A 114,466-nucleotide genomic window follows, 5' to 3' on the forward strand; every position below is an offset into this window, starting at 1 on the left:
CGAGGCCGGTACGTGGCCCAACGGCGCCAAGCGGTTCGAGCCGTCCGGTGCCGGGGTGTGGAGCTCGCCGGTGATCGACCGCAGGTCCGGCACGCTGTACGTGGGCACGGGGCAGAACTACACGGGCAAGGGCGGGGAGTTCGACTCGCTGCTCGCGCTGGACGCGCGCACCGGCCGGGTGCGGTGGACCAACCAGGTCACCGACGCCGACACGTGGCGCAGCGCCTGCAACGAGCCCGACGCCGAGGGCTACTGCCCCGGCCTGAAGGACAACACGAACCTCGACTACGACATCGGCGCGACGCCGAACCTGTTCGAGGTCGACGGCCGCCTGCTCGTCGGCGTCGGCCAGAAGTCCGGTGTGTACCACGTGTTCGACGCGCGGACCGGTCAGGTCGTGTGGCGCCGCCAGCTCGGCGTGCCGCTGCCCAGCGGTGGCATCTCGGGCATCCAGTGGGGGTCGAGCTACGACGGCAAGCGGCTCTACATCTCCACGTTCTTCGCCGATCCGGGCACGCTGTTCGCGGTCGACCCGGCCACGGGCAAGGTGCTGTGGGAGACCCCGGCGCCGGCGGACGGCTGTTCCACCGGCGGTGCGGTCGGGCAGGCGGCCTGCGCGCGGGCGCACGGCGTTCCGGTGACCAGCACGCCCGGGGTGGTCTACCTGGGTGCGGGTGACGGGAAGTTCCGCGCCTACAACGCGAAGACGGGCGCGGTCCTGTGGACGCACGACACCGTGCAGGACGTGCGCGGCGTCAACGGCGTGACCGGGCGGGGCGGGTTCATGGCCGGTCCCGGCAGCGGGGCGGTGGTCTCGGACGGCATGGTCTACGTGCACTCCGGCTACTGGCCCGAGTTCGAGAACCCGCACGGCCACGTGCTCCTGGCGTTCGGGCTGTAGCAGCGGCCGGCCTCGCCCCGCACACCGCGGGGCGAGGCCGGTGGTGTCAGCCCAGGAACGCCCCAGGCCTCGGCGAGACGGCCGTGCGGGCGTTGCTGACGCCTTGGGGCAAGCAACGAGGGGGCGGGGAAGGCTTCCGGCCAGGTGCTCAGGGCTTTCTCAGGCTGTTGACAGCAGACTCCCAGCCGGCCGGGGCTAACTGGAGGGCAGGGAGGTCGCCATGCTGGTCGAACACACCGTCCCCCTCGGGACCGCGCTGAGAGTCACGGGCTCGTCCGAACGCGGCCCGCGCACCCACAACGCGGACGCGTACGCCTCGCACCACCGCACCTTCGTGCTCGTGGACGGCGTCGGCGACTCGCTGGCCGCCGCCGAGGCCGCGCACGCCGCCGCCCAGGCCGCCGCGCTGCTCACCGACCCGGTCGCCGCGATCCTCGCCGCTCAGGCCGCGCTGCAGCTGCACACCGGTGACGCCGTGATCGTGGTCGCCGTCGCCCGCGTCGAGGGCGGGTTCGACCTCGCGTGGGCCGGTGACGCCCGTGCGTACGCCTCGGACGGCGCGGACCTCGTGCAGCTGACGACCGACCACACCGTCGCCGAGTACTTCCGCCGGCGTGGGGTCGTGCCCGGACGGCGGATGGAACACGTCGTCACCAACACCGTGCGGCACGCGACACCGGCCACCATCGGCCGTGCCAGCACCCGTGCGCCCCGGCTCGCGCTCGTCTCCGACGGCGTCTACGGGCCGCTGGGACACAACGGCATCGCGGCCATCATGGCCGGCCGTGGGCCTGCGGAACGGCTCGTTCGCGCGGCGCTGCACGCGGACGGCACGGACAACGCGACGGCACTCGTCGTCGGCTGAGGGCGAGGGGTCAGCCGGCCTTCTTGCGCTTCTTCTTGCTGGCCTCGACGCTGCGCTGCAACGCCTCCATGAGGTCCATGACGTCGGTGGCGGCCTCGGGCTCCGCCTCGACGACGACCTCGCGGCCCTTCTGCTTGTCCTTGATGAGCTTGTTCACCCGTTCGGTGTACGTGTCGCGGTAGTCCTTCGGCCGCCAGTCATCGGACATCGACTCGACCAGCGACACCGCCATGTCGAGCTCCTTGCCGCGCGGTGCCCGGCCCTGCGGTGCCACGTCCAGCACGTCCTGCGGCGTGCGGATCTCGTCGGCGAAGTACAGCGTGTGCACCGCGAGGAAGCCGTTCTCCTCCTTCAACGCGGTCAGGTACTGCTTGCCGCGCATGACGAACACCGCGATGCCCGCCCTGTTCGTCTTCTTCATCGCCTGCGCGAGCAGCAGGTACGGCCGGGAGAACTCCTCCTTGGCCGGCCCGAGCCAGTACGTCTTCTGGAAGTGCACCGGGTCGATCTCGTCGAGGTCCACGAACGCCTCGATGTCCAGGGTGCGCGACCGGCCGGGTGCGATGTCGTCGAGCTCCTCCTGCTCGACCACCACGTACTCGCCGTCGTCGACCTCGTGGCCCTTCACGATCTTGTCGTAGGGCACCTCGCGGCCGGTGCGCTCGTTGACGCGCTTGTAGCGGATGCGGTCCGACGTGCCGCGCTGGAACTGGTTGAAGTGCACCGTGTGGTCCTGCGTGGCGCTGTACAGCTCCACCGGGATGTTCACCAGTCCGAAGGAGACGGACCCGCTCCAGATCGCCCGTGCCATGGGGGCCGGGTACCCGCTCGCGCGCGAGTGGAACCTGCGTCAAAAGTGATCATGCAACCTCCTCGGCCCCCGGCGGCGTTTTCCCCTGTGATCGACACTTTCCTGGGGAGGAAAATTGAAGAAGGCACTACTGGGGCTCGGCTTCGCCGTGGCCGCCCTGCTGGGCACCACCGGGGCTGCGCAGGCCTCCACCCCCGACACCTGGACGGTGGAGGCCTGGCACGACGCCGTGATCAGGGACTGCGAGCACCTCGCCTGCACCCCCGTCGGCGTGATCAGGGCAGGTGAGACGCACGTGGCCTACTGCTGGGAGTACGGCCAGTACGTGCGGGACCTGGGCTACAGCAACAACGTCTGGATCATGGTCAGCATGATGGACGGCGGTCGCTACCTGACCCCGGCGATCTACCTCAAGGGCGACATCCGCGCGAACATCCCCTACGAGGACGACTGCGTGGGCTGACCTCGGCGCCGGGGCGCGCGGGCAGGCGCGTCCCGGCACCACTACGGTCGGTGGGGTGCGAGTCGTAGTCCTGTCCGACACCCATGCGCCGCGGTTCTGGAAGCGGTGCCCACCGGCCGTCGCCGAACACCTGCGCACGGCCGAGCTGATCCTGCACGCCGGTGACGTGTGCGTGGCGCCCGTCCTGGACGAGCTGGCGCAGTACGCGCCGGTCGTCGCTGTGTGCGGCAACAACGACGGCGCGGACGTCGTGGCGTGGGGCGCACCCGAGACCGTCGAGCTCGACATCGCGGGCCTGCCCGTCGCGATGGTCCACGACAGCGGCCAGAAGACCGGCAGGCTCGCCCGCCTGCGCCGCCGGTTCCCGGCCGCGCGCCTGGTCGTGTTCGGACACTCGCACATCCCGCTGGACGAGCAGGACGACGGCTTCCGGATCCTCAACCCCGGCTCGCCCACCGACAAGCGCCGCCAGCCGCACGGCACGCTCGCCCTGCTGCACGTCGAGGACGGCGAACTGCTCGACGCGCGGATCGTGCCCGTCACGCCGTGACTAGGTTGTAGGCCATGGGTCTGTCTCGCCGTGTCTTCCTCGCCGCCGCCGCGGTTCCGCTCGCCGGATGCACGGCTTCACCGCCCCCGCAACAACAGACCACCTCCACTGCCGCGCCGTTGACGACCACGACCACCACCACCACGACTGCGGCACGGCACGAGCCGCTGTTCGCGCTGGAGCAGAAGTTCGGCGCACGCCTGGGTGTGTTCGCCAGCCGTGGCGACCGCACCGTCGAGCACCGCGCGGACGAGCGGTTCGCGTTCTGCTCGACGTTCAAGGCACTGGCTGCCGCGGCCGTGCTCAGCCGTGACGTCGCACTGGACACCGTCGTCACCTACACCGAGGCCGAGCTGATGAAGAGCTCGCAGATCACCCGCCGGCACGTCACCACCGGCATGTCCCTGCGCGACCTGTGCGACGCGGCGGTCCGCTACAGCGACGGCACGGCCGGAAATCTCCTGCTGCGCACCGCCGGCGGCCCCGCGGAGCTCACCGCGTACCTGCGCGGTCTCGGCGACGAGGTGACCAGGATGGACCGCGTCGAGCCCGACATCACCTCCGCGGTCCCGGGCGACCCGCGCGACACCAGCACCCCGCGCGCCCTCGGCACCACCTACCGCGCGCTCGTGACGGGCACCGCGCTGCCGGAGCGGCACCGGGCGTTCCTGCGCGACCTGATGGAGCGCAACACCACCGGTGACCAGCGCATCCGCGCCGGCGTGCCGAAGGACTGGAAGGTCGCCGACAAGACCGGCACCGGCAGCTACGCGACGATGAACGACATCGGCATCGCCTGGCCGCCCACCGGTGAGCCGCTGCTGATCGCGCTCATGTCCAGCAAACCCGCTGCGGACGCGCCCTACGACCAGGCGCTGCTCGCGGAGGCCGCCGCCTACGTGGCCGCCACCCTGTCCTGAGACCGCGCCCACTGCGCGAGGCGGGGTTCGAGCAGTGCGTAGACGTGCGGGTCGAACCCCATCCCGGTGTGCGTGCTGCGCACCTCGACGCACTCGGCGTACGGGTCCTGGCACAGCTCCCACGGCACGACGCCGTCCGCGCGCGAGAAGATCGAGATCGCCGGCACCCGCAGCGGCTCGGTCATCGACTCGATGTGCTCGGCGTAGCAGGGCCCGTCGAAGCAGTCGGCGTCGAGCAGGCCCGGCAGACCGGCGGCCGACAGCCGCGTCAGGAACCGCGCGACGCGCATGACACCGGGATGCGCGCCCAGCGGGTCGAGCACCGGGCTGCCCATCATCACCAGGCCGCGCACCAGATCGGGTCTTCTGGCGGCGGCCAGGCGCGCGAGACCGCCGCCGCGGCTCTGGCCGAGCAGCACCACCGGCGCACCGGTGCGCTCGGCGTGCGCCTCGACGCTGCGCAGCAACCGGCCGAACAACGTGGTCGTGCAGCCGAGCGTGAACCCGATCCGCGCGCTGACCGGCCGGTAGCCGCGAGCGCGCAACCACGACGCCGCCGGTGCGAGGCTCACGTCACCCGCACCGAAACCAGGCGCCAGCACCACGCCGAGACCGCGGCCCGCTGACGGGTCGCCCGCGCGCCACACCGGGTGGCGCACCAGCCTCGGCACGTCGACCAGAGCCCGGAAGGCGCTCTCCCGAGCCGCGGATCGCAGACCGTCGAACATGCGTCTGGTTTGCCGCGGACCCGGCCGTTGAAACCAGCGTCACCGCACGGTGATGCTCTTGAGCGAGGCGTGCCCCGGACGCCACCCGGTCGAGACCGCCACGTACCGCGCCTCCGTCGCCGTCCCGTACGTCCGGCCGTCGACGCTGTACCCGGTCGTGTGCGGCGGCACCGGCCCGTCCGTCCACATGAGCCGGACCTCCTCGATCCGGTGCACCGCACCGAGGTCCACGACCATGCGCCCGTCCTGCCCCGGTGTCCACGCGGTCCGCTGGTCACCGTCGACCGCGGCGGCCGGATCGGTCATCCCCTGCGGCAGCACCGAGTTCGGGAACGTGACCCGCCCGAGCGCCAGGTCGTCGAACGGAAACGCTTGCGCGCCCGGCATCGTGACCGTGTGCTCGGCTTGGCCCAGCACCACCGGCAGCGTGCGGCCGTCCCGGTGCTCCAGCGTGAACCGGGCCGGACCGCCGCGGAACGTCACGCGCCGCCCGTCGTGCACCACGGCCGTGATGCCGGCCGGGATGTCGCGCGCGGTGAACCACGGCGCCTCGACCCGCGCGGTGGCGGCGGGCAAGGTGAGCGCGTAGTTCGTCCCACCGGCGGTGGTGACCTGCGTGCCCCGGTACAACCGCGACCCGCGCAGCGCGACCGTGCCGGTGACGGCGGCGCCGGAGAGGTTGAAGAGGCTGAGGTACCCGTCGGCGACGCTCGCCCGCACCCCCGGCGGGCACTGCGGCGGTGCCTGCGCGGCGATGGCCCGCAGATCGGCCCGCACGTAGCCCTCGACCACACCCGCGGGCAGCGTGATCGTGTCGCCCTCCACCCTGATCGGCTCTGCCCCGCGTGCGACGAACCCGGCGCGGCCGTCGACGTCGAGCCAGCCCGGCGTGCTCAGGTCCGGCCGCGGGTACTCGACGACCGTCTTCCACGCGGCGCCGTCCACCGACGTCTCGACCCGGTAGGCGCCCGCCGCCGCGGACTCCCAGCGCAGCCGCACCTGCCTCACCGCGTGCGCGGCACCCAGGTCCACCGCGAGCCAGCTGTCCACCCGCCCGCGCTCGGCACGGGAGACCGCCCACCGCGTGTCCGGGTTGCCGTCCGTGGCCATGCGCGGCTCACGGCCGGTGTCGTACGACGACGCCGTGGTCGCCTTGCCGCGGGCGAGGTCGCCGTTCACGTCGAAGTCGAACACCGAGTAGCCGTAGGTGGGATGCGGCCGCACCCCGACCACGCGGACATGGCGGGCCGTGGTCTCCGGGAACGTCAGCTCGTCGACCCGGGACGCCTCCCGTGCCCGCACCACGGCCGTGCCCGCGGAACCCCGGTACGTGCGGGAGCCGCTGAGGATGCCCGGCATGTCCAGGTTGTGCACGTCCACCCGGCCGGGCCGGGGGAGCGCGCACACGATCGTGCCGGTGGGCAGCGTGGCCGTGCCCGCGAAACCGTCCGCGAACGCCAGCAGGCTCGCCGTGGCGGCGAACCCGTCGCGGACCTCCCGGTAGACGACGGTGGCGCGCTTGGTCACGGCAGCGGGCGGCAGCAGCATCGGGGTCGCCCCGCTGATCTTGAACAGCCAGTCGTCGTGCGCGGGCTGCCAGGCGAGCTTCGTGAAGCCCGGCTTCGTGACCGTGCCCGCCCAGGCCGCCGCGGACTGGTGCGTGAGCAGACCGGGGTCCGCGCCGTGGTCGACCGTGAACGCGGCCCGCTCGAAGAACTCCTGCTGCGACACCGGAGCCGGCGCCGGGCGCAGCTCGTGCAGCAGGTAGCTGATCGCGATCTCGGCCCGCGCCTCCGGCTCGTACTTGGCCTCACCGGAGAACTTCGCGAGCCGGTAGGTCGGCGGGTGGTTCTGGTAGGCGAGCAACCGGGCCGCGAGCGCGCTCTCCGCCCACGCCGCCATCCGGTCGCCCAGCACGGTCGCGCGGAACGCGAGCGGGATGACGTCACGCCCGTAGAGGTGCTCCCGGTCGGCGACCATCGGCATCAACGGCTCACCGGCGTCGCTCATGGTCGCGAGGATGGTGCGCCACAACAGCTCCCCGTTCGGCTGCCGGGTCAGCACCTCCGGCAGCGGCCGCCCCGCCAGCAGGAAGTGCACGGCGTTGCGCCCCGAGGTGCGCCACAGCTCCTCCTGGTAGTGCGGGCCGAACGAGCCGTGGTTCTCCACGATGAACGTGTCGTGCAGGTTCCGCGCGGTGTTCGCCGTGATCGGCACACCGTCCACCAGCGCCGGGTTGGCGAGGTCCGCGGCCGGCAACCCGGCCTCGTTGCGGCTCCACCGCCCGAACGCCTCCCGCCACCCGCTGCCGTCACCGTGCCACGCGAGCCCCGGCGCGAGCGCCTGCGCGTAGACGCCCATCTCCTCCAGCTTGGTGTCACCGCGGTGACCGCCGGTCAGCCCGTTCGGCGTCCAGCTGCCCGACCGCGGGTCGTTGCCCGTGCCGAGCGACGTCGTGTAGTCGGCCTGCCCCCGCGCGATCGTCTCGACGTTCGCCCGCGTCGCCGCGTCCAGCTCGTGCCACAGCAACCGCGCCGCCAGCACGAAGTACGACTGGAACGTGGTGTCCCAGAACAGGGTCTTGCCCCACTCCGTGCCGCCGGTCAGCACGTTGCTCGCGGCGAAGTGCCTGATCGTGGCCAGCGTGCGCTGCCGGAGCACCTCCTTCTCCACACCCGCGAGCGCCGCGTCGTAGGTGCCCCTGGTCAGCAGCACCGCGTTGCCGAGCACGACGGCGAACCCGAAGTCCGTGCGCCGGTACCGCCCGGCCGTCGCGTCGAACTGGGTCTCGGACCACCTCGTGTGCCGCAGCAACACCTCGTGGTAGACGTCCCGCACAGCCCGCTGCGGGGCCGCCTCGCGGGCGAGCGCGGTGCCCGGCGCCGCGGCGAGGATCCCGGGCGCGGCGGCGAGCAGGCCCGTGGCGTGGAGGAAGCGTCTGCGGTCGATCTGCCATGACATCGTTGTCAGCTCCTCGAGGTGAGACCGGCCCGATCGTGTGAGACGGGCCGGTCGGCGGTCAAGGTGCTGATCGATATAAGTCGTTTTGTGGACAGCCGGGCGTGGTCCGTGCTCAGACGGTGACCGCGATCTCCGCGCCCAGCTTCGCCCCGTCCAGCAGCTCCAGGTCGTCCCCGCTCCAGAACCGCCCGGGGTCGTACCAGTTCGGCCGGCGCTGGGGCAGCAGCCCCATGGCCTCGTAGGTGACCGCCACGACCTCCGCGCAGAACGCGCTCTCCAGCGTCGCGTCCGCCTTGGGCCGCAACGGGACCCGTCCCCGCAGCCAGCGCGACGCGAGCCGGGCGGTGGTCGGGAACGGCGTGCCGTCCAGGCGGGCGATGGTCTGCAGGACCGCGTCCTCCACCTCCTTGGTGACGGGGTGGTGCAGCTGCCGCACCCACGCGCGCTGGCCGTACTTGTCGTGCCACGTCACCACGGCGTCGCGCAGGTCGTGCAGCTGGGCACCGCGCTGGTGGGTGCCCGACCACATGTCCTTGAGCGACTTGCCGAGCTTCCGCGTGCCACATCAGCGGCGGCAGGTCGTCCAGGACCACCGCCATGCCCACGTGGTTGACCGGGCTGTTGGTCATCGCCTGGATCGCCCGGTCCGCCGCGCTGCGGCCGCGGAAGACCCACACGTCGCCGGTCCTGGTCAGTTCGACGGCTTCGTCCAGGGTTGTCGCCATGGGCACGTAGCCTAGGCAACATGAAGCTCTGGAAGGTGCTCGGCATCGCCGCGTTCGCCGGTGTCGCGGCCAGTGGCGCGCTCGTGGCCCGCAACCAGCGCCGCCGGGCCGCCTACACGCCCGACCAGATCAGGGAGCGCTTGCACGAGCGCCTCGCCGAAGCCGGCCGCGCTCAGGACTGAGCCCGTCAGTCGTGGTCGGGCGCACCGGTCAGGTGGTGGTCGGCGGCGTTGACGGCCTCGGACAGCAGCCTGCGCACGTGCCCGCCGCGGGCGCGGTAGAGCGAACGGCGGCCGTCGCGCCGCACCGTGACCAGACCGGTGAGGCGGAGCTTCGCCAGGTGCTGTGACACCGCGGGCCGCGCGATCTGCACCTTCCCGGCGAGCGTCGTCACGTCGTACTCGTCGCCGCACAACAACCACAGCATGCGCAGCCGCGTCGGGTCGGCGAGCATCCGGAACCCGTCGACGGCGGTCTCGACGTGCTTGCCCGACGGCAGCTGTTGCCAAGACTCCGTTGTTGCAACGTGGTCGCGTGAGCCCATGCCCGCATGATGTCATGGTCGACGTGTGCGTACATGTGCACATATAGTGCCGCGCATGCTGGTCGTGCTGCGCAACCGCACCTACCGCCACCTGTTCGGCGCGCAGGTCGTCGCGCTCACCGGCACCGGGCTCGCGACCGTCGCACTCGGGCTGCTCGCCCACGACCTCGCCGGGGCACAGGCGGGTGCGGTGCTCGGCACCGCGCTGGCGGTCAAGATGCTGGCCTACGTCGGCGTGGCACCGGTCGCGGCCGCCGTGCTCGGCGCGTTGCCGCGGCGGGTGGTGCTCGTGGCGCTGGACCTCGTGCGCGCGGCGGTCGCGGTGGCGCTGCCGTGGGTGGACGAGATCTGGCAGGTATACACGCTGATCTTCGTGCTGCAGGCCGCATCCGCCGCGTTCACGCCGTTGTTCCAGGCGACCATCTCCGACCTGCTGCCCGACGAACGCGACTACACCCGCGCGCTCACGTTGTCGCGACTGGCCTACGACCTCGAAGGCCTCCTCAGCCCCGCGCTCGCCGCCGCACTGCTCACCGTCGTCAGCTTCGGCCACCTGTTCACCGGCACGTCCATCGGCTTCGCCGCGTCGGCGGTGCTCGTGGTGTCGGTGCTGCTGCCCCGTCCGGTGGCCCGCACGGGCCGCTGCCGCGCCACCACCCGCGGCCTCCGCATCTACCTGGCGACACCACGGCTGCGCGGCCTGCTCGCCGTCCACCTCGCCGCCGCGGCCGCCGGGTCCATGGTGCTCGTCAACACCGTCGGCCACGTCCGCGACGGGCTGGGCCGCGCCGCCCCGGACGTCGCGGTCGCGCTGGCGGCCAACGGGATCGGCTCGCTGGCCGCCGCACTCGTGCTGCCCCGCCTGCTCGACCGGCTGCCCGACCGCGTGGTCGTGCTGCGCGCCTGCGCGGGACTGACCGCTCTGCTGTTCGCCGGCGTCACCGCGGTCTCGGCGCACTGGACGGGCGTGCTCGTGCTGTGGGCGTTGATCGGCGCGGGGTGCTGCTTCGCGCTCACGCCAGGAGCCCGGCTGCTGCGCCGGTCCGCGGCCGACCCCGACCGGGCCGCGCTGTTCGCCGCCGACTTCGCGCTCTCACACGCCTGCTGGCTCGTCTGCTACCCGCTGGCCGGCTGGGTCGCGAGCACGGCCGGCACCACCGCGGCGTTCGCCGTGCTCGGCGTGCTCGCCGCTACCGCCGCCCTGGCCGCGCTGCACCTGTGGCCCACGGCCGACCCCGAGGTCGTCGAGCACGTCCACGACGACCTCGACCCCGGCCACGACCACCTGTGCGACGCGGTCCCGGCCGGGGGAGCGTGGCGGCACGCCCACCCGTTCCGCATCGACGACCACCACGAGCGGTGGCCGCGCCACTGACGGGTCACTTGCCCGAGGGAACGACCGCGTCGCGCTCCTGGCCGTTCCCGAAGTGCGGCAGCGCACGGGCAAATCGATTCAGACGGGCTGCGCCGACTCATTCCGATGCACTCGACAGGGTGACGCCCACCGATCTTCCGCAGGGCGGTCGTTGAACCGCGACGACACCCGTGACCTGCTGTTCGAGCTTGTCGAGCAGGGCGGTCCGCCGGTCTGACATTGTCCACCGATCGTTGTACACCGGAACAACTCTGAGACCGGACAACGAAATCTGCGTACCGTCGGAAGTGCTTGCACTCCGGGGGGAACGCAAATGCCGATCGTGTTGTCCGAATCCGCGCCCAAGGGACGTGGACTGACCATTCTCTTCGAGCTGGAAGACCTCGCGCGCACCCGTTTCGCACCGGCCCCGCTGCCGATGTACGAACTGGTGTTCACGGTGCACAGCGGCAACTGGGACCGCCTGCTGCTGCCGCAGATCCGCCCGCTCGCCGAGCTGGTGCGACCGGGGCGGTTCATCCCGGACTTCTTCAACTCCGCGCGCGCCGACTTCGACGAGGCCGTGCGCCAGGTGCTCGACGTGCCCGCAACCCGCGTGCGCGACCAGATCGCGACCATGCTCGGCACCACCTCGCCGTGGCTGCGCTCGTTCGCCGCGGGCACGCCCACCTCGCGCCAGGACCTGCGCGCGGCGCTGAACGCTGGCCACCGCGACCTGATCGAGCACGACTGGCCGGAGACCCGCCAGGCGTTCGACGCGGAGGTGCGGCTGCGGTCCAGCCAGGCCGTGACCGGCGGCCTGGGCGACCTGCTCGGCAACCTGCACCCGTCGATCTCCTGGACCGCACCCGCCCTGCACGTGGAGCTCGCCTGGGACACCGAGATCTCGTTGCGCGGCACCGGAATGCTCATCGTCCCGGTGCTGCACGGCCTCACCCGCCCGGCCGTGTCGATGTTCGCGGAACCACAACCGCTGCTCTTCTACCCGGTCGCCACACCCCAGCCCGGCGGCGCCTCCCTGGAGCTGGCCCTGGGCCGCACCCGCACCCTCGTGCTGCGCGCCCTCACGTCCGAACGCACCACCACCGAGCTCGCCCGGCACGTGGGCATCAGCCTGCCCACCGCCTCACAGCACGCGACCGCACTGCGCACCGCCGGTTTCGTGTCGACCCACCGCAACGGCCGTTCCGTCCGCCACCGCCTGACCAGGCGCGGCTGGGAACTGCTCACCTGACCGCCACCGGGAGGCCCGCATGACCGTGCTGCCGCGGTACCGCACCGACCCGAGCCCACGCGCGCTGGCCACCCGCCTGCGCGCCCTGCTCACCGCCGACGTCCCCAACGCGTGCGGCGTCTACGCCGGCCTGACCGACCCCGTGCCGACGTCCGCCCTGCACGCCCGCATCACACACGCGATGGCGCGCGCGTTCGTGGCCGGCGAGTCCGCCGCCGTACCCCGCTTCTCCCCGCCACCCTCGGCCCAGCTGCGGCTGCTGACCGCGGCCAGCCGGGGCCGCCTGGACGGCGCCGGCGCCGACATGACGACGTTCCCGGTGGACCTGGCCTCGGAACTGTGGTGGCGGGTGCACGCCCACGCGGGCGAGCCGTCGCTGCGCCCCGCCGAACGCCGGGTGGCCTGCGACCTGTTCCTGCGCCTCGGCTACCCGCACCGCGCCGCGTCCGTGATCGGCCTGACCGTGGCCGACGCGCGCAACCACACGTTCGCCGCCGAGTTCGCCGCGGAACAGCTCGCGGTCCTGCGCTGCCACCTGCCCGCCCCGGCCGTGGAGGCGCTCGCACTGCGCGGCGCCCGCTCCGGCCTGCCCGCCGCCACCCGGCGGGACCTGGCCCTGTTCGTGGTGTTCCGCGCCGCGGCCACAGGAGTGGACTCGACGTCCCTGCACGCGGCCGCCGCACTGGCGATGAGGGCCGCCTCGGAACTGCCGCACGCGGGCTTCTCCGACGCGTTGGCACGGGTCCGCCTGCACCGGGCCGTCGCCACGATCCCGTTCGTGCGGCGCGACATCGTGGAAACCCACCGCCTGCTCGGCCGGGCCGTGGAGGGCCTGACCTCCGTCGCACCGGGCGAGGCGGAGTTCGACCACCTGGCGTGGGCCGACGAGGCCTACGCCCTCCACGCCCTCCTCGTGCAGACGCACCTGGCGATCGGCCTGGGCCAACGCGCGGTCGGCCACGCCGACGAACTGGTCGCCCTGAGCCCCGGCGACGACCGCACGTGGGCGTTGCGCGGCGACGCACTGGTCGCCTGCGGACGGCTGGAGGAAGCCGTGGAGGCGTACACGCAAGGCGTGGCGCTGGGCGGCTGGGGTGCGGCTCGGGCGGCACACCTGCGGGGGTTCGTGCTGCAACGGCTCGGGCGGGCGGTGGAGGCGGAGGCGGACTTCCTGCTGGCGCACCGGATCGACCCGACGGCGTCGGTGGGCGGAGTGGGGGTCGCGGCGGGGCGAAAGGCGATGGCCGGGCGTGTCGGCGCTGCTGCCGGGGCGCCGGTACCGGCCGCGCCTTCCGCTGTCGTCGCGGCGACGGTGCCGGTCGTGTGGGCGGTTCCGGCGGACCAAGCCGTGCCAACGGTTCAGGCCGTGCCAGCGGTTCAGGCCGTGCCGACAGCGTCCACGTCCGCTGCGTCCAGCGGGTCTGGCGGGTAGACAGGCCGCTCGACCCGCACCGCGCCTTGCCGTCAGCTCTGCCTCGCCCTGCTCAATCTCCCGCCTGCCCTCCCGAGCCGCCCCCTGGCGCCGGTCAGCGGGCGTCGGCCGTCACCAGCAGCCTGAGGTGCGCGGCGACCCAGGTCTGCGAGCTCGGCCCGTCGGCGAAGGCCGTCAGGCGTGCCGCCGCCGTCCGCAGGCCGAGGCGGTGCAGGTGGGCGGCGACCTCGCGGGTGCGGGCGAGCAGGCTCGGGGACAGGTGGTCGAGGCCGCGGTGCGCGGCCTCGGAGGAGACCGTCAGCGCGCTGTCGATGGCCGCGGTCAGCGCGTCCGCGGTCGTGTCACCCGGCGGTAACTGCTGGGGTGCGGTGCCGGTGGCCAGGTCCAGGACCACGACACCGGACTCGGCGTGCACGGCCAGCGGGTCGATCACCAGGGTGCCGCGGTGGCGGCGCACGGAACCGGTGATCGTGGTCGGTGAAGAGCGCAGGGCGGTGGCCAGGGCGTCCAGCGCGTGCGGTGCCACGGCGCGGTGAGCGGCCTCCAGCCGGCAGGTGCCGGTCGGGTTGTGGAGGGCCGCGGTCAGGCGTTGCGCGGCCGGGTCGTACGCCACGTCCGACACCTCGGTGACGTGCAGGGCGCGGACCAGCTCCGCCTCGACGCGGGCGCGGACCTGGCGGGGTGGCAGGTCGGCCAGGGCCGCGGCGGTCGCGGGGTAGTCGGTGACGACCAGGGCGAGCGGCAGGTCGTCCCAGGCGGTGCCGACCGGGGTGAGGGACGTCTTGGCGACACGGCTGGTCTTCAGGGTCACCACGCGGCTGGCGCTGCGGGTCGCGGACTCGGACACGACGTTCGAGGCGGCCAGGCGCACGGCGGTGCGCAGCGGGGTGTCGCGCTGGACCAGGACCACGTCACCCGAGGCGAGGTACACGTCGGCGGTGGTCTCGGTGCGGCGGCGGGCGCCCAGCGCGGTCAGGCGGACGCGGCGCAGCGGGGTTTCAGCTGGCTCGTCGAAGCCGAGGACCTCGGCGCGCGGACCGGTCGCGGTGGTGCGGGCGTGCAGCTCGGTGAGCAGGGCGGCGAACTGCTCGGCCGCGTAGTCGGCGCTGCGGGTGCGGTAGGCGGTGAGCTGGGCGAGCAGGTCCGCGATCACCGCGGCCGGCCAGTGCAGGCGCTGGGCGGTCAGGTCCCGGTGCAGGCGGTGCCAGGCGGCGTCGAGGACCTCGCTCGCGTTCGTGGCACCGTCGAGCAGGAGCTGGTCGAGCAGGTCGGTGACCGCGGTCAGATCCGTTGCCGTGGTGGGAGATCCGCCGACGTCCACGGTGTCCGCGCCGGTGGCGTCCGCCGCGCGGAACGCCCACACCGCCAGTGCCGTGGCCTCCTCGCGGTGGACGGCGTCGGTGTGGACGTAGGACAGGTCGCCGGGCACCAGGAACGTCACCGTGCAGGTCGGCAGCTCCGCCTGCGCCGTCTGGTCCTCCGCGGTCGGGCGGCGCAGCTTCGCGCGGTACCCGGCCTGGAACGCCCGGCGGGCGCGGCGCAGGGTGCGCTCGCCCATCAACGCCGTCAGGTCCTCGTCGGTCACCGCGCCCGGCGACCACAGCTCGACCGGTGCGCTCGCCGGCCCGGTCCGCTGGTAGGCGAGCACCACCGCGATGCGGTGGCGGCACACACCGGCCGCGCCACAGCTGCACCGCGCCGCGTCGAGCGCGGTGTTCGGCGGCAGCGTCGTGGTCGTGCCGTCCGGGAACTTCCCCTGGACGGTGCCCGCCGGGTCGGTGTCGAGCGCGGGCACGACCCCCGCGTCGAGCTCCTTGACCGCGCGTTTCACCAGCCCGCGGTTGGCGAGCGCGGCCAGCGCGTCCGGGGTCAGCGCGAGCAGGTCGGGTCTGGTCACCTGAGTTTCTCCGCAACGAATTCGGCGAGCTCGCCAGGGGTCATCGCGCCGACGTGGGCGCCCGCGTTCGCCAGGCGCTGGCCCAGCACGCGGTCGTAGTCCGGGTTCGCCTGCTCGTCGAGCGCCGCCAGGCACAGCACGTGGGTGCCCTGCTCGCACAGGTCCTTCACGACGCGGACCAGGCGTTCGGGGTTGCCGCCCTCGTAGAAGTCGCTGATGATCGCGACGACCGCCCTGCGCGGGCTGTCCACGAGCCCGGCGCCGTACGCGGCAGCCTTGGCGATGTCCGTGCCACCGCCGAGCTGCACCTTCATCAGCAGCTCGACCGGGTCGGTCACGTCCGAGGTCAGGTCCACCACGTTCGTGTCGAACGCGATCAGGTGCGTGCGCAGCCCCGGCAGACCCCACAGGCAGGCCGCGGTGACCGCCGAGTGGATCACCGAGCCGGTCATCGACCCGGACTGGTCCACCAGCAGCACCACCTGCCACTGCTCGACGTGCTTGCGGTTGCGGGAGAAGAACTTCGCGTGCTCGATCGACAGCTTGCGCTCGTCGGGCCGGTAGCGCTGCAGGTTCGCCCTGATCGTGGCGCGGAAGTCGAAGTTGCGCGAGTTGCGGTGGATGCTCGGCCGCCGCGACCGCGTGCCGCTGAACGCCTGCCGCACCTCGGTCTTCAGCTTCTCCACCAGCTGCCGGACGACCGCCTCGACGATCTTGCGGGCCATCGCGAGCACGGCCGGGTTCATCAGGTGCTTGGTCCGCAGCACCGCGCGCAGCAACGCCGCGTTGGGTTCGATCCGTTGCAGCACCTCGGGGTCCGTGACGATGTCGGTGATCTCGTACCGCTCGACCGCGTCGCGTTCCAGCCGTTCCACCGTCTCCTTCGGGAACAGCGCGTGCACCTCGTCCAGCCAGTCGACGGTCTGCACCACCGAGTCCGCGTTGCCGCCCTTGCGCACACCGCGCTGGGCCAGCTCGGGATCACGCCCGTAGAGCCACTCCAGCGCCGCGTCCCTGCGCGCCGCCTCGCCCCGCAGACCACCGGCGCAGCGCGCGGAGGGCTCACCGAGGATCAGCCGCCAGCGTTCCATGTCCGTCATGCCAGCCCGCCCTTCACCAGCAGCCCGTCGACCCGCCGTTCCACCGCCAGCGCCTCCGCCACGAGCACCGGGTCGGTGTCGAGCCGGGTCACGGCGCGCGCGTCGCCGTCGGCCCCGCGGTGCTCCAGCACGGTCGCCGCGATCGTCTCCCGTTCCCTGGGCGGGAAGTAGCCGAAGGCGAGCCGCAACGCGGGCAGCGCCACCAGGAACTCCTCCTCGGTCATCGCGCTGACCAGCTCGTCCAGCACACCGACCAGCTCAGGGCTCGCGAGCACCTCCTCGCGCGCCACCGCGAACAACCCGGCGAGCCAGTCGCCCAGCGCCGTGACGGTCCTGGCCTTGCGCACGTCCGGCTGCGCACCCAGCGACCAGGCCAGCCCGAGCGCGGCACCGCGCAGGTCCGGTGGCGCCTGCACGTCCTCGCTCACCCTGGTCGCCACGCCCGTCACGTCCGCGGTGTCGAGCGACAGCGCGGACTTCGCGTGCAGCACCGCGTCCCTGGTCGCCGCCATCGCCCGCAACCGGTCCGGGTCGGCCGGGGCCGGCCCGCCGTGCAGGCCCTCGACCAGCCACAGCACCCTGGTCGTGCCGGCGTCGACCACCGCGCCCAGCAACGGGTCCTTCGCCGTGCCGAACAACCGGTCGTGCCGCCACAGCCCCAGCACACCGCTCAGCACGTGGCCCAGCGCCGCGAGGTCACCGGTCTCCCGCACGCCCTCGTTCAGCGACTCCTTGACCTTGCCCGACAACGTGGAGATGCCGCACAGCACCGCGTCGAACAGGACCACGGCCAGCTCCTGCAGCTGGGCGTGCCGCGCCCGCCGCTCCAGCACCGCCCCGGCCGCCTCCGGCAGCGTGGCACCGTGCTCGGCGGCCTCGATCAACGCCGCCAGCCGCTCCTCCGCCGGCCGCAGCACCCACTGCTCCTCCAGCACCGGTGCCGCGCCCTGGTCCGGCCCGCTGGCGCGGTGGAAACCGGGAATCCGCAGCACCCGCAGGCGGTGCAGTACCCGGCTGCGCTCCAGCGACCGCGGCTCGGTGAGGTCGAGCGACAGCGTGCCCTCGTGGTCAAGGCCGTGCGTGCACAGCAGCTCCTGCACCGCGCCGACCAACGGCGGCGCCGGTGTGCTCGGGTGCAGCCGGCCGACCTGCTCACCGCGCAGCGCGCCGAGCATCTCGACCAGCGCCGGGTGCGCACCCGGCTGCAGCGTGCCCCGGCGCGACCACGGCGGTGGCTGCGTCAGGTCCTCGGAGATCAACGCACTGGTCAGGCCGTCCAGCACGTCCGTGCGCGCGAGCTGCTCATGCCCGCGCAACCGCGCCAGCGCCCCGGCCTGCGTGCGCGCGGCGATCAGGTCGGCCGTCGACACCGGCTGCTGCCTGCGCCGCAGCCGCGTCGCCACCGACTCGACGAGCCAGTCCGCCGCCCGCTGCGCACCCTGCTCCCAGACCTGCTGGTAGTAGCCGGGCGACGGCATGCCCGACTGGTAGCCGGTGAACGCGTCCAGCCGCGCGTGCGAGTACGGCACGAGGTAGCTGGCGCCCCGTTCGCGTTCGGGCACCTCCGGCCACTCGGCGGTGTCGTCCCCGGGGGAGGCGGCGAGCATCGCCCTGAGCGCGGGCGTGTGGAAACCACCGGTGACCACGACGACCGGCCGGTCCCCGGCCTCACCCACCGCGGCCCGAACCCAGCGCGCCATGTACTCCTCGCGCGCCGAGTCGCCCTCGTCCGCCGTGGCCGTGCCGCGCAGCAGGTCGAAGTACTCGGCGAGCCCCCGCGGGTCCTGCACGGACTCGAAGAGGTGGTCCCACAGCACGTCGACGTTGTCGACCGCGAACTCCCGGCACAGCCGCTCGACCACCTCGGTGTAGCGCAGCTCCGCGTCGGCGTACCGGTTGCTGACGTCACGGAACGCCCTGTGCCACGCGGGCAGGTCGATGAACCTGACCTCCGCCCCGCAGCGGCGTGCCTCCGCGATCGCCACCCACTCCGGCGAGTAGTCGCAGAACGGTGCCCACGACGCGTGCTCGTCGGAGTAGCTGAACAACGCGATCGGCAGCTCGTGGCCCAGCAGCAGCTCGTCGATGCGCTCGTTGAAGTCCGCGGGACCCTCGATCAGCACGTACGCCGGCTGCTGCGCGGAGATGGTGGCGGCGACCAGCCGGGCACAGGCGGGACTGTGGTGCCGGACGCCGACGAACACGGCCCCCATCAGCCGGGCAGCAGGTGCCGGGCGCGGTGCAGCTCCTGCCACTGCTTGCCCTTGCGGCGCGGCGCGTGCTGCTCCAGGTACCGCCGCAGCCGGGCCAGGTCCTCGGCGTTGTCCTTGGCCGCCGTGCCCGCCAGGCACTCGACCACGTCCGCCGCCGACCCCTGCTCACCGCGCAGGAACCACCCGCGCAGCCCGACCGCGTGCGCCACCGACACCGCCTCCGCGGTGCTCATGACGGTGGTGAGCCGGTCGCTGCCCTCCCGCAGGTCCCGGAACGTCCTGACCAGGACCTCCAGCACGTCCCGCTTCGGCGCGAGCTGCACACCGGACCGGTCGAGCAGCTTCGCGGCCTCCTGCTCGACCAGCGCCAGCTCGGTGTCGAAGTCCGCGATGGGGAACACCGTCTCGAAGTTGAACCGCCGCTTGAGCGCCGCGCTCATCTCGTTGACACCGCGGTCGCGCGTGTTCGCCGTGGCGATCACGTTGAACCCGTCCTGCGCGAACACCATGCCGTCCGGGCCGTTCAGCTCCCCGATCGCCATCACCCGGTCCGACAGCATCGACAGCATGCAGTCCTGCACCTCGAGCGGGCAGCGGGTGATCTCCTCGAACCGCACGACCTTGCCCTCGGCCATGCCCCGCAGCATCGGCGCCGGCACCAGCGACCGCGGCGACGGTCCCTCCGCCACCAGCAGCGCGTAGTTCCACGAGTACTTGATCTGGTCCTCGGTGGTCGCCGCGCCGCCCTGGATCGTGAGCGTTGACTCGCCGCACACCGCCGCCGCGATCAGCTCGGACAGCAGCGACTTCGCCGTGCCCGGCTCACCGACGAGCATCAGCCCGCGGCTGGTCGCGAGCGTGACCAGCGCCCGGTCCACGAGCGACGGGTCGCCGACGAACTTCTTGCTGACACCGCGCTTCTCGTCGCCGACGACGAACCGCCGCGCGGCTTCGAGGCTCAGCGCCCAGCCCGGCGGCTTCGGCGCGGTGTCGGAGTCGCGCAGGCGGGCGAGCTCGTCGGCGTAGCGGACCTCGGCCGGTGGGCGCTGCATCGTCTGGGTGCTGGTCATGGCTGAAGGGACTCCAGTTCGGAGAGGAGCTCGGAGGTCGTGATCGGGTCGACCTCGTACGAGCGAGGTGCGTCCTTGGGCGCGGACCACGTGCCGCGGCCGCTGGGGGAGAACCACATGTCGCTGAAACCGACCTCGGGGAAGACGTCGACGGCACCGACCGCGATGCCGGGGTCGAGCGACGCGACGAGCGCTCCGCCGCCGGGGAACGGCCGGGTGATCCAGCACTCGACGCCGGCGTCCTGCGGCTCGCCGCGGACCCAGCCCTTCTTCGTCAGCCCGAGGACCTTGCCGATCGGGTGTGGCGTGTTGCAGTACTTCTTCAAGCGGGGCAACAGGTCCTCACCGGCCGGCAGGACGTGCCGCGGCCGGCCGAGCTGCGGGAACGGCTGCAGGATCTCGTAGTCGGCGAACACCTCGCCCCACGCCGCCAGCGAGTCGCCGAGCGCGACCGGGTGCGCGACCCGCACGGTCGCGTCCGCGGGCAGCGCCACCTCGTCGTCGTTCGAGTCCGCGAGCGTGCGGTCCTCGGCGAGGCGGAACGACAGCCCCGAGTCGGTGATCCACACCAGCCGGCGGACGATGTGCCACAGCAGCGGGTGCGCGGCGAGCACCGTCTGGAACTCCTCGGCCGTCCACGCGCGCTGGTCGACCATCGCCCGCTCCAGCCGCTGGATCTGGTCGGAGGCGACGGTGCGGACGTCCTTCTTCAACGCCGAGAACCGCTTGTGCTCCACCGGGGCGAGGTCCTGGTCGTCCTTGGCACCCGGTTTGGGCAGGTCCTTGCGGCGCTTGCCGTCCGGGTCCAGCACGTAGGGCTTGAGCTGTTCGTCGAAGCCGACGCGGAACTGGCGCGGGCCGTAGTCGATCACCAGCGACGCCGCGTCGTCCAGGCCCAGGCGCGGCACCAGCCGGTCCGCGAGCTGTTCCCGCGAGAGCCCCAGCTCTGCGGCGATCTGCGAGACCTTCTCCTGCGCCCGCGTCTTGAGGCCCTTGAACGGCACCTTCTCGGCGATGCTGTTCAGGTGCGACAGCGCCACCTCGGTGCCGATGTCGGCGAGCACGTCGAGACCGGCGACCGCCCTGGCGTGCTGGCTGGCACCCGGCCAGGCGCGGATCAACGGCGACAGCGCGCGCACCGTCGTGTCGTCGCCGAACCAGCCCAGCGCGTGCAGCGCCCAGCTCTCCTTGGACGAACCCGACCGGTGCCACTGCTCGAACACCGCCCACGCGAACGTGGCCAGCGACGCGGGATCGAGCGCCTCACGCGCGACCGGCAGCCCGGCGTAGACCTCACCGGGCTTGGACAGCGCGGCGGTCATCAGCAGGTGGCTCGCCGCCTGCGGGGACAGCGCGTGCTTGCGGTCGCGCAGCAGCACCTGCGGCAGCAGCCGGGTGTCCGCCCACTCGCCGATCACCGGCAGCTTCGCGGGCAGCACGTCCACCGGGTCGACCGACAGCACGGCGTCGACCGCCGCCTGCGCACCGCACTCCGCGGCGAGTCCCGCCACGTCGACCCCGAGTCCGTGCAGGTGCCGCAGGGCCGCCTCGGCGTCACGGCGGGCGGTACCGGCCTTGCCCGCGGCCACCGGGATGAGCAGCCGGGCGGCCTGCTCGCGGTGCCGGGCGAGCCACGCGAGCCCCCAGCGCCGGGGCTGCTTGGTCCGCGCGAACCACCCGGCCATCACCACCGCCACCTCGGCCGTGGCGAACGGCACCAGCACCACGCCACCGGCACCCGGAGTGGACTGCGCGAGCAGTGTCAACGGCGGCACCGCGTCCAGCTCGAACCGCGCGGCGATCCGCTTGCCCCACTCCTCGACGCTGTAGGTGTATTTCGGAGTCCACTGCGCCAGCAGCGGCCGCACCTCGTTCTCGGGCGCCGCCAGGAACAGGTCGTTGTCGTAGTAGCCGATGTTGCCGCTCTTGAAGTCCTTGAGCAGCTTGCGCCAGCTGTGGTGGGCGGTGATCCACTCGCGGCCGGACTCCAGCCACTGGTCGCGTTCACCGTCCTCCCACCGCACCGACGGCGCCGGCAGCGGCAGGCCGGTCAGCACCACGGGCTTCGGCGCCGGCCTGCGGTCCAGCCACGGCGGCGCCGCCAGCAGCGGCGGCAGCTGACCGGGTTCGGCCTCCGGCCACACGTCCACCTCGTGCTCCGCGATCACCGCCAGTACCTCGGCCGGCACCTCCAGCTCGGGGTGCGACATCAGGTGAGCGGTCAGCAGCCGGCGCATCTCGTCGTCGCGTCCGGCCCGTTCCCCCAGCAGCCGGGCCGCCCGCCGCGGGAACGCCGCCATCGCCGACAGCACGGCGGGACGCACGTACTTCGCGGTCAACCGGTCGAGCAGGATCGTGAACGCCTCATCGGTCGGCAGCACCGCGAGCACCTTCACCGCCTGCTTGCGGCCGTCCGCCCAGCCGTACTCCTCGTCGAGCTCCTGCGCCAGCAACGGCGCGATGGCCGGCCCCAGCACGTAGGCCGCCGTGTACAGCACGAACGCCGAGTTGGTCAGCGACGCCTCGGCACGCACGAAGTCCTCGTAGCTGCGCGCCGTGCACGGCAGCATCCACCACTTGCTCGACGTGTGCGGCAGCGCGCAGACCTCGGCGAACCAGTCGGACCGCTCCGGCACCAGGAACGACCGCAGCTCCTTCACCCGGCCCGTCGCGCCCATCTCCTCCAGGGCGGTCTCGGCGGCGGCCCGTTCCGCGTCGTCCGCGACCGCGAGCGCGTACCGGACGGCGATGAGCATCTTGGCCTCGGCGGTGTCGGCCGCCGCGTGGAAACCGTCGGTCACCCGGTGCAGGCAGGCCTTGCCCCAGGTCGCCTTCCTGACGTTCCACTCGTCGGCGAACGTCAGCCCCATGAACTCGACGACCGCCTCGGCGGCGAACGCCGTGCCGTGGTCGGCGATCCACGCGTGCACCACCGGCTGACCGGACGACGTGATGGTCGCGACCGCCGCCGCACCCAGGGGACTGGGCTGGCCGGCGAGGTGCCGGCGGGTCGTCTCGACGAGGTCGGGGGCCGCACCGGCCAGTGCGCGGTCGATCAGCTCGGCGTTGTCGGCGAACTGCCGGCGGGCCTTGGCTGCGAGGGCGGGGTCGAGGGTGAACTCCGGGGCCGGGTCCAGGCCGCGCTGGCGGATCACGGTGCGGGCCCAGGCCTTGGGCATCTCCCAGGCGTCCTCGTCGACGGCGGGAGGTGGGGTGTCGGTCGGGGCGACGGATGGTGTGTTGGTCGAGGCGCCGGTCGGAGCGTCGGAAGGGGAGGAGGTGGAGGCGGCCGGTTGTGGGGTGGGGGAGTCCGGCACGGTGGATGTGGCGGAGGATGGGGCGGTTGCGGGCTGGGCAGCGCCGGGTTGTGCGGCGCCGGGTTGGGCCGCAGCGGGCTGGGAGTTGGTGGGCTGGGCAGCGCCAGGCTGTGCGCCTGCGGGCTGGGTGGCGCTGGACTGGGCCGAGCCGCTGGAAGCCGGTGCCGTGCCGACTGCCGGTGCTGTGCCGAGTGCAGGTGCCGTGCCGTCCGCAGGCGTCGCGGCTGTCACCGTGCCGACGGCGGCGTAGCCCTTCTTCTCCTTCTCCGCCACCAGCTTCGCGACGTGGGCCGTGGCCTTCGCCTCGTCGGCGAGGTCCTTGACCTGGGTCTGGCCGGCCGTGCCGATCCGTCCGAAGCGGACAGTCACCTCCGTGCCGTTCTGGTCGACCTCCCAGAACTTCGCCGAGCTGCCGGAGACCAGCTCCCACCTGCGCACCGCGGTGCTCCTCTGGTTCGTGTTCACGACTGCAGGGACTCCAGTTCGGACAGCAGCTCGGAGGTCGTGATCGCGTCGACCTCGACCGCGGTCGAAGCATTCTGCTGGGCGGACCAGTAGCCCCGGCCGTCGGGGGAGTACCAGAGGTCGTCGAACTTGACCTCGGGGAAGACGTCGACCGCGCCGACCGCGATGCCGGGGTCGAGCGACGCCACCAGGGCGCCGCCTGCGGGGAGGGGGCGGGTGATCCAGCACTCGACGCCGGCGTCCTGGGGTTCGCCGCGGACCCAGCCCCTCTTCGTCAGGCCGAGGATCTTGCCCACCGGGTACGGCACGTCGCTGTACTTCTTCAGGTGCGGCAGGAGGTCCTCGCCCTCGGGCAGGACGTGCAGCGGGCGGCCGAGCTGGGGGAACGGCTGGAGGATCTCGTAGTCGGCGAACACCTCGCCCCACGCGTCCGCCGAGTCGCGCAGCTGCACCGGGTGCGCCACGCGGACGGTCGCGGTCTCGGGGAGGGTGACCTCGTCGTCGCCGGAGTCGGCCAGGGTGCGGTCCTCGGCGAGGCGGAACGACAGCCCCGAGTCGGTGATCCACACCAGTCGGCGGACGATGTGCCACAGCAGCGGGTGCGCGGCGAGGACCGCGTGGAACTCCGCGGCGGTCCAGGTGCGCTGGTCGACCATGGCGCGTTCGAGGCGGTGGATCTGGTCGGCCGCGATCGTGCGGACGTCCTTCTTCAACCCCGCGTAGCGCTTGTGCTCCAGCGGGGCGAGGTCCTGGTCGTCCTTCGCGCCGGGCTTGGGAAGCTCTTTGCGGCGCTTGCCGTCCGGGTCCAGCACGTAGGGCTTGAGCTGCTCGTCGAAGCCGACGCGGAACTGGCGCGGGCCGTAGTCGATCACCAGCGAGGCCTCGTCGTCGAGGCCCAGGCGCGGCACCAGGCGGTCGGCCAGCTGGTCGCGGGACAGGCCCAGCTCGGCGGCGATCTGCGAGACCTTCTCCTGCGCGCGGGTCTTGAGGGCCTTGAACTTGACCTTCTCCGCGATGCTGTTCAGGTGCGACAGCGCCACCTCGGTGCCGATGTCGGCGAGGACGTCCAGACCCGTCACGGCCCTGGTGTGCTGGCTCTCGCCGGGCCAGGCGCGGATCAACGGCGCGAGCGCGCGCACCGTGCTGTCGTCGCCGAACCAGCCGAGCGCGGTCAGCGCCCAGCCCTCCTTCGACGGGGCACCAATCTCCAGCCAGCGCTGGAAGACCGTCCACGCGAACTCCGCCAGCGAGTCGCGGTCTAGCTGTTCGCGGGCGAACAGCAGACCCGCGTAGACGTCGCCGGGCTTGGACAGCGCGGCCGTCATCAGCAGGTGGCTCGCCGCCTGCGCGGACAGGGCCTGCTTGCGGTCGCGCAGCAGCACCTGCGGCAGCAGCCGGGTGTCGGCCCACTCGCCGATGGCCGGCAGCTTCGCGGGCAGCACGTCGACCGGGTCGACGGACAGCAGGGCGCGCAGACCCTCCGCCGCCGCCTTGGGCGCGGCGGCCACGACGTCCACGCCCGTGTTCTGCAGCTGGCGGAGCGCCGCCTCGGCGGCGCGGCGGTCGGCGCCGGGCTTGCCGAGCGCTGCGGGGACGAGCAGGCGCACGGCCGTCTCGCGGTGCCGGGCCAGCCACTCCAGGGCGACCTTGCGGACCTGCTTGAGCCGCACGAACCAGTCCGCCATCAGCGCCGCGACCTGGGGCGTGGCGAACGGCAGCAGGACCACGGCGTTGTTCGAGTTCGCCTCGGCCATCCGCAGCAGCGGCGGCAGCGCGTCCAGCTCGAACCGGGCGGCCAGCATCTTGCCGGTGAGCTCGGCACCCCAGCCCGTGTTCGGGTTCCAGTCGGCCAGCAGCGGGCGCACCACCTCCTCGGGCGCCAGCGCGAACAGGTTCCGCGCGCGGTAGGCGATCTTGCGCTCGTGGAACTCCACCAGGAGTTCCTGCCAGGTCTGGTAGGTGGTCCAGTAGCCCTCGCGGAGCCACTCCGGGCGTTCACCCGGCGCCCACACCACCGACGGCCCTGGCACCGGCAGGGCCGCCACGACGACCGGCTTCACCGGCGGCTTGCGGTGCAGCCACGGCGGTGCGGCCAGCACCGCGGGCAACGCCTCGGCCGGCGCCTCCGGCACCTGGTCGGTCTCGACGGGGGTGAACCCCTCGGGAGCCTCGACGTACGGGTGCGACATGAGGTGCGCGGTCAGCAGCTGCCGCACGGCCGCGTCGCTGCCCGCCCGTTCCCCCAGCAGCCGGGCCGCCCGCCGCGGGAACGCCGCCATCGCCGACAGCACGGCGGGCCGCACGTACTTGGTGTCCAGCCGGTCGAGCAGGGCCGTGAACGCCTCGTCGCACGGCAGCTGCTGCAACACCCTCAACGCCTGCTTGCGCCGGTCCGACCGCTGGTAGGTGCTGTCGAGGTCGGCGGCGAGCAGCGGCGCGACCGCCGGTCCGAGCACGTACACCGCCGTGTACAGGACCGTCGTCCCCGTGTTCAGCGACGCGTGCGACCGGTCGACCTCGTCGAGCGTGCTGGCGCTGCAGATCGTCATCCACCAGCTCGCCCCGGACTGCGCCCGGCACGCCCGGTCGAACCAGTCGGCCCGCCACGTCACCAGGTAGGCCCGCACCAACTCCGTGTCGGGGGTGCTCAACCGCTCCAGGACGGCTTCGACCTCCGCGCGCTCCGCGTCATCGGCCACGGCGAGCGCGTACCGGGTCGCCGTCAGCATCCGGCCCGTCGTGCTGTCCACCCGCGGGTGGACAGCGGCACCGTAGCGGTACAGGTGCGGCTCGCTGGGCGCGCTCCGCTGGGGCAGCCACTTGCTGCCGGCCTGGATGCCGAGGCTCTCGACCACGGCCTCCACCGCGAACGCGAGCCCGTGGTCGGCGATCCAGTGGTGCACCGTCGCCACGTCCTTGGCCGTCATGGCGGCCACGCAGGCGGCACCGACGGGGTTGTGCCGGCCGGCGAGGTGCTGGCGGGTGGCCTCGACCAGGTCGGGGTGGGAGTCCTCGGCGGCGAGGAGGCGGTCGGAGGTGGCGACCTGGTCCGCGGCGCGGGCGCGGGCGGTGGCGGCGAGCTCGGGGTCGAGGGTGAACTCGGGCGCCGGGTCGAAGCCGCGCTGGCGGATGGCCTCGCGCAGCCACGCCTTCGGCATCCTCCAGGTGTCCTCGTCCACCACGGGAGGTGGGGAAGGAGGCGTGGAGGTGGGGGCGGTGCTCGGCTGGGACGGAGCGGGGGTGGCAGCCGCGAGCTGTGCGGCAGGTTGGCCGAGAGGCGCAGTGGCCGTCAAATGGCCGGTGGTGTGCGCTGTAGTGGCTGCGGGCCGGCTGGACGTCGACGGTGCGGCACCGGGCTGCACGGCCTTGGGAGAGGCAGCCGACGTGGAGCGGTAGCCCTTCTTCTCCTTCTCCGCCACCAGCTTCGCGACGTGCGCCGCGGCTGCCTCCGCCGAGGCGAGCTCCTTGGTCTGGGTCTGCCCGGCGGCGCCGAGGCGTCCGAAGCGGACGGTCACCGCCGACTCGGTCAGCTCCACCTCCCAGAACTTCGCCGAGCCACCGGAGACGAGCTCCCACCTGCGCACGCCGTACCCCCTGAGTCCAATCCGGAGTTGATGTCCTGGACCGTACTCAGGGGGTCTGACAATTTTCGGTGAACCGGGAAATCCGGCTGGTCAGAACCAGATCGCGGTGTCCGGCGGGAGCAGCAGCGAGCCGTCGCGCACCCCGTAGTACGACGAGGCCAGCAGCACGGCGCCGGGGTCGGGCAGGGCGACGACCTCACCGGACAGGTTCACCACGCACGACACCCGCCGGTCCTCGCGCGTGCGCGTGAACCACAGGACGTCCGCGGGTCCGTCCACCCACGTCACGCCGTCGCCCGCGCCCAGCGCCGGGTGGTCGCGCCGCACGCGCAAAGCGGTGCGGTAGAACGACAACATCGAGTCCTGGTCGGCGGCCTGGACCTCGACGCTCAGCTTCGCCCAGTCCGCGGGCTGCGGCAGCCACGAGCCGCCGGTGCCGAACCCGAGCGACGGGCCCGACGCCGACCACGGCAGCGGCACCCGGCAGCCGTCGCGGCCGCGTTCGGTGTGGCCCGACCGCTCCCACATCGGGTCCTGCAACACCTCGTCGGGCAGGTCGAGCACCTCGGGCAGACCGAGCTCCTCGCCCTGGTAGATGTACGCGGAACCGGGCAGCGCCAGCATCAATGCCAGCGCAGCGCGCGCACGGCGCACACCGGTCTCACCGCCGCCGTACCGCGTCACGTGCCGCTGAACGTCGTGATTGGACAGCACCCACGTGGTGGGCGCGCCCACCGGTGCCACCGCCGCCAGCGACGAGTCGATCACCGAGCGCAACGCGCCGGAGCCCCACTCGGCCGTGAGGTAGTGGAAGTTGAACGCCTGGTGCATCTCGTCGGGACGCAGGTACATCGCCGTGCGCTCGGCGGACGGCGTCCACGCCTCGGCCACGAGCACGCGGTCGCCGGGGTAGGAGTCCACCACCTTGCGCCACTCGCGGTGGATGTCGTGCACACCGTCCTGGTCGAAGAACGGCAGCGGCTCGGTGCCCAGCAGCTTCAGCTGGTCGGTGTGCCCGATGTCGGGCAGCCCGGCCGCCTTGACCATGCCGTGCGCCACGTCGACCCGGAACCCGTCGACGCCGAGGTCCAGCCAGAACCGCAGCACCGACAGGAACTCCTCGCGCACCTCCGGCAGGTCCCAGTTGAGGTCCGGCTGCTCGGGAGCGAACAGGTGCAGGTACCAGGACCCGTCGGCCACGCGCGTCCACGCCGGGCCGCCGAACACCGACTCCCAGTCGTTGGGCGGCTGGTCGCCGACGCCCTCGCGGAAGACGTACCGCTCCCGGTTGCGGCCGGCCAGCGCCTCCTGGAACCACTCGTGCCGGTCGGAGCTGTGGTTCGGCACGATGTCGACGATCACGCGGATGCCGAGCCCGTGGGCGTCCTCGACCAGCGACCGCACGTCGTCGAGCCCGCCGAACGACGGGTCCACCGCGCGGTAGTCGGCCACGTCGTAACCGCCGTCGGCCATCGGCGAGGCGTAGAACGGCGTGATCCACACCGCGTCGACGCCCAGGTCGCGGAGGTAGGGCAGGCGTGAGCGGATGCCGGGCAGGTCACCGACGCCGTCGCCGTTCGAGTCGGCGAAGCTGCGCACGTAGACCTGGTAGATGACGGCGTGTCGCCACCAGTCCTGGGACATGTCCTTGCCTTCCGTGGGTGCGGTGTCAGCGATCCAGGAAAGTCGTTGCAAAAGTTTTCCGCAAGTCGCCAGGAGGATTACTTGAGAAGCAGGCGTAATCCTGCAAACTTTTTCATAGATTTTCCGCAGGCGTTGACCCGGTCGAGCGACGGACGGCTTCTCAGCAGCTGAGACGGGGAAGGCGCTGCGCGAGCAGATCGTTCGCAATGACATGAGCGGCTTCGCGGAAAACTGGCAGACGTGGAAGACGGAACGGGAACGCGGCCTGGCCGATCCCTACGGATGGCTGGCGCTGGTGTCACTCGACTGGCTGGAGACCAAGCCTCGCGCCTATGACGGCATACCGGGGCTGTGGTGGCAGGACGACGACGAGGCGCACTTCGACCCGCAAGGTGCCGAGGTCACGCACGACGGCGTGCCGATCACCGAACCCACGAGCTTCAAACTGGCCCAAAGCGGCCCCGGCACGCGCGTCCGGGCGGGTGACGTGGACATCGAGATCGCCCGGCGCGGCGGCTACCTGGTGCGCGTCCACGACCCGAAGGCCGAGGTGCTCAGCAGCTTCCGCGGCGTGCCGGCGTACGAGCCCGACGAGGCGTGGGTGCTCGAAGGCGTCTTCGAGCCGTTCGACACCCCTGTGCCGACGACGGTCGGTGCGGTCGTGGAAGGGCTCAGCCACGTGTACGAGGCACCAGGGCGTGTGCGGTTCACGCACGACGGCGCCGAGCACACGCTGACGGCGTTCAACGGCAAGGACGGTGGCATCACCATCCTGTTCACCGACGAGACCAGCGGCGTCACCACCTACGCGGCGAACCGGGAGATCTCGGCCAAGCCGGTCGACGGCAAGGTCGTGCTCGACTTCAACCGGGCCGTGAACCTGCCGTGCGCGTTCACGGCCTACGCCACCTGCCCGCTGCCGCCCGCCGGCAACCACCTGCCGTTCAAGGTCGAAGCCGGCGAACGCACCCCGTACGAACAGGGTTAGGGCAAGCGGTACCAGTAGAGCCCGAGGGGTCGGGAACGAGGCCGTAGTCGCGGTTGACCGCGGCTGCGGCCTCCTCGTCCAGCTCTCCGGCGCACCAGCACGTTCGGCCGGCAGACGTCGCCGTGCACCACGGCGGCAGCGGAGCGTTACTGGACCTGTGGTGAGATTGGGCCGAGCGGGTGTTAACCGCCGGTACGTGTCACGCCCCGTGCTGGATCGGTGATGAAACCCCTTCCTCACGTCCCCTGCTGAGACGGCGATCTGTCCGGAGAGCGCTTTCGGATTAGGTTCGGTCGTGGATGGGGTTTCGACCAGGAGCGGGTGCGCATGGCCGTCTTGTGGGGAGTGTCCTTCGACGCCACGGCGATGTCGGGCGTCGTGGTCGAGTTCGTCAAGACCGCCGCGCTGTTCGCCGGACGTGGTCACCGGGTCCACCTCGACCTCGGCTACGACATCAAGGCCGACAAGGGCCCGTTCTTCCGCCCCTACCAGGACGAACAGGTGCCGGACTGGGTCACGCTCGACCGCGTCGACGGCCTGGACGAGGTCAGCGGCTACGACCAGGCGTTCGTCACCACCACCCTGGAGGCGGTGCAGCGCGACGAGACTCCCCGCGTGCAGGAGGTCGCGGACCGGATCGCCCGGCGGATCGAGCAGACCTGGGAGGACCGCGGCGTTACGACCGTGATGGTCGAGAACGGCACCCTGCCCGAGAACGTCGCCTACACGACCGCCCTCCACCAGGCGATCGAACGCTACGGCGCCCGGCACGCGCTGGGCCGCTTCGTGTTCTGGCGCGACCACGACATGATGTGGCAGAGCGAACCCGGCAAGTACGGCACGTTCCCTTTCCCGGGCACGCCGCCGATGCGCGACTCACCGCACATCCACTACTTCGCGCTGCACGAGGAAGCCCTGCGCCGCACCCTGGAGTGGCAGCCGCACCTGCGCAACATCGACGTCCTGCCCAACACCTTCAGCCCGCCGCACCGCGCGGGCCGCGCGGACTTCAAGCGCCACCACGGCATCCCCGACGACGTCCGGCTGATCGCCCGGTTCACCCGGATCATCCCGCAGAAGCGCATCGACAGGGACCTGCACCTGCTCCGGCTGCTGCCCGACGACGTGCACCTGTTCATCGCCGGCGACACCGGTGAGCACCCCGCCGAGACCGTGAAGCTGCGCGCGCTCGTCGACGAGCTCGGCCTGACCCGGCGCGTGGTCTTCGGCGGCACCCTCGCCCAGGCCGAGTCGGCCGGCGACGCGTTCTCCGTGCGGGACCTGCTGGCGCACGCCGACATCGTGTCGTTCCTGACCTCGTACGACTACGAGAGCTACGGCAACCCGATCAGCGAGGCGGTCGCGGCCGGCGTGCCGTACCTGACCAGCCGGTACGCGTTGTACGACACCGTCTACCCGGGATTTCGGGCGCCGGTGCTGGACGTCCTGGCCCACGACCTGCCGACACCGGAGTTCGCAAGAGACGTCCACGAGCTGATGACCAACGCGGAGAGGAGGGCGGAAGTGGTGGCGCACAACCAGGAGCTCGGCCTGCACAGCAGGACCGCGGCGAACGAACTGGTCGACCGGCTGTTCCCGCCGGCCATGGGGGAGGACGTGCGGCTCAGCGTCGTCCTGCCCGTCTACAACGAGGCGGCCAACCTCGACGCCGTCCTCACCAGCCTGCACGACCAGGAGGGCATCGAGCGCGACCGGTACGAGATCGTGCTGGTGGACAACAACTCCACCGACGACACGGTCGCCATCGCCCACCGCTTCGCCGCCGACCACCCCGGCCTCGCGCTGCACGTGATCTCCGAACCCGAACAGGGCGTGGTGTGCGCGCGCAAGGCGGGCATGGACTACGCGGCCCAGCGCAGCCGTGCCCGCAAGGACCCCGGCGAGCGGTTCTACCTGGTCTCCGCCGACGCCGACTGCCGCGTCGACCGCCGGTGGCTCGCCGAGCTGTTCGCCGCCATGGAGGACGACAAGGCCGCGATCGGCGTGTGCGACTACTACTACAACGCCGAGCACTTCACCGGCCGGCCGCGGTTGTGGGACGCCATCCAGCGCACCCTGCGGTGCCGCGCGGTCACGTTCGCGTTGTTCGGCGGCTTCCCCGACGGCAAGGGCTTTGCCGTCGAACGCGAGGCCTACGAACGCGTCGGCGGCATCGAGATCTGCTACCAGCTGCACAACGGCCGGTTCGTGAACCACCTCTCCGACGACTGGGACTTCGGCATCAAGGTCCGCGGCTCCGGCTTCGACATCACCTACGCGCCGCTGTCGAAGGTCGAGATCAACCCGCGCCGGGTCAACCACGCCATCGACGAGGTCATCACCGGTCGCGCCTACGGGTCCGACGGCATCATCGTCATGCGCGACATCCGCCCCGACACCGAGGCGCAGACCGCGGACCTCACCGAGGAGGAAGCGCTGCAGGCGTGGGAGTTCTCCATCAAGGACTTCACGCCGAAGAACACCATCCTGCCCGTGCTGCTCACCCCGTCGTTCCTCGACGACGACGCGGTGGTGGCGTTCTTCGGCGCCGACCTGGCCGAGCGCCTGGGCCGGCGGATCGCCGAGATCAAAGACGAGATGCGGGTCGTCGACCTCACCCCGATCCACTCCTACAAGACGCCCTCCTACCGGCTCTACCTGGAGTTCCGCGACGAGCTCTTCGAACGGCTGCGCGCGGCGGTGGGGGAGGACATCGGCTACCCGCCGCCGCTGCCGGAGTGCTTCGCCGACGTGCCGCAAGAGCGGTTCGCGGAGTTCGTGAAGTACTACTGCGAGGACCGCGAGTCCGGCGAGGCGCACAACTACTTCGGCAACGGAGGAGTGTTCTGATGGACCGCGAACCGAGGGTCTGGCGTTCGTTGCAGGACCCCGCCAACGCCCACCTGCTGGAGTACGTCACCGAGGACCCGTTCGGGGCGCACGTCTTCCCCGGCAACGTCCCCGGCTACCCGGTCGACGGCTTCCTCGACGACCTCAGCGACCAGCTCGTCGGCACCGCACCCATCCACCTGTGGTCCTACATCCCCACGTGCGCCTACAAGTGCCGCTTCTGCCAGTACCCCGTCGTGCTCGTCAAAGGCGCGAACGCCACGGAGAAGCTGACGAGGTGGGTGGACTGGAACATCCGCGAGGCCCAGCTGTGGCTCGCCCGCGTGCCCGAGCTGGCCAAGGCGCCGGTCGGCGAGTTCAACGTCTTCGGCGGCACGCCCTCGTTGCTGCCGCTCGACCAGATCCGCCGGCTGCTCGACTTCTACCGGGACAACTTCGGCTTCACCGACGACACCACCATCCGGTTCGAGGGCGACCCCAGCACGTTCACGCCGGAGAAGCTGGCGGCGTTGCGGGAGCTGGGCTGCACCAAGCTCTCCAGCGGCGTGCAGTCGTTCGACGACCCGGTGCTGCGCGAGTGCGGCCGCGAGCACACCTCGCAGATGTGCGTCGACTTCGTGCGCAACGCGAAGAGCGCCGGGTTCGAGTGGATCAGCATCGACCTGATGTACGGGCTGCTCGACCAGACCGTCGACAGCGTGCGGCGCGACCTCGACGTCGTGCTGGAGGAGGAGATCACCGCCGTCGTCTGCACCAAGCTGCACCTGAAGTCCTACTCGGACACCCGCACCGGTGTCGCCGGTGAGCAGCCGGCGCCGTGGCAGCTGCCCGCCTACCGCGACAAGCTGGTGCAGAACGGCCACTTCTGGCCGACCTTGGCCGAGCAGTACCGGATGCGCGAGGTGCTCACCGACGGGCTGCGCGCCGCCGACTACACCGAGCACCCCACGATGTACTTCGCACGCGACGGCCTCGGCCCGGAGAAGTGGAAGTCCATCATGGTCGACCAGGACCGCCAAGAGGCCGAGGTCGCGATCGGCCTGGGCGGCAGCTCCAGCTGCCGCGCCTCGGAGGCGATCACCGACGTGCAGTGGAAGTCCTACGCGGAGGCCGTGGACGCCGGCCGCGTGCCGCTCGGATCGGCGACCCGGTTCACCGAGGAGGCGCAGGAGGCCAGGAGCGTGAAGATGGCGCTGTCCACGTTGCAGCCGGTGCGCGACGACCTGCACCGCGCCCGCTTCGGGCGGTCGTTGTTCGACGAGCCGTGGCTCTCGAAGTTCACCTCGCTGCGGGAACGCGGACTGCTCACGATGGACGCCGACGCCGTGACCCTCACCGACGACGGCGAGGTGCTGGTGGAGGCCATCATCAACACCGAGCTGTAAGGCCGTATCCCGCGAGCGCGGCGCCGCGCGGGCTTCGTACCGTGTGCTCATGCTGCAACCGGACCGCGAGACCAGGGCCGAGTGGATGAAGGCCGTCACCGCGTTCGTCGACGAGTTCGTCGAGGGACTGGAGGCCGCGCCCGCCTCCACACCGGGCCGGGCACTGCTGCCCCCACCACCGGCGGAGGCCCCCGGCGAGCTGGCCGACCTGCTGGCGCAGTTCGGGGAGGCCGCACGCCAGTCCGTGGAGACCGCGGGCCCGCGCTTCCTCGCCTACTTCCCGGCCGGTGGCCTCTACAGCTCGGCGCTGGCGGAGCTCCTGGCCCAGGTCACCAACCGCTACACCGGCGTCGCCTCCACCGCGCCCGCGCTCGTGGCGCTGGAACACAGCGTCATCCGCTGGTTCTGCACCGAGTTCGGCCTGCCCGCCGGCTCCGGCGGTGTGTTCACGACCGGGGCCTCGCTCGCCACCCTGTCCGCCGTCCACACCGCCCGCGAGGAGCGCGGCGCCACCGCGGACGGGACGATCTACGTCACCGCGCACACCCACCACTGCGTCGCGAAAGCCGCGCGCATCACGGGCTTCCCCGCCGACCGCGTCCGCGTCGTGCCCGGCCTGCGCATGGACGTCGACGCGGCCCGCGCCCTGATCGCCGAGGACCGCAGGGCGGGCCTGAAGCCGTTCCTGGTCGTCGGCACCGCGGGTGCCACCAGCACCGGCATCGTCGACCCGCTCGACGCCATCGCCAACCTCGCGCACGAGGAGGGGCTGTGGTTCCACGTCGACGGCGCGTACGGCGGCGCCTTCCAGCTGACCACGCGGGGCCGGGAGGCCTTGCGCGGCGTCGAACGCGCCGACTCCATCGCCTGGGACCCGCACAAGAGCCTGTTCCTGCCCTACGGCACCGGCGTGCTGCTCGTCCGGGACGAGGCACGGCTGCGCGCGGCCCACGTGGCCGACGGCGACTACCTGCAGGACCTCGACCACGACACCGGCGTGCCGAACTACTCCGACCTCGGGCCCGAGCTCACCCGCGAGTTCCGCGGCCTGCGCGTCTGGCTCCCGCTGCACCTGCACGGCGTGGCCGCGTTCCGTGAGGCGCTGGACGAGAAGCTCGACCTGGCCGCCGAGGTCCGCACCGCCCTCGCCGACGTCGAAGGCCTCGAAGTCCTGCCCTCGGAGCTGAGCGTCGTCGTGTTCCGGGCCGCTGACGACCCGACGAGCGAGCGGCTGTTCACGGCGATCAACGACTCGCGGCGGTTCTTCCTGTCCAGCACCCGGCTCGACGGCCGGTTCGCGCTGCGGTTGTGCGTGCTCAGCCACCGCACCCACCGCGAGCACGTGGCGGAGTTCGCAGACCTGGTCAGGCACTTGGTCTGAACAGCGGCAGCCGGGTTTCACCTGTTCGATGCAGCGTTCTGCCGTTGACAGCGCCCGCCCTCTGCTTCATTGTGAATCGTGATGACTCAATCTGAATCAACGCAGACCCTGGGGACCTAGGTGGATGACCGCGGATCCGCGCGGCACGTGCTTGCTCGTGAGCTGAAGAAGCTCCGCCTTCTCCAGGGCCTGTCCGGCAGAGAGCTCGGGCGCCGGGCTTCGATCAGCCAGTCGAAGGTGTCCCGCGTCGAAGCGGGGACAGCGTTGCCCACCGTGCCGGAGATCGAGGAGTGGGGGAGGGTGCTTGGAGCGCCATCGAAGACGGTGCGACGGCTTGTGGAGCTTGCCGGAACGGCTCGCTTGGAGACGCTTTCCTGGGCGACGACCCTGCAAGGTGATCGGAAGCACCTGCAGCACGAGATCGGTGGCTGGGAGTCCGCGGCTACGCGCGTGTGCACCTACCAGCCGTCGGTCGTTCCTGGGCTCTTGCAGACCGCGGAGTACGCGCGTCGCGTGTTCTTGTTGTCCACTCCGCCTTATGACGACCAGGCTCTGGCCTCAGCCATTGCCGGACGCATGGATCGTCAGCTCATCTTGCACGAAGAAGGTCGGCAGTTCGATTTCCTCATCACCGAGGCGGCGCTCCGTTGGCGTCCTGGACCGCCTCATGTGCTGATGGGGCAGCTGGATCGACTGGTATCTCTCTCCTCATTGGAAAACGTCAGCATCGGACTCATTCCTCTCGATCGAGAGGAGATGGCCGCCACCTACTCGCACGGTTTCGTCATTTATGAGGAGGCCGACGAAAAGATGGTGACGCTTGAGCTGATCCACGGCCCTCTGACTGTGGAGTCGGTGGAAGAGGTCAACCAGTACCAGCTGCGGTGGTCGCTCTTGAAGAACATGTCGTTGTTCGGTGACGAGGCGCATCAGCTCCTTGACGACCTCATCGGACGCACGAGGCGTCACGCTGCCCTGGAGGGTGGCAGGGCGTGACGCCTCGGCGTCCGCCGGTCAGCTCAGGCCGAACTCGCCGGCCAGCACGCCGTACAGGAACGCGATCCACTCGAACTTGGTGAACCACAGCACGGGGCCGGCGGGGTTCTTCGAGTCCCGGACCAGCACGCCACCGTTGGCCATCGCCACCTCGACGCATTCGCCCTTGGGCTCGCTGAAAGTGCTCTTCTTCCAGATGAGTCCCTGGTCGTCCATTTCTTCTCCTGGGTTTCGCGGCTGCCCGTTGCTGCCGTTGAGAGCAACGATGGACGACGCGATTTCCGAACAGCTTGGTATCGAACTTCCGGTCAGTTGGCAAAAGACTTCCATTCGGTTGGTGAACGGAGACAATCTTGGTGGGGAGCGAAGTGAAGTTCCGCGTCTGGGGAGAGGTGGGCGTCTACGTCGGTGGGCGGCGGGAAGGGCCTAAGGTCAAGAAGGCTTCTTGGTTGCTGGCTTTTCTGCTGCTCAACAACGGCAAGGCAGTGAAGTTGGACTCTCTGCGCGAGTGGTTGTGGGACGACGTGCCCGCGAGCGCGGACGGCGAGGTGGCCAAGCTCATGAGCGACCTTCGAAAACTGCTGGAGCGGGCGGGGTATCCGGACGCCCTGTGGAGCAAAGACGGTTTGCGCTGTCTGAAGGTCCCGGATGAGCTTGTGGACAACCGTCGTTTCGCTGAATTGATGACCAAGGCGCGCGCAGTCGACAAGCGGACCCTGGTCGGTCTTCGTGAGGCCGATGCCGCACTGGAGCAGGCGTTGAGCATCACCGACCACGAGCCGCTCATGGGAATCGCCACGTCGCGAGCGGACCGCAAGCGGATACAGCTCGAGAAGAGCCGCCACGACGCTGAACTCCTGGCTGTCGAGGTCGGTACTGAGCTGGGCCGACATCGGGAGTTGATCGCGACCGTGACGCGCATGCACCTGGAAAGTCCGGAAAAAGAGGAAGTCACCCTGCTCGCGGCTCGTGTTCTGCACCTGTCCGGCCGCACCCTCGAAGCGGGAAGCGTCATTCAACGTCATCAGGAGGCGCTCGACGAGGTGGGGCACCCCACAACCAGGAAGGTCAAAGAGATGCACACTCGCATGCTTCAAGACGATGCGGGACTACAGCCACTCGTGCAGCAGCGAGTAGCTCCGGCGGCGAGCCGACTCGTAGTTGCCTTCAAGACGGATCCGCGTGACGTGGAATTCCTGCGCAGGTTGATACCTGATGCTTTCGGACGCGATGACATCGCGATGCAGCCCGTGGGCAGCAGCCTGACGTGCTATCTGCCCTTACAGGCCGCTCCGGTGGTCGTTATCGGACGTTGCCTCAGCCGTCTGTCCGAAATGGTCGACCGGCCGGTGAGCGCAGGTGTGGCGATGGACGATCCTCAGCGAGCACACTATCTTGCAGAGTCGGAGATCGCTCAGGACCGGCTACAGGCTGCTGCCGGCAGGTATTTGGTCGTCGCGATCAGCGAGGAGCTCTACGAGCTGGTCGAGAAACCTGATCGTGAGGCTTACTACCGCGCGACTGACGTGAACGGGTGGGTGCGCGTCCCAGGGTTTTCACCGCAGCCGGGGAAACCGTCGGTCGAAGCGGAGCAGCAGGACGAGCGGTCGGCGCAGAAGTCCTACTCGGTCGTGTTCAACGGAACGACGTCGATCGGCACGCAGCACAACGGAGACGCCGTGCACCACCACTACCTCGGCGGTCATCGATGAGCGACGACAAAGCCGGCGGTGCCTCGTCGGCCCCTGAACCATCTGGGTCAGCGGGCGGCGAGCCGGCCAAGGAGACGGTGAGCGGTCCGCAGTCGGGGGCGGAGGGGGGACAGAGCTCCGACTCGCGTCAGCACGATGCTGCCTACCTGCACGGCAGGAAAATGACGACATCGGGCTCGATGACGTTCAACCGGGATGCGTCGATCGACGACCTGCACATCGGTGACAGGCACACTCACTACTACACCTACACCATCTCGGGATCAGACGGCGAGCTCCGTGCGATCACTGTTCGTGAAGACATACTCCAACGGGTGCGCAAACGGTATATGCCGGTGCGTAACTACGCCGACCTGCTGGAGGCATTGGTGCAGCGCCGACTGCTGGTGCTTGACGGTGAGCCGGGTACAGGACGTTTCACCACCGCGTTGCGATTGCTGGATCGGCTTGCCGAAGGCAAGGTGAGCAGTTTCGGGGGTGTGGCCGACCTCTCCAAACTCGACGAGTCGCGCTTTGGGGAGAAGCTCCGGCTATGTCGTGGAACTGGCCAGCTCTCAGGCGGAGGCGTTGAACGAGCGGCAACTCGACCACTTGGCCGAAGCCGTCGTGAGCAAAGGCGCCTACCTGGTGCTGGTCTGCCATCGAGGAGTGCACCGACAACAGCTCGGCGAGCATGTGCTGCCGTGTCCGCCGCCTGATGTGGACGGCTTGGTGCTGAAGCACTTGTCTGAGGAACTGCGGGATGGCGACCATGATGTCGCACAGCTCCTGCAGCAGGCCTACTGCAACTCCGGTTTGCGTCAATCGCTCACGTCCAATCCGCGGCCTGCGGAGGCAGCGCAGATAGCGGCACTCCTCGCGCAGATGGCTGACGGTCGGTTGACTCTGTCCGAAGTGGAGGTCGGCGCCGGCAAGCTGCTGCGCAAGCAGGTCGACGAATGGTTCAAGGAGCTGTCGGGCCCTGCCAGCACCTTGCCGGAGGCGATCAGGCTCACGGCGTTCCGGATCTCCCTGGCCGTGCTCAACGAGTCGGAGTACGACACCGTGGTGGAAGCAGGGACAACCCTTGCGGCCAAGCTGTTGAAGGAGATGAAAGGCGAGCACGCCAGAAAGTCCGAGGAGTCCATGTTCACGGACGATCACGCCGTGAACCTTCCGGCATCACGCGCGGCCAAGAGGGACGGGAAGTACTCGTTCGGTGGAATCTGGATTCCGACGCAGCTGGCGATGTTCCACGATGATCGCTTCCCGGTGGTGCTGCTGAGCCGACTCTGGCACCAGCATCACAAACTGCGCAAAGTTGTCTTGGAGTGGCTGATCGAGCTGAGCGGAGACGCTCGATCGATGGTGTGGGTACGTGCCGCGCAGGCGATGGGGTTGTTCTGCTCGCTGTCGTTCGCCAGTACGTTCATCGACCATATCGACCCCCTGGCTGGAGCCGAGGGAGGAGAAGGAGAGCAGCGCAGGAGGTTCGCTGCCATCGCACTCGACCAGGCAGCTCGCGACGAGAGGATGTCGGCCGCGGTCTTCGAGAGGGTTCAAGCCTGGCGGCGGGACGGCAACGAACATCAGCAATGGACTGCGGCGGCCGCACTCGGATACGACCTGGGGCTCAGTCGCATCGACGATGCGCTACGTGAGTTGCGTGTACTCGGCACTCCGGCGGAGCGCCGCAGGACTGTACAGGAACCGGATGCGCGTGGGCTGGCGTTCGTGGCGGGTCAGAGTATCGCCAACCTGCTGGCCTTCGGTGCCATCACAACAGTGTTGCGACAGCTCGCGGAGTGGACCCGGAGTGACCGCCAAAGCGTCCGTCAGCTCGCACGTGCATCCCTTTACTGGTTGATCCAACTGCGTGAGTACGACCGTGGCATGCTGATCCTCTCCGCAGGGCGGGACGACCGCCTGGGTACTGCGGACAGGGAAGATTGGCCACTGCTGCTCGCTTTGCTCGAACAGGATGCCGCCCACACGCGCCAAGTGGCGGACCTTGTCAGGTGGGCGCTCCGCAGCAGGGATCCCTCCGAAGAGGTGCAGCACCAGTTCCGGCGCTGGGTCTTCGCAGCGGAGAAGGACGAGAGCTGTCTGCGCGCGCTCACCGCGTTCATGCCTCGCCTCGTGGTCGGGCGAGACGACTTCCGGCGTCTTCAGCACCTGATCGATCGAATGCGGCGCGACTGGTCCGATCCCATCGATGAGACAACAGCGCTCGCTCTTGAGAACTCCATCCACGCGCACAGCGAGAGGACGGCTTCATGACCCGCCAGTTGTCCAACGACGATGCTGTCTCACTCGCAAGGCATTACACCATGCTTCAGAACGAGGACGGTTCAGATGAGGAGACCGAGCCGCAGGATGTCGTGAACCTGGACGAACGACCTCGCGAGATCACCGGTCCGATACTGGGCGACTGTCCGCTCGGCAGGTGGGATGCGTTGCGCGGGCAACTGCCCGCCGACGGCCGGACGGCGAGGTTGTTCGTCACCGCCTCGGGCAGGAGGCTGTGGTTTCCGCCGGACCAGCAGCCCACGGCACGCGTGCTGATGAGGCAGCGGGTGTGCCACGTCTACGAGATCGACATGGGCGTCCACCTGACCCGAGTCGAGTTGACGCTGCCGTGTGCGGGGGACGAGTGCTTCTTCCAGGCGGTCGTCGAACTGCGGTGGCGGTTGACGGACGCGGTGACAGCTGTTGCTTCCGGTTTGTCGAACGTGGCCAAGGCCCTCATGCCGGAGATCACGGCTCGTCTGCGCTCCGTCACCCGCAAGTTCGACATCGAGCAGGTGAACGACGCCGAAGCGGCGGCGGTCCAAGCGCTCGCTGTGGAGCCGCTCGGCGTCGAGTTCGGGCTCGAAGTGCGGACGTACATCTCGCTCACGATGGATCAGCCCACGCTGGCCCACGCCGCGTTGATGCGTAAGGTCGAACGTCTGCGGCGAGTCCTGGTCGAGGGCGACTACCACCAGTTCGCGTTGCAGCTCTCCTTGGACGAGGACAGCGTCACCGAGGTGATGCAAGCGTTGATCGACGAACGCAAGACCAGCCGACAAGCTGTGCTCGAGTTCCTCAGCAGGATGCTCGAGTCGGATGCGATCGAACGGTGGGAGGTCGAAGACGACCTGCGCGTGCTGCTCCAATCGCTGCGGGAGTGGAGCAACAACACACTCGCGGGCGTTCGAGAGACGCCCTCGACCTCTCTGGGAACCGGGAAGCGAGCCACCATCCCCGGCGGGGAGAAGCGGTGATCAGGCGCTTGTCCGCAGCACCAGCGAGGTAGGCAGCAGCACCGACGGCGGCAGTCCCTCCTCGCCGTCCACCTCAGCGAGGAGGCGCCACGTCAGCATCCGCCCGAACTTCTCCACGTCCTGCCGCACGGTCGACAGCGGCGGTACGGCGGGCACCGAGTCGTCGAACCCGATCACCGCCACGTCACCGGGCACCGACCGGCCGCGGGCGTGCAGCACCTGCAGCGCGCCGAGGGCCATGATGTCCGCGGCCACGAACACGGCGTCCAGCGCCGGGTCCCTGTCCAGCAGTGCCGCCATCGCGGCCGCACCGCCCTCGGACGTGAAGTCGCCGTGCACCACCAGGTCGGCGGCCCGCCCGCTCATGGCGCGGCGCCACCCGGCCAGCCGGTCGAGGCCCGCCGCCATGTCCGCGGGGCCCGCGATGGTCGCGATCCGCCGCCGTCCCGACGAGATGAGGTGCTTGGTCGCCTCCTGGGCGCCGGTGAAGTTGTCCGAGTCCACGAACGGCACCGTGCCGCCCGACAGCGGACGGCCGCCGACCACGACGGGCAACCCGTTCTCCTGCAACACCGACAGCAGCGGGTCGTGGCCGTGCAGGCTCACCACGAGCGCGCCGTCCACGTGCCCGCCGGTGAGGTAGGCGGACACGTCACCGGGCTGGCTCATCATCAGCACGAGCTGGGTGCGGCCCGCCAGTTCGGCGTGGACCCCGCGCATCAGGCCGGCGAAGAACGGGTCGGACAGCACCCGGCCGCTCGGTTCGGACAGCACGAGCGCGATGGCGTTGGCCCGGTGCCCGGCCAGCGACCGCGCGGCCTGGTTCGGCGTGTAGTCGAGCTGCACGACGGCGCGCTTGACCGCAGCCTTCGCCCGTTCGCTCACGTGTGGTGCGCTGTTGAGGACGCGGGACACGGTGGACTTGGACACCCCGGCCAGCCGGGCGACCTCGTCGATGCCGGCTCGTCTGTTCACTTGGCGACTTCCTCTGGCGGCGGCGGCGTTCTGGGAACGCTCCCAGAAACAGTGAGGAGTCTTTACCGCAGCCGGGTGGCGCGTCAAGCGAACGAGGGGGTGCTCTCAGTTCGTCAGGCGGTGGCGCGGCGCACCAGCGAGGTCGGGAGCAGCAGCGACGGCGGCAGACCGTCCTCACCGGCCAGCTCCGCGAGCAGCCGCCACGTCATGGTGCGGCCGAGCTCCTCCACGTCCTGGCGGATCGTGGTGAGCGGTGGCGTCGAGGTCGCGGCCAGCACCGAGTCGTCGAACCCGATCACCGCCACGTCGTCGGGCACCCGCTTGCCCTGCGCGTGCAGCGTCTGCAACGCCCCCACCGCCATGATGTCCGCCGCCACGAACACGGCGTCGAGGTCGGGCGCCTGCTCCAGCAGCTCGGCCATGGCCCGCGCGCCGCTCTCCGGCGTGAAGTCCGCGTGCGCCACCAGGTCCGTGGCGATCTTGCCCTCGCTCAGCCCGCGCCGGAACCCGCTCAGCCGGTCCGCGCCCACCGCCATGTCCTTCGGGCCGGCGACCGTGCCGATCCGCTTGCGCCCCAACGAGACCAGGTGCCGCGCGGCCTCCAGGCCACCGGTGAAGTTGTCGGCGTCCACAAACGGCACGCTGGTGTTGCCCAGCGGCCGCCCGCCGACCACGACCGGCATGCCCATCTCGTGCAGCATCGGCACCAGCGGGTCCTCGCCGTGCAGGCTGACCAGCAGCGCACCGTCGGCGTGCCCGCTCGCGAGGTAGGCGACCAGGTCGTCGGTGTCCGACGGCTGGCTCATCATCAGCAGCAGCTGCACGTGCCGCCCGGCGAGCTCGGAGTGCACCCCGCGCAGCACGCCCGCGAAGAACGGGTCGCTCAGCACCCGCCCGGTCGGCTCCGACACGACGAGCGCGATGGCGTTCGCCCGGTTGCCGGCCAGCGCGCGGGCGGCCTGGTTGGGGGAGTAGCCGAGCTGCGCGATGGCGGCGTGCACGGCCTCGCGCGCCTTCGTGCTGACGTACGGCTCGCCGTTGATGACCCGGGAGACGGTCGACTTCGACACCCCGGCGACCCGCGCGACCTCCTCGATGCGAGGCCCGGGTCGTCTTTTCGCCGTCTCCGTCATGACGTCATCCTAGGGCTCCGGCGGAATCCGGCGGCGGTGCGGCGCGCTCATGTCGGAAACCGGACAGTTCAATGACATCGGCGGGCGCGGCTAATCGGGCTCGAATGCCGCGTTGCGCATTCGGGTCTGGGCAACGACATCGTCCTGCGCGCGCTTTACCGGGGCGCGACCCGCTGCTCCGCGCGGGTCCGCCATGGCGGCCACCGGCTGCCGGCGCGTTTGTTCACGCCGGAAATGGTGCGGTTCCGGCGGCGGCACGCGGGCCGCAACGGGTATCCGCTCACCGTCGGATTTCCGTCGCACCCCGTGATCGAGACCAATCCCGACCTGTTCGACAACGACGACCGCGTCACCCTTTTGCGGATCGGCCGGGTGCCCGGGCGTCGGTCTTGCCGGCGAACCGGGTGCGGCTACTTCGGCGTGATCGTCACCCGGATCTGCACCCGCAGCCCGGTGTTCGTGACCCCCGTGATGACCCCGCTGCTCGCCTTGGGCCCCGCCTGCAACCGCAGCACGAACCGCACCGACTCGTTGGCGGCCAGTTCGCCCGCCGAGCACGTCACCTGCCCCTTGCCGGCCGGGCAGCCGACCTCGCCCGCGCCCGTGGAACCCGCCCCGACGGTCTTGAGCTCGGCGGGCAGCGTCAGCGTCAGTGTGGACGGGGGTGCGGTGCCGGAGCCGACGTTGCTCAGGGAGATCTCCACCGGGGTGGGTGGGCCGTTCGTGGTCATGCCGACGTCCGGGGGTGAACCCATCACCAGCGACGGCTCGCCGTTCGACGTGTCCTGGCCGGTGGTCGTGGTGGGGGTGCCGGGGACGGGTGCGTTCGCGGCACCGGAGGTCTGGGCCGCGCCGGAGGTCGCGGTTTCGGTTGCGGCGGTGCCGGACGTGGTGGTCACGACCGAACCCGAGGTGGTCAGGCCGGTGGTGGGCGCGGTCGACGTGAACGAGGCGGCCGGGGGAGCGGTGGTGTCGGCCCTCGGCGGGTTGAGCGGGGCGCTGACGCCGGCGGTGACGACGATGACGACGGCGGCGGTCGAGGCGGCGGCCACGGTGAACCACGAGGAGACGCCCGCGGAGGCCAGTGCGCTCGCCTTGCTGAAGCCGAGGTAACCGGCGGCGGCACCGCCGAGGACCAGGGGTGCGACGACGGAGCGCAGGGCGGCGTTGACGTCGGCCAGCTCACCGGCGATCGCGCGGCACTCGGCGCAGCGGTCGAGGTGGGCGTCGAGCTGCATCGACTCGCGCGCGGACAGGCCGCCGCGGGTCCAGGCGCCGAGCTTGGCGACGGTCGCGCGGCAGCGTTCCGCGGGGTCGCGGGCCACGTGGGCCTGCAGGTAGGCGCGGCGCAGGCCCTCGCGGGCGCGGTGGGCCATCGCGGAGACGCCGTTGGCGGACAGGCCCAGGATCGGCGCGACCTCGCCGGGCGACTGGCCCTCGATGGCGGTGTGCCACAGCACGGTCTGCCAGCGTTCCGGCAGCGACTCGAACGCCGTGGCCGCCAGCGACTGGTTCAGCGAGGCCACCGCCGTGTCGCTGAACTGCACGCTCGTCACGCGGGTCGCGCCGGGCACCTCCTCGACGTCACCGGCCAGCTCCAGCCGCTTGTCGCGCCGGGTCTTGTCGTAGGCCGTGTGGCGCACCGCCGTGAGCAGGTAGGGCCGGAACGACGCGTCGGGGCCGCCACCCGTGCGCAGTGCCGAGAGCACCTTCGCGAACGCGTCCGAGACCAGGTCGTCGGCGTCGGCGGACGACCCGGTGAGCTGCAGGGCGAGGTTGAGCGCCGCGCGCACGTGCCGTTCGTACAGCCGGCCGTAGGCCTCGACCGCACCGCGGCGCACGGCGTCGATCAGCTCCGCGTCCGAAGGCGGCCGAGGAGCGCCTTCCTCGTCGATCAAGCTTTCCGCCTATCTCCGTGCAACGGGTGATAGGCGGACCTTATCGAGACACGTCAACCCGAACAATCCACGCATCCGAACCAAATGCATTGGGAGTCCACAATGGACGTTGTTTGGGCTGGTCTTCCGCAGCCGCCGCCGTCGGGGCACGATCCACATCGCGGGACGGCGGTCCTGTTCACCGGGCGCCGCGGTCCGATCCCCGGTGCCGAAGACGGGTCTTGTTCCTCTGGCGGACCGGCCGTGCCCCTGCTCAGGCCAGGTCGGCGGTCAGCTTGGCGGCCATCGCGCGCACGGCGGGCGTGTCGTAGCGGTCGCATTCGGCCAGCGCCCGCACCCGCAGCTCGCGCGCCTGCGCGGCGTCACCGGCCACGTCGGCGAGCTCCACCAGTCGCGCCATGACCTCGATCCGGTGGTCGGACAGCCGGGCCTCGTCCAGCGCCGACAGCAGCTGCTCGCGCGCCTCGCCGAGCCGGCCCGCGTCCATCAGCACCAGACCGCGGTTGTGCCGCACCCGCGCGACCCCGGCGGTCGTGCCGTGCCTGGAGAACAACGACTCCGCCTCGTTCAGCAACTCCAGCGCCCCGTCCACGTCGCCCGTGGCGGCCAGGCTGGTCGCGAGCCGGATGAGCATCATCGCCAGCAGCTCCTCGTCGCCGCCGGCCGCGCGGTGCTGCTCGACGCTGCGCCGCTGCACCTCGACCGCCTCGCCGAGCTCACCGGTGCCGTGCAGCATGAGGCCCAGCAACGACAACGCCAGGTTCTCGCCGATCGGGTACCCGGCCTCCTCGAACAACGCGAGCGCGCGCCGCCCCAGCTCGACCGCCCGCCGCGGTTCCCCGTTGCGCCGCAGGATCGCCGAGCCGTAGTACCACGTCCACGCCTGCGTGACCGTGTCGTCGACCTCGATCGCCGCCGCCTGCTCGTGCGCCACCAACGCCTCTCTCGGCTGCCCGCACAACGCGTACTGCGCCCACGCCAGGTAGTTCAACTGTTCCACCGTGTCCCGCGGGGTGCCCAACGCGCGCGCCGCGTCCGCTCCCGCCTGGAACACCTCACGCCACAGCTCGCCGACCCCGTGCAGGTCCGAGTACCAGTGCATCGCCTGCGCCAGTGCGAGCACCCGCTCGTGCTCGCCGAGCCGGGCCGCCGCCCGCAGCGCACCGCGCCAGTGCTCCAGCTCCATCACCAGCCACCGGCCCGCGGACTCCTTGTCGGGCAACGACTCTGAGCGCACCGGCGGGTCGTCGTGGTCGAAGTGGCGCGCGGCCGTCGTGGCGATGTCGAGCAGCGAGTGCCGCAGCCGGGTGCTCAGCTCGCGCACCACGGCGGGGTCCTCGTCGAGCTCCAGCCGTTCGGCGGCGAACACCCGCAGCAGGTCGTGCCGCCGGTAGCGGCCGGGCGTCTCGCTGACCCCCAGCAGGCTCGCGTCGGCCAGCTCCTCCAGCACCTCCTCGGCGCCGTGCCCGCCGTCCTCGGCGGTGACCACCGCGGCCAGCTCCACGCTCGTGTCCGGCCCCGGGACCAGCGCCAGCCTGCGGAAGAGCCGTGCCGCGTCCGGGCTGAGCTGGTGGTAGGAGTTCTCGAACGCCGTGCGCACCTGCAGGTCGCCCGCCTTGAGCAACGACAGCCGCCGCCGTTCGTCGGCCAGCTGCGTCGCGAAGTGCTCGACCGTCCACTGTGGCCTGCTGGCCAGCCGGTTGCCCGCGATGAGCAGCGCCAGCGGCATGCCCCCGCACAGCTCCGCCACGCGCTGGGCCGCCTCGGGCTCGGTGTCCACCCGGTCGCCCGCCACCGCGCGCAGCAGCGCGACGGACCGCTCCAGCGGCAGCAGGTCCACCGCGAGCCGGTGCCGCGCGTCCAGGCCGGTAAGCGTGTTCCTGCTGGTCACGAGCACCATCGTGCCGGGGCTCGACGCGATCAGCGGCCGCACCTGGGCCTCGCCGGCGGCGTTGTCGAGCACCAGCAGCACCGTCCGGTCCCGCAACAACGAGTGGTACAGCGACAGCCGGTCCTCGGGGTCCGCGGGGATCTGCCGCTCGTCGACGTTGAACGACCGCAGCAACCGGTGCGCGGCCCGCCCCGGTGACAACGGCTCGGCGTCCATCCCGCGCAGGTCCAGGAACACCGCGCCGTGCGGGAACCGTGCGCCCAGCCGGTGCGCCGCGTCGACGGCGAGCGCTGTCTTGCCCGCGCCCGGCGGCCCGTGCAGCACCGCGATCTGCACCAGCGCCGACGACTCCGCCTCGCGCGCGAACCCGTCCACGGCCCGTTGCTCGGCCTCCCGGCCGGTCAGCTCCAGCAGCACCGGCGGCAGGCTCGCCGCCGGCAGCACCGCGCTGGGCGGCTCCGGCCGGACCTCCGCCTCCGGCACCCGCCCTGCCCGCGCGAGCGCCGCGAACTCGGCGGCCTCGTCCCCGGCCAGCCCGAGCCCGCTCACGAGCAGCTGCACCGTGCGTGACTGCGGGGTGAGCGTCCGGCCGCGTTCCATGTCGCTGATCGCGCGCATGCTGAGCCCGGTGCGGTCCGCCAGCTCCTCCTGGGTCAGCGGCACGCGGGATCGGTAGAAGCGCAGGAAGTCCCCGAACGAGCTCACCGGGCCATGTTGCCACGACCCGGCAGTTCTCGTTCGCGTCCTCGTCGCTTCGGTGAGAATTTCTTCCGGAGGTTCTGCCGGTCAATCGTCAAGGTGGTGCGCGCATTCCGCGGATAGCGTCGGGGTAATCGTTCTTCTTTGTTCGAACCGGGGAAAAGACGTGTCAGAGTTCAATGGGTTGCTCCAGCGTGCAGAAAATCACCGAATTCGTCCGGTGGTGGGTCTGGCGTGGGTATTGGCGCTGGTCGGGCTGCTGATCCGCTGGCACGGCCACTACCCGATCGACCTCGACGTGTACCGGCTCGGCGGCCTCGCCTGGCTGACGGGCAATCCGCTCTACTCCGGGTTCACCGGCCCGCCACTCGACCCGGGGCTGCCATTCACCTACCCGCCGCTGGCGGCCGTGTCGTTCAGTGCGATGAGCTTTGTTCCGGGGTGGGCGCTGAACCCGCTTCTGCTGACCGCGGGCTTCGTCGCTTTGACCGCCGTGTGCGTCACCGTCGCGGGCCGGGTGCGGCCCGGCCTGCGGTGGACGCTCGGCCCGGTCGCGCCGATCGCCGCGCTGGCGCTGGACCCGGTGGAGTCGACGTTCGGCTACGGCCAGATCAACCTCCTGCTGCTGGGCCTGGTCGTGGTCGACTGCCTGGCGGTCACGGACCGTCGCTTCCGCGGCGCGCTGGTCGGCGTGGCGGCGGCGGTCAAGCTGACACCGCTGATCTTCGTGCTGTACTTCCTCGTCCGCCGCGACTGGCGGGCCGCGCTGACCGCCGCCGCCACCTCCGCCGGCCTGGCCGTGGTGGGCTTCCTGGTGGCGCCGCGTGACTCGGTGCAGTTCTGGTTCCACGCGATGGTGAACCCCGAACGGATCAGCGGTGTCGCGCTGCAGACGAACCAGTCGATCCAGGGGCTGCTGCGCGGCCTCGGCCTGGAGTCCGGCACCCGGTCGCTGCTGTGGGTGGTGCTGTCAGTCGTCGCCGTGGCCGCGGCGACGTTCGTGGCGTGGCGCTCCGATGACGACGTCGTCGCGTTGTTCGTCATCGCGGCCGCCGGCCTGTTGGCGTCCCCGGTCTCGTGGCTGCACCACTGGGTGTGGTGCGTGCCCGTGTTGTTGTTGCTCGCGTTGCGCGGTCACTGGCCGACGTTCGTCATCGTCACCGCGGTGTTCATGATTCCCGTGCACGAGGTTGACGGTTATGTGGCGCTGGCGGCTGTGGCGTTGAGCGTGCTGGCGTACCGGTCGCGGATCGTCGCCACCCCGACCACAGCCGCGGTGAAGCTGAGCACGGGTTGAGGCCACGCGGCCACGTCGACCGGCCGATTGTTCGGGTGCGTATGGTTCTCGGATGGCCGAGAAGCCGGACAACTTGACGCACAACACGGTGCACGGCGACGTCAGGACCGTGGTGCAGGCCGGGAACGTGCACGTGCACGGCTCGTCGCCCGCGTTGCCGGTACCGCGGGAACTGCCGTGCGACGTGCGGGGATTCGCAGGCCGCGCGGAACACCTCGACCGGCTCGACCGGCTGTTGGAGGCCGACGGGCGTGCGCTGGTCATCTCCGCGCTCGCCGGAGCGGGAGGGGTGGGCAAGACAGCGCTCGCGGTGCACTGGGCGCACCGGGTCCAGGACCGCTTCCCGGACGGCCAGCTGTACACGAACCTGCGGGGGTACGACCCCGTCGAACCGTCCGCGGAACCGGGGCTGGTGCTCGAAGGCTTCCTGCGCGCCCTCAACGTGCCCGACGCGCACATCCCGATCGACCTCGAAGCCCGCCAGCGGTTGTACCGGTCGCTGCTCGCCGACCGCCGGGTCCTGATCGTGCTCGACAACGCGGCGACCGCGGACCAGGTGCGTCCGCTGTTGCCCGGGAGCAACCTCTGCCGCGTCGTGGTGACGAGCCGCAGCGCGTTGTCGAGCCTCGTGGCACGCGAGGGAGCCCACCGCGTCACCGTGGACGTGCTGCCGCTCGGCGAGGCGGTCGAGCTCCTGGCCGCCGAGCTGCACGACATGCCGGTGGCGGCGCTCGAGAACCTCGCCGAGCTGTGCGGGCGGCTGCCGCTGGCGTTGCGGATCATCGCGGAACGGGCCGCCGCCTCGAACGTGCCACTGCCGGACCTCGTCGCGGAGCTGGCGGACGAGCAGTCACGGCTCGAGGCGTTGTCGCCGGACCCCAGCGCGGTGCGGGCCGTCTTCGCTTCGTCGTACCGCGCGTTGTCCGCAGAGGACGCGCGGACCTTCCGTTTGCTCGGCTTGCACCCGGGACCGGACATCAGTGCCGCCGCCGTTGACGCACTCGTCGGCGGTGAGGCTCGGCGGTCGTTGCAACGGCTGGTCGGAGCGCACCTGCTGGAGGCGCACGGTCGGCGTTACCGGTTCCACGACCTCGTGCGGCTCTACGCGGCCGAGTGTGCGCGCCGGGACGAAACCGTTGCCGAGCAACGTGAAGCGTTTGCGCGCGTGGCCGGCTGGTACGTGCACACCGTCGCGAACACACAACGGGTGCTGGACCCGCACTACCGACTTCTCACACCGGATCCGTTGCCGGCAAGGGTCGTGCCGTCGAGGTTCCGCTCCAGGGAGGAGGCGCTGGCGTGGATCGCAGACGAGCACGCGAACCTGGTCGCGGTCACACGACGCGCACACGACAGCGGCGTGAACGGGCCGGCTTGGCAGCTGCCGGCCTTGCTGACGCGCTACTACATGAACACACACCGCTGGGAGGAATGGCACACCGCCACCCACATCGGGTTGGACGCCGCCACGCTCCTGGGTGACACCTGGGCCGAGGCCGAGGTCCTGAACAGCCTGGGAATTCTGTTCGCCCAGAAACAGCAGCACGAGGAGTCCTTCGCCTGTCACAGCCGGGCCCTGGACCTGCGGCGTGCGCACGGGGACCGGCACGGGGAGTGCGTCACCCTCAACAACATCTGTTTCCCGTTGAGACAAGCAGGTCGGCTCGAACGTGCTCGTGAGCTCTTGCTGCAAGGACTGGAGGTGGCCCGGGACATCGGCTACGCGGGTTGGTTGCCCACCCTGCTGGGGAACCTCGCCGGCACGAGCGGCGAGCTGGGCAGGTGGAACGAGTCGCTGGAGTGGTGCGAGCAGCAGGAGCGGGCTGCTTTGGAGCAGATCGACCACTACGAGGACAACCTCCTGAGCAACCGCGGTGAGGCTTGCCGGGGGCTGGGTCGCCTGGAAGAGGCGATCCAGTGCCATGAAAGCGCTCTGGGCCTGGTTCGGGCACAAGGCCGCGTGCGGCATCCCCTTGCCCAGGCCTACAAGCTCAGTCTGCTCGGTCGTGCGTACCGAGACGCGGGGCGTCTCCAGGAAGCGGTCGAGGTGCTCCAGAGGGCGGTCGCCCTGTGTCCCGAGTACGACTCCGGTTCTGTGCACACCATGTGCCTGCAGGATCTCGCCGAGGTGCGGAGCCGGCTATGAGGGGCGCGTGTAGCGGTGTTTCACCCCCACCGGGAAGTACTCCGGGTCCCCGGCCGGTCGCAGCACCACCTCCGGCAGCTGCCGCTCCACCGGCACGTAGTTCGCGAACTCGCTGTTGAGCCGCAGCAGCTGCGCCCGCACCGACTGCGCGATCGCGGGTGCGTCGGCGGTGGCGCCCGGCGCGACCTCCACCGTGATCCGCAGCGACCGGTCGCGGTCCGCGTCCTCCACCGACTCGATCACGAACTTCCCTGTCACCGTCGCGCTGATCTCCGGTTGTTCCAGCCCCACCGTCACGTTCTCCGGGTACACGTTCGCCCCGAAGAACGACACCGTGAACAGCGAGCGCCCGAACACGTAGACGAACGGCAGCGGCGGGCCGTCGGGTGGTGTGAAGCCGTGTTCGGCGCACAGCGCGAGCAGTTCGGCGTGGGGGAGGAGGCCGCCCTCGTCGCCGATGCGGTAGCGCACCAGCGGGATTCCGCCGTCCGCGGTGAACACGAGGGTGTCGTCGACGACCTCGAAGAAGCGGCTGGCGGGGTCGTACTGCACCAGGGTCGGCAGGCGCGGGTCGCCGAACACCAGCCGCGCCAGGTCGGGGCGGTGGGCGAGGAAGCGGCGGATGCCCACCGACAGCGCGGTCTCGGTGCCGAGCACGCCCGCGTCGGCAGTGCCGTAGAGCGCGGCGATGTCGTGCACCGGGTCCGCGATGCCGGCCCTGGTGGCGACCAGGTCGCGCCACTGTTCGCTGAAGACCTCGCCGGCCAGCACCAGCTTCACGTCGAACGACCAGTCGGTGCCGGAGTCGACCACGTCCTTGACGAACGGCGGGTAGCCGAGCAGGACGGTCTGCTCGAAGTGCGGTGCGAGCTCAGGCAGGACGCGCAGGACCTCCGCCTTGTTGTTGCCCGGCGCCACCACCGTGATGGGGCAGCCCTTCGCGGCCAGGTGGCGCACGCACGCCTGCGTGAACAGGCCGCCGACCCACGTGCCGAGCGGGAAGCACACGACCGCCAGCGTGCTGCGCTCGTCCGCGCCGAAGCCGTCGACGAGCACCTGCTCGAAGCGGCGGGCCACGTGCAGCTCGTCCTCCAGCGACCGCGGCCAGATCGTCGGCCGGCCGCTGGAACCGGACGAGACGGCGATCATGTCGCAGGCCGCGAGGGTGCCGTCGCGGCACAGGTCGGGCAGCGGGTGGCGCTGGTGGTAGTTCGCCTTCTCCGTCAGCGGCAGGCGCTGGAAGTCCGCGAACGCCTGCACGGACTCCGGCTCGATCCCGTGCTCGGCCAGGAAGTCCCGGTAGGCGGGCACGGTGGTGGCGGTGCGGCGGAACAGCTCCAGCACCCAGGACGGGGACGCCTCCGCCGCCGGGGCGAAGAACGTCTCGAACGCGCGGAGCACACGGGCCTGCCGATCACTCATGGTCCCGACCTTGCCAGACGGCGGTTCGGTGCGCGTGCCCGGCACGGGCGGAGGCCGGCCGCGGAAACCGCGACCGGCCTTCCCGAGCCACCGGCTCAGCCGACGCTGTCGACGACCTTCGTCGTGATCGCCGTCGAGGTCAGCACCGTGCCCTCGGGCAGCCAGGTGTACTCGCTGCCGGGACCGGTGAGCCTGCGGTCGCCGATGAAGTCGCCCGTCTCCGGGGAGATGACGAGCTCCACGCGCTCGTGCCGGTCCGTCAGCGTGATGCCGACGCCGGTGCGGCCGTCCATGGTCACCTTCTGCGGGGAGACCGTGACGCCGTCGATCTTCGCGATGGCGCGGTACCAGCCGGCGCGCAGGTCCGCGGGCATCAGGCCGGCGCGGAGGATCTCGGTGGCCTTGGCGAACATGGCCGCGGGCGTCGAACCGCGCTGGCTCGTGGTGCTGCGCAGCCACTCGTACAGCGCCGCCGGGTCACGCGGCAGCGCGGCGTAGAACGCGGGCGAGTCCCAGTCGGTCGGGTCGCCGCACACCTTGCGCGGCTGGGACTTCGGGAAGAAGTCACCGCACTTGCCGCGGCGCTCGCCGGTGTCGGTGTCCTGGTTGGTGTAAGGCGCCTCGGACTGCGGGACGTTGCCGCCCAGCCACTTCGCCTCACCGTTCTGGGTGCGGCGGTTGACCCACTCCTGCGTGACGTCCGCGGGGATCCACGTCTGGTAGGTCAGCTCGACCGCGTAGGTGGCGCCCCTCATCGGCTGGGGATTGTCCACGGAGGACCCGAACATCATGCCGCGCGCGTACGTGCCGTGCTCGGTGATGAGGCGGTACTGGCCGGGCCCGACCGGCTGGTCGACCGGCGTGATCTTGCCCGCCGCGTCGTCGAGCAGCTCGGCCGCGGACAGCAGCGCCACCTGCTGTTCGGTGGGGCTCGGCGACGCGGACACCGGGGGTGCGGCGGCGGGCGGTGCCTGGGACGGTGCGTCGGTGTCGTGGACCACGACCACTCCCGCGGCGACGAGTGCCACGGCGGCCGCGGCGACGGTCACCGGTAGCAGCTTGCGGCGGCGCAGCGGGACCACGGTGCCCGTGGCCGCGGCTTCGACGACCCTGGCGCGCACGGCGTCGAGCGGGCGGGTGCTCGTGCGGTCAGCCCGGTGCAGCAGGTCCAGTGCTTCGTCCAACTCGGTCATGACGACTCCCCTGTGAGCAGTGCCTGCAGTTTCGTGCGCACGCGGTGCAGGCGTGAGCGGACCGTGCTGGCAGGCAGGTTCAGCGCGGTCGCGACCTCGGACGGGTCCAGCCCGGCCCAGGACGTCAGCAGCAGCAGGTCCCGCTCCTGCGCCGACAGCCTCGGCAACGCCCGCGCGAGCTGGCGCTGGGCGTCCACCCTGGCGGCGACCTGTGCGTCGTGGGAGTGCTCGGTCTCGGTGTGCAGCCGTTCGGTCGCCCGGTAACCGCGCAGCTCCGTGCGCACGTGGTTGCGCAGCAGGTTCGTCGCGATGCCGTACAACCAGCCGCGCACCGGCGCCTGGGCCGGGTCGTAGGCGCCGCGCCTGCGCAGGGCCACGAGGAACGTCTCCGCGACCAGGTCGTCGGCGGTGTCGAGCCCGACGCGGCCCGCCAGGTAGCCGCGCAGGGCAGGGGCATGGGTGTCGAAGAGCGCGGTGAACGCGGCGGCCGGGTCCTCACCGTCGAGGTCCGGCCTGCTGCCGTCCACGGCGCGCTCCTTGGGCTTGGTCACGCTGGTACTTGTCCGCTCCGGCTCCGAGCGTCCCCGACCTGTGACCGCCGTCACTGCTGTGTGCTGATGAGTCCGGGGTGGACGTTATACCGCCTGCGCGGCAGGTGTGCTGCTCAGCGCCGGTGCGCGGGCCGCGGCCAGCACGACCGGCAGGAGCAGCAGACCGGTCAGCGGCCACAGCCCCGCCGCGAGCTGCTGCCACACCGTCAGCCCGCCGGACAGCGGCGGCACCTCCGGCACGTCGAGCAGCGCGAACCACCGCACGGCGAACACCACGAACACCACGGCGGTGAGCGCCGCCAGGCCCGGCGACCGCCGCAGGTGCGCGTGGGCCGCCAGCCACACCAGCAGCGGCACCACCCAGACCCAGTGGTGCTCCCAGCTCACCGGTGACACGAGCAGGCTGGTGACCGCCGCGGCCGAGAACCCCAGGAAGTCCGACCCCCGGCGGTGCGCGGACCGGGCCACCGCCAGGCCGCAGACCGCCACCAGCGCCAGCACGGGCAACCACGACCGGTCGAACCCCACCGTGCCCAGCGCCCTGGCCAGCGCGCCCGGCAACGACTGGTTCGGCGTCACGTACACGTCGGCCACCCGCGACGACTCCAGCACCAGCCCACCCCAGTACCGGGCCGAGTCACCCGGTGCGACGAGGAAACCGGCCGCGACCGTGCCCAGGAACGCCAGCGCCGCAGTGCGGGCCGCCGCCCACTGCCGGGTCACCAGCAGGTAGCCGATGAACAGCAACGGCGTGATCTTCAGCCCGGCCGCGATGCCGATGCCGACACCCCGCCACCGCCCCGCGCCGGGGCGGAAGTCCAGCAGCACCAGCAGGAGCAGGAACGCGTTGATCTGCCCGGCGATCAGCTGCACGCGCACCGGCAGCAGCAACGACACCAGGACCAGACCGGCGACCACGAGCAGGCCGCGGTGCCGCCGGACCCCCGCGATCCGCACCGTCAGCCACACCACCGCGCCCAGCGCGGCCAGCGACGCGGTGTTCCACAGCAGGCCCGCCGCTCCGGTCGGCAGGAACGACAGCGGCGCGAAGATCGCGGCGGCGGCCAGCGGAGGGTAGGTGTAGGACATCGGCCCGTACAGCGGCGACAGCACCACCAGGTCGTAGAGCGACCGGCCGTCGCGCACCGCCTGCCCGCTGGCCAGGTACACCTTGAGGTCCACCGTCCAGCGCAGGCCCCAGTACGGGTCGCGGGTGTAGACGGCGTGGGCGACGAGCGCCAGTGCGACCGAGGTGGCCACGACCGCTGCCACGAGAGCCGCGGGGCGGGCGAAGCGCGCCCTGGGAGCGGTGGGGGAGGCGGTGGTGCTGGGCTTGGCAGGGCTGAGCATCGGCGTGCACCCTCTCGTCCGAGACCAGAGCGCTCTCATGCTCTCGGGGCCGGCTCGAGCGCCGCTCACGTCCGCCGTTCACACCCGCCGTTCACACCCGCCGGGCGCGCACGAAGCCCCAGCCGACGAGGGCGGCCGACAGGGCGGTGAGCGCGAGACCGCCGATCGTGACGGCCCGCTCGAACTGCGCGGTCTGCGCGGCACTCCACCCCGGCTGGGCGATGCCGCCCGCGAACAGCACCGCGAGCACCGTGCCGCTGACGGCGACCCCGGCGGCGGCGGTGACCTGCGAGGCGGTGTCGACGAGAGCCGCGCCGATCGAGGTCCGGTTCTCCGGCAGGCCCTTCAGCACGTTCACGCCCGCGACCGCGCCGACCACGCGGATGCCGATGGCGACGAGCACGAGAGCGGCCGCGACCGGCGCGTAGCCGAGTCGCCCGAGCAGCGCGTACACCGCGAGGCCCGTCACGACGCAGCTCCCGCCGAGCCACGCCGCCCGGTCCAGGCCCACCGCGCGCACGAACCGGGTGACCAGCGGGCCACCGGCGATCAGCACGACGACCTGCGGCAGCATCCCGGCCGCCGCGAGCGCGGGGGACCAGCCCCAGTCGAGCTGCAGCTGCAACGTCACGAGGTAGGTGAGACCGGCCGCCGCCAGCCCGGTCGCCGCCTTGTGCGCGAGACCGCTGGCGACCAGCGGCCGTGCGACGAGCTTGAGGTCCAGCAACGGATGGCTGGCCGTGCGCGCGCGGACGACGTACAGAACCGCTGCCACGACCGTTGCGGCGGAGGCGGTCCACGGCAGCCACGACGAGGCGCCCCGTTCGACGAAGAACGTCGGCACGACCAGGGCGAGCACGATGGTCGCGGTGCCGAGCACGCCGCCGAGGAGGTCCGCCGGGTCGCGGTGCAGCTCGGCCGCGGTGTCGGCCTCGACGCCGCGGCCGATGCCGGCGAACGCCAGCACCGAGATCGGGACGTTGACCAGCAGCAGCGCCTGCCACGGCGCCACGGTCAGCAGGGCGCCGCCGAGCGGCGGGCCGATGGCCAGGCCGACGAGACCGACCGTGGAGATCAGCGTCATCGCGCGGACGCGCAGGTCGTCGGCGCGGAACAGCCGGAAGGCCAGCGCGATCGAACCGGGTGTGGTCATCGCGGCCGCGACGCCCATGACCGACCGCACCGCGACCAGCTCGCCCACGGACGTGACGAAGAGCGTCGCGAGGCTCGCGGCACCGAGCAGGACGAGCCCGGCGAGCATCACGCGGCGCCGCCCGACCCGGTCGGCCACGGCACCGAACACGAGCATCAGCCCGCCGAACACGACGGCGTAGGAGTTCGACACCCACTGCAGCGCGGTCGTCGAGGCGTGCAGGTCGCGGCCGATCGTGGGCAGCGCGACGGTGAGGATCGAGCCGTCGAGCATCTCGAACAGGAAGACGGCGGACAGCCCGGCGAGGGCGATCCACGCCTCCCGCAGGGAACCGGGGGAGCGCAGGCGGGGCTGCGCGGTGGAGGTTGACACGAACACCGTTCTACTTACGAACGCTGTTCGTGTCAACTGTAGGCTGGGTGACATGAACCGGAAGAGCGCCTCGGCACGCGACGAGTGGGCGGCGCAGATCGCGGCACTGGACGAGCAGCCCGCGGCGCGCAAGGAACCGATCACGGTCGGCCGCATCGTCGACACGGCCCTGCGGCTCGTGGAGACCGACGGCTACGCCTCGTTGACGATGCGCCGGGTCGCCGCCGCCCTCGACACCGGTCCGGCCTCGCTCTACGCGCACGTGCGCAACAAGGCCGAGCTCGACGACCTGCTCATCGGCGCGCTGGGCAAGCGGGTCGCGCTGCCCGCACCGGACGCCGAGCGGTGGCGGGCCCAGTTCGCCGACGTCTGCGGGCAGCTGCGCGACGAGTTCCTGCGCTACCCCGGCATCGCGCAGGCCGCGTTGTCGGCCGCGCCGAAGAACCTCGACACGCTCCGCATCACCGAGGGCATGCTCGGCATCCTGCTGGCCGGCGGCGTGGACCCGCAGGCGGCGGCGTGGACGATCGACGCGGCACTGCTGTACGTCAGCGCCTACACCGTCGAGGCGTCCCTGCGCCGGCACCCCGACGGCGGCCGGGACACGCGCGTCGTCGACCGCGCCGAGGCCCTGGCGCGGCTGCGGATGTTGCCGGTGAGCCGTTTCCCGCACACCGTCGAGCACGCCGACAAGATCGGCGCCGGCGAGGGCCACGACCGGTTCGACTTCGCCCTGGAGCTGCTGCTGCGCGGCCTCTGACCACCCGGCGGACGCGATCTCGCCGCGGCGCTCCGGTTCAGGACAGGTCGGACAGGTCCAGCACGAACCGGTACCGCACGTCCCCGCGCGCCAGCCGGTCCAGCGCCTCGTTCACCCGCGCCGACGGCAGGACCTCGACGTCGGCGGTGATGCCGTGGGTGGCGCAGAACTCCAGCATGGCGGTGGTGGCGGCCAGGCCTCCGCTGCCGGCGGAGCTGAGCTTCTTGCGGCCCACCAGCAGGTCCAGCGCCTCGACCGTGATCGGGCCGAGGTGCCCGACCTGGCTGAGCGTGCCGTCCAGGGCGACCAGGCCGAGGTACGGGCTCAGGTCGTGGGCGACCGGGATGGTGTCGAGGACGACGTCGAAGCGGTCGCGGGCCGCGGCCATCTGCCCGGGGTCGGTGGAGACGACCACGTCGTGCGCGCCGAGGCGGGTGGCGTCGGTCGCGCGGTCGGCCGAGCGGGTCACCACCGCGACCTCCGCGCCCAGGGCTGCCGCGAACTTCACGGCGAGGTGGCCGAGGCCGCCCAGGCCGCTCACCGCGACCCGCGTGCCGGGGCCGACTCCCAAGGCGCGCAACGGTTCCCACACCGTGATGCCCGCGCACAGCAGCGGCGCGGCGGCGGCCGGGTCCAGGCCGGGCGGCAGAGGATGGGCGAAGCTCTCGCGCACGACGTACTCGCGGGAGAAACCGCCCAGCGTCGTCGAACCGTCGTGCCGGTCCGTGCCGCCGTAGGTCAGCGTGGGGAACTCGCGGCAGAAGTTCTCCTGTCCCGCCAGGCACATCGGGCACGTGCCGCACGAGTCGACGATGTTGCCGACCGCGACCGGGTCGCCGACGCGGAAGGCGGTCACGTCCTGGCCGGTCTCGGTGACCACGCCGGTGAACTCATGGCCGGGCACCAGCACGGTCCCGCCGTCGTGGGCGCGCAGGGAGTGTAGGTCGGTGTGGCAGACACCGCAGTGGTCCACGCGCACCGCGATGTCGTCACGACGCAGGTCGCGGCGGGGGATCGGGGCGGCGCGCACCGTGGTCGCGTCGTGGGCCCGCCAGCCGGTGGTGGTCCTCATGGGCTCTCCTCCAAACAGACTGTTCTGTCTATTTCACGCTAACCCCAGGCGCCCGGCAAAGCAAACCAACTGTTCTGTCTGTAGGCTGGCACCATGTCCGACCAGCGGTTGACCGCCCGCGGCGAGGCCACGCGGCAGCGCATCATCGACGTCGCCACCCGCGAGTTCGCCGAGTACGGCATCGCCGGTGCCCGCATCGAGCGGGTCGTGGCCGCGGCACGGACGAACAAGGCCCAGCTCTACGGCTACTTCGGCAGCAAGGACGGGCTGTTCGACGCGATCTTCTCCGGGTCGCTGGAGCGGATCATGGACGTCGTCCCCATCGACGCCACCGACCTCGCCGGCTGGGCCGTGCGCCTGTACGACGAGTACCTGGAGCGGCCCGACCTGATCCGGCTCGCCACCTGGGCCCGGCTGGAACGCCGCCCCACCGGCCACCTCGTCGCCGACGCCGACCGGGTGGACGCGGGCAAGCTGGAGGCCATCGCCCAGGCGCAGGCCGCCGGGCTCGTCCGCGCCGGCGAGCCGTTCGACGTGATGGCCGTGGTGATCGCCATGTCCATGGCGTGGTCGCCGGTCAGCAACGTGTACGCGGCCACCGCCGACGAAGCCGCCGAGGAGCACGAGCGGCGCCGGGCGTTCCTGCGCGACAGCGTGCACCGCGCGGTAGCGCCCTAAGAGTTCCTAACAGAATGATCAACGTGGTGGCGTGCAGCATGTCGGATGTGGATCATGTTTGACCGTGAGGAGGGGTCAGTCGCCGCCGTGGATCGTCTCGGACGATCTGTGGGAGCGGATCGAGCCGTTACTGCCGGTGGTGCCGCGCAGGCCGCGTAATCCTGGTCGTAAGAGGATGCCGGACCGGCAGGTGCTGTGCGGAATTCTGTTCGTGCTGCACACCGGGATCCAGTGGGAGTTCCTGCCGCAGGAGTTGGGCTTCGGCTCCGGGATGACCTGCTGGCGGCGGTTGCGCGACTGGAACGAGGCTGGCGTGTGGTCGCGGCTGCATGAGCTTCTGCTGGCGGAGTTGCACTCGGCGGGCAGGCTGGACTGGGACCGGGCAGTGATCGACACCTCGCACGTCCGTGCTGCTCGACGCGGCCCAAAAGCGGGCCGAGCCCGGTCGACCGCGCCCGGCCGGGCTCCAAACACCACGTCCTGACCGACGGCGGGGGCATCCCGCTCGCGGTCCTGCTCACCGGCGGCAACCGCAACGACGTCACCGGTCTCGAGCCGCTACTGGACGCGGTGCCCAACGTGCGCGGCAGACGGGGCCGGCCGCGCCGACGCCCGAGGACGGTCTACGCCGACCGCGGCTACGACCACGACAAGTACCGCAGACGCCTGCGCGCCAGGGGAATCACGCCGCGGATCGCTCGCCGCGGCGAGTCCCACGGCTCCGGCCTGGGGACAGTCCGCTGGGTCGTGGAGCGCACGATCGCCTGGTACCACGGTATGAAACGCCTGCGCATCCGCTGGGAACGCCGCGACGACATCCACGAAGCCTTCCTCGGCCTCGCTACCTGCATCATCTGCTACCGCCACGTCCAACGATTCTGTTAGGACCTCTAAGACCGTCCACGTACCGGATAACGGATAACGGTCGTTCGCCCGCCGTTAGCGGTAGGTGGTGCGGTACGTGGTCGTCCCGGCCGCAGCTTTGAGTGTTGTCGGCTGCACAACCGCACTTTTACGTTCGTGGAGCGGAGCAACCGCGGTCACCACCGCGGTCCCTGAACCCGCATCCCCTGCGAAGTAAAGGTGCACGTCGATGCGCAACAAAATCATGAGGGCGGTCGCCTGCGCGGCCGCCGCGGCCGGTGTGGTGGCGATGACCGCCGGCACCGCCGCGTCGCAACCCGAGGCCGGACCCGCGATCCTGAACGCGGGTGCCTCGGACGCCGTGGCCGACCGCTACATCGTGGTGTTCAAGGGCGAGGACAACGTTGACGCCTCGGCCGCGGCGATGGTCCAGCGGTACGGCGGCACGGTGCGCAAGACCTACGACCGGGTGGTCGACGGCTACTCCGCCACCATGTCGGCGACCCAGGCCGCGAAGCTCGCCAAGGACCCGAAGGTCGCCTACGTCCAGCAGGTCAACCGGATGTCCACGATGGACACCCAGACGCCGACGCCGAACTGGGGCGTGGACCGGATCGACCAGCGCGACTACCCGCTCGACAGGAGCTACAGCTACCCGTCGAGCGCGGGCCAGGGCGTGCGGATCTACATCCTCGACAGCGGCATCAACGCGAGCCACAGCGAGTTCACCGGCCGGATCGCGGCGGGCTACGACTACGTCGACGACGACCGCACGCCCCAGGACTGCAACGGCCACGGCACCCACGTCGCCGGCACCGCGGCGGGCACGAAGTACGGCGTGGCCAAGAAGGCGACGATCGTGCCGATGCGCGTGCTCAACTGCAAGGGCGACGCCTACGACGACGACATCCTCGCGGCCGCCGACTGGGTCGCCAAGAACGCCGTGAAGCCCGCGGTGGTCAACTACAGCATCGGCTGCCGCCAGCGGTGCAACACCCCCGCCATCGACAACGCCGTCAAGGCCGTCGTGGCCAGCGGCGTGCAGTGGGTGCAGGCGGCGGGCAACTCCACCGACGACTCCTGCTACTACAGCCCGCAGAAGGTCGCGGCTGCCGTCACCGTCGGCAACGCGACCTGGGAGGACGAGCGCCGCTTCGACAGCAACTACGGCTCGTGCCTGGACATCTGGGCGCCGGGCACGGACATCGTGTCGGCCTCCTACTCCAGCACCACCGGCACGGCGACGATGTCGGGCACGTCGATGGCCTCGCCGCACGTGGCGGGTGCGGCGGCGCTGTACCTGGCGCGCAACACCTCCGCCACGCCGGCGCAGGTGCGTGACGCGCTCGTGCGCAGCGCGACCACCAACCGCCTGACGGGCATCGGGTCCAGCTCGCCCAACGCCCTGCTGTACACCGCGTTCCTCAACGGCGCGGCGTAACACCCCCTGAACGCACGGCGCCCGGCGAGACCAGGACTCGCCGGGCGCTGTGCCACCACACGACCGTCCACATCGCGAACCCCGCACTTGAACTCCCGCACGAAGCCGCCGACCATACCGGGACGACGAGTTCCAGGAGGCCGGTGATGTCCCAGGAGGTCGGCCGGGAACGGCTCGCGTCGTTCGCCGAGGCGCTGGACGCCGCGATCACCGCCAGCGGGCTGACGCTCGACCGCGTCCGCCACCGGCTGGCCGAGCAGGGCACCGAGATCGGCATCGCCACCCTGAGCTACTGGCGCCGCGGCCACCGCCGCCCCGAGGGGCCGGAGTCGTTGCGCGCGGTGCAGCTGCTGGAACGGGTGCTGGGCCTGCCACCGGCCTCGCTGGTCGTGCTGCTGGGCGCGCCACGCCCGCGCGGGCGCTGGGTCACCCGGCCGGACAGCCCGCACGTCGCACCGCTCGTCGCCGAGCTCGACGACCCGGACGAGGGCCGGTGCGGGCTCGTGTCGGCGCACGACGTCTTCACCGTGCGCGTCGACCGCACCGAACGCGGTGTGCGGTCCAGGGTGGTCCTGCGCGGGCTGAGCGGACTCGTCCACCGGTACCTGGTGCGCTACGAGGCCGACGAACCGGGCACCACGCCCGCGTTGACGGCCGTCGACTTCTGCCGCGTCGGCCGGACGGTGGTCGCCGCCGCCTCCGGGCTGATCGTGGCCGAGCTGCTGCTGGACCGGCCGCTCAAACCCGGCGAGCACACCGTCGTCGAGTACGGGCTGTGCGCGCCGCCCGGTCCGCCGGTCGAGTTCTACTCCCGGCGCTTGCGCAGTCCCGTCGGCGAGTACGCGCAGCTGGTCCGGTTCGAAGGCGACCCACCGGCCGGCGGGCACACGTTCCGCAAGGACGGACCGGCCGCACCCGAGCACACCACCGAGCCGCTGCACGTCGGCGCGTCCGGCACCAGCGCGCTGGTCGTCCACGACGTGCGGCCGTGCGTGGTCGGCACCCGCTGGCACTGGTGACCGGTTTTTCACAGCATTGAGGCCGCGTCCCGGCCGTGGCGGCACCTTTTTCACACAATTGGCGAGGGCGTCCCGACGTCATTGCCGCGGCGGGCCCCGCGACCCATCCTTTCGGTCGTCACAACGGTGTGACCAGGCCCGGAAGGCTCCCCTGCAATGGTTCCCCACCTCATCACCGCCCTGGCGGTCGCGTCGGCGGCCGCGCTGGCCGTCCCCCTGCCCGCGACCGCCGCCGCCGCCGAGTGCCCGCCGGCACCCGAGTCCTGTGTGGACACGGAGCTCGCGCTGGACCGGCTGCCCGCCGTCGGCGAGTCCGCGACCGCGACCCTGCACCTGCGCCCGAAGGCCCGCGTCGACCGGGCCCAGCTCGTCGTGCGGCTGCCGGCCGGGTTGCGGCTGACCGACCGCGGCGGGCTCTCCGCACCGCGCACGGCCGGGTTCGGCACGGTCGCCGAGCAGTCGATCGGCCTGACCGCCGAGCGGACCGTGCGCTTCGGCGTCACGGCCGTGCAGGCGGGTCCCGCCCAGGTCGAGGCGACCGTGCGCACCGACGCCAGGCTGCGCCCCGCCCGGTCCGCCGCGACGCTCACCGTGGCCGGACAGCCCGGTGCGTCCAGGGCCGGTGCGGACGGCGCCGACATGGCCACCGTGTCGCGGACCGCGGTCCAGGACGCGCAGGCCGCGGCGAACCAGGTCTGCGCGAAGGGCAGCTACAGCCACGCCACCCCGGACAACACGTGGAAGCCCGTCCGCAACGCCGGTGTGCGCGTCGAGGGACGCATCACGGCCGGCAGCCAGGTCACGACCTACGGCACCGGCCTGACCAGCGCCCAGGACGGCTCGTACCGCGTGTGCTTCCCCGCCACGACCACCCTGTCCCAGGTGTGGGTGCGCTTCACCGCCGACTCCGGCCTGTGGCAGGTGCGGCCGTTCACCACCAGCACGCCCTACACCAGCTACACCGCGGCCAGGACCTCGGTCGCCACCGGCACCGAGGTCGACTTCGGCGCGACCGCCCCCGCCGACTTCCAGATGCGCGGCTGGCGGGCGTTCGACACCATCACCCGCCTGTGGGGCGTGCACGGCCAGAGCCGGTGCTGGACCGGCGCCGAGACCGGGACCTGCCGCAAGCTCTCCCTCTGGTGGCACCCGGACAGCACGGTCGGTGCCCACTGGGACAACTCCGTCGCCCTCCCTGACCGCCACGTCGAGCTGGCCGCCGCCGACCCCGACTCCGAGCACCTCGTCATCCACGAGGCCGGGCACGGGCTGATGGACGTGCTCCACCAGGGGTGGTGGCCGCGGGACGACTGCCCCAGCCCGCACTACCCGAACCGGGTCAGCGGCACGAACTGCGGGTGGACCGAGGGCTTCGCCAACGCACTGGCCGGCTACGTCATGGGCGACGGCAAGTACGTCTACGTCAACGGCGTCGAGGTCGACCTGATGAACACCCGCTGGTTCGACCCGTCCCAGCCGACCTCGGCCACCAACCTGCAGAACGGCGACCAGGTGGAGGCCAGGGTGGCGGGCGCGCTGATCCGGCTGTGGCGCGAGGTCGACAACGGGCCGGTGCGCACGTTCGACAGCCTCGCCGGCAACCGCACCAGCAACCTCCGCGAGTGGTTCCTCTCCCGCAGGCCCGCCGCCGGGCTGGACGTGTCCGCGTCGACCCGCAACCTCGTCTACCGGCACACGATCGACTACCGCAGCGCGTAGGCGGTGAGCGCGGGACGTCGCCGGTGGGCTCACGGCGGCGTCCCGCGCTGCCGGGTTTCCGGCGGATTCCGCTCCCGCGCATCCCGTTCCGGCCCTGGGCGCCTCTACACCGGTGAACGCACGTTCGTCCGGAGGGACCACATGCCAGGAGCCCAGTCGTCGTCCACCCCCGCGGCCCTGGTGGGCCGTGCCGCCGAGCTGGGCCTGCTGCGGGCCGCCGTCGTGGGGCGCAGACCGGCGCTGGTGCAGGTGGAGGGCGAGGCGGGGGTCGGCAAGAGCCGGCTGGTGCGGGAGCTGGTCGCGGCCGTCGCGCCGGTGCTGCCGACCGTGCTGACCGGGCGGTGCCAGCGCACGCCGGAACCGTTCGTGCTGGGGCCGGTGCTGGAGGCGTTGCGCGGGCTGCGCGGGGTGCTGGCCGGTGGCGGGCTGTCGCCGGTCACCGCCGCGCTGCGGGCCGTCGTGCCGGAGCTCGCGGACGTGCTGCCGGCGCCGGTCACCGCCGCCGACCCGCGGTTCGACCGGCACCTGCTGTTCCGGGCGGTCCGCGAGGTGCTCGCGGTCGCGGGACCGGCGGTGCTCGTCGTCGAGGACCTGCACTGGGCCGACGAGGCGACGCTGGCGTTCCTGCGGTTCCTGCTGTCCGACCCGCCCGCGCGGCTGGCGGTCGTGATCACGTTCCGGCGCGAGGACGTGACCGGCGGGATGCCGCTGGGGACCGCGTTCCGGCCGGCCGCCGGGGTGACGACGGAGATCGTCGAGCTGGCGCCGCTGGACGTCGCGCAGGTCGGTGAGCTGGCCGCGGCGGTCCTGGGGGTGCCCGCGGTGGGCGAGGCGGTCGCCGCCGAGCTGCACGGACGCACGGCGGGGCTGCCGTTCGTCGTCGAGGAGGCCATCCGCGGTCACGGTGCGGGCCACGGCGGGGTGCCGGTGCTGGTGCGGGAGTCCGTGGCGGAACGGGTCGCGGCGCTCACGCCCGACGCGCGCCGGCTGGTCCGCGCGGCCTCGGTGTTCACCGAGCCGGTCACCGCGGAGCAGCTCGGCGAGGTGGCGGACCTGGCAGGGCAGCGGCTGCGCGCGGCGGTGGACGAGGCGCTGGCCCGCCCGGTGCTGCACCAGACGGGGGAGAACACCTACTGGTTCCGGCACGCGCTGGCCCGGCAGGCCGTGTACTGCGCCGTCGGCGTCATGCACCGCACCGAGCTGCACGCGCGGGCGGTCCGGTCGCTGGCCGCGGCTGACCCGCCACCGCTGGTGCAGCTGGCCGAGCACAGCCGCCTCGCCCACCGGCGCGACGAGTGGCTCACCTACGGCGAACGGGCCGCCGACCAGGCACTGGCCTCCGCCGACGCCACGACTGCCACCGCGTTGCTGCGGCTGCTGCTCGCCGAGGCGTCGCTGTCCGGTGCCGACGTCGACCGGCTGGGTGCCAAGCTGGGGGAGGCGTCGCTGCTGGGCCTGGACGTCGCCGCCTCGGTGGCGGTGCTCAAACCGCTGCTGGCCGACGAACGGCTCTCGCCCGCCGCGCGCGGTGAGGTGCGGATGCACCTGGGGCTGCTGCTGGCCCGCCAGTCCGACACCCTCGCCGAGGGCCGCGCGCAGCTGGAGCTCGCCGTCGACGACCTGGCAGGGCGTCCGGAGCTGGCCGCGAAGTGCGTGAGCGCGCTGGCCCAGCCGTTCAACGGCGACGCGCCGCTGCCGTCGCTGACCAGGTGGCTGCGCGAGGCCGACGCCATCGCCGGTCGCTGCGAGGACGGTGAGCTGCGCATCTCGCTCGTTGCCAACGTTGTCGGCTCGCTCGTGGCGGTCGGCGACCGGGCGGTGCTCGACCGGCTCGACAGCCTGCCGCGGGCGGGCCGCACCCTCGGCGAACAGCGCCAGGTCGCGCGGGCGCACTGCAACCTCGCCGACTCGCTCACCATCGTCGGCCGCTTCGACCAGGCGGGCGACCACCTGCGGTTCGGCACGCAGGCGGCACGGGACAGCGGCGCGCGGTACGTGCTGAGCACCGCGCACAGCACCGAGGTGCGGCTCGCCTGGTTCACCGGCGAGTGGGACGGGCTGGCCGAACGGGCGGCGGCGCTGCTGGCCGAGCACCGCGGGCTGGTGGCGGTGGCGGGCGAGCTGCACCTGGTGCTGGGCCTGCTCGCACTGGCCCGCGGCCAGTGGGCCGCCGCCGCGGCGCACCTGGAGCAGACCGGGGTGCGCACCCCGCGCGACGCCGTCACCCCGGTCGCGCTCGCCGGCAGCGCCGGTCTGGTCCGGCTCGCGCTGCGCGACGACGTGGCACGGGCCGGTCACGAAGCCGACGCGGGGCTCGCACTCGCGCGGCGCAAGCAGGTGTGGGCGTGGGCGGGGGAGCTGGCCGAGGCGGCGGTCGACGCCTACCTGGCCGCCGACCGCGTCCACGACGCCAGGGACGTCGTGCGCGACCTGGAGGAGGGCATCGCACAGGCGGCCGCACCGCTGGCCGCCGCCGCGCTGCACTCCTGCCGGGGCGCCCTCGCCGCGCACACCGGCGGTGACGGGACACCGTGCTTCACCGCCGCCGCCCGCGCCTACGAGGACTGCCGGGCCCCCTACCTCGCGGCACTGGCGTGGGAACGGGCAGGCTCGCACCTGCTGCGCCGCGGTGGCAGCGCCGCGATCACCGCCTACACCCGCTGCGCCGACCGGTTCGAAGCGCTCGACGCCTCCCACGACGCGGCCCGCTGCCGCCACCTGCTGCGCGGCCTGGGCGCGGTCACCCCGTCCCGGCGCGGCAGCCGCGGCTACGGCGACGACCTCTCGCCGCGGGAACGGGAGGTGGCGCGGCTGCTGGTCGCCGGGCTCACGAACAACGAGATCGCCGAGGTGCTGTTCCTGTCACCGCGGACCGTCGAGCAGCACACGTCGAGCGTGCTGCGGAAGCTCGGGCTGGGCTCGCGGCGGGACATCCGGTCCGCGCACCTGGCCTGATCACGCTCACCGGACCGCCGCGCTCGGCCTCGACGGGGTGCCGGCGTTGGCCGGAGGCCGTTCTGCGATGCGGTGCCCGCCGGACCCGGCGCGACCGCGGTCCGTGTGCGTCGGGTCAGCGCCGCTCGGACGATCTGGACGTGGACGGGCCGCCGCGCTCGGCGGCGGCCGGGACGACTAGGTCCTCGGCCTCGACGGGCCGTCGGCGTTGCCCGAAGGCCGTTCCGCGATGCGGTGCCCGCCGGACCCGGCGCCGGTGTCCGCCAGCTCCGGCGCGACCGCGGTCCGTGCGCGTCCGGTCAGTGCCGCTCGGACGGTCTGGACGTGGACGGGCCGCCGCGCTCGGCGGCGGCCCGGACGACCACACCCTCGGCCTCGACGGCGAGCACGGCCCGCACCCGAGCTGAGACCACCGGCGAGAACCGCGTCAGCCGGTGGGCGCGGAGGACGGTGGCTCCTCCGCCGGCGAGGACACCGGTGCCACCGGCTCCGGCCGCGGCGCGGTCGTCTCCGGGGTCGTCGGCGCCGCCGGGGCCGGCCGGGGAGCGCCGTTGCTGACCGACAGCGTCACCGCCGTGCCGCGGATCGCGATCCCCTGCGGCGACTGGGAGATCACCGAGCCGGACGGCTTCGTCGAGCTGACCGACACCGTCGACACCTGGTACCCGGCCTCGCGCAGCATCGCCGTCGCCTTCTCCAGGTCCGCGCCCACCACGTCCGGGATCTTCTGCTGCTGGTCGCCATGCCGGTAGCGGTCCTCCACCTCCGGCAGCGGCTTCTCCGGCAGGTCCGCGTGCACCGTCATCATCGTCTGGTACCAGGTGGCCGCGGGAGCCGTGCCGCCGTAGATGTTGCCCTCCGGGCACAGCCGCGGCGGGCCCGAGCTGATGCAGATGCCCTGCGGCGAGGTGCTGTCGTTGAACACCTGCACGGCGCCCGCGTAGTCGGGGGTCGCGCCGATGTACGCGGCGGACTTGTACTCCTCGGTCGTGCCGGTCTTGCCCATCATCGGGCGCGTCCAGCCCGCCTGGCGCGCGGCGTACGCGGTGGTGCCCATGCCCTTGTTGTCCTCGCTCAGGCCGACGGCCAGCGCGTTGGCGAGCGGTTCGGCCACGGCCTGCTCGCACGGCGGTTTGACCAGCTCCACGGGCTTGCCGTCGCGGTCGTAGACCTTGCGCACCGGCGTGGGCTTGCACCACTTGCCGCCGCTCATGATCGTCGCGGCGACGTTCGCGAGCTCCAGGGTGCTCGACGGGGCCGGGCCGAGGGTGAACGACGCGTTGGCGTTGGCCTTGTAGTACTCGGCCTGGGAGACGCGCAGCTCCTTGACGGCCTTGGGGTCCGGTGCCACACCGGCGATGTTCGTGGCCATCGTCTTGCGCATCCCCAGCCGGGAGGCCATGTCCACCACCGCGTCCAGGCCCGTCTTCTCCTCCAGGATCACGAACGCCGTGTTCGGCGAGGTCGCGAGTGCCTGGCGCAACGGCATCTGCGGCGGGTAGCGGTCGTTGTGGTTCGACAGGCAGTACCAGTAGGTGTTCGGCTCCCCGGTCGACGGGCAGGACGCCGCGCCGCCCTTGAACACCCGCGAGGTGTAGGAGTTGGGGGAGGGGATGACCGTGTCGATGCCGATGCCCTTCTCCAGCGCGGCGGCCGCGGTGAACACCTTGTACACCGAGCCCGTGCCGAACTTGTTCTCCACACCGCTGGGCAGGTCGAACTGGGTCTGGAACTTCTCCTTGTCGAGGCCGTAGTCGCGGTTGGCCACCAGCGCCACGACCTCGTGGGAGTCCTTGCCGGGCTTGACGATCGCCATGGTGTTGGCCACGCCCGGCGTGTTCTTGGGCGCCTGCGCCTCGACCGCCTGCTTGGCCTGCTCGGTGATCTTCGGGTCCAGCGTGGTCTCGATGCGGTACCCGCCGATCTTGAGCTCCTCCAGGTTGAACCCGGCCTCGGTCAGGTACTCGATGAGGAACGAGCAGAAGAAGCCGTGCGACGGCCCGGCGCCGACGCACCCGGTCTGCAGCGGACGGACGGGTTCCTGCAGCCCGAGGGGCGCGGCCTTGTGCCGTTCGGCCTCCTCCTTGGGCAGCTTGTTCTCCGCCACCATCGCGTCGATGACGATGTTCCTGCGCTGCAGGGCCTTGTCCGGCCGCGCCTCCGGGTCGAGCGCGGTCGGGCTGTTGACCATGCCGGCGAGCGTGGCCGACTGCGTGACCGTCAGCTTGTCCGGCGTCGTGTCGAAGTACGCCTGCGCGGCGGCACCGATGCCGAAGATCGTCGAACCGAACGGCACCAGGTCGAGGTAGCGGGAGAGGATCTCGTCCTTGCTCAGCGCCACCTCCAGCCCCACCGCGATCCGCGCCTCCCGCAGCTTGCGGGACAGGCTCTGCTCCTGCGCGTCCTGCTGCGCGCCCTTGTCGGTGCGGGCCAGCACGTGCACGAGGTAGTTCTTCACGTACTGCTGGGTCAGCGTCGACGCGCCCTGCTCCACCTCACCGCTGGCGTTGTTGCGCGCGGCCGCCCGCAGCGTCGCGAGCCAGTCGACGCCGTTGTGCTCGTAGAACCTGCGGTCCTCGATCGCGAACAACGCGTCCTTCATGTGCGACGAGATCTTGTCCGGTGGCGTGCGCACCCGGTACTGGTCGTACAGGTACGCGATCGGCGTGCCGTCCTTGTCCACCACCGTCGTCATCAACGGCGGCTGGGTGTTCAGCATCTGGGCCAGTGTGGACTTCACCTGGTCGCTGATCCGGTTCGACACCGTGCCGATCGTCCCGGCGGCCGGGAAGAGGAGCCCCGCCACCAGAAGGCCGGCCGCCAGGCACAGCCCGGCGAGCTTTCCGACGCACGAAGCGATCCTCCTGCGGTCCACTGTCGACTCCCCTCGATGGTTCGGCCTCCGACGGTTACCCGCCGTCCCCGTGATCAGGCGCCCGCTTCGAATGAACCCGGTCCGCGAAACCGGTCACCGAGAGTGCTTTCCGGGCCGTCCGTCCACCCGCTCGTGTCAACCCGTGGGTGTCCGGTTTTTCCGTTACCGGCACGGGTAGCTGGCCATCAGACGATTCACACACGGGGAGGAAGTCCAATGCCGTCGCAACCAAGTGCTGGCCACCTCGTACTTCGCGCCGCCGCGGTCGCGCTGGTCGTGGGCGCGCTGTGCACCGCGCCCGCACAGGCGTCAGAAGGCGCCGAGGACCACTTCGCGGGCTCGCAGATCGCCAAGCACGAGGGCACCGGCGAGATGCTCATGACACCACCGGACCTCGGCGTGGGCCGGGTGGACGGGATCGACGTCAGCAGCCACCAGGGTGCCGTCGACTGGGGACACTGGTGGAACAACGGCAAGCGGTTCGCCTACATCAAGGCCACCGAGGGGACGAACTACAAGAACCCCAACTTCACCCAGCAGTACAACGGTTCCTACAACGTCGGCATGACCAGGGGCGCCTACCACTTCGCGTTGCCCGACCGCTCCGACGGCGCCACGCAGGCGCGGTACTTCGTCGCGAACGGCGGCGGCTGGTCGCGTGACGGCCGCACGCTCCCGGGAACGCTCGACATCGAGTACAACCCCTACGGCGGCGACACCTGCTACGGCCTGAGCCCCGCCGCGATGGTGGGCTGGATCAAGAGCTTCAGCGACACCTACCAGGCGCTCACCAAGCGCTGGCCGGTGATCTACACCTCGACGCTGTGGTGGGACAGGTGCACCGGCCGCACCGGTGACTTCAGCTCCACGAACCCGTTGTGGGTGGCCAGGTACGCGCCCTCGGTGGGCCCGATGCCGTTCCAGTGGCCGTTCCACACGATCTGGCAGTTCACGTCCTCACCGATCGACCAGAACGCCTTCAACGGCGGCGCCGACCGGCTAGCCGCACTGGCCACAGGATGAGCCATGAGCCTCTCGGCAAGCAGGTCGAACCTCATCTTGCTCGTGTTCCTCGCCGTGGTCTTCGCGGTGTCGTCGACACTCGTGGTGATCTCGGTGGTGCACATCGAGCGAACCGGCCTCGTGGTCGAGGGGATCGAGGACGGGTCGGTCGTGCCCGTCTCGGCGATGCGCAACGTCAGCGTCTCCGCGAGCGACCCCAGCGTGCTGAACGAGGTGGAGGTCCTCGTCGACGACACCGTGGTCGCGACCCGACGGGTCGGCGAACGGCTGGTGCTGAACGAGGTCAAGCTCGCGGAGGGCGACCACGTGCTGGTCGTCCGCGCCCCCAGCCCGACGTCGCTGTCGCTGACCGCGGAGGTCGCGTTCGAGTTCACCGTGGACAACACCTCGGAACCGTGGCGGGCCGGGCTCCAGGTGAGCACGCCCGCCGGCGGCTCCTGACAGGTGCCGGGTCTGTGCCGAGGTCCCGTTCGACGGGCGTCCCGCCCGTGCTCCCGGGCCGCCTCAGGCGTCGGCGGTCTCCGCGCACGCCACCACGGCGCGCGCGAGGTCGGCCGCGCGGTGCATCGCCTCCGCGTAGAGCGCCATCAGGCCCAGCGACTCGACGTGCCCGGCCAGCTCGCCGGTGTCGGCCACGTCGAGCCGGGTCTGCGCGGTGGCGCGCACGATCGAGGCCGTGGCGGCACCCATCCGCTGCGACAGCGCGGCGATGGCGCGCATGACGTCCTCGGCGTCGGCAGGGCTGATCGGCACCTCGGTGTCGTCGCCGACCAGGAGCCGCCCGAGGTCGGCGTCCCACGTGGCCGCCGCCGTGCACAGGGCGGTCGTGAACGGCCGCCAGTCGGCGTTGTCGAGTGCTCCGTGTTCGCTCACCGCATCCACCTCCAACCGGATTTGAACCGGGATACCCGAGGGTCACCGCCCTGCGCCCCCGTGACGGATGAACCGTCCACCAGAATTGATGACACTCCGTGAGGAATTCACTAGAGCGAGTGCATACCTGGTCCGGAACGACTGAATGGCCAGGTCGCGGGTACCTGCCGACCACGACACGACCACAGCCCACGTTCAGGGAAAGGACAGGGGCAATGGCTATCGACGAACTCCTGAACGAGGGCCACGACGGCTTCCGCACCCGCTGGCCCGGCTACGACCGCGCGCAGGTCGACGAGGCGTTCGCCCGCCTCGAGGAACAGCTGGAGGTCGCCTGCGCCGACCGCGACGCCGCCCTCGCCACCGCGGAGGACCTCGCCCGGCACCTCGAGGAAGCCCGCTCGGAAGCTCACCGAGTACCGCATGATCCACGCGGGGCACAGCAAGGAGAACGCCGTCTCCGGCTGCATCCGCTACCTGCTGCACGTCGCCCGCCGCAAGGCGGAGGAGATCGAGACCGACGCCCGCGCCCGCGCCGAGAACGCCGTGCAGCGCGCCGAGGAGGCCGCCGGCCGGCACGCCCGGCTCCTCGACGAGACCGAGCAGGAGACCCAGCGCCGCCTCGCGGAGGCGAGCCAGCGCGCCCGGCAGATCGTGGGAGAGGCGCTGGAGCAGTCCCGCTCCCTGCTCGCCGATCTCGGGGAACGGCAACGGTTGCTGGACCAGTGGTACACCGAGCTGGCGACCGTGCAGGGCCTGCCACTGCCCCGGCAGGCGGAACCGGAGCGGAAGCCGGGGGAGCAGGCACGTGCCGCGTGGGAGGAGCCCGAGCCGGAGGAGTCCGAGGCGGACGAGTCGCGCCGGGACGAGCTCGGGCAGGGTGGGGCCGACCGGGGTGAGTCCGGGATGGACGGTTCCCGCCGGGACGAGCTCGCGCGGAGCAGGTCCGGCCGGGGTGGGTCCGGAGTGGACGAGCTCCGGCGAGGTGAGTCCGGGGTGGGTGAGTCCGGTGTGGACGAACCCGGGTCGGGGAAGACCGGACGGGCGGAGCCGGGGCGGGTGAGGCCGGGTTCGACCGAGCTCGCACCGGCTGCGCTTGTGCGGACCGAGTCCGAGGACGCGAAGCCCGCGGTGGTGCGGCGCAGGCTGCGCAGGTCGGCGCTGGCCGAGCCCGCGTGGGCTGAGGTCGCGGTTCCCGAGCCCGCACAGGCCGAGTCGACGCTGACGATGGCCGCGTTGACCGAGCCCGCGGCTCCCGAGTCCGCGCCGCTCGAGTCGACGCTGACCATGGCCGCGGCGACCGAGTCCGCGTCGATCGAGCCCGCACCGGCTGGGACCGCGCTGGCCGCGGCTGCGCCGTCCGCGCCGCTCGACTCCGCTCCGGCCATGGCCGCGCTGACCGAGACCACCCCGGGCCTGCCCCTGCTGGACGAGCCCGCACCCGCGCCGGCCGAGTCGACGCTGGCCGACCCGGCCCTGGTCGAGAAGCTGTTCACCCACCCCGCACCGACCGACATCGCCCAGCCCGACACCGCTCAGTCCGACGCCGCACCGGCCGAGACGACGCTGGCCGACCCGGCCCTGGTCGAGAAGCTGTTCACCCACCCCGCCCAGCCCGACACCGCTCAGTCCGATGTCGCTCAGTCCGACGCCGCACCGGCCGACTCCACGGCCACCGAACCCGGCGCAGAACCCGGCACCGAGCCTGGCGCCGAACTCGACGCCGACCCCGCGTCCGGCCCCGCCGCCGTCACCGCGCCGCCCGAGGCGCCCGCCAAGACCACCCGCACCACCACCGACCCGCTGAGCGTGACCCGATGACCGCCATCGCCGACCGCCCCACCACCGACGACCTCACCACCGACGACCTCACCGCCGACCCGGCCGACGTCACCGCCACCTGCGTCGTCGTCGACCTCCAGGACTGCGGCGGCACGGGCGTCCGCTGGGCGGCCACGTGCGCCGAGGCGCTGGGCGTCGGCCTGGTGGTGCGGGCCGGGAACGCCCCGCACCGCGTGGCACAGCTCCTGGAGGGCCACCCGGACCTGACCGTCCACGTCGAACACCCCGACCAGCCGCCCGCGCGCTGGGAAGGCGGCCTGGTGGTCATCTCCCGCGCGACCGCCCAGGCCGCGCCGCCGCTCGCCGGACGGGACTGCCGCGACGTCGTGGTGGTGTGCGGGGAACCCGCCGCGCTCGCCGGGCGCTACGGTGTCGTGACCGCGGTCATCGACCCCGTGGGTGGTGAAGGTGTGCTGCGGCGGGCGGTCGTGCACTGCCGGGCGCGCCGGGCCACCCGGTTGCGGGTGCTGACGCGGCCGTACGCCGGTGTCGTCGACTCGCTCGACGCCGCCGACGTCGTCCACTCCGCGTGCCCGGACGTGATCGTCGAGCTGGTGCACGAGACCAGGTCCGTCGACGACGAGACCCGGCTCTACCCGAGCGACCTGCTCGTGGTGTCCGGGCGGGAACGCGGGCCGGCGGAGGGTCTGCAACCGGCCGCGCTCGCGGCCTTGCACCGCGCACCCTGCCCGGTGCTGTTCAGCTGCTCATGACGGGGGAACACCGATGACCACCGGCAGGATCGTCATGTACGTCTTCGCCGCGATGCTGGCGGGGGTGACGCTCGGCCTGCTGAGGAGCTGGCCGCCATCGGACGTGCAGAACGGTGTCGCGCAGCCCCAGGTCCCGGTGATCGACTCGCGCATCTCCGTGCGCCCTGGACCCTCCTCGACCAGCACGCCGCCGAGCCCGTCGAGCACACCGAGCCCGGCGCCCGGCACCGAGGTCCTCGCGCTCACCAGCCCGGACACCCCGAAGCCGGGACCCGACCTGCCGCCCGGCGAGTACGTGCGCGAGACGGGCGAGGGCTGGTGGCGGACCATCGCCGGCACCACCCCGCAGGTCGGGCGCGGGCAGGTGCACACCTACTCGGTCGAGGTGGAGCAGGGCGCGGTGCTGCCCTCGCAGCACCAGCCGTTCGCCGCCGCCGTGGACGCGGCGCTGGCCGACCCGCGCGGGTGGACGGCGTCGGGGACCGTCGCCTTCCGCCGGGTCGACGTCGAGGAACCCGACGTGCGCATCCGGCTCACCGCACCGGCGACCGCCAGGGCCACCTGCGGGTTCGAGCTGCCCTACGACACGTCCTGCTACATCGACGGGGTCGTGTACGTGAGCGCTCCGAGGTGGTTCCGCGGCGCCGAGTCGTTCGGGGGAGACCTGGCGGGCTACCGGAAGTACCTCGTCAACCACGAGGTGGGGCACCACCTCGGTCACGGCCACGAGGTCTGCCCGCAGGACGGCGCGCTCGCGCCGGTGATGATGCAGCAGACCCTCTCCGTCTCGAACGACCGGCTCGCCGAGGTCACCGCCGCCACCCCGCAGGGCAGGACGGTGCCGCGCGACGGCAGGACGTGCCGGCCCAACCCGTGGCCGAACCCGGAGGTGACCAGGTGAAGATCGCGATGGTCTCGCTGCAGACCAACCCGTTGACCGCACTGACCGACCCGGACGCGGCCGGCCCGCGCCTGCACGTCGCGAAGCTCGCCGAGGCGCTGCGCCGGCAGGGCCACGAGGTGACCGCGTACACCCGCCGGACCGACCGCAGGCTGCCGCAGCGGGTGCGCGTCGCCGACGGGTTCGCCGTCGTGCACGTGCCGGCCGGCCCGGAGCAGCCACTGGAGGAGGACGTCGTCGTCGCGCACATCGGGGAGTTCGTGCGGCGGCTGCAGGGGTGCTGGTCCGGTGCGGCGGCACCCGACGTCGTGCACGCCCACCACTGGACGTCGGGGCTCGCGGCGGTGCTCGCCACCCGGTCGAGTGGAATCCCGGTCGTGCAGAGCTTCCACGCACCCGTCGGCGGCGACTCCGCCGGACCGGAGCGGCTGGTCGGGCGCACGGCAGCGGCCGTGATCGCCACGTCGGGGCACGAGGTGGACGAGCTCGTCCGGCTGGGCCTGCGCCGTTCCGCGATCACCACGGTGCCGTGGGGTGTCGACGCGGACGTCTTCACGCCGACCGGCCCGGCCGCACCGCGCACCGGGATGTGCCGCGTTCTCGCGGTGAGCGAGCTCGGCCCCGACGCGGGGGTGGACGACCTCATCGGCGCGCTGCCCGCGGTGGCGTGGACCGAGCTCGTCGTCGCCGGCGGCGCGGACGGCTCCGAGCTGCGCCGGCTGCGCGCCCTGGCCGTCAAGCTCGGCGTCGCCGACCGCGTCACCTTCCGCGGCCCCGTCCCGCACGCGGAGCTGCCCGCCCTCTACCGCTCCGCGGACGTCGTGGCGTGCCCGCAGCGGCGCGAACCGTTCGGCGTGGCCGCGCTGGAGGCGATGGCCTGCGGTGTGCCGGTCGTGGCCTCGGCGGTGGGCGGCCTGGCCGAGAGCGTCGTGCACGGCGCCACCGGACTGCTCGTGCCACCGCGGGAACCCGGCCTGCTGGCACGGGCGCTGCGGTCACTGCTGCGCGACGACGTCCGGCGCCAGGAGCTCTCCTTCGCAGCCCAGGACCGCGCCCGCGTGCGCTACGCGTGGGAGCGGGTGGCGCTGGAGACGGCCACGACCTACGAACGGGTGATGTCCGCGAGCGGACCGGTGGTCACTCGGTGGCAGAAGACGCCGGTGTGAACGCCCCGACCGCGGTCGGCACATCGGCGAACATCGTCAGCAGCTCGTGCAGCCCGGTCATCTCGATGGGCTGCCGCGCGGCGCGTTCGCTCGCCACGACGCCGAACGCGACCCCGGACTCCGCCGCGAGCCGGTTGACCGCCACGAGCACGGACAGGCCCGCCGAGTCGAAGAACTCCACCGCGAGCTCCAGCACCAGTCCCCGCGGGCGCGCCTCCAGCTCCTTCGCCAGTGCGCCGTGCACCTGGTCGGCGTTGGTCATGTCGACCTCGCCGGCCAGCCGCACGACGGCGACACCGTCCTGCGCCGAGACCGCTATCCGCATCACCAGTTCGCCTTCCGCTCCCGACAAGCATCCCGGTCGCGGACGCGCGATGCACGACCGGTGTCCGTGACGACGCGGGCCGGCGACCGGCGGCCGGCGCACCGGCCATCCCCGCCGCCATTTCCGGCACCAGTCCGGTTCCTGTGCCGAAAATTCCCCAAACGCGGGAAACGCAAGATCACTCGATCGAGTGGTGAATTGTATTCGTTCACACCATCGCGTGATGTCTGATTTTGCGTTCCGAGAGCACTTGGATACGGTTCTCGCGGAGTTGCGGCCGGTTCGATTTTCTCGGCGCATTCCGATCGATTCAATCACTCAAGGAGATTTTCGTGCTGAAGAAGGCAGGGGCGGCCGTCGCTATCGCGGGCGCTTTCCTCGGTTTCGGTTCGCAGGCGCTGGCCGACACCCCCGAGCTGGACATCACCGACCAGGTGGGTGTTGCGGACCTGAACGACTCCGAGGTCCTCAGCGACCTCAACGCCTGCTTCATCGACGTCAACGTCATCGCGGTGCCGGTCCTGTCGGACAACGACAGCGGTCTGTGCGGCAACCCCGACGACAAGTGACGCGACGGCGCAACCCAGGTTGCGCCGTTGTCGTGGGTGGGAGCGGGGCCGAGGCCGGGGTGCCGCACTCCGTTCCCCTTCTCCAGCACCTGCACGTAGTCAGACCCAACCACGAGTGCTCGAAGAGGAGCGATTCTCCATGCTGAAGAAGACTGTTGCCGCTGCTGTTGTCGGTGCTGCTTTCCTGCTGGTCGGCACGCCGGCGTTCGCGGGTGAGTCCGAGGACTTCGGCCACATGATGGCGATGGCCGCCGAGTACGACCACACCCACCAGGTCGGCCTGCTGAACCTGGAGGACTCCGAGGTCCTCAGCGACATCAACGTCTGCCACGTCGACGTCAACGTCATCGCGGTGCCGATCCTCTCGAACAACGACAGCGGCGTCTGCGCGAACCCGGACACCGACATCGACGTGGTCGAGGCCCACGCCCACGACGGCGACGACGACTGATCGTCTGACCGCTGCGTGACCCCGACCGTTTCGGCGATGTCCGGACGTCCGGTTCCGTTTTCTCGAACACGACGCGGGTGACCTGGGCGAACATCGCGACTGAGGTCGGCGGGTGCCGGTTCGCGGTTCAGCGGACCGGTGGTCCCCACCAAGCAGCGCCCGGCTGGGCAAACCAGCCGGGCGCTGCTTCGCGTTCGGAACCCGTCGATTTGCCGGTGACCTCCGCAGCCGGGCAACGACATTGTTCCGCTTGCCACGACGTGGCGTCACCCGATCTCGCGGTTTGCAGGTTTTCGGTCCTTTTCCGCGATTCTTGCCGCCACAATGTCCGCATGACTGGTACGCCGATCTTCGATGAGCTGTACGCCAAGTACGTCACCGGCGCGCCTCACGCCGGGGCGGCGGTCGCGGAACGGCCCGTCCTGCCTCCTCCGGCGACGGCGAGAGACGAGCGACAGCACCCGCCCGCGGTGCAGCACCACCACGCGGCCAAGCACGAGGCGTTCGTGTGGCCGAGCTGAGCACCCGGTTCAGTCGGACTTCGTCGTGACACCCCGGCACGCCGCGACCCGTTCGTAGACCGCCACGGCCTCCCTCGCGATCCGGTCACCGCAGTAGCGCGCCAGCACCCGGTCACGTCCGGCGACGCCGAACTCCTCCCGCCAGGTGTCGTCGGCCAGCAGCCGCCGCAACGCCCTGGCCAGTGTGGCGGGCTTGCCGGCGGGCACGTGCAGGCCGGTGACGTTGTGCACCACGACGTCGAGCAACGCGCCGACCGCGGTGGCCACCACCGGGACGCCGCACGCCATCGCCTGCAACGCCGCGACACCGAACGGTTCCGCCGACGGCACGCACACCACGGCGTCGGCCGAGCGCAGCAGTCGCGGCAGCTCGGCCCGCGGCACCGCGCCCGCGAACACCACCCGGTCCCGCACGCCGAGCCGGCCCGCCAGCTCGCGCAGGTCCGCGTCGTCACCGCAGTTCCCGGCGACCACCAGCTCGGTGTCGTCCATCGTGGACACGGCGGTGAGGGTGTCGGCGACCCCGCCGCGGTGCGCCGGCCCGCCGGTCACGAGGACCCGCCGCAGGGCGTTGCGCACCGCAACCGGGCCCTCGGGGCGGAACAGCACCGGGTCGACCCCGCACGGCAGCACGGAGACCTGCGTGCGGCGCAACCCCAGCCGCCACAGCTCCTGCGCCTCCTGCGCGCTCATCGCCACGATCGCCGACGCCCTGCGCGCGACCAGCACCTCGGCATCGGCCCGCCGGCCGGTCCGCTCCGCCCCCACCGCGGTGTACGTGTGCACGACCGGGACCCCGACCAGGTGGGCGCCGATCACGCCCACCAGCGCGGAGGTCCAGTGGTGGGTGTGCACCACGTCCGGCGGACGCGCCCGCCACTCCCGCGCCAGGAACTCCGCGAACTCGCCGAGGTGCGGCACGGTCTCGTCCTCGGTGAGCGGGTGCTGTGGCCCGGCCGGCACGTGGACGACGTCGTAGCCCTCGGCGGTCCGCACGCGGTCCAGGGGTGAGGGGCCGTTCCGCCGGGTGTAGACCACCACCTCGTGACCCAGCCCGCTCAACGCGGCCGACAGCTGTCCGACGTGCGCCCCCTGCCCGTGGTCGGCCACCAGCGGGCTTGCCTGCTCCGACACCAGGGAGACGCGCATGCGCCGCACCACCGCCGGGCCGGCCGAGCGGAACGCGTCGAGCAGCGTCCGGTGCCGCGGCACGAGGTCGGCGAGGCCGCTGACCTCCAGCGCGTGCAGCACCTCCGGCCCGGCGGCGACCAGGTGCAGCGGAACGCCCCGGTTCGCCGTCTGGTCGTGCGCGTCGAGCAGGGCGCTGACCCCGCACGGGCTGAGCGAGACGACCTGTCCCAGGTCCACCAGCAGGGCACGGGGTTGCTGCTCGGCCTGTGCGGTCAGCTCGGCCGCCAGTGCCGGGGCCGCGGTTGTATCCACTTCGCCGGCCACGGCGACCACGGTGATCCCGTCGTGCGACGTCGAGTGGAGCGACCAGCGGTCGGTCAGCCCTGGAACGGGGTGCGGCATCTCGGGTTCTCCCTCGCACGAGGCCGGTCACCGAGCTGCAGGCTCAACTCGCACGTCAGGTCGTCAGGACTCCGAACCTAGGCCCGGAACGGCAGGGCCCACAACTCGACGTGCGACTGTCACCCGGGAGAGGTGCGCACTTCCGCCCGACCGGGAGGAAGGGGTCACGCGTGGTGATCTCGACGCGGGAGGCAAGTCCACTGTGGAGTGTCCAAGAACCGGCCCGCCGCAACGGTCAGCGACGCGCCCGGTCGTCTTCCTCTCGCCGGGTCCGTCCGGCGGACGCGCGCCGGGTCCGCAGCGAGGCGGGGCGGGCCTTCGCGGACGGGTCGCGCCTGGTCTTGACCAGGCTCGCCACCGTGACCACCAGCAGCACCACGGCGATGACCCCGAGGCTGAGCAGCGTGGGGATCTCCGGGACGCTCTCGTCGACGTCCTCGTGCAGCCACTGCAGGATCAGCTTCACGCCGATGAAGGCGAGGATCAGCGACAGCCCGACCGACAGGTACACCAACCGGTCCAGCAACCCCTGCACGAGGAAGAACAACGCGCGCAACCCGAGCAGCGAGAAGGCGTTCGCGGCGAAGACGACGTAGGGCTGGGCGGTGATGCCGAAGACCGCGGGGATCGAGTCGAGCGCGAACAGCAGGTCGATGGTCCCGATCGCCACCAGCGCCACGAACAGCGGCGTGACCATGCGCTTGCCGTTGTCGCGGGTGAACAGCTTGCCGTCCACGTAGTCGTCGGTCACCGGCAGCACCCGGCGCGAGGTCTTGACCACGACGTTGTCCTCGATGTCGGGGTCTTCGTCGCGGTGGCGGAACAGCTGCACGGCCGTGTAGATCAGCAGCAGCCCGAACAGCAGGAACACGAACGAGAACAACGACAGCAGCGTGGCGCCGAGCGCGATGAAGATCGTCCGCATGATGAGCGCGAGCACGATGCCGAACGTGAGCGCCTTGTGCCGGTGCTGGTCGGGCACCGCGAACGTCGACATGATGATGACGAACACGAACAGGTTGTCGACCGACAGGCTCTTCTCGACCAGGTAGCCGACGAAGTACTCCGAACCCGGCCCGCCGCCGTAGTGCAGCGTGAACCAGACGCCGAACCCGAGGGCCACCGCCACGTAGAACACCGACCACGCCGTCGCCTCGCCGAACCCGACGTGGTGCGGGCGCTTGGCCGCGACGAGCAGGTCGACCGCGAGCAGCAGCACGACCAGACCGACCGTCACCGCCCAGGTCAGAAAGCTGATGTCGAGCTGCTGGGCGTTCACGGGGCCGTCGCCGTTCGCGTGTCCATGTCGCACCGGGTTCCCGGTGACCGGTGTTCGCGAACCTCCGGGGCCTCCCACGAGCGACCGGGACGCCCGGCGCGGGCGTCCCGGCTCGCCGCGGTTACCTCTTGAGGTTCTTCGTGACGCTGTCGACGATGCCGCCGACCGCGTCCTTCACCTTCTCGACACCGTCCTTGAGCGCCGCCTTGGCCTGGTCGGCGCGGCCCTCGTCGGCGAGCCGCTCGTCGCCCACGGTCTCACCGGCGGCCTCCTTGGCCTTGCCGCCCAGGTCCTCCGCCTTGTTGCCGAACTTGTCCGCCAGCGACATCGCGTCCTCCTCAGTCGAGTTCCGGATGTCTTGAGGACACGTGCTCCGCGGCGGGCGTCACGCCCTGATCAGGTGAACACCGGGTGAGCGTCGTCACGGGCCGGCCGCGGACCCCTGCATTCCATTATGGACGAATTCGTCGCCGTTCCCGGTTTCCGGTGGGTCCCGCGCGGGAAAGCTGGAGCACCACCGCCTGCCGCCGGCGGGCACAGCACTCGGAGAGTCGCATTCCCATGAACAACCAGATGGTTTCGCAGCGTGCCTCGGCGCAGTCGACGGCGGACGTCGTCGCGGACGGGCTCTTCAGCCACCCGGACGTGCAGCCGGCCACCACGAAGACCGCCGTCGCGGCCAAGCAGGGGTTCTACACCGACCTGTTCCGCGAGCCCACTTCCTGACCAGCGCTTTCGACGTCGCTGACCCGCTCGTCGTGCACACCGGCCCGGTCACCCATACGGTCGACCAAAGGGCTTGGGGCTGGACAGGAGCAGCGGTGAGGGATCGCAAGGCGGTGCGGATCGCCGCGCCCGCGGGACGGCCGGGGTTCACCGACGACGTTCCCGCCGTCGTCGTCGTGGGTGGCGGGATCGCGGGGCTCTCGGCGGCCACCGTGCTCGCCGAGCGCGGCGCGCGGGTGGTGCTGTGCGAACGCGAGGACTACCTCGGCGGGCGGGTCGGCGGCTGGAGCACGCGGCTGAAGGACGGCAGCGAGGTCACGATGACCCGCGGCTTCCACGCGTTCTTCCGGCAGTACTACAACCTGCGCGCGTTGCTCGGGCGGGTCGACCCCGGCGGCAGGGCGCTCACGCCGATGCCGGACTACCCGCTGTGGCACGCCGGTGGCGACCGCGACTCGTTCGCCGGGCTGCCGACGACCGCGCCGTGGAACGTGCTCGCGTTCCTGCGCAGCAGTCCCACGTTCCGGTGGCGCGACCTGCCCGGCATCAACCCGGAGGCGGCGCTCAAGCTGCTGGACGTGTCGGTGCCGGAGGTCTACGACGACCTGGACCGCATCGACGCCGTCGAGTACCTGGAACGCGTCCGGTTCCCGAAAGCCGCGCACGCGCTGGCGTTCGAGGTGTTCTCCCGCAGCTTCTTCGCGCACCCGCGGGACATGTCGGCCGCCGAGCTCGCGGTCATGTTCCACATCTACTTCCTCGGTTCCAGCGAGGGCCTGCTCTTCGACGTCGCCGCTGACCCGTTCCCGCACGGCCTGTGGGACCCGCTGGGACGCCGGCTCGTCGAGCTCGGTGCCGACGTCCGCACCGGCACCGAGGTGCGGTCGGTGGCCCGCGGCGGGAAGCGGCGGTTCACCGTCACCACCGCCGGCGGCACGATCGACGCCGACGCGGTGGTCCTCGCCGCCGAGGTGCCCGGTCTGCGCAAGGTCGTGGCCGCGTCGCCGGACCTGGGCGACGCCCCGTGGCGGGAGCGGATCGCGGCGCTGCGGACCGCGCCGCCGTTCCTGGTGTCGCGGTACTGGCTCGACGAACCCGTGGACCGGCCCGGTTTCGTCGGCACGAGCGGGTACGACCTGCTCGACAACGTCAGCGTGCTCGACAACTACGAGCACGAGGCACGGGCGTGGGCGGCGCGCACCGGCGGCTCCGTCGTGGAGCTGCACGGGTACGCCATTCCGGCCGACGTGGACGAGGCCGAGGCCCGCCAACGACTCTGGCAGCAGCTCACCGAGATCTACCCCGAGACCAAACGGGCCACCGTCGTCGACGAACGGCACGAATGGCGCGAGGACTGCCCGCTGTTCCCCGCCGGTGGCTACGAGCACCGGCCGCGGGTGAGCACACCGGACGACTTCGTCGTGCTGGCCGGTGACCTCGTCCGGGTCGACCTGCCGGTGGCGTTGATGGAACGTGCGGCCACCACCGGGTTCGTCGCCGCCAACCAGCTACTCGGCCGCTGGGGCGTCACCGGCACGGACCTGTGGACCGTGCCGTCCGAGGGCCGCGTGCCGTTGCTGCGCGCCGCGGCCCGCCGGCGGAGGTCCGCGTGACCGCGGCCGGGCAACCGACCGGCAGAGGGCCCACCGGCGCACGGGCGGCGGCAGCGGTCGCGTGGCTGTTCGGCGCGCTGGTGGTGCTGGCGCAGATCGTCTACTCCATGACCGACCCGGCCGACCGCCTGTTCACGACGGTCGGCTCGGTGCTCGCGTTCGCCGTCGCGTCGGTGTGCGACGCGTACGCGCGGTTCGGCCCGCGTGCGGCGGGGCTGCTGGTGGCCGTCGCCGGTGGTGGGGGTCTGCTGGCGGAGACGATCGGCGTGCACACCGGGTTCCCGTTCGGCGACTACCGCTACACCGGCACGCTGGGCCTGGAGGTCGCCGGAGTGCCGGTGGTCGTGCCGCTGGCCTGGGTGATGATGTGCTGGCCCGCGCTGCTCGCCGGCCGGGCGCTGGCGCGGTGGCTGCGCGCGGACCGGCCGGTGTGGCCGGTGGTCGCGCTCGGTGCGTGGGCGCTGGCGGCGTGGGACGTGTTCCTGGATCCGCAGATGGTCGACGCCGGCCACTGGGAGTGGGCGCACCCCACCCCTGCGCTGCCCGGTGTGGCCGACGTGCCGCTGACGAACTACGCGGGCTGGCTGCTGGTCGCCGTGCTGATGATGACTGCGTTGCAGCGCACCGTCGGGGAGGCGCGCGAGCTGCACCGGGTGCCGCTGGGGCGGCGGGTCGTGGAGCTGATCCGGACGCGCGAACCGGTGCCCCACCGGGGCGTCGGGGCGCGGTCGGGTGAGCTGGACCGGGCGTCGGTGCCGCACGCGGCCGCCGAGGCGCGCCGGTCGGGTGAGCTGGACCGGGCGTCGGTGCCGCACGCGGCCGCCGAGGCGCGCCGGTCGGGTGAGCTGGACCGGGCGTCGGTGCCGCACGCGGCCGCCGAGGCGCGCCGGTCGGGTGAGCTGGACCGGGCGTCGGTGCCGCACGCGGCGGCCGAAGCGCGCCGGTCGCACGAGCTGGACCTGCGGTCCGGACCGGCGCCGGTGCTGTACCTGTGGACGTACGGGTCGTCGGTGTGGGCGCACACGGCGTTCTTCGGCCGCCCCATGGTGTCCGTGGTCGCCGGTCTGCTGATGGGTGCGGTGGCGATGCCGTTCGCGGTGGCGCTGTGGCGAGCGCACCGATGAGGCGACTGGTCACCGGCGCGGTGCGCGGTGCCGCTGTCGGGGCCGTTGCCGCCGCCGTGCACACCGTGGTCAACGCGCGGCTGATGCGCGTGCCACCCGCCGACCCGCGCGAGTGCGTGGAACCGGTGTCCGTGCTGGTGCCCGCACGCGACGAGGCCCATCGGATCGCGCCGACCATCCGCTCGGTGCTGGAGCAGGAGGGCGTGCCCGACCTGGAGGTCGTCGTGCTCGACGACGGTTCGGCCGACGGCACCGCCGACGAGGTGCGCCGGGTGGCGGCCGGCGACCCGCGGCTGAAGGTCGTCACCGGTGACGGGCCACCCGCCGGGCTGCCGGGCAAGCCGCACGCCTGCGCGCAGCTGGCCGAGCTGGCCCGCGGGCGGGTGCTGGTGTTCGTCGACGCGGACGTCGTGCTCGCCCCGCACGCGGTGGCCGCGGCCGTGGAGCTGTTGCGCGCCAACCGGCTCGACATCGTCTCGCCGTTCCCGCGGCAGCTCGCCGACGGTGCCGCGACCCGGCTCGTGCAGCCGCTGCTGCAGTGGTCGTGGCTCGTGTTCCTGCCGCTGCGGCTGGCCGAGACCTCGCCGCGGCCCGCGCTGTCCGCGGCCAACGGCCAGTTCCTCGTCTTGGACGCCGAGGCCTACCACCGCTGCGGTGGCTTCGCCGGTGTCGCCACCGCCGTGCTCGACGACATCGCGCTGATGCGGGCGGTCAAACGCAGCGGCGGCTGCGGTGTGGTCGTCGACGGCAGCACGGTGGCGGCCTGCCGGATGTACGAGGACTGGGCGGACGTGCGGCAGGGCTACGAGAAGTCGCTGTGGTCGGCCACCGGCACCCCGGCGGCGGCGGTCGCCGTGTCGGCGTTGTTCGCCTGGCTGTACGTCCTGCCATCGCTGGCGGCGCTCACCGGGTCGCGCGCGGGTGCGGTCGGGTACGCGGCGGGGGTGCTCAGCCGCGTGGTGGCCGCCCGGCACACCGGTGGCCGGGTCTGGCCGGACGCGCTCGCGCACCCGGTGTCGGTGGGGGTGTTCCTGACCCTGGTCGCCCGGTCGTGGCGGGCCCGGCGGGCGGGCAGCCTGCACTGGAAGGGCCGTTCGTTGAAGGGGAGCAGCTGACGTGGCACGGGTGGTGGTCATCGGCGCGGGCATGGGCGGACTGGCCGCGGCCGCACGGCTCGCGAAGGCCGGGCACGAGGTCACGACGTTCGAGCAGGCGGCCGGGCACGGCGGCAAGCTCGGCACGGTGCGGCGCGGCGGTTTCACCTTCGACACCGGGCCTTCGTTGCTGACCCTGCCGCACGTCTACCGCGACCTCTTCGCCGCCACCGGCGCCCCGCTGCACGACCTCGTCGACGTCGTGCCGGTGGAACCGACCTGCCGCTACCGCTTCCCCGACGGCTCCGAGCTCGACCTGCCGCACGCCGAGAAGCAGGTGGACGACGCCATCGCCGACGCGTTCGGACCGCAGGCCGCCCGGCAGTGGCGCGCGGTGATGACCGACGCGGAACGGTTGTGGGACCTCGTCGGCGAACCGGTGCTGCAGAACCCGCTCGGCGGTGTGCGCGACCTCGTGCGCCGCTCGGCGAGCGTCCGCGACCTGATGGCGATCGCGCCGTGGCGCACGCTGCGCGGGGTGGGGGAGCGGCGGTTCACCGACCCGCGGCTGCGGATGCTGCTCGACCGCTACGCCACCTACAGCGGGTCCGACCCGCGCCGCACCCCGGCGCTGATGACGGTCGTCCCGTTCATCGAGCAGCGGTTCGGCGGCTGGTACGTCCGCGGCGGGCTGCGCCGGCTCGGCGACGCGTTGTTCGAACGCTGCGCCGAGCTGGGCGTGCGCTTCCGGTTCGACACACCGGTCGTCGGCGTCGACACCGACGCGAGCGGCGTCACCGGGGTGCTGCTGCCCGGCGGCGAACGGCACCGCGCCGACGTCGTCGTGTCCGATGTGGACGCCGAACACCTCTACGGCGAGCTGCTCACCGAACGGCGCGCCCGCCGCCCGCGCCGGATGCTCGCCAAGACCCAGCCGTCGCTGTCGGGGTTCGTGCTGCTGCTCGGGCTGCGGGGCCGGACACCGGACCCGGCCCACCACCGCGTGCTGTTCCCCGCCGACTACGACGCCGAGTTCGACGCGATCTTCGGCAGGCACCCGCACCCGGTGACCGACCCGACGGTCTACGTGTGCGCACCGGACGACCCCGCCGTGGCACCCGAGGGCGACGAGGCGTGGTTCGTGCTGGTCAACGCGCCCCGGCAGGGCCCGGTCGACTGGACGGAGCCGGGGCTGGCCACCGCCTACGCCGACCGCGTCCTGCGGGTGATGGCCGACCGCGGCCTCGACGTGCGCGACCGGGTGCGGCTGCGGGAGATCCGCACCCCGGCCGACTGGGCCCGCGACACCGGCTCGGTCGGCGGGTCGATCTACGGCTCGTCGTCCAACGGGCCGCGGGCGGCGTTGCTGCGCCCGGCCAACCGGTCGCCGGTACCGGGGTTGTTCCTCGTCGGCGGCTCCGCCCACCCCGGCGGCGGGCTGCCGCTCGTGGCGATGTCAGCGCAGATCGTCGCTCGGCTGGTGGGCCCGGCTTGACCCGGTCCACGGCCGGCCGGCGAGCTCCCGCCGGACACCGGCCGCGAGCTGACCGAACCCCACGACCGCGCACACCGCCCACAGCACCACCGACACCGCCGCCCAGCCCCACCCGGTGACGGGCGTGCCACCGGGCGACAGGGCCGTTCCCGCGCAGGCGACCGCGACCACGACCACCCGCGTCGGCCGCTCCGCGACGGTGATCGCCCCCGCGGACGTCATCCCCACGGCCTGCGCCTTGGCCCGCGCGTACTCGTGCAGGAGCAACGACATCGCGATCCCGGCACACCACCACGCCTGCGCCCCGAGCACCAGCAACACCAGCACCAGGCACACGTCGGCCAGCCGGTCGGCGACCGCGTCGACCACCGCACCCAGCGGCCGCACCCGGCCGGTGCGCAGGGCGACCGCGCCGTCCAGCCCGTCGAGCACCCCGGTGCCCACCACGAGCAGCAACGCCAGCAGGGCCCACCACCCGCCCGCCGCGGCGGCACCGACGGCACCCAGGGCGACGACGACACCGGCCGCGGACAACACGTCGGGGTGGACCCGGTCGAACGGGCGGGCCAGCGCGTGCACGAACCGCAGCCAGCCGACGACCAGCCGGCTGCCGGACACGTCCTCGCCGTGCACCCGCGACCACTCGGCGACGGGATTTCGCTCAGCACCGGTCACAACCACAACCGTAGGCGGAGGGGTGACATCACGCAGGTTCGGGTACCTCCCGATCATGCAGGTACTCCGCGCTGTGGTGGCAGCCACCCGCTCGGCGCTGCACGGCCGGGACCTCCTGCTGTGGGCGGCCGGTCTGACGTTCTTCGCCGGCCTGGGCCTGGTCCCGCTGCTGCTGCTGGCCCTGCGCGGCGCGGCACTGCTGTTCGGGCCCGGGTTCGTGCTCGACAGCGCCCGCCTGCTCGGTGACGCGCTCCCGGCGGCCGCGCGGAACCCGACCGAGGGGCTCGTGCGGCTGGCCGAGGCGGCGGTGACCGCGCCGTGGCCGCTGCTGGCGGCGTCGTTGCTGCCCGCGTCGCTCTACGGCGAGGGGTTGCGCCGCGGCCTGGGCCAGGCGGCCGGTGAGAAGGTGACCAAGTGGACCGGGTGGGCGGGCCGCATCGCGTTCCTGCCGGTGCTCGCACTGGCACCGCTGCTGATCGCGCTGCCGCTCGCGGTGACCCCGGTCGTCGCCCCGCTGTACGCGAAGGGCGGCTGGTCCGCGGTGCTCGGGGTCGTGCTGTCGTTCCACGCCGACCTCGTGCCGGTCTGCGCGACCGTCGGCCTGGTGTTCGCCCTCGCCGGACCCGTCGACCTGCCCGCCAGGACGAGCTTCGCGGCCGGTGTCGCCGTCGGCGCGGTCCTCACCGGCTTCCTGCACGGTTTCGTGCTGTTCCTCGCCATCCCGGTGGACTGGGCGATTCCCTACGGCGGCTTGGCCGGTCCCGGCGTCGTGGCGGCGCTTGCGCTGTGGCTGTTCCTGCTGCACGCCCTGCTGTTGTTCGGGTACCGGGCGACACTGAGCACGCACGAGGTGCTCACCGCCCAGCCGCAGGGGGTTCGTTGCCCGTCTCGCTAGCGCTCTTCACGCGCGACCTCCGCGTGCACGACAACGCGATGCTCACCGCCGCGGCCACCGCCGGCGAGGTGCTCCCGCTCTTCGTGGTCTCCCGCACGGACTTCGCCGGGCCGAACCGGGCCGCGTTCCTCACCGGCTGCCTGCGCGACCTCGCCCGCGGCCTCGCCGACCGCGGCGGCGCACTGGTCATCCGGTACGGCGACCCCGCGGCCGTCGTCGCGAACCTGGTGCGGGAGCACGACATCACCCGCGTCCACGTGTCCGCCGACGCGAGCGCGTACGCCCACCGCCGCGAGCGCGCCCTGCGCGAGGCGGTGGGGGACCGGCTCGTGGTGCACGACGACGTCGTTCCCGCCGTGGCACCGACCGGTCCGTTCGAGCCGGTCTTCACACCGTTCTTCCAGCGCTGGAACGAGGTCCCGCCACGCACCCCGCTGCCCGCACCCGGCGGCCTGCGGCTGCCCAGCGTCGACCCCGGCGAGCTCCCCCTCGGCCGAGACCTTCTCCCGCGGCATCCCGGCACCCGGCCTGCCACCCGGCGGCGAACGCCACGGCCGGGCCCTGCTGGACTTCTGGGCGCGAACCGGAGTGCACCGCTACCCCGAGGACCGCGATGACCTGGCCCGCCAGGGCTCGTCGCACCTGTCCGCGCACCTGCACTTCGGCTCGCTCTCCGCGGCCGAGACCCGTCACGCCGTCGGCGCGCACGCCGGCCAGTTAGTGCGCCAGCTGGCGTGGCGCGACTTCTACCTCCGGGTCCTCGCCGCACGACCGGACGCCGCGTGGCGGGACTACCGCGACCGCGGTGACCGGTGGCGCCACGCCCCGGCCGACCTGCTCGCCTGGCAACGGGGCCGCACCGGCTACCCGGTCGTCGACGCCGCCATGCGCCAGCTCACCACCGAGGGCTGGCTGCCCAACCGCGCCCGCCTGCTGGCCGCGAGCTTCCTCTGCAAGACCCTGTACCTCGACTGGCGGCCGGGCGCCGCGTTCTTCCTGCACCACCTCGTCGACGGCGACCTCGCGAGCAACCAGCTCAACTGGCAGTGGGTGGCGGGAACCGGCACCGACACCCGCCCCGGCCGGGTGCTCGACCCGGTGTGGCACGGCGAGCAGCACGACCCGGACGGCGCCTACGTCCACCGGTACGTGCCCGAGCTGCGGTCCGTGCCCGGTCCGCTCGTGCACCGGCCGTGGGAGCTCGACGCGTCCGTCCGCAGTGGACTCGACTACCCCGGACCCGTGGTGGGGCTGGAAGAGGGGTACGCGCGGTTCGTCAGCGCCCGCAGGAAGCACAAGCAGGGCAAGCAGCGCAACCGCAGGCGCTGACCGCTCAGGCCGCCGCCGCGCCGAACAGCCCCGCCAACCGGTCGAGCGACCGCTTCATCGCCACCTCGTTCCGCCGGGGAATCCCGGACAGCCCGAGCAGCCACGCCGTGCGCGCGGTCGACCAGTCGAACGTCTCGGTCACCTCGGTCGTGCCGTCGCCGAGCGGGACGAGCCGCCACCGCCACCGGTGGCCGTTGAAGTGGCGCCAGGCGATGAGCCGGTCCTCCTCGAACTCCACCACGGTGTTCTCGATCCGGTACGCCACGCCGATGCGCATGTCCATGCCGAAGGTCGCGCCGAGCGACAACCGGGCCGGCGCGCCCGGCCGGGGAGCGCGCACCGTACCCGACCCGTCGATCAGCGGGTGCTTCGCCGGGTCCGCCAGCAGGTCGAAGATCCGCTCCGCCGCCGCGGGCACCGTCCTGGTCACCGAGGTGCTGCGCACCGGCTACCCCTCCACGCCGCGGACGGTCGTCATCGACGTCAGGCCCGACATCTCCAGGATCGGCGTGAGCAGCGGCGTCGCGATCAGCTCCGCCCGTTCGGCGTGCGCGAACAGGACGCTCATGCCGGCGCTGTCGATGTAGTGGACCTCGGTCAGGTCCACCACGAGCGGGCCGGTGGTGCCGGAGAGCGCGGCGGCGAACGCCCTGGTGTTGCTCAGGTCGATCTCACCCGCTGCCTTGACCACCGATCGGCCGTCCGCGGCGGTGGTCTTGGTCAGCTTCAGCGGCGTCGTCATCAGGAATCATCACCTGCATCGTCACGGTTGTACCGGTCGGTTCGGGGAGGATGGCGACCTCGTCCATCATCGTCCGCATGATCGTCGTGCCCATGCCGCGGCGCGCAGCCGGGTCGGTGTTCGGGGTCTTCCAGGTGCCGGTGTCGACCACGGTCACGAGCAGCCCGGTGTCGCCGGCGGACTCGACGCGCACCCGCACGTTCTCGCGGGTCTCGTCGCGGTAGGCGTGCTCGATGGCGTTGGTCCAGGCCTCGCCCACGGCCAGCAGCACGCCCTGCGCCAGCGTCGTGGACAGTCCGCACTGGCCCAGCCAGGTGCGCAGCGTGTTGCGCGCGCCGTGCATCTGGTTCGGCTCGGCAGCGAAGTTCAGCTCCAGCGGCGCCGGGTGGCGGTAGAGCAGCAACGCGACGTCGTCGTCGTAGCCGCCGGCCGGGGCCAGGGTCTGCATGATCTCGCCCGCGAGGTCCTCCAGGCCGCTGGACCGGCCCTGCTGCACCGCTTCCGCCGCCTTCTCGATGCCCTCGGTCAGCGAGCGGCGCCGGCGTTCCACCAGGCCGTCGGTGTAGGTCAGCAGGGTCGAGCGGGGCGGCAGGGTGCACTCGGCCTCCGCGCGCCGCACGCCCGGCTTGACCGCGAGCGGGATGGACCGGCCGTCCTCCAGCAGCCGGGTGGTGCCGTCGTGCAGCGCCAGGATCGCGGGCGGGTGCCCGGCGCTGGAGTAGACGAGGTGACCGGTCGTGGGGTCGAGGACACCGCAGAACACCGTGGTGCACAACGCCCCCGGCACCCCGGCGGCGAACTGGTCGAGCGCCTCCAGCGCGCGGGCGGGACCGATCTCCTGCAGCAGCAGGGCGCGGCAGGCGCTGCGCAGCTGGCCCATCACGGCCGCCGCGGTGAGCCCGCGGCCCACGCAGTCGCCGACGACGATGCCGATGCGCCGGTCCGGCAGCTCGAACGTGTCGTACCAGTCGCCGCCGACCTCCAGCGGCCGCGCGGCCGGCTCGTAGCGCACGGCGAACCCGCCCGGCAGGAGCGACGGACCGAGGATGGCCCGCTGCAACGCGATCGCGGTCTCCCGCTGCTGGTCGATCTGGTGCGCGCGGGACAGGCCTTGCGTGAGGTGACCGGCCAGCACCGACAACAGCAGCTCGTCCTGCTCGGTGAACTGCTGCAACGCGTCGATGCGCAGCCACAGCACCATCGGTCCGTCCGGGTGCTCGACGGTGACCACGACGCTGCCGTCGCCGAGCACGACCGGGACCAGCGCCTGGTGCTCCCGGAACGACGTCAGCACCACCCGCTCGTGCTCCGGCATGTCCTCCCAGACGAAGCCGGCGGACCCGTTGACGACCAGCGGGTCGTGGTGCCGTGCGAACACGACGGCCAGGACGTGCTCCGTCCGCCAGAGACCCTCCAGCTGCTCGATCGCACTCGTCAGCGCGTCGCCGGTGTCCGTGGCCTGCGACAGCCGCATGCTCATCTCCGCGAGCGCGGCCTCCCGCCTGCGGGCGTGGTGCTCTGCGGTGACGTCGCGGAAGGTGCCGACCGTCATCGTGTCGCCGCTGTCCGGGTCGCGAGCCGGGTTCATCAGGGCACTGAGCCACAACCGCCGGCCGTCGCGGTGGGTCACCGGCACGGTGTGGCTGCGCTGGTCGCGGCCGGACCGCTGCTCGAACGCGGCGGCGAACTGCTTGCGCGCCTCCGGGTCCGTGGGCCACCACGGGTGCGGCACCGGGTAGGGCAGCCCCTCCGGCCCGTAGCCGAGGATGTCGGTGAACGCGGCGTTGATCTCCACGACCGTGCCGGCGCCGTCGCAGACGAAGAACGCCTCCTGCAACGAGTCGATCAACGCGTCCCGCCAGCGGGCGTGCCGGCCGCGCAACCGGGCGAGGTCCACGTTCGCCCGCACCCGCGCCAGCAGGTCCGCAGCGGCGAACGGCTTGACCAGGTAGTCGTCCGCCCCGGCGCGCAGGCCCTCGCCGGAGGCCTCCTGACCGGCCCGCGCGGACAGCAGCAGCACCGGCACCGCCAGCGTGCGCTGGTCCGCGCGCAGGGCCGCCACCAGCGACAACCCGTCCATCCGCGGCATCATCACGTCGCTGACCACCAGGTCCGGCGGCCGGGCGCGGGCGGACTCCAGCGCCGCCAGGCCGTCGTCGACCGCGCGCACCTCGTAGCCCGCGCGGTGCAGCAGCCGGGTCAGGTACTCGCGCATGTCCGCGTTGTCGTCGGCGACCAGCACCGTCGCGGGCAGCTCCGGCGCGGCACCGGCGGCCGTGCTGGGCAGCAGCTCCTCCACCGTCAGGCCGGGCTCCGGCAGCCAGCGCAGCGCCTCCTGCACGTAGGGGGCGGCGATGTCGGACGTGGCGGGCGCGGCGGAGTCCTGCGCGAGCGCGTCGGCGGGCAGGTGGTGCGTGCCGAACGGCAGCTCGACGGTGAAGGTGGTGCCGGCGCCCTCGGTGCTCTCGGCGAGGATCGTGCCGCCGTGCAGGCCGACGAGCTCCTGCACCAGCGCGAGCCCGATGCCGCTGCCCTCCTTGGACCGCGACCACGTGTTCTCGATGCGGTGGAAGCGCTCGAACAGGCGCGGGATCTCGTGCTCCGGCACCCCCACACCGGTGTCGCTGACCGTCACGACCGCCCGGTTCGACCCGGCCCGCACGGACACGCCGACCGATCCCTCGACGGTGAACTTGAGCGCGTTGCTCAGCAGGTTCAGCACGACCTTCTCCCACAGGCCGAGGTCGACGTGCACCGGCTCCGGCAGTGGCGCGCAGTCGATCTCGAAGCGCAGCCCGGCCTTCTCCACCGCCGAGCGGAAGACGCTGGCGAAGCTCCGCGGTCACCGCGGCGAGGTCGACCGGCTGGAAGTGCGCCTGCATGCGGCCCGCTTCGAGGCGGGAGAAGTCCAGCAGGGTGTTGACGAGCTTGCCCAGCCGCAGGCCGTTGCGGTGGATGACCTCCAGCTCCTGACCGGCCTGCGGGTCGGCGGCGGACAGCCGGTCACGCAGGTCCTGCACCGGACCCATGATCAACGTCAGCGGCGTGCGGAACTCGTGGCTGATGTTGGAGAAGAACGCGGTCTTGGCGCGGTCGAGCTCGGCCAGCTCCTCGGCCCGCCGTTGCTGGGCCCGGAAGTTGCGGGCACCGGCGATGCCCGCGGCCAGGTGGCCCGCGACCAGCTCCACGAACCCGAGGTAGCCGTCGTCGAGCGGCCGGTGCCGGTTCAGGCCCGCGACCAGGAACCCGTAGGGCGCGCCACCGGGCCGTTGCAGCGGCACGACCAGCGCGCTCGTGGGCGGCCGGCTCCACGCCCCGGTGGGCAGGCCGTCGTGGTCGTCGAGCCCGACCACGACGGACTCGCCGCGCTTGGCGGCCGCCAGCGGCCAGTCCACGGCACCCGGCGGCGGCGGCAGGTTCTGCGGCGCGGCCTGGTGGTCCTGCCCGATGCCGGTGGCGCAGGCCAGCCGCGCGTGGCCGTCGTCGAACAGGTAGGTCAGGGTGAACGGCAGGTCGCGCTGGTTGCGCCCGAGCTGCGTGCACGCGAACGCCAGCACCTCCTGCTCCTCGCGCGCGACGCTCGGGTCCGAGCCGAGGTCGCGCAGCGTGGCCATCCGCCGCTCGGCGATGACGCGGTCGGTCTCCTCGCTGACCACGCACAGCATCCCCGCCACCGCGCCGCTCTCGTCGCGCAGCGGGCTGTAGGAGAAGGTGTGGTAGCTCTCCTCGGAGTAGCCGGACCGTTCCACGAACAGCAGCAGCGCCTCGTCCCACGTCGCGTGGCCGGTGGTGAGCACGCTGTCCACGCGGGGACCGATGTCCTCCCAGATCTCCGCCCACACCTCGGCCGCCGGTCGCCCCAGCGCCCACGGGTACTTCCGGGCGAGCGTGTTGCGCCGGTAGGCGTCGTTGCAGAAGAAGGTCAGCTCCGGACCCCACGCGAGCCACATCGAGAACCGCGACGACAGCAGCACGCTGACGGCGGTCTGCAGGCTCTGCGGCCACCCGGAGGGCGGGCCGAGCGGGGTGGCGGTCCAGTCGACCGCGGCGAGGTCACGACCGACCAGCGGGTCCTCGGCGAAGACACCGGTGAGCGCGGGCCGGTCGTCTCTTTCACCGGTGTCGTCAGAGCGGGTCACCGACCGTCCCTTCGCCACACCTCGACAGTTGACCTGTCCAGGGTGCCCAAACCCGGCGACGGCTGCACAACCAGATCCGACGGGTGTGCCCCGCGCCACGGCGTGGAGGGGGACCGGACCGCCCCGCCGCGGCGAAGGCGGGCGGCCTCCGCCGCCGGTCGCGCCCGCGCTCCGGTGGCGACCCACCGGGTGCCGGGAGGGCCTGCCCGGTGCCCTCGAACACGACCGCGGAGTCGGTGCGCGCGGTCGGTCCGGCGGCGGGGCGTCAGCCGAAGCGCATGCGCAGGTTCGTCACCGCGAGGTGCAGCAACGGCCTGCCTGCGTGGAGCCAGCCGAGCCGCCCGCCGGGCGTGAGCCGCCAGCGCACCCGCGTCGGCCGGACCCGCGCCGAGGTGCGCAGCGCGGTGCGGTGCGCCTTCCCGTGCAGCGACTGCCACACCGATGTCCCCGCCCACACCGGCAGGCCCGGTGCCCGGAGGGGCTGCTCGTCGGCGGCGGCGATGGTCGTGTCGTCCACCAGCGCCACGGCGTCGAGCGGGCCGGCGGAGAGCGTGAAGTCCGCCAACTCCTTGAGGATGCCCCACATCGCTCGCGCGCCCTGCTGCGACCGGGTGTCGTCGACCCAGATGTCCGTGATGGACAGTCCCGGCCGGAACCCGCGCCGCACCACCACGGCCGTCATCAGCTCGTGGTAGGAGAGCAGTCCGGGCTGGCGGTAGTCGACGAACGCCGACACCACGAGCACGCGGCCGAACAGGGACAGCGGCACGACGCCGCCCGGCAACCGCAGGGTCGTCGCCGAACGTGGTGCCGTCCACACCGTGAGCCAGCCCTGGCCGCACAGGTTCCACGGCGCCGGGGGGAAGTCAGCGGACATCGGTCACCTCGCCCGCGGGCCGCAGCGCCGCCGGCGCCCCCGCCGGAACCGCCGGCCGGTGCGGTGCCACGGCGCTGAGCCGGGCGTAGGTCGCTCCGAGAGGGGGCCGCGGGTCCGGTTCACCCTTGTTGGGCCACAACGACATCGCGCGCTCGGCGAGCGCGGTGATCGTCAGCGCCGGGTTCACGCCGAGGTTCGCCGGGATCGCGGAGCCGTCCACCACGTGCAGCCCGGGGTGGCCGTGGACGCGGTGGTACGGGTCGACGACGCCGGTGGCGGGGGAGTCGCCGATCACGCAGCCGCCGATCAGGTGGCCGGTCAGCGGGACGTCCGCCAGGTCGTTCCACGCGCCCCGCGCGACGCCGCCGGCGCGGGCCGCGAGCCGGCGGGCCACCTCGTGCCCGGCCGGGATCCACGACGGGTTCGGCGCGCCCTCGCCCTGCCGGGTCGTCAGGCGACCCCGCCGCAGCGACGTGGTGAGCGAGTTGTCCAGGCTCTGCATCACCAGCAACGCTATCGTCTCCTCCGACCACCTGCGCGGCGAGTGCATCCGCAGGGCCGTGCGGTACTCGGCCCGCAGCTGGGACAGACCGCGGCGCAACCGGCCGGGTCCGCCGTCCACGAGCGTGGTCATCAGCAGGCCCATCAGGTTGCTGCCGCGCCCGTAGCGGACCACCTCGACGTGCGTGTCGGCGTCCGGGTGGATCGACGACGTGATCGAGGTGCCGAGCGAGTTGTCGATCCGCCCACCCGGCACCCGCACCGCCACGACCGCCTCGGAGTTCGTGCGGCACAACGCTCCCAGCCGCGGCGACAGTCCGGGCAAGCCACCGCCGGCGCGGATGCGGTGCAGCAGCTGCTGCGTGCCCAGCGACGCCGCCGAGAACACCACCTGGCCGGCGGTGAAGATCCGCTCCGCCCGCCCGTCGGTCCGCCGCGTGCGCACCGCGTACCCGCCGCCGGGACGGGGCCGCACGTCCGTGACCGCCGTCAACGGCCACACCCGCGCACCGGCCTGCTCGGCCAAGTGCAGGTAGTTCTTCGGCAGCGTGTTCTTCGCGCCGTGCCGGCAGCCGGTCATGCACGCGCCGCAGGCGGTGCACCCGGTGCGGCGCGGCCCGGCACCGCCGAAGAACGGGTCCTCGCCGTCGGGTCCGAAGTGGACACCCACCCGGGACGGGCGGTGGGTCGACGGCACCCCGAGCTCGACGGTCCTGTTCGACGAGGTCCGCGCCGACCGCGCCGCGGTCCTGCTCACCCGCGGCGGGCTGTCGGTGGAGCAGGCGGCCGGTCAGCTCGGCTTCGCCGAGGCGGCGAGCTTCATCCACGCCTTCCGCCGCTGGTACGGCACGACACCGAGCACCTACGCCCGTTCAGCGCTCCGGCCGTGACCAGTCGCTGCGGTGGTGCAGGTTGGTCTTGGCGACGTTGCCGACCGCGGGGGCGTCCCGGCCGCCGTCGAGCACCAGGCCCGCTTCCGCCGCGGGTGCCCGGTACCAGCCGGAACACCCGTTGACGCACGGGTGGCTCATCTCCGTCAGCGTCATGCCGCCGTCCGCGCCCGGAACGGGTTGCATCCACGTCATCGAGCCGCTGCCCTCGCACAGCTCGCAGGTGCCGTCCACCGCTCACCGCCCCAGCAGGTGGCGCAGCGCCGGGTCGAGCCGCGGGTAGCGGAACACGTGCCCCGCCTTGGTGAGCACCGCCGGGCGCACCAGCTGGCTGGCCTGCGCCAGCTCGCGGGCACCCTGGTCGCCGAGCAGCACCTTGGGCGCGAACGACGGCACCGGCAGCAGCGCCGGCCGGTGCAGCACCTGCGCCAGCACCTTCGTGTACTCGCTGTTGCGCACCGCCTCCGGTGCCACCGCGTTGACCGGCCCCGACAGCGCGGTGTCGTAGAGCGCGCGGTGGTAGACGTCCAGGAGGTCGTCGATGCCGATCCACGACTGCCACATGTGCCCGTCGCCGAGCTTGCCGCCCAGCCCGGCCGCGAACAGCGGGTGGAAGATCCGCAGCGTGCCCCCGGCCGGTGACTGCACCAGCCCGGTGCGCACGGTCACCACGCGCACCCCGTCCGCCTTGCTCGCCGCCTCCCAGTCGGCGACCACGTCGGCCAGGAACCCGTCGCCGCGCTCGCTCTCCTCGGTCAGCTCCTCGTCACCGCGGTCGGGACCGTAGAACCCGATCGCCGACGCGCTGACGAACACCTCCACCCCGGCCGCCGAGGCCAGGTCCGCGAGCGCGCGGGTGGGCCCGATCCGGGACGAGCGGATCGCCGCGCGGTGGGAGCCGGTGAACCGCCCGGCGATCGACGCGCCGGCCAGGTGCACCACGGCGTCGACCCCGGCCAGCAGGTCGGGCGCGGGCCGGTCCGGGTCCCAGCGCCGTTCACCGGGACCGTTCACCTGGCCGCGCACCAGCCTGACCACCCGGTGCCCGGCGGTGGTCAGGAACGGCCCCAGCGCGCGGCCGACCAGACCGCCGGCACCGGTCAGCGCGATCGTCCTCGGCCGGTCACCCGCGAGCCGGGCGGCCCGCTGGGCGGCGAGGTCGGCCGCCACCTGGCGGTGCCGGTAGGCGAACGTCGACCGCAGCAGCGCGCCGGGCACCTGCGTGTCCACCCGGTCGGTCATCCGGGTGCCGTCGCCCTCGGCCCGGAACTCGTGGCTGTGCCGCCACTTCAACGCCCAGCGCAGCGGCGCCGAGTCGAGCTCGTCGACGAACCGGTGCGGCGGCGCGTACCCGGAGTGCTTCGCGCCCCAGCGCAGCCCCAGCGGGAAGCCGAGGACCGCGCGACCGCCGTCCAGCGTGCTCGCCTCGCGCACGACGCTCATCGGGTGCCACGGCGGCGTCAGCCGGTGGATGGCACCGGGGCGCTCGTGCCAGGCGAACACCTCGTCGAGCGGTGCGTCGACGACACTGGAGTAGATCAGGGACATGCACCAACGCTAAGCAGGCCCTGCGGGGTCTGCACGATGAGCGGAACCAGCCCCGCGGGGCGCCACCCGGACCGCACCTCGTTCGACGCCGCACAACGGGCGGCAGGCGCCTCAGGCCGGGCGGAGGTGGTCCCACTCGTCGTCGTCGAAACTGCCCGACAGCACCATCTCCCGGTTCTCGGCGGGCCCGCGGGTGCCGAAGACCTCGTCGAGCCGCAGGGGCCGCCGGGTCGTCGCCGCCGTCTGCACCTCCACCCGGACGGGGACGTGCGGGTACGTCTCCTCCAGCCGCCCCAGCGCCTCCGCGGCGTTGACCGCGATCGACCACACCCGCGGCGCCGGGACCGCGGGCAGCACGAGCAGGAACTCCGTGCGGCTCATCCGCACCGCCCGGTCCACCGGCCGCAGCTCGCGGCGCAGCAGGTCGGCGACGTTGTTCTCGGTGTGCACCGCGGCGCTCGGCCCGTGCCGGCCCTCCACGTCCTCCAGGTCCGGCACCCGGACGCGAACCAGCCCCAGCTCGACGGTGTCGGCGAAGTCCGTGCCGAGCCACGAGTCCAGCGACTCCGGCGTGTGCAGCCCGGTCCACGGGTCGCGCGCATCGCGCACCTCGTCGGCCCGCCGCGCGGTCAGCCGCTCGACGCGGTCGCGCGCACGGGCCATGCCGGTGACCAGGTGCACCACCGCCGCCTCCGCCCGCCGCTCCACCTCGGTCGCGGGCGGCTCGACCGTGCTCGCCAGCACGTCGTCCAGCCGCCGCCGCACGTCGGGCGGCACCCGGTCACCCAGCACGTCGCGCAGCCGGACCGCCTCGGCGTAGGCCTCCTCGCGCCGGAACCCCCAGCGGCCGTGGAAGAGCCGCGCCGGCTCCAGCGAGGTGCCGTCGAGGGCCACCTCGCCGAGGTCGGTCGCCACGACGCTCGCACCGAACCGCGCCGACAGCACCACCACCGACCACTCGGCGGCCAGCTCCTCGTCCTTGCGCAGCAGCACCGGCGTGACCCCCGCCGGCAGGTCCGGCCTGCGGTCGGCGACCATGCCCACGACCGTGACCTCCGCCAGCCCGGCGATGCGGCGGTAGACCTCGCTCTCGCGTTCGAAGTAGGGCAGCCGCTGGAACATCGCGATCACCAGCAGCGGTTCGGAGCCGTCGCCCGCGAGCGCGGCCCGTTCCACGGCGTGCGAGGCGATCACCAGCGTGCGCTTGGTCAGCAGTCCCGCCCTGGCGTCCCGTGCTGACGCGTTCACCCACCTGCTCCTGTCGTCGTGGCCCACCTCGGCGGCACTTCGAACCTAGTTCGGGCGCACCCACCGGCAGAACTGCACGAACGGGTGACGTCCGGCCGTTGTGCGGGCCGGGCGCCGGGACCCGGCGGTGGAGAGCAGGTTCTCTGCTCTCCTGAATCAGCAACAACTGAATGGCAAAGGGCGGTGATCCATGATCACTGCTTCTACGCGACCTCGCCTGTTTTGGAGACAGGTGCACCAAAGCCCGCATCGGCTGATTCCGTGCCCGTAACTTGGAATAGTGACAAGAAATGCAAACCTTGTGGTAGGCAAGCTCGTAGCCACGTTCTCGACGGAGGAGCTCGCTCCACATGCCCATCCAGGCAACGGACACAACCGTCCGCGCTCTCGACGGCCTTCACCTGCGCGGAACCCTCGTCGCCCCGGATACTCCCTCTGACCGCGCCATCGTGTTGGTTCATGGTGGCGGCGTAACCCGCGATGAGGGAGGCTTCTTCACGAGGCTGGCGGCCGGCCTTGCTGAGGCAGGCGTGGCAGCACTCCGCTACGACCTCCGGGGCCACGGCGAGAGCGACGGGACGCAACAGGATGCCACGCTGACCGGACATCTCAACGACATTGCCGTTGCACTACAACGTGTCCGTGAGGCCACAGGGGCAACTCGGGTAAGTCTGCTCGGCACGAGTTTCGGCGGCGGCCTCGCCGCCTATTACGCCGGGACGCGGCCGGCCGAACTGGACCGGCTCGTGCTGCTGAACCCCCAGCTCGACTACAAGAACCGCTACATCGAGCAGAAGCCGTACTGGGATGGCGACCGCCTGAACGACGAGATGGCCGTGCAACTCGCCGAGAAGGGCTTCATCGCGCATTCGCCCACCGTCAAGCACGGGCGAGCCTTTCTGAACGAGGTGTTCTGGATTCGGCCGCTCGACGTGCTGGACAAGATCACCGCACCGACGCTGCTCGTCCACGGGACGCAGGACACGTTCGTGCCGGTGGACGTGTCGAGGCAGGCAGATCGGGAAATCCGCAGTGAGCACCGGCTGGTGGAGATCGAGGGTGCGCAACACGGGTTCGCCGTGCACGACGATCCCGAGTACGCCCATCCGCAGAGTCAGGAGTGGCAGGCGTTTGTCATCGAGACGGTCTGCGACTGGGTGACTGCGCAGATCAGCCGGTAAGCGCCTCACGAAGAGCACGTGGCGCTGGACGGCTGGCCCACGGCTGCAAGGTGACGACGGTGCGGCCGAGTTCGCGCCTGGTACGTGCCGAACTGGTTGCCGTTGCCAGTTCCGCGGCTTGCAGGCCGGCAGTCGCGGCGTCGTCCGGTTCGCCGGACAAGGCCAACGCCGATGCCTGCCGCGCGAGGAAGTACCCCTGGTCGCGCATCGAGAGCACACCAGTGTTCAGCACCTCGCCGTAGAGCATCGCTGCACGTAGGGGCTTGCCGGCCTCGATGTAGCAGCTCGCCGTCTGGAGCGTCAGCGACGAGTCGCTGTAGTGGGTGGCGAGGCCGCTGTCATCGGTGGTCTTGCCCGCGTTGCTCAAGTACTCCCGAGACTGCTCCAGCTTCCGTTCGACGTCGAGCACGGGCATACCGAGCATGGCCAGGCCGCGGGCTTCCTGCTGGGCGACTTCGGCTCGAACCTTCGGCGGCAGATTCCACGGGCCGGACTGTGCTGCTTCGGCAAAGCCCAACACGTTGACGGCATCCCGGTCGTCGTATGCGGTCTGGGCCTTCTTGAGCAGTACGTAGCCCTGCATGGGGAGGTCGCCGGAGAGCTGCGCCCACTCGGTTGCCCGGTCGTGCCAGAACGTCGCCCGCGTCTGGTCGTGGAGGTCGCGGCACAGCCACCCGGCGAACTCCGCCCCGCGTGCACCAACTGCGAACAGCGCGCGGCGGACGTCGGGCTTGGCGTCCTGAGCGCACACCTTGATCGCCCCGAGCATCCCCAGCACGGTGGGCAGCGTGCGGTTCGAACCGAGCGTGCCGTCGTCGGCCTTGCAAGCGTCGAGCTGGCGCTTGAACGAAATGACGATCTCCGCGTCCGAGTAGCGGCGCGCATCCTTGAGTGCTTTGGCGATGCGTTCGGCCTCGTCGGCGTTCAGGCCTGGCAAGGCGGCAGCGGCAACGCCTCGGAGAAGCAACGAGCGACGGCTGAGCGGCATGGTGTCCTGTTCGGCGGCGGTAGATGCGCCCGATGGGCGTTCGTCCTCGACCGTCCCACCGGAGATGCCGCCGGGGTTACCGGAAGCAGGCGCGTCTACACCCTCGGACGTGCGGGCCTGGCGGTCCCGAACCGCTGTCTGCGGCCGTCCCGGCATCCGGAACCACAGTAGGTCGCGCGGCATCCCGAGGATATGCGCCCAGCGCATCAGACGTGTCAGGTCGGCGACGCCTTCATCACCCTCGATGCGGCTCAACCGAGTCTGTGAGATGCCGAGCCAGCGGGCCGCGATCTGCTGGGAAATGGTTCGGCCGTGGTGGGGATGCTTCCGGTAAGCGTAGATCACCGCGCCCATGTCGCAGGAGTCGAATGCCTCTTCCATTTCCGTCGTGTGCCAGAACTCCGGCGGCACGGTTGGAGGGCTGACCATCAGGTCACGGGCCTTCGTCTTGCAGGCGTTGCACTGGAGGCTGCGGTTGTCGCGCGCCAATCGCGTGCCGCAAGCGCAACGACGAACGCTCCCCTCAGCAGCCATGTGCTCGGTCTCCAGTCGTCCCGTATGTAACTCCTCGTGACAGCCTAGCCACGTTAGGCGACTTGGACGACTTCCGTCATGCGCATTCCGCATAACGATCATGCGGTCTGCGCACCGACGCAGTCGCTGGTCACGGCCAATCTCGATCACAGGTGTCCGGCGTCCGAGAGCTTCCGCCCCGACACGGCCTCGGACGTCGGACACCACCCATCCCGTGCCCAAAGCACCAGAATGCCGAGGTGGCCTGATCGTGCAGCAGAGTTCCCGTACCGAGTCGGCCCGGCTTGACCTTCGGCCGGCCGTTTGCGGTTACATCCGGGTCGAGCTCCCGGATGAGAACGTCATCTCAGAGTGGAAGGCAGCCATCCGGCAGTACTGCCTGGAGCAGGACTTCCGGCTAGAGACGATCTTCACCGACCGGACGGTGTGCGGTGGGATGCTGACCCGTCCGGGACTGGCGGGCCTCGTTGGCGTGCTGAGCCTGCCGGGTGTCATCGGGGTGGTCGTCCCGAGTGAAGAGCACCTGTCGCAGTACGACCTACCACTGGCCCGGCTGCACCGGATCATCGCGCGCACCAACTCCGAGGTGCTGTGCGTTGAGGCGGACGAAGCATGAGCACCCCGCAGCTTGCCCAAGCGCCGCAGATCATCGCGCCGTACATCACGTCTTGGAGTGCCGAGCAGGATTTGCCGTACCGGCTCGTGGAACGCCCCGGATCGGGGATCGGCTACGCCGACGAGTCCTTTGCCGACCGTGACGCCAAAGGCGTGCTCTGGCAGCGGGCCGCGGTGCGTCACGGCGTCGGCAAGCCGGAGTTCGGCAAGGTGCACCCGCTCAGACAACGCCGCGCGATGCGCCAGCTCCTCTGTCAGGTCTGCGCCAGGCCTGCCGATCGGAACGACGGCGGCGTGCTGTGGTTGTTGCGGGACTACCGGAGCGACTGGACGGGGTGGCCCAACGGCATGGGCTGCACCGAGCCGCCCATGTGCATCCCCTGTGTCGCAACCTCTCTGCGCCTGTGTCCGGCACTGCGACGCGGTGCGGTTGCTATTCGCGTCCGTGCGTTCGAGGTAGCAGGCGTGCGCGGAGCGCTGTATGGCGCAGGCACGGTCACTGAAGCCAACCTCGCCTATGACGATCCGGACGTCCGGTGGGTGGTTGCCTCCGCCCTGGTCCGTGAGCTGCGCGGCTGCACGTTCGTGCCGCTCGACGAGCTGACCGAAGGGAGGTGATGCCCACACCGACAGACCGCACGACGACGCAGAACACCTGGAAGAGGTGCTTGCCACCCCAGCGGCAAGCACCTCGCTCGTCACCGCCACACCGAGTGAACTGGTTGCGCAGCATGGGAAAGAAGCTCAACTACCGAGCCAACCTGCATCGGCGGGCACTGAGCCGGGTTGTCCTGCGCTGGCAGGAAGCCGCGGAACTGAGCGGCGGCGAACTGGCCGACCGGGCGGGTTGGTCTGGAGCCAAAATGTCGCTGCTGCTCAACGCCCACCAGGCGATGAGCGAAGCCGACTTCTTGACACTGGCCATGATCCTCAAAGCTGACCCGGTGCTGCGGGATCGAGGCCTCACCAGCGTGCGCGCGGCCCTCGGTCAAGCCGATGCCGGCCAGAACGGGCTGGGATGGACGCTCGCTGAGCTGGAGGCCGAAGCTCAGACGCTGCGCATCTACGTGTCCGACACCGTGCCGCCGCTGCTGCGCACCACCGCCTACGACGATTTCATCTGGTCGTCACCACCTGTCGCTGTCCAGACCTGTCACAAGCGCTATGACAAGGACCAGCGCCAAGCCACGCTGGACATGTTGGCCGAGCGGCTGCACCGTCAGGTGCAGGTCGTGTTCGCCGAGACGGTGCTGCGGCATCTGGCGGCATTGCAGGACATCGGGGCCGACCAACTGGCTTGGCTGGTGAAGCTGGGCGAGTTGGACAACGTGACGTTGCAGGTTGTGCGCGACGAGGATCGGACGGCTTTTGGCGGTTCGTTCACGATCTTGTCGTTCTTGGAAGACCGGTTCGAGGATGTCGTCCACGTCGAGCAACTGCATGGGGTGGAGTGGTTGGAGGGTGCAGAGGACCGTGTGGTGTACCGCACCGTCTTCGACCGGTTGGCCTTTGCGGCGTTGGCGGTGGACAACGCGACCGAAATGATTGCATCATTCGTCTAGCTCAATGGTGATGCCGCCGCGGTCAAGTCCCAATTGCATCCGATGCAGTCGAACTTGCTCAAGAAAGCCGCGTCGAGCGACGGTGCCAGCGATGCGATGTTGACCGCGCTGCTCAACAAATTGAGGACGATCAGTACGCGGTCGTCATTGCGGCTGTTGCTCGGACAGTCGAACGCTTTCGACATCGCCGAGGTCTTCGATCAACGGCGGCGCATCCTGCTGGTCAAGCTGTCGAAGGGTACCGTTGACATCGAGACGGGCGAACTTTTCGACTCGCTGGTCGTGGCCTCGGTCTGAGACGCCGTGCTGGGGACGGTACGGACAATCTCACCGAGCGCGCCGGTGCGATGGCGACCGCGGTGGCGTTGCTGTAGCGCACCTCCGGGTTGCTGTCCTACGTCCTCGCCGTGGCCTGGACGCTCGCCGCGGCCGCGGCGCTGGTGCTCGTGGTCGCGGCGACAGCATGGCTCCGCCTGCGCCGCACAGGTGGTCCTCGGCCGACCCGTCCGCCACCGGTTCGCCCAGGGGGTGTGTTCCACGCGGCCGCGCATCGAAAGCACTCCGTCCGGCGTCGTGTGGAACCGGGCGTCGTGGGTACGACTGACAAGGCCGCCGCAGGCGCACCGACGCGAGCTCCTCCGGGGATCGCCGCAGTGACGCACAAGACACGAACCCGATCGGTCCCCGTGCCGAACCACTAGGAGAACGGAGGTATCGGTTGTGAACTCGCATCGAAGCGAACACCCCGTGCTGATCACCTCGGCGGCGCCGTCCTACTCCGACCAGCTCGCGGCCCGGCGGCGCCGGTACGCGGTGATGATGAGCCTGCGCATCCCGTGTTTCGTGCTGGCCGTGCTGTTCGCGAAGGTCTGGTGGCTCGCGCTCGCCCTGATCCTGCTGTCCGTGCCGCTGCCGTGGATGGCGGTGCTGATCGCCAACGACCGGCCACCGCGCAAGTCGGAGACGCCGGAGAAGCTCACGCCGTCCCGCAAGGCGCTCGGCGCGGGTGACGAGAGGCGGGGTGCGCTGTGATCGGGCTGACCGTCGTCGTCGGCTACGGGGACGCCGCGCTGGACGTCTTACGCCACTTGCCGTTGCGCCACGGGCACACCGAGGTCGTGGTGGTCGACCCGGACGCGGTCGCGCTCACCGGCGCGCTCGCCAACGGCGCCAGGGTCACCCGCGGCGACGGGCGCGACATCTGCGCGTTGCGGCACGCCGGGGTGCCGTTCGCGGGACGGGTCGTCGTCGCCGTGCCCGACGACCTCGACGGGTTGCAGATCACCCTGGCCGTCCGCAGCCTCAACCGGACCGCGATCATCGTCGCCGCGGTCCGCGACCCGGCCAACCAGGACCTGTTCAGCAGGTTGGGGGCCGACGAGGTGTTCGTGCGGGTCAGCTCGGCGTGACCGGTCCGGCCGCCAGCCGGCGGTAGAGGTCCGCGAACGGTTCCGCGACAGCGTCGATGGCGAACCGTTCGCGCACGGTCGCCCGCCCGGCCACCGCCACCGGTGCCGCCGCCGCGCCGAGTCCGACGACGTGGGCCAGCCCCGCACCGAGCGTGCGCGCGGTCGAGGTGTCGACGAGGAACCCGTTGCGCCCGTGATCGAGGTAGCAGTGCATGCCACCGCGCTGCGGGCCCACCGCGAGCAGCCCGGCCTCCATCGCCTCCAGCACGGCGATGCCGAACTCCTCCTTCACGCTGGAACACGCGTAGACGTGCGGTCCACCGGTGGCCGCCAGCTCGTGCTGCAACCGCCGGACGTCGTCGTTGGACCACGCGGGCAGGACCGCGATCCGGCCGCGTGCCGACGGCGTGGACTCGGCCAGCGCCAGCACTTCGTCGAGCACGGCCTGTTCGTCCGGCGTCCGGTCGGTGCGGGAACCACCGATGACCACCAGCGCGGTCCGCTCGTGCAGACCCGCCTCCAGCCACGCCCGCACCAGCAGCGGCTGCTGCTTCATCGCGTGCAGCCGCCCCACGTTGAGCAGCACCGGCAACCCGGCGGCCGAGTCGTCGAGCCGGGGGAGCGCGGACGGCCTGAACAGCTCGGCGACCAGCGAGCGGTCCGCCGGCGCCGGTGGTGGCGCGATGCCCTCCTCCAACGCGCACAACGCCGTCGCGTCCAGCTGCGGGAAGTGCGCCAGGACCTCGTCCTGCCGGCCACCGATGGTGATCACCTGGTCCGCGCGTGCGACGAGGTGGTCGGCGGCCCGCACCCGGTGCAGGTCGAACCGCATCGCCGCCACGTCCGCGGTGCCGTCGAGGTGGCGTTCGGCGAGGTGGCGGTGCGGGTCCGGGGTCACGGTGAACACGAGCCGCGCCCCGAGCAGCCGCGCGGCGTCGGCCACGGCGAGGGACCCGTCGTCGGAGTAGCGGACGTGCACGACGTCCGGCGCCAGACCGCACCTCGGCAGCAACCGGCTGAGCCACCACGTGATCCCGGCCCGGTGGCGGGCCATGTCCGGCTGGGCGAGCGCGACCGGCGAGTCGACCGGGACGTGCACCGTCCAGTGGTCGAGCCCGGCGTGCCGCGTCACCGTCACCGCCGTCGGTTCCGGCGCCAGCACGACGGTGACGACCCGGCCGACGTCCGGCCGCCGCACCAGCGCGTCCGCCAGTGACGACAGGAACACGGTGAGCCCGCCGCTCGCGCCCTCACCCGGCCGTGCCGTGCCGCCGATGAGCATCGACTGGGCGATGACCGGCCCGTCCGCCGGCGGTGCCACCGGCAGCGCGAGGTCGTCGTGCAGCAGGTCGAGCATCAGCTTCTCGTAGGGGGACCGCGGAGAGGCGTCGACCGGCTCGCCCAGCGCGTCCAGGTACCGCCACAGCGCCGGGCCGCGGAGGAGCGCCCGTGCCTCGTCGGGGGTCAGCGGGGTGAGGCGGTGCAGCGTGGCGGCGTCGAGCAGCCACGTGCCGAGCTCGCCGTCCTGAGTGGACCGCAACGCGTGCCGCAGCCGCGCGGTCACGGCCGCTGCGCCGTGTGCCCGCACGGTCGCGGGGAGTTGTTCGCACAGCAGGGAGAAGGAGGCCGGGTCGCTCGTCAGTGCCGCGACCACGGACTCGGGGGCCGGCGCCGCAGCGGTGTTCTGCCGGGCTTCCAGCGCTCGCTGAACCTCTGGATGTGTCCGCACACCCGGTGTTCGAACCGGGAGGCGCGTTCGGATCGAACAACTTCCGAGTTCTGCCAAGGAGGAGGAGCCAGGTGCCACGCTTTGTCGTTGTGAGTCCCCCTTTCCGCTCGCACGCCCAGCCCATGTCGGTGTTCGCCACCGCGCTGGCCGCGGCGGGTGCCCGTGAGGTGACGTTCGCCTGTGGCGCGGAGTTCGCCGACCTGGCACGCGATGTTCGTTTCGCGGCAATGAGGACGACCCGCGAGTCGAACAGCGGCATCGCCGAGAGGACCGCGCAGGACGCCCGCGCGGCCCGTGGTGTGACCGACTTCCTCGAAGCCACGAAAGGAGGTGCGGTCGCGGCCCTGCTCGCGCAGACCCGGCGGCGCAGGACGGAGCCGCTGACCGCGCCCGCCCAAGTGCTGCAGGACATCCGTGCACTGCACGAGGACGTGCGACCGGACTTCTACGTCGTCGACCAGATCGACTACGCGACCACGCTCGCGGTGCACGCGCTCGACCTGCCGTTCGTGTCCTACGTCACCGGGCACCCGACCTACCTCGTCACGCGCGACGACCAGTTCTTCGGCCTGCCGCAGCTGTGGCCGTCCGCGGTGCGCCCGTCACCGGCCGAACTCGCCGAGCTGGCAACGGAAGTGCGGCTCACCGACCGCGCCCTCACCGCCGCGTTCGCCGAGTTCCTGGCCGAGCACGCACCGTCCAGGCCGGTGCCGCCCCGCGCGTTCGCCTCGACCTCCTCCCACGCCGCCGTCGTGAACTACCCGCACCTGCCTTGGCTTCCGCCGCTGCCGTCACCGCAACAGCAGGTGTTCCTCGGCCACTGCACCACCCCCGAACCGCTCGACGACACCTGGCTCGCCCGCGTCCGCGGCCGCCGCGTCCTGCTCGTCGCGCTGGGCACGTTCCTGTCCGCACGCCACGACGTGCTGCGCACGGTGGTCCGCGGCGCCTTGCAGCTCCCGGACCTGACCGTGGTGGTCGCCGCCGGCGGTCGCGTCACCGAACTCGCTGACCTGGCAACGGATCCACGCGTGGTCATCGATTCCGTGGTCCCGCAGCGCGCGTTGCTGCCGCACGTCGCCGCGATGGTGCACCACGGCGGCAACAACTCGTTCACCGAATGCCTGCAGGCGGGGGTTCCCGCGGTGGTGCTGCCGTTCTCCAGCGACCAGTTCTGCATCGCCCACGACGCGGAACGGGCGGGCGCGGGCGTGTGCCTCGACCCCAACGCCGCCACCCCCGAGGACGTGACGAAGGCGCTGCTGTCGGTGCTGGACCAGCCCGAGCCGTTCGCCTCCCTGCGCGCCGCGGTCCGCGCGGCCGGCCCGGACCGCGGCGCCGCACAGCTGCTGGAGGTCCTGGCGCGTCATCGCTCGTCCGCGAGCCGCGCGGCGGCCCCACGGCCGGACCACGGCTCGCACCGGTGACAAGACACGCCTCGGCGTCCATGCGATCCATGGTTGCCCGGCCCTGCCAGGCCTGCATGATGAGCGTCGTGTGATCCCAGGTTGCGGGTTCCGCGTGTCCGAGGAGTCGCGTTGTCCCGCTCCACCAGCCAGGCGGTCCCTCCACGCACCAGATCCGAGCCGAGGGCGGCGCTCGGGGGGCGTGCGGTGAGGGTCGACGTGGTGGCGGTGGCGTACCTGCGGCGGTCAGACCTCCGGCAACAGGGTCGCGCCGCCGGGGTAGTGGTCCTTCCACCTGTGGAGGATCATCCGCGCCTGGAACAGGTCGTCGTGCTCGTACAGGTGGGAGGACGGCAGGAGTTCGTCGTCGGTCGGAAGCGAGGTCCGCATCCCCCACCGCTCGACGAGCGTGCGACCGTCGGGCTGGAGGTACCTCTTCTCGCTCCAGCCCGAGGTCTCGTTGAAGCTCTTGTGCTCGTCGCGCACCGGCCATCCGAGGGTGATCACCGGGTTCCGGCGCCGGTCCCACCAGGAGCCGTCGTTGTTGGGGCGCGTTCGCGGCGGTATGCGCGTGATCTGGAGCGCTCTGAGCAAGCGCGCACCGTCGACCGGCCCAGGCCGCATCACGAGTGTCTCGCCGTCCAGGCCCGGACGAGTCGTGAGCCAGGTGGCGAGGGCCAGCGGGTCCATCAGCGGAAGTGCCAGGTACTGCCGCTGTCGTTCCTGTTCCTGCAGCTTGCGAGCCGCTTCCAGCGCGGGCGCGGCCGCTTTCCGCTCTTCGCTGTCCGCGACGGCGCACGAGGTGCACAGCAACGGGTCCGCGTAGATCGGAGCATGGCGGCTGCACAGGGGTCTTCGGCACCGAACGCACGCCCCGATCGCTCTGATGCCGCACTGGCACGACTCGGGTTGAACGTTGATGCCGCCGTGGACGACGCCGGCCTGCAGCGCGGTCCCGTAGTTCGTGCCGGAGAAGTTGTTCCCGGTGACTTGTCGCGCGTGCTGCTGGGGAGATGTCCCGGTGCGGTTCGGTTCCTCGGGTTCGGCAGCGCTCAACGGGCCACTCCGCTCTCGCTCGGATTCGCCTGGCTCGATCTGGATCGGAGGCACGGCATGCGTCGTTACCTCCGCCCGTCATGCAGGCCTGAGCCCACCTCACCAGATTCCGCAGGTAGTCAGCCACGGGAGCTTTCGATGGTCGAACAACGCGCAACCGACTGCGTCGTCGCCGGCGGTGGGCCGGCCGGTGTGGTGCTCGCCTACCTGCTGGCCCGCGCCGGGCTGAGGGTTGTGCTGCTGGAGGCGAAGAAGGACTTCAACCGCCGGTTCCGCGGCGACACGCTCGCCCCGGCGGTGCTCGACTACCTCGACGAGCTCGGGCTGGCCGACGAGCTGCTGCGGACCATCCCGCACACCACGGCCCGCACGTTCGACTGGCACACGGCGAAGAAGACGTACACGATTGCCCGCTACGACAAGACCAGCGCCAAGTACCCGTACTACGCGCTGATCCCGCAGGCGTTGTTCCTGCCGCACATGGTCGGGCTCGCGAGCGCCTACGACGGCTTCGAGGTGCGCATGCAGGCCAAAGTGAGCCAGCTGCTGCGTGACGACACCGGACGCGTGTGCGGTGTGCAGTACGCCGACGCCGACGGACGGCACGAGCTGCGGGCCCGGCTCGTGGTGGCCGCCGACGGGCGCAACTCCAGGGTGCGGGTGCTCGCCGAGGCGCGGACCACCGAGCTGGGGGCGAGCCTCGACCTGCTGTGGCGGGAGTTCCCGCGCCGCGGCGGCGATCCGGCGTTGTCGGGGTTGCAGCTGTTCGGGCACCGGCTGGGCACCATCGCCGTGCTCAACCAGCTCGACCGGTGGCAGGTCGGGTTCACCATCGAGGCCGGCTCGTTCCCCCGGTTCCGCGAGGAGGGGGCCGGGCCGGTCGTGGCGGCGTTGCGGGAGAGCCTGCCGTGGCTGGGCGACCGGGTCGACGCCGTCGCCGATCCGGGGGAGTTCACGCTGCTGCCGGTCCGGATCACGGCGGTCGACCGCTGGTACCGGCCGGGGGTGCTGCTCATCGGCGACGCGGCGCACGTCATCTCACCGGTCGGGGGCAACGGCATCAACTTCGCCATCTGCGACGCCGCCGAGACCGCGAACCAGGTCGTGCCAGTGCTGCTCGACGGCGGGACCGACGCCGAGCTCGACGCGGCCTGCGCCGAGGTGGAGGCGCGGCGGCGGCCGCCGGTGCAGGCCGAGCAGGAACGGCAGGTGCGCATCGAGCAGAGCAGCGCCAAGCGGTTGCGGCGCGGGCTCGACGGGCCGGCGCCGGTGCTGCGGCTGGTCGCCGCGGTCAAGCCGCTCGCCACCCTGTTCGGGTCGCTCAACGCCAGGCACGTCATGGCGCCGTCCGACGTTGTCCTGCGCCGCGAGGTGCCGGTGCGCGACTGACGGTGTCGCCGAGCGGCGCGCGTGGTCGTGGGCGGTGGTGGTGCGCGTGCTGTGAGCGGCCATGCGCTTGCGCAGCAACCACGCCGGCACCAGCCACAGCAGCACCCGCGACGCGCAGCACCGGTGACCGAGAGGTCCTCTGTGGACCGTGCGCCGTGACCGGGCAGGTCCTGCGTGAGCGTGCGGTACCCGGCCTCGGTGAACGCGGGCAGCACCGGGAAACCCGGTCAGGCCTTGCGGACGGAGCTGAGCAGCTCGTGCACGACCTCGCGCAGCTTGGTGTTCTGCTCCTGGGAACGCTTCACCAGCAACGCGAACGCCTCGTCCGCACTGCACCCGTGCAACGCCATCAGCATGCCCTTGGCCTGGTCGATCTCGGCGCGGGAGAACAGCGCCGTCTCCAGCTGCGTGACCCTGGAACGGGTGTCGTGCCACAGCCGGGCGTTGGTGATCGCCGCGCACGCTGCGGTGGTGAACAGCCGCACCACCCCTTCGTCGAACGGGTCGAACGCGCTCGCCGTGGCGCTGTAGATGTTCAGCGAGCCGAGCAGCTCGTCGCCGTTCGTGCTCGTCACCAGCATCGGCACGGCCAGGTGGGCGCTGATGCCCAGGCGGTGCGCCGCCTCCTCGAACTCCGGCCACACCTGCTCGTGCTCACCCACCACCGCGCGGACGGTCTCACGGGCGTGCGCGGCCTGCAGGCACGGACCGCGTCCGGCGGCGTACTGGGCCTGGTCGATCTCGGCGAGGTGCTCGTCGGTCGCGGCCTCGGTGTGGCTGCCGCTGTCGGTCACCACGGTGATCGTGACGCCGTCGGCGTCGTGGAAGGCCTGGACGGCGCTGTGCGCCACGCGGTCGAGGACGGCGCCGAGCGGCTCGGCGAGCGCGAAGACGTCGCGCAGCGCCTCCAGCGCGACGGTGGCCTCGTCCAGCCGTTCCAGCGTGCCGGGCCGGCCGACGAGCAGCGACTCCTGCTCGCCGCCTGCGCCGGGCTCCTCGGGTCTTCCCATGTTCGGCCACTCCCTGTCGGCGCCACCGGAGGTGGCTGTGATCCACCGAACCGGATAGTAGCGCCGTTCGTACCAGGTGGGACCCCGCGGAGCCGTGCGCTACCGCCTGCGGGTGACGACCCCCGACAGCGTGCCGGCGACGACGGCGGCCACCAGGAACCACGCCGGCCTGCGCGTTACCACATCCCCCAACGCCAGGTCAGGAAACCGGGGACTCCGTCTTGAACCGGTCGCGGCGCAACGCCGGACTCGGCAGCGCCGTCGCCTCCGCGAGCCCCGCGAGCTGCTCCCGCGCACAGGCCGCGCTGGACTTGCGCGGCACCCACCCGAGCTCGGTGCGCGCCCGTGCGGTGTCGACGAGCGGCGAACGCGTGCCGACGTCGAACCAGCCCGGCGACATCCGCAGCACCCGCAGCCGCCACAGCAGGCTCACCAGTGCACGAGCGATGCCCGGCCGCACCGGCACAGCGCGCGCACCGGCGGTGGAAGCCAGGTCGGTGACGTCGAGGGTGTCGGCGGCGATGTTGAACGGCCCGCGGGCACGGGTCTTCAGAATCCGCACGATCGCGTCACCCACGTCGTCGGCGTCCACCAGCTGCACCCGCAGCGAGGACGGCAGCGGCAGCAACGGCAGCTTCCCCCTGCGCAGCAACCCGAACAGCTGCCGCGGCACGAC

96 protein-coding genes and 2 pseudogenes (2 of these 98 running past the window's edge) are annotated in these 114,466 nt (G+C 71.8%); 54 read left to right on the plus strand and 44 right to left on the minus strand.

What is annotated here, in order from left to right:
* Both ACVDFE_RS20100 and ACVDFE_RS20105 read left to right on the plus strand, forming a co-directional pair.
* Positions 1-901, plus strand: the 3' portion of a protein-coding gene (locus ACVDFE_RS20100) for an outer membrane protein assembly factor BamB family protein (protein WP_360392805.1). 647 nt of this gene lie to the left of the window's left edge; the window shows 901 of its 1,548 coding nt (coding positions 648-1,548); its start codon lies off the left edge, out of view; it ends in the stop codon at positions 899-901.
* Positions 902-1,121: 220 nt separating this feature from the next.
* Positions 1,122-1,766: a PP2C family protein-serine/threonine phosphatase gene (locus tag ACVDFE_RS20105; RefSeq protein ID WP_458431398.1), complete on the plus strand. Its 645-nt coding sequence runs from the start codon at positions 1,122-1,124 to the stop codon at positions 1,764-1,766.
* Between the two features lie 10 nt (positions 1,767-1,776).
* Here ACVDFE_RS20105 and ku read toward each other — a convergent pair whose 3' ends face one another.
* Entirely contained in the window at positions 1,777-2,577 is an 801-nt protein-coding gene (ku, locus tag ACVDFE_RS20110; RefSeq protein WP_458431399.1) for a non-homologous end joining protein Ku, read from the minus strand.
* Positions 2,578-2,692: 115 nt separating this feature from the next.
* Between ku and ACVDFE_RS20115 the strand changes: the two genes are divergently transcribed.
* The 3 genes from ACVDFE_RS20115 to bla are packed head-to-tail and all read left to right on the plus strand — an operon-like array spanning position 2,693 to position 4,510.
* On the plus strand, positions 2,693-3,040 hold the full coding sequence (locus ACVDFE_RS20115) for a hypothetical protein (RefSeq protein WP_360392808.1): 348 nt from the start codon (positions 2,693-2,695) through the stop codon (positions 3,038-3,040).
* Positions 3,041-3,095: 55 nt separating this feature from the next.
* Complete coding sequence (locus ACVDFE_RS20120) at positions 3,096-3,590, plus strand: metallophosphoesterase family protein (RefSeq protein ID WP_360392811.1); 495 nt, start codon at positions 3,096-3,098, stop codon at positions 3,588-3,590.
* A gap of 14 nt (positions 3,591-3,604) precedes the next feature.
* Positions 3,605-4,510 carry a class A beta-lactamase gene (bla, locus tag ACVDFE_RS20125; RefSeq protein ID WP_458431400.1) on the plus strand — a complete coding sequence of 302 codons (906 nt, stop codon included), beginning with the start codon at positions 3,605-3,607 and terminating at the stop codon, positions 4,508-4,510.
* On the opposite strand, the gene ACVDFE_RS20130 is transcribed toward bla, so the two are convergent.
* The 3 genes from ACVDFE_RS20130 to ACVDFE_RS20140 all read right to left on the minus strand — a co-directional run bounded on the left by ACVDFE_RS20130 (position 4,486) and on the right by ACVDFE_RS20140 (position 8,728).
* A complete protein-coding gene (locus ACVDFE_RS20130) occupies positions 4,486-5,238 on the minus strand; it encodes an esterase/lipase family protein (protein WP_458431401.1) in 753 nt (250 codons plus the stop codon). The genes bla and ACVDFE_RS20130 overlap by 25 nt on opposite strands.
* Before the next feature lie 39 nt (positions 5,239-5,277).
* Positions 5,278-8,199: a discoidin domain-containing protein gene (locus ACVDFE_RS20135; protein ID WP_458431402.1), complete on the minus strand. Its 2,922-nt coding sequence runs from the start codon at positions 8,197-8,199 to the stop codon at positions 5,278-5,280.
* A 112-nt stretch (positions 8,200-8,311) separates the two neighbouring features.
* Complete coding sequence (locus ACVDFE_RS20140) at positions 8,312-8,728, minus strand: hypothetical protein (RefSeq protein ID WP_458431403.1); 417 nt, start codon at positions 8,726-8,728, stop codon at positions 8,312-8,314.
* A gap of 216 nt (positions 8,729-8,944) precedes the next feature.
* Here ACVDFE_RS20140 and ACVDFE_RS20145 point away from each other — a divergent pair, with 216 nt between their 5' ends.
* The gene (locus ACVDFE_RS20145; protein WP_360392826.1) at positions 8,945-9,106 is read left to right on the plus strand and encodes a hypothetical protein; all 162 of its coding nucleotides are present in this window, start codon (positions 8,945-8,947) and stop codon (positions 9,104-9,106) included.
* Between the two features lie 5 nt (positions 9,107-9,111).
* Here ACVDFE_RS20145 and ACVDFE_RS20150 read toward each other — a convergent pair whose 3' ends face one another.
* Positions 9,112-9,468: an ArsR/SmtB family transcription factor gene (locus ACVDFE_RS20150; protein WP_360392829.1), complete on the minus strand. Its 357-nt coding sequence runs from the start codon at positions 9,466-9,468 to the stop codon at positions 9,112-9,114.
* 55 nt (positions 9,469-9,523) lie between these two features.
* Here ACVDFE_RS20150 and ACVDFE_RS20155 point away from each other — a divergent pair, with 55 nt between their 5' ends.
* The 3 genes from ACVDFE_RS20155 to ACVDFE_RS20165 all read left to right on the plus strand — a co-directional run bounded on the left by ACVDFE_RS20155 (position 9,524) and on the right by ACVDFE_RS20165 (position 13,509).
* Entirely contained in the window at positions 9,524-10,843 is a 1,320-nt protein-coding gene (locus tag ACVDFE_RS20155; protein ID WP_458431404.1) for an MFS transporter, read from the plus strand.
* 313 nt (positions 10,844-11,156) lie between these two features.
* Positions 11,157-12,077, plus strand: a complete 921-nt coding sequence (locus ACVDFE_RS20160; RefSeq protein WP_458431405.1) for an ArsR/SmtB family transcription factor — start codon at positions 11,157-11,159, stop codon at positions 12,075-12,077.
* Positions 12,078-12,096: 19 nt separating this feature from the next.
* Positions 12,097-13,509: a BTAD domain-containing putative transcriptional regulator gene (locus tag ACVDFE_RS20165; RefSeq protein WP_458431407.1), complete on the plus strand. Its 1,413-nt coding sequence runs from the start codon at positions 12,097-12,099 to the stop codon at positions 13,507-13,509.
* A gap of 94 nt (positions 13,510-13,603) precedes the next feature.
* Here ACVDFE_RS20165 and ACVDFE_RS20170 read toward each other — a convergent pair whose 3' ends face one another.
* From ACVDFE_RS20170 to ACVDFE_RS20200, 7 genes are all read right to left on the minus strand, one after another.
* The gene (locus tag ACVDFE_RS20170; protein ID WP_458431408.1) at positions 13,604-15,406 is read right to left on the minus strand and encodes an SWIM zinc finger family protein; all 1,803 of its coding nucleotides are present in this window, start codon (positions 15,404-15,406) and stop codon (positions 13,604-13,606) included.
* The gene (locus tag ACVDFE_RS20175) at positions 15,403-16,506 is read right to left on the minus strand and encodes a VWA domain-containing protein (RefSeq protein WP_458431409.1); all 1,104 of its coding nucleotides are present in this window, start codon (positions 16,504-16,506) and stop codon (positions 15,403-15,405) included. Before ACVDFE_RS20175 ends, ACVDFE_RS20170 begins: the two co-directional genes overlap by 4 nt.
* Positions 16,503-18,719 (minus strand): DUF5682 family protein, encoded by a 2,217-nt coding sequence (locus tag ACVDFE_RS20180; protein ID WP_458431410.1) that lies wholly within the window; start codon positions 18,717-18,719, stop codon positions 16,503-16,505. Before ACVDFE_RS20180 ends, ACVDFE_RS20175 begins: the two co-directional genes overlap by 4 nt.
* Positions 18,719-19,789, minus strand: coding sequence for an ATP-binding protein (locus tag ACVDFE_RS20185; protein ID WP_360392849.1), 1,071 nt, complete (start codon positions 19,787-19,789; stop codon positions 18,719-18,721). The genes ACVDFE_RS20180 and ACVDFE_RS20185 overlap by 1 nt, the downstream gene beginning before the upstream one ends.
* Positions 19,786-23,571, minus strand: coding sequence for a DUF4132 domain-containing protein (locus tag ACVDFE_RS20190; RefSeq protein WP_458431412.1), 3,786 nt, complete (start codon positions 23,569-23,571; stop codon positions 19,786-19,788). The genes ACVDFE_RS20185 and ACVDFE_RS20190 overlap by 4 nt, the downstream gene beginning before the upstream one ends.
* Positions 23,568-27,155, minus strand: coding sequence for a WGR and DUF4132 domain-containing protein (locus tag ACVDFE_RS20195; protein WP_458431413.1), 3,588 nt, complete (start codon positions 27,153-27,155; stop codon positions 23,568-23,570). The genes ACVDFE_RS20190 and ACVDFE_RS20195 overlap by 4 nt, the downstream gene beginning before the upstream one ends.
* A gap of 90 nt (positions 27,156-27,245) precedes the next feature.
* Positions 27,246-28,799, minus strand: coding sequence for a glycoside hydrolase family 13 protein (locus tag ACVDFE_RS20200; protein WP_458431414.1), 1,554 nt, complete (start codon positions 28,797-28,799; stop codon positions 27,246-27,248).
* 211 nt (positions 28,800-29,010) lie between these two features.
* On the opposite strand from ACVDFE_RS20200, the gene ACVDFE_RS20205 reads away from it, so the two are divergent.
* The 5 genes from ACVDFE_RS20205 (at position 29,011) to ACVDFE_RS20225 (ending at position 36,399) form a co-directional block, all read left to right on the plus strand.
* Positions 29,011-29,787: a DUF1684 domain-containing protein gene (locus ACVDFE_RS20205; protein WP_458431415.1), complete on the plus strand. Its 777-nt coding sequence runs from the start codon at positions 29,011-29,013 to the stop codon at positions 29,785-29,787.
* A gap of 327 nt (positions 29,788-30,114) precedes the next feature.
* Complete coding sequence (locus tag ACVDFE_RS20210) at positions 30,115-32,637, plus strand: glycosyltransferase (RefSeq protein WP_458431416.1); 2,523 nt, start codon at positions 30,115-30,117, stop codon at positions 32,635-32,637.
* Positions 32,637-34,022: a radical SAM protein gene (locus ACVDFE_RS20215; RefSeq protein WP_458431418.1), complete on the plus strand. Its 1,386-nt coding sequence runs from the start codon at positions 32,637-32,639 to the stop codon at positions 34,020-34,022. Before ACVDFE_RS20210 ends, ACVDFE_RS20215 begins: the two co-directional genes overlap by 1 nt.
* 49 nt (positions 34,023-34,071) lie before the next feature.
* Positions 34,072-35,403: a pyridoxal phosphate-dependent decarboxylase family protein gene (locus ACVDFE_RS20220; protein ID WP_458431419.1), complete on the plus strand. Its 1,332-nt coding sequence runs from the start codon at positions 34,072-34,074 to the stop codon at positions 35,401-35,403.
* A gap of 120 nt (positions 35,404-35,523) precedes the next feature.
* The gene (locus ACVDFE_RS20225) at positions 35,524-36,399 is read left to right on the plus strand and encodes a helix-turn-helix domain-containing protein (protein ID WP_458431420.1); all 876 of its coding nucleotides are present in this window, start codon (positions 35,524-35,526) and stop codon (positions 36,397-36,399) included.
* An 18-nt stretch (positions 36,400-36,417) separates the two neighbouring features.
* Here ACVDFE_RS20225 and ACVDFE_RS20230 read toward each other — a convergent pair whose 3' ends face one another.
* Positions 36,418-36,615 (minus strand): DUF397 domain-containing protein, encoded by a 198-nt coding sequence (locus ACVDFE_RS20230; RefSeq protein ID WP_360392874.1) that lies wholly within the window; start codon positions 36,613-36,615, stop codon positions 36,418-36,420.
* A 152-nt stretch (positions 36,616-36,767) separates the two neighbouring features.
* On the opposite strand from ACVDFE_RS20230, the gene ACVDFE_RS20235 reads away from it, so the two are divergent.
* The 3 genes from ACVDFE_RS20235 to ACVDFE_RS20245 all read left to right on the plus strand — a co-directional run bounded on the left by ACVDFE_RS20235 (position 36,768) and on the right by ACVDFE_RS20245 (position 41,356).
* The gene (locus ACVDFE_RS20235; RefSeq protein WP_458431422.1) at positions 36,768-38,111 is read left to right on the plus strand and encodes an AfsR/SARP family transcriptional regulator; all 1,344 of its coding nucleotides are present in this window, start codon (positions 36,768-36,770) and stop codon (positions 38,109-38,111) included.
* 537 nt (positions 38,112-38,648) lie between these two features.
* On the plus strand, positions 38,649-40,370 hold the full coding sequence (locus tag ACVDFE_RS20240) for a hypothetical protein (RefSeq protein WP_458431423.1): 1,722 nt from the start codon (positions 38,649-38,651) through the stop codon (positions 40,368-40,370).
* Positions 40,367-41,356, plus strand: a complete 990-nt coding sequence (locus ACVDFE_RS20245; RefSeq protein ID WP_360392883.1) for a hypothetical protein — start codon at positions 40,367-40,369, stop codon at positions 41,354-41,356. Before ACVDFE_RS20240 ends, ACVDFE_RS20245 begins: the two co-directional genes overlap by 4 nt.
* Here the strand turns inward: ACVDFE_RS20245 and ACVDFE_RS20250 are convergent, their stop codons facing one another.
* From ACVDFE_RS20250 to ACVDFE_RS20265, 4 genes are all read right to left on the minus strand, one after another.
* Positions 41,357-42,331, minus strand: a complete 975-nt coding sequence (locus tag ACVDFE_RS20250; RefSeq protein ID WP_458431424.1) for a LacI family DNA-binding transcriptional regulator — start codon at positions 42,329-42,331, stop codon at positions 41,357-41,359.
* 113 nt (positions 42,332-42,444) lie between these two features.
* Complete coding sequence (locus ACVDFE_RS20255) at positions 42,445-43,464, minus strand: LacI family DNA-binding transcriptional regulator (RefSeq protein ID WP_360392889.1); 1,020 nt, start codon at positions 43,462-43,464, stop codon at positions 42,445-42,447.
* A 410-nt stretch (positions 43,465-43,874) separates the two neighbouring features.
* A complete protein-coding gene (locus tag ACVDFE_RS20260; protein ID WP_458431425.1) occupies positions 43,875-45,362 on the minus strand; it encodes a sigma-70 family RNA polymerase sigma factor in 1,488 nt (495 codons plus the stop codon).
* A 253-nt stretch (positions 45,363-45,615) separates the two neighbouring features.
* A complete protein-coding gene (locus tag ACVDFE_RS20265) occupies positions 45,616-47,958 on the minus strand; it encodes an ATP-binding protein (RefSeq protein WP_458431426.1) in 2,343 nt (780 codons plus the stop codon).
* Positions 47,959-48,172: 214 nt separating this feature from the next.
* On the opposite strand from ACVDFE_RS20265, the gene ACVDFE_RS20270 reads away from it, so the two are divergent.
* Positions 48,173-49,249: a glycosyltransferase 87 family protein gene (locus ACVDFE_RS20270; RefSeq protein ID WP_458431427.1), complete on the plus strand. Its 1,077-nt coding sequence runs from the start codon at positions 48,173-48,175 to the stop codon at positions 49,247-49,249.
* Positions 49,250-49,301: 52 nt separating this feature from the next.
* On the plus strand, positions 49,302-51,395 hold the full coding sequence (locus tag ACVDFE_RS20275) for an ATP-binding protein (RefSeq protein WP_458431428.1): 2,094 nt from the start codon (positions 49,302-49,304) through the stop codon (positions 51,393-51,395).
* Here ACVDFE_RS20275 and ACVDFE_RS20280 read toward each other — a convergent pair.
* The 5 genes from ACVDFE_RS20280 to ACVDFE_RS20300 form a co-directional block, all read right to left on the minus strand.
* Positions 51,390-52,817, minus strand: coding sequence for a phenylacetate--CoA ligase family protein (locus ACVDFE_RS20280; protein WP_458431429.1), 1,428 nt, complete (start codon positions 52,815-52,817; stop codon positions 51,390-51,392). The two genes, ACVDFE_RS20275 and ACVDFE_RS20280, sit on opposite strands and share 6 nt — an antisense overlap.
* Positions 52,818-52,912: 95 nt before the next feature.
* A complete protein-coding gene (locus tag ACVDFE_RS20285; protein WP_360392905.1) occupies positions 52,913-54,010 on the minus strand; it encodes a CU044_5270 family protein in 1,098 nt (365 codons plus the stop codon).
* Positions 54,007-54,561, minus strand: a complete 555-nt coding sequence (locus ACVDFE_RS20290) for an RNA polymerase sigma factor (protein ID WP_360392908.1) — start codon at positions 54,559-54,561, stop codon at positions 54,007-54,009. The genes ACVDFE_RS20285 and ACVDFE_RS20290 overlap by 4 nt, the downstream gene beginning before the upstream one ends.
* Positions 54,562-54,645: 84 nt before the next feature.
* Positions 54,646-55,911 carry a glycosyltransferase 87 family protein gene (locus ACVDFE_RS20295; RefSeq protein ID WP_458431430.1) on the minus strand — a complete coding sequence of 422 codons (1,266 nt, stop codon included), beginning with the start codon at positions 55,909-55,911 and terminating at the stop codon, positions 54,646-54,648.
* A 91-nt stretch (positions 55,912-56,002) separates the two neighbouring features.
* Positions 56,003-57,436, minus strand: coding sequence for an MFS transporter (locus tag ACVDFE_RS20300; RefSeq protein ID WP_458431431.1), 1,434 nt, complete (start codon positions 57,434-57,436; stop codon positions 56,003-56,005).
* 52 nt (positions 57,437-57,488) lie between these two features.
* On the opposite strand from ACVDFE_RS20300, the gene ACVDFE_RS20305 reads away from it, so the two are divergent.
* Positions 57,489-58,196 carry a TetR/AcrR family transcriptional regulator gene (locus tag ACVDFE_RS20305; protein WP_458431432.1) on the plus strand — a complete coding sequence of 236 codons (708 nt, stop codon included), beginning with the start codon at positions 57,489-57,491 and terminating at the stop codon, positions 58,194-58,196.
* A gap of 37 nt (positions 58,197-58,233) precedes the next feature.
* Here the strand turns inward: ACVDFE_RS20305 and ACVDFE_RS20310 are convergent, their stop codons facing one another.
* The gene (locus ACVDFE_RS20310) at positions 58,234-59,268 is read right to left on the minus strand and encodes an NAD(P)-dependent alcohol dehydrogenase (protein WP_458431433.1); all 1,035 of its coding nucleotides are present in this window, start codon (positions 59,266-59,268) and stop codon (positions 58,234-58,236) included.
* A 93-nt stretch (positions 59,269-59,361) separates the two neighbouring features.
* On the opposite strand from ACVDFE_RS20310, the gene ACVDFE_RS20315 reads away from it, so the two are divergent.
* The 6 genes from ACVDFE_RS20315 (at position 59,362) to ACVDFE_RS20340 (ending at position 67,944) form a co-directional block, all read left to right on the plus strand.
* On the plus strand, positions 59,362-59,946 hold the full coding sequence (locus ACVDFE_RS20315; protein ID WP_458431434.1) for a TetR family transcriptional regulator: 585 nt from the start codon (positions 59,362-59,364) through the stop codon (positions 59,944-59,946).
* A gap of 64 nt (positions 59,947-60,010) precedes the next feature.
* Positions 60,011-60,831, plus strand: a protein-coding gene (locus ACVDFE_RS20320) for an IS5 family transposase (protein ID WP_458430872.1) whose coding sequence is annotated in 2 segments (ribosomal slippage) — positions 60,011-60,371 and positions 60,371-60,831 — 822 coding nt in all. Because the reading frame shifts where the segments join, the coding sequence is not laid out codon by codon here.
* A 208-nt stretch (positions 60,832-61,039) separates the two neighbouring features.
* Positions 61,040-62,251 (plus strand): S8 family peptidase, encoded by a 1,212-nt coding sequence (locus ACVDFE_RS20325; RefSeq protein WP_458431435.1) that lies wholly within the window; start codon positions 61,040-61,042, stop codon positions 62,249-62,251.
* 146 nt (positions 62,252-62,397) lie between these two features.
* A complete protein-coding gene (locus tag ACVDFE_RS20330) occupies positions 62,398-63,270 on the plus strand; it encodes an XRE family transcriptional regulator (protein WP_458431436.1) in 873 nt (290 codons plus the stop codon).
* Between the two features lie 156 nt (positions 63,271-63,426).
* Positions 63,427-64,989 (plus strand): hypothetical protein, encoded by a 1,563-nt coding sequence (locus ACVDFE_RS20335; protein ID WP_360392930.1) that lies wholly within the window; start codon positions 63,427-63,429, stop codon positions 64,987-64,989.
* A 141-nt stretch (positions 64,990-65,130) separates the two neighbouring features.
* Positions 65,131-67,944 carry a helix-turn-helix transcriptional regulator gene (locus ACVDFE_RS20340; RefSeq protein WP_458431437.1) on the plus strand — a complete coding sequence of 938 codons (2,814 nt, stop codon included), beginning with the start codon at positions 65,131-65,133 and terminating at the stop codon, positions 67,942-67,944.
* Positions 67,945-68,371: 427 nt separating this feature from the next.
* Here ACVDFE_RS20340 and ACVDFE_RS20345 read toward each other — a convergent pair whose 3' ends face one another.
* Positions 68,372-70,819, minus strand: coding sequence for a penicillin-binding protein (locus ACVDFE_RS20345; protein ID WP_360392936.1), 2,448 nt, complete (start codon positions 70,817-70,819; stop codon positions 68,372-68,374).
* A 216-nt stretch (positions 70,820-71,035) separates the two neighbouring features.
* Between ACVDFE_RS20345 and ACVDFE_RS20350 the strand changes: the two genes are divergently transcribed.
* A complete protein-coding gene (locus ACVDFE_RS20350) occupies positions 71,036-71,842 on the plus strand; it encodes a lysozyme (RefSeq protein WP_458431438.1) in 807 nt (268 codons plus the stop codon).
* 3 nt (positions 71,843-71,845) lie between these two features.
* Positions 71,846-72,283 (plus strand): hypothetical protein, encoded by a 438-nt coding sequence (locus ACVDFE_RS20355; RefSeq protein WP_360392940.1) that lies wholly within the window; start codon positions 71,846-71,848, stop codon positions 72,281-72,283.
* Between the two features lie 63 nt (positions 72,284-72,346).
* Here the strand turns inward: ACVDFE_RS20355 and ACVDFE_RS20360 are convergent, their stop codons facing one another.
* Complete coding sequence (locus ACVDFE_RS20360; protein ID WP_360392943.1) at positions 72,347-72,715, minus strand: hypothetical protein; 369 nt, start codon at positions 72,713-72,715, stop codon at positions 72,347-72,349.
* Between the two features lie 423 nt (positions 72,716-73,138).
* On the opposite strand from ACVDFE_RS20360, the gene ACVDFE_RS20365 reads away from it, so the two are divergent.
* From ACVDFE_RS20365 to ACVDFE_RS20380, 4 genes are read left to right on the plus strand one after another with little or no spacing between them, the layout of a single operon-like run.
* Positions 73,139-74,536 carry a hypothetical protein gene (locus tag ACVDFE_RS20365; RefSeq protein WP_458431439.1) on the plus strand — a complete coding sequence of 466 codons (1,398 nt, stop codon included), beginning with the start codon at positions 73,139-73,141 and terminating at the stop codon, positions 74,534-74,536.
* Positions 74,533-75,270 (plus strand): hypothetical protein, encoded by a 738-nt coding sequence (locus ACVDFE_RS20370; protein WP_458431440.1) that lies wholly within the window; start codon positions 74,533-74,535, stop codon positions 75,268-75,270. The genes ACVDFE_RS20365 and ACVDFE_RS20370 overlap by 4 nt, the downstream gene beginning before the upstream one ends.
* Positions 75,271-75,283: 13 nt before the next feature.
* Positions 75,284-76,171, plus strand: a complete 888-nt coding sequence (locus ACVDFE_RS20375; RefSeq protein WP_458431441.1) for a DUF3152 domain-containing protein — start codon at positions 75,284-75,286, stop codon at positions 76,169-76,171.
* Positions 76,168-77,337 carry a glycosyltransferase gene (locus tag ACVDFE_RS20380; RefSeq protein ID WP_458431442.1) on the plus strand — a complete coding sequence of 390 codons (1,170 nt, stop codon included), beginning with the start codon at positions 76,168-76,170 and terminating at the stop codon, positions 77,335-77,337. The genes ACVDFE_RS20375 and ACVDFE_RS20380 overlap by 4 nt, the downstream gene beginning before the upstream one ends.
* On the opposite strand, the gene ACVDFE_RS20385 is transcribed toward ACVDFE_RS20380, so the two are convergent.
* Positions 77,309-77,662, minus strand: coding sequence for an STAS domain-containing protein (locus ACVDFE_RS20385; RefSeq protein WP_458434366.1), 354 nt, complete (start codon positions 77,660-77,662; stop codon positions 77,309-77,311). The genes ACVDFE_RS20380 and ACVDFE_RS20385 overlap by 29 nt on opposite strands.
* 332 nt (positions 77,663-77,994) lie before the next feature.
* Between ACVDFE_RS20385 and ACVDFE_RS20390 the strand changes: the two genes are divergently transcribed.
* The 3 genes from ACVDFE_RS20390 (at position 77,995) to ACVDFE_RS20400 (ending at position 79,203) form a co-directional block, all read left to right on the plus strand.
* Entirely contained in the window at positions 77,995-78,231 is a 237-nt protein-coding gene (locus ACVDFE_RS20390; protein WP_360392957.1) for a hypothetical protein, read from the plus strand.
* A 139-nt stretch (positions 78,232-78,370) separates the two neighbouring features.
* Positions 78,371-78,682 (plus strand): hypothetical protein, encoded by a 312-nt coding sequence (locus ACVDFE_RS20395; protein WP_360392960.1) that lies wholly within the window; start codon positions 78,371-78,373, stop codon positions 78,680-78,682.
* 332 nt (positions 78,683-79,014) lie between these two features.
* Positions 79,015-79,203, plus strand: coding sequence for a hypothetical protein (locus ACVDFE_RS20400; protein ID WP_458431443.1), 189 nt, complete (start codon positions 79,015-79,017; stop codon positions 79,201-79,203).
* Between the two features lie 9 nt (positions 79,204-79,212).
* Here the strand turns inward: ACVDFE_RS20400 and ACVDFE_RS20405 are convergent, their stop codons facing one another.
* From ACVDFE_RS20405 to ACVDFE_RS20415, 3 genes are all read right to left on the minus strand, one after another.
* The gene (locus ACVDFE_RS20405) at positions 79,213-80,736 is read right to left on the minus strand and encodes an anti-sigma factor antagonist (protein ID WP_458431444.1); all 1,524 of its coding nucleotides are present in this window, start codon (positions 80,734-80,736) and stop codon (positions 79,213-79,215) included.
* Between the two features lie 235 nt (positions 80,737-80,971).
* The gene (locus ACVDFE_RS20410) at positions 80,972-82,048 is read right to left on the minus strand and encodes a TerC/Alx family metal homeostasis membrane protein (protein WP_458431445.1); all 1,077 of its coding nucleotides are present in this window, start codon (positions 82,046-82,048) and stop codon (positions 80,972-80,974) included.
* A gap of 88 nt (positions 82,049-82,136) precedes the next feature.
* The gene (locus ACVDFE_RS20415) at positions 82,137-82,343 is read right to left on the minus strand and encodes a CsbD family protein (RefSeq protein ID WP_458431446.1); all 207 of its coding nucleotides are present in this window, start codon (positions 82,341-82,343) and stop codon (positions 82,137-82,139) included.
* Between the two features lie 245 nt (positions 82,344-82,588).
* On the opposite strand from ACVDFE_RS20415, the gene ACVDFE_RS20420 reads away from it, so the two are divergent.
* From ACVDFE_RS20420 to ACVDFE_RS20440, 5 genes are all read left to right on the plus strand, one after another.
* Entirely contained in the window at positions 82,589-82,741 is a 153-nt protein-coding gene (locus tag ACVDFE_RS20420) for a hypothetical protein (RefSeq protein ID WP_360392972.1), read from the plus strand.
* A gap of 95 nt (positions 82,742-82,836) precedes the next feature.
* On the plus strand, positions 82,837-84,354 hold the full coding sequence (locus ACVDFE_RS20425) for an FAD-dependent oxidoreductase (protein WP_458431447.1): 1,518 nt from the start codon (positions 82,837-82,839) through the stop codon (positions 84,352-84,354).
* Positions 84,351-85,478: a carotenoid biosynthesis protein gene (locus tag ACVDFE_RS20430; protein WP_458431448.1), complete on the plus strand. Its 1,128-nt coding sequence runs from the start codon at positions 84,351-84,353 to the stop codon at positions 85,476-85,478. The genes ACVDFE_RS20425 and ACVDFE_RS20430 overlap by 4 nt, the downstream gene beginning before the upstream one ends.
* Complete coding sequence (locus tag ACVDFE_RS20435; RefSeq protein WP_458431449.1) at positions 85,475-86,593, plus strand: glycosyltransferase; 1,119 nt, start codon at positions 85,475-85,477, stop codon at positions 86,591-86,593. Before ACVDFE_RS20430 ends, ACVDFE_RS20435 begins: the two co-directional genes overlap by 4 nt.
* A 1-nt stretch (position 86,594) precedes the next feature.
* Entirely contained in the window at positions 86,595-88,067 is a 1,473-nt protein-coding gene (locus ACVDFE_RS20440) for a phytoene desaturase family protein (RefSeq protein ID WP_458431450.1), read from the plus strand.
* On the opposite strand, the gene ACVDFE_RS20445 is transcribed toward ACVDFE_RS20440, so the two are convergent.
* Complete coding sequence (locus ACVDFE_RS20445) at positions 88,029-88,742, minus strand: CDP-alcohol phosphatidyltransferase family protein (RefSeq protein ID WP_458431451.1); 714 nt, start codon at positions 88,740-88,742, stop codon at positions 88,029-88,031. The genes ACVDFE_RS20440 and ACVDFE_RS20445 overlap by 39 nt on opposite strands.
* Positions 88,743-88,797: 55 nt before the next feature.
* Here ACVDFE_RS20445 and ACVDFE_RS20450 point away from each other — a divergent pair, with 55 nt between their 5' ends.
* The 3 genes from ACVDFE_RS20450 to ACVDFE_RS20460 are packed head-to-tail and all read left to right on the plus strand — an operon-like array spanning position 88,798 to position 90,966.
* Positions 88,798-89,637, plus strand: coding sequence for a YhjD/YihY/BrkB family envelope integrity protein (locus ACVDFE_RS20450; RefSeq protein WP_458431452.1), 840 nt, complete (start codon positions 88,798-88,800; stop codon positions 89,635-89,637).
* The gene (locus ACVDFE_RS20455; RefSeq protein ID WP_458431453.1) at positions 89,622-90,254 is read left to right on the plus strand and encodes a deoxyribodipyrimidine photo-lyase; all 633 of its coding nucleotides are present in this window, start codon (positions 89,622-89,624) and stop codon (positions 90,252-90,254) included. Before ACVDFE_RS20450 ends, ACVDFE_RS20455 begins: the two co-directional genes overlap by 16 nt.
* Complete coding sequence (locus tag ACVDFE_RS20460) at positions 90,226-90,966, plus strand: FAD-binding domain-containing protein (protein WP_458431455.1); 741 nt, start codon at positions 90,226-90,228, stop codon at positions 90,964-90,966. Before ACVDFE_RS20455 ends, ACVDFE_RS20460 begins: the two co-directional genes overlap by 29 nt.
* Before the next feature lie 4 nt (positions 90,967-90,970).
* Here the strand turns inward: ACVDFE_RS20460 and ACVDFE_RS20465 are convergent, their stop codons facing one another.
* From ACVDFE_RS20465 to ACVDFE_RS20480, 4 genes and pseudogenes are all read right to left on the minus strand, one after another.
* Positions 90,971-91,411, minus strand: a complete 441-nt coding sequence (locus ACVDFE_RS20465; protein WP_360392992.1) for an SRPBCC family protein — start codon at positions 91,409-91,411, stop codon at positions 90,971-90,973.
* Between the two features lie 3 nt (positions 91,412-91,414).
* Positions 91,415-91,708, minus strand: coding sequence for an STAS domain-containing protein (locus ACVDFE_RS20470; RefSeq protein WP_458431456.1), 294 nt, complete (start codon positions 91,706-91,708; stop codon positions 91,415-91,417).
* On the minus strand, positions 91,638-94,517 hold the full coding sequence (locus ACVDFE_RS20475) for a SpoIIE family protein phosphatase (protein ID WP_458431457.1): 2,880 nt from the start codon (positions 94,515-94,517) through the stop codon (positions 91,638-91,640). The genes ACVDFE_RS20470 and ACVDFE_RS20475 overlap by 71 nt, the downstream gene beginning before the upstream one ends.
* Before the next feature lie 136 nt (positions 94,518-94,653).
* Positions 94,654-95,265 (minus strand): annotated as a pseudogene (locus ACVDFE_RS20480) (sensor histidine kinase); the annotation flags it as partial.
* Here ACVDFE_RS20480 and ACVDFE_RS20485 point away from each other — a divergent pair.
* Positions 95,210-95,413: a hypothetical protein gene (locus tag ACVDFE_RS20485; protein WP_458431458.1), complete on the plus strand. Its 204-nt coding sequence runs from the start codon at positions 95,210-95,212 to the stop codon at positions 95,411-95,413. The pseudogene ACVDFE_RS20480 and the gene ACVDFE_RS20485 sit on opposite strands and share 56 nt — an antisense overlap.
* Positions 95,414-96,112: 699 nt before the next feature.
* Here ACVDFE_RS20485 and ACVDFE_RS20490 read toward each other — a convergent pair.
* Together ACVDFE_RS20490 and ACVDFE_RS20495 are read right to left on the minus strand one after the other, a co-directional pair.
* On the minus strand, positions 96,113-96,724 hold the full coding sequence (locus ACVDFE_RS20490; protein WP_458431459.1) for an acetoacetate decarboxylase family protein: 612 nt from the start codon (positions 96,722-96,724) through the stop codon (positions 96,113-96,115).
* A pseudogene (locus ACVDFE_RS20495) lies at positions 96,714-97,931 on the minus strand (GMC family oxidoreductase); the annotation flags it as partial. The pseudogene ACVDFE_RS20495 and the gene ACVDFE_RS20490, both read right to left, overlap by 11 nt.
* Before the next feature lie 67 nt (positions 97,932-97,998).
* Between ACVDFE_RS20495 and ACVDFE_RS20500 the strand changes: the two are divergent.
* A complete protein-coding gene (locus ACVDFE_RS20500) occupies positions 97,999-98,115 on the plus strand; it encodes a helix-turn-helix domain-containing protein (RefSeq protein ID WP_458431460.1) in 117 nt (38 codons plus the stop codon).
* Here ACVDFE_RS20500 and ACVDFE_RS20505 read toward each other — a convergent pair.
* From ACVDFE_RS20505 to ACVDFE_RS20515, 3 genes are all read right to left on the minus strand, one after another.
* On the minus strand, positions 98,098-98,349 hold the full coding sequence (locus ACVDFE_RS20505; RefSeq protein WP_360393009.1) for a hypothetical protein: 252 nt from the start codon (positions 98,347-98,349) through the stop codon (positions 98,098-98,100). The genes ACVDFE_RS20500 and ACVDFE_RS20505 overlap by 18 nt on opposite strands.
* Positions 98,350-98,352: 3 nt before the next feature.
* Complete coding sequence (locus tag ACVDFE_RS20510; protein WP_458431461.1) at positions 98,353-99,663, minus strand: TIGR01777 family oxidoreductase; 1,311 nt, start codon at positions 99,661-99,663, stop codon at positions 98,353-98,355.
* A 111-nt stretch (positions 99,664-99,774) separates the two neighbouring features.
* Positions 99,775-100,911, minus strand: coding sequence for a DICT sensory domain-containing protein (locus tag ACVDFE_RS20515; protein ID WP_458431462.1), 1,137 nt, complete (start codon positions 100,909-100,911; stop codon positions 99,775-99,777).
* 350 nt (positions 100,912-101,261) lie between these two features.
* Between ACVDFE_RS20515 and ACVDFE_RS20520 the strand changes: the two genes are divergently transcribed.
* A complete protein-coding gene (locus ACVDFE_RS20520; RefSeq protein WP_458431463.1) occupies positions 101,262-102,092 on the plus strand; it encodes an alpha/beta hydrolase in 831 nt (276 codons plus the stop codon).
* Here ACVDFE_RS20520 and ACVDFE_RS20525 read toward each other — a convergent pair.
* The gene (locus tag ACVDFE_RS20525) at positions 102,082-103,614 is read right to left on the minus strand and encodes a helix-turn-helix domain-containing protein (protein ID WP_458431464.1); all 1,533 of its coding nucleotides are present in this window, start codon (positions 103,612-103,614) and stop codon (positions 102,082-102,084) included. The genes ACVDFE_RS20520 and ACVDFE_RS20525 overlap by 11 nt on opposite strands.
* Before the next feature lie 250 nt (positions 103,615-103,864).
* On the opposite strand from ACVDFE_RS20525, the gene ACVDFE_RS20530 reads away from it, so the two are divergent.
* From ACVDFE_RS20530 to ACVDFE_RS20555, 6 genes are all read left to right on the plus strand, one after another.
* Positions 103,865-104,230, plus strand: a complete 366-nt coding sequence (locus tag ACVDFE_RS20530) for a hypothetical protein (protein ID WP_458431465.1) — start codon at positions 103,865-103,867, stop codon at positions 104,228-104,230.
* The gene (locus ACVDFE_RS20535; RefSeq protein WP_458431466.1) at positions 104,227-104,847 is read left to right on the plus strand and encodes a hypothetical protein; all 621 of its coding nucleotides are present in this window, start codon (positions 104,227-104,229) and stop codon (positions 104,845-104,847) included. The genes ACVDFE_RS20530 and ACVDFE_RS20535 overlap by 4 nt, the downstream gene beginning before the upstream one ends.
* 113 nt (positions 104,848-104,960) lie before the next feature.
* Positions 104,961-105,791, plus strand: a complete 831-nt coding sequence (locus ACVDFE_RS20540) for a DUF5753 domain-containing protein (protein ID WP_458431467.1) — start codon at positions 104,961-104,963, stop codon at positions 105,789-105,791.
* Positions 105,792-105,833: 42 nt separating this feature from the next.
* Positions 105,834-106,088, plus strand: coding sequence for a hypothetical protein (locus ACVDFE_RS20545; protein ID WP_458431468.1), 255 nt, complete (start codon positions 105,834-105,836; stop codon positions 106,086-106,088).
* A 423-nt stretch (positions 106,089-106,511) separates the two neighbouring features.
* Positions 106,512-106,823 (plus strand): DUF3099 domain-containing protein, encoded by a 312-nt coding sequence (locus ACVDFE_RS20550; protein WP_458431469.1) that lies wholly within the window; start codon positions 106,512-106,514, stop codon positions 106,821-106,823.
* Positions 106,820-107,200, plus strand: coding sequence for an NAD-binding protein (locus ACVDFE_RS20555; protein WP_360393024.1), 381 nt, complete (start codon positions 106,820-106,822; stop codon positions 107,198-107,200). The genes ACVDFE_RS20550 and ACVDFE_RS20555 overlap by 4 nt, the downstream gene beginning before the upstream one ends.
* On the opposite strand, the gene ACVDFE_RS20560 is transcribed toward ACVDFE_RS20555, so the two are convergent.
* Positions 107,187-108,854 carry a glycosyltransferase family 4 protein gene (locus ACVDFE_RS20560; protein WP_458431470.1) on the minus strand — a complete coding sequence of 556 codons (1,668 nt, stop codon included), beginning with the start codon at positions 108,852-108,854 and terminating at the stop codon, positions 107,187-107,189. The genes ACVDFE_RS20555 and ACVDFE_RS20560 overlap by 14 nt on opposite strands.
* A 164-nt stretch (positions 108,855-109,018) precedes the next feature.
* Here ACVDFE_RS20560 and ACVDFE_RS20565 point away from each other — a divergent pair, with 164 nt between their 5' ends.
* The gene (locus tag ACVDFE_RS20565) at positions 109,019-110,356 is read left to right on the plus strand and encodes a glycosyltransferase (RefSeq protein WP_458431471.1); all 1,338 of its coding nucleotides are present in this window, start codon (positions 109,019-109,021) and stop codon (positions 110,354-110,356) included.
* Between the two features lie 225 nt (positions 110,357-110,581).
* Here ACVDFE_RS20565 and ACVDFE_RS20570 read toward each other — a convergent pair whose 3' ends face one another.
* Positions 110,582-111,391 (minus strand): hypothetical protein, encoded by an 810-nt coding sequence (locus ACVDFE_RS20570; protein ID WP_458431472.1) that lies wholly within the window; start codon positions 111,389-111,391, stop codon positions 110,582-110,584.
* Between the two features lie 138 nt (positions 111,392-111,529).
* Here ACVDFE_RS20570 and ACVDFE_RS20575 point away from each other — a divergent pair, with 138 nt between their 5' ends.
* Complete coding sequence (locus ACVDFE_RS20575; protein ID WP_458431473.1) at positions 111,530-112,780, plus strand: FAD-dependent monooxygenase; 1,251 nt, start codon at positions 111,530-111,532, stop codon at positions 112,778-112,780.
* 227 nt (positions 112,781-113,007) lie between these two features.
* On the opposite strand, the gene ACVDFE_RS20580 is transcribed toward ACVDFE_RS20575, so the two are convergent.
* Positions 113,008-113,790: an ANTAR domain-containing response regulator gene (locus tag ACVDFE_RS20580; protein ID WP_360393037.1), complete on the minus strand. Its 783-nt coding sequence runs from the start codon at positions 113,788-113,790 to the stop codon at positions 113,008-113,010.
* Between the two features lie 199 nt (positions 113,791-113,989).
* Positions 113,990-114,466, minus strand: the 3' end of a protein-coding gene (locus ACVDFE_RS20585) for an NAD-dependent epimerase/dehydratase family protein (RefSeq protein WP_458431474.1). It continues 564 nt past the right edge of the window; 477 of the gene's 1,041 nt are visible here — the last part of the coding sequence; its start codon lies beyond the right edge, outside the window; the stop codon is at positions 113,990-113,992.

Source organism: Lentzea chajnantorensis (assembly GCF_054300775.1).

Bases quoted from the DNA above. Each gene is read 5' to 3' on its own strand.
- ACVDFE_RS20105 (WP_458431398.1), top strand. From the start codon at position 1,122: ATGCTGGTCGAACACACCGTCCCCCTCGGGACCGCGCTGAGAGTCACG.
- ku (WP_458431399.1), bottom strand. From the start codon at position 2,577: ATGGCACGGGCGATCTGGAGCGGGTCCGTCTCCTTCGGACTGGTGAAC.
- bla (WP_458431400.1), top strand. From the start codon at position 3,605: ATGGGTCTGTCTCGCCGTGTCTTCCTCGCCGCCGCCGCGGTTCCGCTC.
- ACVDFE_RS20130 (WP_458431401.1), bottom strand. From the start codon at position 5,238: ATGTTCGACGGTCTGCGATCCGCGGCTCGGGAGAGCGCCTTCCGGGCT.
- ACVDFE_RS20135 (WP_458431402.1), bottom strand. From the start codon at position 8,199: ATGTCATGGCAGATCGACCGCAGACGCTTCCTCCACGCCACGGGCCTG.
- ACVDFE_RS20140 (WP_458431403.1), bottom strand. From the start codon at position 8,728: ATGTGGTCGGGCACCCACCAGCGCGGTGCCCAGCTGCACGACCTGCGC.
- ACVDFE_RS20145 (WP_360392826.1), top strand. From the start codon at position 8,945: ATGAAGCTCTGGAAGGTGCTCGGCATCGCCGCGTTCGCCGGTGTCGCG.
- ACVDFE_RS20150 (WP_360392829.1), bottom strand. From the start codon at position 9,468: ATGGGCTCACGCGACCACGTTGCAACAACGGAGTCTTGGCAACAGCTG.
- ACVDFE_RS20155 (WP_458431404.1), top strand. From the start codon at position 9,524: ATGCTGGTCGTGCTGCGCAACCGCACCTACCGCCACCTGTTCGGCGCG.
- ACVDFE_RS20160 (WP_458431405.1), top strand. From the start codon at position 11,157: ATGCCGATCGTGTTGTCCGAATCCGCGCCCAAGGGACGTGGACTGACC.
- ACVDFE_RS20165 (WP_458431407.1), top strand. From the start codon at position 12,097: ATGACCGTGCTGCCGCGGTACCGCACCGACCCGAGCCCACGCGCGCTG.
- ACVDFE_RS20175 (WP_458431409.1), bottom strand. From the start codon at position 16,506: ATGACGGACATGGAACGCTGGCGGCTGATCCTCGGTGAGCCCTCCGCG.
- ACVDFE_RS20180 (WP_458431410.1), bottom strand. From the start codon at position 18,719: ATGGGGGCCGTGTTCGTCGGCGTCCGGCACCACAGTCCCGCCTGTGCC.
- ACVDFE_RS20185 (WP_360392849.1), bottom strand. From the start codon at position 19,789: ATGACCAGCACCCAGACGATGCAGCGCCCACCGGCCGAGGTCCGCTAC.
- ACVDFE_RS20200 (WP_458431414.1), bottom strand. From the start codon at position 28,799: ATGTCCCAGGACTGGTGGCGACACGCCGTCATCTACCAGGTCTACGTG.
- ACVDFE_RS20205 (WP_458431415.1), top strand. From the start codon at position 29,011: ATGAGCGGCTTCGCGGAAAACTGGCAGACGTGGAAGACGGAACGGGAA.
- ACVDFE_RS20210 (WP_458431416.1), top strand. From the start codon at position 30,115: ATGGCCGTCTTGTGGGGAGTGTCCTTCGACGCCACGGCGATGTCGGGC.
- ACVDFE_RS20215 (WP_458431418.1), top strand. From the start codon at position 32,637: ATGGACCGCGAACCGAGGGTCTGGCGTTCGTTGCAGGACCCCGCCAAC.
- ACVDFE_RS20220 (WP_458431419.1), top strand. From the start codon at position 34,072: ATGCTGCAACCGGACCGCGAGACCAGGGCCGAGTGGATGAAGGCCGTC.
- ACVDFE_RS20230 (WP_360392874.1), bottom strand. From the start codon at position 36,615: ATGGACGACCAGGGACTCATCTGGAAGAAGAGCACTTTCAGCGAGCCC.
- ACVDFE_RS20245 (WP_360392883.1), top strand. From the start codon at position 40,367: ATGACCCGCCAGTTGTCCAACGACGATGCTGTCTCACTCGCAAGGCAT.
- ACVDFE_RS20255 (WP_360392889.1), bottom strand. From the start codon at position 43,464: ATGACGGAGACGGCGAAAAGACGACCCGGGCCTCGCATCGAGGAGGTC.
- ACVDFE_RS20275 (WP_458431428.1), top strand. From the start codon at position 49,302: ATGGCCGAGAAGCCGGACAACTTGACGCACAACACGGTGCACGGCGAC.
- ACVDFE_RS20280 (WP_458431429.1), bottom strand. From the start codon at position 52,817: ATGAGTGATCGGCAGGCCCGTGTGCTCCGCGCGTTCGAGACGTTCTTC.
- ACVDFE_RS20285 (WP_360392905.1), bottom strand. From the start codon at position 54,010: ATGACCGAGTTGGACGAAGCACTGGACCTGCTGCACCGGGCTGACCGC.
- ACVDFE_RS20295 (WP_458431430.1), bottom strand. From the start codon at position 55,911: ATGCTCAGCCCTGCCAAGCCCAGCACCACCGCCTCCCCCACCGCTCCC.
- ACVDFE_RS20305 (WP_458431432.1), top strand. From the start codon at position 57,489: ATGAACCGGAAGAGCGCCTCGGCACGCGACGAGTGGGCGGCGCAGATC.
- ACVDFE_RS20310 (WP_458431433.1), bottom strand. From the start codon at position 59,268: ATGAGGACCACCACCGGCTGGCGGGCCCACGACGCGACCACGGTGCGC.
- ACVDFE_RS20315 (WP_458431434.1), top strand. From the start codon at position 59,362: ATGTCCGACCAGCGGTTGACCGCCCGCGGCGAGGCCACGCGGCAGCGC.
- ACVDFE_RS20325 (WP_458431435.1), top strand. From the start codon at position 61,040: ATGCGCAACAAAATCATGAGGGCGGTCGCCTGCGCGGCCGCCGCGGCC.
- ACVDFE_RS20330 (WP_458431436.1), top strand. From the start codon at position 62,398: ATGTCCCAGGAGGTCGGCCGGGAACGGCTCGCGTCGTTCGCCGAGGCG.
- ACVDFE_RS20335 (WP_360392930.1), top strand. From the start codon at position 63,427: ATGGTTCCCCACCTCATCACCGCCCTGGCGGTCGCGTCGGCGGCCGCG.
- ACVDFE_RS20340 (WP_458431437.1), top strand. From the start codon at position 65,131: ATGCCAGGAGCCCAGTCGTCGTCCACCCCCGCGGCCCTGGTGGGCCGT.
- ACVDFE_RS20350 (WP_458431438.1), top strand. From the start codon at position 71,036: ATGCCGTCGCAACCAAGTGCTGGCCACCTCGTACTTCGCGCCGCCGCG.
- ACVDFE_RS20355 (WP_360392940.1), top strand. From the start codon at position 71,846: ATGAGCCTCTCGGCAAGCAGGTCGAACCTCATCTTGCTCGTGTTCCTC.
- ACVDFE_RS20365 (WP_458431439.1), top strand. From the start codon at position 73,139: ATGATCCACGCGGGGCACAGCAAGGAGAACGCCGTCTCCGGCTGCATC.
- ACVDFE_RS20370 (WP_458431440.1), top strand. From the start codon at position 74,533: ATGACCGCCATCGCCGACCGCCCCACCACCGACGACCTCACCACCGAC.
- ACVDFE_RS20375 (WP_458431441.1), top strand. From the start codon at position 75,284: ATGACCACCGGCAGGATCGTCATGTACGTCTTCGCCGCGATGCTGGCG.
- ACVDFE_RS20385 (WP_458434366.1), bottom strand. From the start codon at position 77,662: ATGCGGATAGCGGTCTCGGCGCAGGACGGTGTCGCCGTCGTGCGGCTG.
- ACVDFE_RS20395 (WP_360392960.1), top strand. From the start codon at position 78,371: ATGCTGAAGAAGACTGTTGCCGCTGCTGTTGTCGGTGCTGCTTTCCTG.
- ACVDFE_RS20400 (WP_458431443.1), top strand. From the start codon at position 79,015: ATGACTGGTACGCCGATCTTCGATGAGCTGTACGCCAAGTACGTCACC.
- ACVDFE_RS20405 (WP_458431444.1), bottom strand. From the start codon at position 80,736: ATGCCGCACCCCGTTCCAGGGCTGACCGACCGCTGGTCGCTCCACTCG.
- ACVDFE_RS20415 (WP_458431446.1), bottom strand. From the start codon at position 82,343: ATGTCGCTGGCGGACAAGTTCGGCAACAAGGCGGAGGACCTGGGCGGC.
- ACVDFE_RS20420 (WP_360392972.1), top strand. From the start codon at position 82,589: ATGGTTTCGCAGCGTGCCTCGGCGCAGTCGACGGCGGACGTCGTCGCG.
- ACVDFE_RS20435 (WP_458431449.1), top strand. From the start codon at position 85,475: ATGAGGCGACTGGTCACCGGCGCGGTGCGCGGTGCCGCTGTCGGGGCC.
- ACVDFE_RS20450 (WP_458431452.1), top strand. From the start codon at position 88,798: ATGCAGGTACTCCGCGCTGTGGTGGCAGCCACCCGCTCGGCGCTGCAC.
- ACVDFE_RS20470 (WP_458431456.1), bottom strand. From the start codon at position 91,708: ATGACGACGCCGCTGAAGCTGACCAAGACCACCGCCGCGGACGGCCGA.
- ACVDFE_RS20490 (WP_458431459.1), bottom strand. From the start codon at position 96,724: ATGTCCGCTGACTTCCCCCCGGCGCCGTGGAACCTGTGCGGCCAGGGC.
- ACVDFE_RS20510 (WP_458431461.1), bottom strand. From the start codon at position 99,663: ATGTCCCTGATCTACTCCAGTGTCGTCGACGCACCGCTCGACGAGGTG.
- ACVDFE_RS20520 (WP_458431463.1), top strand. From the start codon at position 101,262: ATGCCCATCCAGGCAACGGACACAACCGTCCGCGCTCTCGACGGCCTT.
- ACVDFE_RS20525 (WP_458431464.1), bottom strand. From the start codon at position 103,614: ATGGCTGCTGAGGGGAGCGTTCGTCGTTGCGCTTGCGGCACGCGATTG.
- ACVDFE_RS20535 (WP_458431466.1), top strand. From the start codon at position 104,227: ATGAGCACCCCGCAGCTTGCCCAAGCGCCGCAGATCATCGCGCCGTAC.
- ACVDFE_RS20540 (WP_458431467.1), top strand. From the start codon at position 104,961: ATGGGAAAGAAGCTCAACTACCGAGCCAACCTGCATCGGCGGGCACTG.
- ACVDFE_RS20545 (WP_458431468.1), top strand. From the start codon at position 105,834: ATGCAGTCGAACTTGCTCAAGAAAGCCGCGTCGAGCGACGGTGCCAGC.
- ACVDFE_RS20575 (WP_458431473.1), top strand. From the start codon at position 111,530: ATGGTCGAACAACGCGCAACCGACTGCGTCGTCGCCGGCGGTGGGCCG.
- ACVDFE_RS20580 (WP_360393037.1), bottom strand. From the start codon at position 113,790: ATGGGAAGACCCGAGGAGCCCGGCGCAGGCGGCGAGCAGGAGTCGCTG.